This window comes from Brevibacterium sp. Lmc1 (assembly GCF_057654315.1).
Map to the genome: position 1 here is coordinate 1091513 of NZ_CM172803.1, position 114258 is coordinate 1205770.

General features: G+C 64.9%; 103 protein-coding genes, 2 tRNA genes, 1 other RNA gene and 1 riboswitch (2 of these 107 only partly in view). Of the genes, 68 read left to right on the forward strand and 38 right to left on the reverse strand.

Annotated features, from left to right (window positions below; all coding sequences use genetic code 11):
- Positions 1–70, reverse strand: partial view of a helix-turn-helix domain-containing protein gene (locus AC239G_RS04665; protein WP_487489907.1) — the 5' end (the start) only. It extends 290 nt beyond the left edge of the window; only the first 70 of its 360 coding nucleotides appear in the window; it begins with the start codon at positions 68–70; its stop codon lies off the left edge, out of view.
- Positions 71–248: 178 nt separating this feature from the next.
- Between AC239G_RS04665 and AC239G_RS04670 the strand changes: the two genes are divergently transcribed.
- The gene (locus AC239G_RS04670; RefSeq protein WP_139469356.1) at positions 249–1277 is read left to right on the forward strand and encodes an iron-siderophore ABC transporter substrate-binding protein; all 1029 of its coding nucleotides are present in this window, start codon (positions 249–251) and stop codon (positions 1275–1277) included.
- A gap of 51 nt (positions 1278–1328) precedes the next feature.
- Here AC239G_RS04670 and AC239G_RS04675 read toward each other — a convergent pair whose 3' ends face one another.
- Positions 1329–2825: a L,D-transpeptidase gene (locus AC239G_RS04675; protein ID WP_487489908.1), complete on the reverse strand. Its 1497-nt coding sequence runs from the start codon at positions 2823–2825 to the stop codon at positions 1329–1331.
- Between the two features lie 180 nt (positions 2826–3005).
- Positions 3006–3101, reverse strand: an RNA gene (gene ffs, locus AC239G_RS04680) — signal recognition particle sRNA small type.
- A 160-nt stretch (positions 3102–3261) separates the two neighbouring features.
- On the opposite strand from ffs, the gene AC239G_RS04685 reads away from it, so the two are divergent.
- Genes AC239G_RS04685 through AC239G_RS04695 form a run of 3 tightly spaced genes read left to right on the forward strand, consistent with a single transcriptional unit; the run spans position 3262 to position 6337 of the window.
- Complete coding sequence (locus AC239G_RS04685) at positions 3262–4395, forward strand: permuted SH3 domain-containing protein (protein ID WP_139469357.1); 1134 nt, start codon at positions 3262–3264, stop codon at positions 4393–4395.
- Entirely contained in the window at positions 4392–5141 is a 750-nt protein-coding gene (locus AC239G_RS04690; protein WP_487489909.1) for an ABC transporter ATP-binding protein, read from the forward strand. Before AC239G_RS04685 ends, AC239G_RS04690 begins: the two co-directional genes overlap by 4 nt.
- On the forward strand, positions 5138–6337 hold the full coding sequence (locus tag AC239G_RS04695) for an ABC transporter permease (RefSeq protein WP_139469358.1): 1200 nt from the start codon (positions 5138–5140) through the stop codon (positions 6335–6337). Before AC239G_RS04690 ends, AC239G_RS04695 begins: the two co-directional genes overlap by 4 nt.
- On the opposite strand, the gene AC239G_RS04700 is transcribed toward AC239G_RS04695, so the two are convergent.
- The gene (locus AC239G_RS04700; protein ID WP_487489910.1) at positions 6315–7811 is read right to left on the reverse strand and encodes an MFS transporter; all 1497 of its coding nucleotides are present in this window, start codon (positions 7809–7811) and stop codon (positions 6315–6317) included. The genes AC239G_RS04695 and AC239G_RS04700 overlap by 23 nt on opposite strands.
- Positions 7812–7932: 121 nt before the next feature.
- Between AC239G_RS04700 and AC239G_RS04705 the strand changes: the two genes are divergently transcribed.
- The 3 genes from AC239G_RS04705 (at position 7933) to sfnG (ending at position 10702) form a co-directional block, all read left to right on the forward strand.
- Positions 7933–8832, forward strand: coding sequence for a helix-turn-helix transcriptional regulator (locus AC239G_RS04705; protein WP_139469360.1), 900 nt, complete (start codon positions 7933–7935; stop codon positions 8830–8832).
- Between the two features lie 112 nt (positions 8833–8944).
- Positions 8945–9032: transfer RNA gene (locus tag AC239G_RS04710), tRNA-Ser, on the forward strand.
- A gap of 392 nt (positions 9033–9424) precedes the next feature.
- Positions 9425–9543: riboswitch (SAM riboswitch) on the forward strand.
- Between the two features lie 10 nt (positions 9544–9553).
- Positions 9554–10702: a dimethylsulfone monooxygenase SfnG gene (gene sfnG, locus AC239G_RS04715; protein WP_487489911.1), complete on the forward strand. Its 1149-nt coding sequence runs from the start codon at positions 9554–9556 to the stop codon at positions 10700–10702.
- A 19-nt stretch (positions 10703–10721) separates the two neighbouring features.
- Here the strand turns inward: sfnG and AC239G_RS04720 are convergent, their stop codons facing one another.
- From AC239G_RS04720 to AC239G_RS04735, 4 genes are all read right to left on the reverse strand, one after another.
- The gene (locus tag AC239G_RS04720) at positions 10722–12296 is read right to left on the reverse strand and encodes a SpoIID/LytB domain-containing protein (RefSeq protein WP_139469362.1); all 1575 of its coding nucleotides are present in this window, start codon (positions 12294–12296) and stop codon (positions 10722–10724) included.
- A 124-nt stretch (positions 12297–12420) separates the two neighbouring features.
- Positions 12421–12954: a type 1 glutamine amidotransferase domain-containing protein gene (locus AC239G_RS04725; protein WP_139469363.1), complete on the reverse strand. Its 534-nt coding sequence runs from the start codon at positions 12952–12954 to the stop codon at positions 12421–12423.
- 95 nt (positions 12955–13049) lie between these two features.
- A complete protein-coding gene (locus tag AC239G_RS04730) occupies positions 13050–14009 on the reverse strand; it encodes an NADP-dependent oxidoreductase (protein WP_487489912.1) in 960 nt (319 codons plus the stop codon).
- A gap of 255 nt (positions 14010–14264) precedes the next feature.
- The gene (locus tag AC239G_RS04735) at positions 14265–14966 is read right to left on the reverse strand and encodes a hypothetical protein (protein ID WP_181270959.1); all 702 of its coding nucleotides are present in this window, start codon (positions 14964–14966) and stop codon (positions 14265–14267) included.
- A 275-nt stretch (positions 14967–15241) separates the two neighbouring features.
- On the opposite strand from AC239G_RS04735, the gene AC239G_RS04740 reads away from it, so the two are divergent.
- The 4 genes from AC239G_RS04740 (at position 15242) to AC239G_RS04755 (ending at position 18908) form a co-directional block, all read left to right on the forward strand.
- Positions 15242–15649 carry a YciI family protein gene (locus AC239G_RS04740; protein WP_139469366.1) on the forward strand — a complete coding sequence of 136 codons (408 nt, stop codon included), beginning with the start codon at positions 15242–15244 and terminating at the stop codon, positions 15647–15649.
- A 24-nt stretch (positions 15650–15673) separates the two neighbouring features.
- Positions 15674–16873 (forward strand): RNA polymerase sigma factor, encoded by a 1200-nt coding sequence (locus AC239G_RS04745; protein WP_487489913.1) that lies wholly within the window; start codon positions 15674–15676, stop codon positions 16871–16873.
- Positions 16874–17060: 187 nt separating this feature from the next.
- Positions 17061–18131 carry an FUSC family protein gene (locus AC239G_RS04750; protein WP_487489914.1) on the forward strand — a complete coding sequence of 357 codons (1071 nt, stop codon included), beginning with the start codon at positions 17061–17063 and terminating at the stop codon, positions 18129–18131.
- Between the two features lie 111 nt (positions 18132–18242).
- Positions 18243–18908 carry a DNA alkylation repair protein gene (locus AC239G_RS04755; RefSeq protein WP_487490105.1) on the forward strand — a complete coding sequence of 222 codons (666 nt, stop codon included), beginning with the start codon at positions 18243–18245 and terminating at the stop codon, positions 18906–18908.
- Here the strand turns inward: AC239G_RS04755 and AC239G_RS04760 are convergent.
- On the reverse strand, positions 18897–19970 hold the full coding sequence (locus AC239G_RS04760) for a saccharopine dehydrogenase NADP-binding domain-containing protein (protein ID WP_446655942.1): 1074 nt from the start codon (positions 19968–19970) through the stop codon (positions 18897–18899). The two genes, AC239G_RS04755 and AC239G_RS04760, sit on opposite strands and share 12 nt — an antisense overlap.
- Positions 19971–20040: 70 nt before the next feature.
- Between AC239G_RS04760 and AC239G_RS04765 the strand changes: the two genes are divergently transcribed.
- Entirely contained in the window at positions 20041–21006 is a 966-nt protein-coding gene (locus AC239G_RS04765; RefSeq protein ID WP_487489915.1) for a GlxA family transcriptional regulator, read from the forward strand.
- A 9-nt stretch (positions 21007–21015) separates the two neighbouring features.
- Here the strand turns inward: AC239G_RS04765 and AC239G_RS04770 are convergent, their stop codons facing one another.
- The 3 genes from AC239G_RS04770 to AC239G_RS04780 form a co-directional block, all read right to left on the reverse strand.
- Positions 21016–21378, reverse strand: a complete 363-nt coding sequence (locus AC239G_RS04770) for a winged helix-turn-helix domain-containing protein (RefSeq protein WP_458311850.1) — start codon at positions 21376–21378, stop codon at positions 21016–21018.
- A gap of 13 nt (positions 21379–21391) precedes the next feature.
- Entirely contained in the window at positions 21392–21814 is a 423-nt protein-coding gene (locus AC239G_RS04775; protein ID WP_487489916.1) for a hypothetical protein, read from the reverse strand.
- Positions 21815–21962: 148 nt separating this feature from the next.
- Positions 21963–22412 carry a flavodoxin family protein gene (locus AC239G_RS04780; protein ID WP_487489917.1) on the reverse strand — a complete coding sequence of 150 codons (450 nt, stop codon included), beginning with the start codon at positions 22410–22412 and terminating at the stop codon, positions 21963–21965.
- Positions 22413–22470: 58 nt separating this feature from the next.
- On the opposite strand from AC239G_RS04780, the gene AC239G_RS04785 reads away from it, so the two are divergent.
- The 3 genes from AC239G_RS04785 to AC239G_RS04795 all read left to right on the forward strand — a co-directional run bounded on the left by AC239G_RS04785 (position 22471) and on the right by AC239G_RS04795 (position 24545).
- Entirely contained in the window at positions 22471–23382 is a 912-nt protein-coding gene (locus tag AC239G_RS04785; protein WP_487489918.1) for a Sir2 family NAD-dependent protein deacetylase, read from the forward strand.
- A gap of 67 nt (positions 23383–23449) precedes the next feature.
- Complete coding sequence (locus AC239G_RS04790) at positions 23450–24040, forward strand: TIGR03085 family metal-binding protein (protein WP_487489919.1); 591 nt, start codon at positions 23450–23452, stop codon at positions 24038–24040.
- Between the two features lie 103 nt (positions 24041–24143).
- A complete protein-coding gene (locus AC239G_RS04795; RefSeq protein ID WP_172174010.1) occupies positions 24144–24545 on the forward strand; it encodes a DUF4190 domain-containing protein in 402 nt (133 codons plus the stop codon).
- A 95-nt stretch (positions 24546–24640) separates the two neighbouring features.
- Here AC239G_RS04795 and AC239G_RS04800 read toward each other — a convergent pair whose 3' ends face one another.
- Genes AC239G_RS04800 through AC239G_RS04835 form a run of 8 tightly spaced genes read right to left on the reverse strand, consistent with a single transcriptional unit; the run spans position 24641 to position 30410 of the window.
- The gene (locus AC239G_RS04800) at positions 24641–26248 is read right to left on the reverse strand and encodes a polyamine aminopropyltransferase (protein WP_487489920.1); all 1608 of its coding nucleotides are present in this window, start codon (positions 26246–26248) and stop codon (positions 24641–24643) included.
- Complete coding sequence (locus AC239G_RS04805) at positions 26245–26673, reverse strand: DUF350 domain-containing protein (RefSeq protein WP_052240077.1); 429 nt, start codon at positions 26671–26673, stop codon at positions 26245–26247. The genes AC239G_RS04800 and AC239G_RS04805 overlap by 4 nt, the downstream gene beginning before the upstream one ends.
- A 28-nt stretch (positions 26674–26701) precedes the next feature.
- Complete coding sequence (locus AC239G_RS04810) at positions 26702–27142, reverse strand: hypothetical protein (RefSeq protein WP_218973644.1); 441 nt, start codon at positions 27140–27142, stop codon at positions 26702–26704.
- Positions 27139–27750, reverse strand: coding sequence for a DUF2617 family protein (locus AC239G_RS04815; RefSeq protein WP_139468728.1), 612 nt, complete (start codon positions 27748–27750; stop codon positions 27139–27141). The genes AC239G_RS04810 and AC239G_RS04815 overlap by 4 nt, the downstream gene beginning before the upstream one ends.
- A complete protein-coding gene (locus AC239G_RS04820; RefSeq protein WP_487489921.1) occupies positions 27750–28400 on the reverse strand; it encodes a DUF4178 domain-containing protein in 651 nt (216 codons plus the stop codon). Before AC239G_RS04820 ends, AC239G_RS04815 begins: the two co-directional genes overlap by 1 nt.
- A 24-nt stretch (positions 28401–28424) precedes the next feature.
- The gene (locus tag AC239G_RS04825) at positions 28425–29453 is read right to left on the reverse strand and encodes a GNAT family N-acetyltransferase (RefSeq protein ID WP_139468727.1); all 1029 of its coding nucleotides are present in this window, start codon (positions 29451–29453) and stop codon (positions 28425–28427) included.
- A gap of 31 nt (positions 29454–29484) precedes the next feature.
- The gene (locus AC239G_RS04830) at positions 29485–29751 is read right to left on the reverse strand and encodes a hypothetical protein (RefSeq protein WP_139468726.1); all 267 of its coding nucleotides are present in this window, start codon (positions 29749–29751) and stop codon (positions 29485–29487) included.
- A complete protein-coding gene (locus AC239G_RS04835; protein WP_180345611.1) occupies positions 29748–30410 on the reverse strand; it encodes a DUF1707 SHOCT-like domain-containing protein in 663 nt (220 codons plus the stop codon). Before AC239G_RS04835 ends, AC239G_RS04830 begins: the two co-directional genes overlap by 4 nt.
- A gap of 92 nt (positions 30411–30502) precedes the next feature.
- Between AC239G_RS04835 and AC239G_RS04840 the strand changes: the two genes are divergently transcribed.
- The 15 genes from AC239G_RS04840 to AC239G_RS04910 all read left to right on the forward strand — a co-directional run bounded on the left by AC239G_RS04840 (position 30503) and on the right by AC239G_RS04910 (position 47650).
- Positions 30503–33889: a DNA polymerase III subunit gamma and tau gene (locus AC239G_RS04840; protein ID WP_487489922.1), complete on the forward strand. Its 3387-nt coding sequence runs from the start codon at positions 30503–30505 to the stop codon at positions 33887–33889.
- Entirely contained in the window at positions 33886–34491 is a 606-nt protein-coding gene (gene recR / locus AC239G_RS04845) for a recombination mediator RecR (protein WP_025780860.1), read from the forward strand. Before AC239G_RS04840 ends, recR begins: the two co-directional genes overlap by 4 nt.
- 145 nt (positions 34492–34636) lie before the next feature.
- A complete protein-coding gene (locus AC239G_RS04850) occupies positions 34637–35266 on the forward strand; it encodes a DUF2975 domain-containing protein (protein ID WP_487489923.1) in 630 nt (209 codons plus the stop codon).
- Positions 35266–35499, forward strand: coding sequence for a helix-turn-helix domain-containing protein (locus AC239G_RS04855; RefSeq protein ID WP_139468723.1), 234 nt, complete (start codon positions 35266–35268; stop codon positions 35497–35499). The genes AC239G_RS04850 and AC239G_RS04855 overlap by 1 nt, the downstream gene beginning before the upstream one ends.
- 363 nt (positions 35500–35862) lie before the next feature.
- A complete protein-coding gene (locus tag AC239G_RS04860) occupies positions 35863–37188 on the forward strand; it encodes an aspartate kinase (protein ID WP_139468722.1) in 1326 nt (441 codons plus the stop codon).
- The gene (locus tag AC239G_RS04865) at positions 37185–38237 is read left to right on the forward strand and encodes an aspartate-semialdehyde dehydrogenase (protein ID WP_139468721.1); all 1053 of its coding nucleotides are present in this window, start codon (positions 37185–37187) and stop codon (positions 38235–38237) included. Before AC239G_RS04860 ends, AC239G_RS04865 begins: the two co-directional genes overlap by 4 nt.
- Before the next feature lie 376 nt (positions 38238–38613).
- Complete coding sequence (locus tag AC239G_RS04870) at positions 38614–39684, forward strand: metal ABC transporter solute-binding protein, Zn/Mn family (RefSeq protein WP_139468720.1); 1071 nt, start codon at positions 38614–38616, stop codon at positions 39682–39684.
- A 2-nt stretch (positions 39685–39686) separates the two neighbouring features.
- Positions 39687–40556 carry a metal ABC transporter ATP-binding protein gene (locus AC239G_RS04875; RefSeq protein WP_487489924.1) on the forward strand — a complete coding sequence of 290 codons (870 nt, stop codon included), beginning with the start codon at positions 39687–39689 and terminating at the stop codon, positions 40554–40556.
- Positions 40553–41461 carry a metal ABC transporter permease gene (locus tag AC239G_RS04880; protein WP_139468718.1) on the forward strand — a complete coding sequence of 303 codons (909 nt, stop codon included), beginning with the start codon at positions 40553–40555 and terminating at the stop codon, positions 41459–41461. Before AC239G_RS04875 ends, AC239G_RS04880 begins: the two co-directional genes overlap by 4 nt.
- A gap of 85 nt (positions 41462–41546) precedes the next feature.
- Positions 41547–42494: a metallophosphoesterase gene (locus AC239G_RS04885; protein ID WP_139468717.1), complete on the forward strand. Its 948-nt coding sequence runs from the start codon at positions 41547–41549 to the stop codon at positions 42492–42494.
- Between the two features lie 55 nt (positions 42495–42549).
- On the forward strand, positions 42550–44967 hold the full coding sequence (locus AC239G_RS04890; protein WP_139468716.1) for a transglycosylase domain-containing protein: 2418 nt from the start codon (positions 42550–42552) through the stop codon (positions 44965–44967).
- A gap of 279 nt (positions 44968–45246) precedes the next feature.
- Positions 45247–45402 (forward strand): Sp36 family protein, encoded by a 156-nt coding sequence (gene sp36 / locus AC239G_RS04895; protein ID WP_009883339.1) that lies wholly within the window; start codon positions 45247–45249, stop codon positions 45400–45402.
- A gap of 49 nt (positions 45403–45451) precedes the next feature.
- Positions 45452–45925 (forward strand): RidA family protein, encoded by a 474-nt coding sequence (locus tag AC239G_RS04900; RefSeq protein WP_139907182.1) that lies wholly within the window; start codon positions 45452–45454, stop codon positions 45923–45925.
- The gene (locus tag AC239G_RS04905; protein ID WP_181270935.1) at positions 45915–46886 is read left to right on the forward strand and encodes an NUDIX hydrolase; all 972 of its coding nucleotides are present in this window, start codon (positions 45915–45917) and stop codon (positions 46884–46886) included. Before AC239G_RS04900 ends, AC239G_RS04905 begins: the two co-directional genes overlap by 11 nt.
- Positions 46883–47650 (forward strand): MBL fold metallo-hydrolase, encoded by a 768-nt coding sequence (locus tag AC239G_RS04910; protein ID WP_139468713.1) that lies wholly within the window; start codon positions 46883–46885, stop codon positions 47648–47650. The genes AC239G_RS04905 and AC239G_RS04910 overlap by 4 nt, the downstream gene beginning before the upstream one ends.
- A gap of 317 nt (positions 47651–47967) precedes the next feature.
- Here AC239G_RS04910 and AC239G_RS04915 read toward each other — a convergent pair whose 3' ends face one another.
- Entirely contained in the window at positions 47968–48645 is a 678-nt protein-coding gene (locus AC239G_RS04915) for a Crp/Fnr family transcriptional regulator (RefSeq protein WP_101545702.1), read from the reverse strand.
- A 243-nt stretch (positions 48646–48888) separates the two neighbouring features.
- On the opposite strand from AC239G_RS04915, the gene nth reads away from it, so the two are divergent.
- Both nth and AC239G_RS04925 read left to right on the forward strand, forming a co-directional pair.
- On the forward strand, positions 48889–49665 hold the full coding sequence (gene nth / locus AC239G_RS04920) for an endonuclease III (protein ID WP_139468712.1): 777 nt from the start codon (positions 48889–48891) through the stop codon (positions 49663–49665).
- Complete coding sequence (locus AC239G_RS04925) at positions 49662–50393, forward strand: NUDIX hydrolase (RefSeq protein ID WP_259357050.1); 732 nt, start codon at positions 49662–49664, stop codon at positions 50391–50393. Before nth ends, AC239G_RS04925 begins: the two co-directional genes overlap by 4 nt.
- 28 nt (positions 50394–50421) lie before the next feature.
- Here the strand turns inward: AC239G_RS04925 and AC239G_RS04930 are convergent, their stop codons facing one another.
- Together AC239G_RS04930 and AC239G_RS04935 are read right to left on the reverse strand one after the other, a co-directional pair.
- Positions 50422–51267, reverse strand: coding sequence for an ABC transporter permease (locus tag AC239G_RS04930; RefSeq protein WP_139468710.1), 846 nt, complete (start codon positions 51265–51267; stop codon positions 50422–50424).
- A 58-nt stretch (positions 51268–51325) separates the two neighbouring features.
- Complete coding sequence (locus AC239G_RS04935; protein ID WP_482401520.1) at positions 51326–52285, reverse strand: ABC transporter ATP-binding protein; 960 nt, start codon at positions 52283–52285, stop codon at positions 51326–51328.
- A gap of 111 nt (positions 52286–52396) precedes the next feature.
- Between AC239G_RS04935 and AC239G_RS04940 the strand changes: the two genes are divergently transcribed.
- A complete protein-coding gene (locus AC239G_RS04940) occupies positions 52397–53401 on the forward strand; it encodes a TetR/AcrR family transcriptional regulator (protein ID WP_482401521.1) in 1005 nt (334 codons plus the stop codon).
- Between the two features lie 82 nt (positions 53402–53483).
- Here AC239G_RS04940 and AC239G_RS04945 read toward each other — a convergent pair whose 3' ends face one another.
- Positions 53484–53891 (reverse strand): phage holin family protein, encoded by a 408-nt coding sequence (locus tag AC239G_RS04945; protein ID WP_039211350.1) that lies wholly within the window; start codon positions 53889–53891, stop codon positions 53484–53486.
- Between the two features lie 179 nt (positions 53892–54070).
- On the reverse strand, positions 54071–56008 hold the full coding sequence (gene acs, locus AC239G_RS04950) for an acetate--CoA ligase (RefSeq protein ID WP_482401522.1): 1938 nt from the start codon (positions 56006–56008) through the stop codon (positions 54071–54073).
- Between the two features lie 337 nt (positions 56009–56345).
- On the opposite strand from acs, the gene AC239G_RS04955 reads away from it, so the two are divergent.
- From AC239G_RS04955 to AC239G_RS04995, 9 genes are all read left to right on the forward strand, one after another.
- Positions 56346–59009 (forward strand): hypothetical protein, encoded by a 2664-nt coding sequence (locus AC239G_RS04955; RefSeq protein WP_487489925.1) that lies wholly within the window; start codon positions 56346–56348, stop codon positions 59007–59009.
- A 243-nt stretch (positions 59010–59252) separates the two neighbouring features.
- Positions 59253–60260: a septum site-determining protein Ssd gene (ssd, locus tag AC239G_RS04960; RefSeq protein ID WP_181270926.1), complete on the forward strand. Its 1008-nt coding sequence runs from the start codon at positions 59253–59255 to the stop codon at positions 60258–60260.
- Positions 60257–61429 (forward strand): TadA family conjugal transfer-associated ATPase, encoded by a 1173-nt coding sequence (locus AC239G_RS04965; RefSeq protein ID WP_376906121.1) that lies wholly within the window; start codon positions 60257–60259, stop codon positions 61427–61429. Before ssd ends, AC239G_RS04965 begins: the two co-directional genes overlap by 4 nt.
- Entirely contained in the window at positions 61426–62121 is a 696-nt protein-coding gene (locus tag AC239G_RS04970) for a type II secretion system F family protein (RefSeq protein WP_487489926.1), read from the forward strand. Before AC239G_RS04965 ends, AC239G_RS04970 begins: the two co-directional genes overlap by 4 nt.
- Positions 62118–62714: a type II secretion system F family protein gene (locus tag AC239G_RS04975; RefSeq protein WP_229664004.1), complete on the forward strand. Its 597-nt coding sequence runs from the start codon at positions 62118–62120 to the stop codon at positions 62712–62714. Before AC239G_RS04970 ends, AC239G_RS04975 begins: the two co-directional genes overlap by 4 nt.
- Before the next feature lie 42 nt (positions 62715–62756).
- Positions 62757–63359 carry a GNAT family N-acetyltransferase gene (locus AC239G_RS04980; RefSeq protein ID WP_139468702.1) on the forward strand — a complete coding sequence of 201 codons (603 nt, stop codon included), beginning with the start codon at positions 62757–62759 and terminating at the stop codon, positions 63357–63359.
- Between the two features lie 187 nt (positions 63360–63546).
- The gene (locus AC239G_RS04985; RefSeq protein ID WP_139468701.1) at positions 63547–63792 is read left to right on the forward strand and encodes a DUF4244 domain-containing protein; all 246 of its coding nucleotides are present in this window, start codon (positions 63547–63549) and stop codon (positions 63790–63792) included.
- A gap of 6 nt (positions 63793–63798) precedes the next feature.
- A complete protein-coding gene (locus tag AC239G_RS04990) occupies positions 63799–64185 on the forward strand; it encodes a TadE family protein (protein ID WP_139468700.1) in 387 nt (128 codons plus the stop codon).
- A complete protein-coding gene (locus AC239G_RS04995; RefSeq protein WP_139468699.1) occupies positions 64182–64499 on the forward strand; it encodes an Rv3654c family TadE-like protein in 318 nt (105 codons plus the stop codon). Before AC239G_RS04990 ends, AC239G_RS04995 begins: the two co-directional genes overlap by 4 nt.
- Before the next feature lie 9 nt (positions 64500–64508).
- Here AC239G_RS04995 and AC239G_RS05000 read toward each other — a convergent pair whose 3' ends face one another.
- Positions 64509–66785, reverse strand: a complete 2277-nt coding sequence (locus AC239G_RS05000; protein ID WP_434594208.1) for a DEAD/DEAH box helicase — start codon at positions 66783–66785, stop codon at positions 64509–64511.
- 34 nt (positions 66786–66819) lie between these two features.
- Between AC239G_RS05000 and AC239G_RS05005 the strand changes: the two genes are divergently transcribed.
- Together AC239G_RS05005 and topA are read left to right on the forward strand one after the other, a co-directional pair.
- Positions 66820–68478, forward strand: coding sequence for a DUF7059 domain-containing protein (locus AC239G_RS05005; protein ID WP_487489927.1), 1659 nt, complete (start codon positions 66820–66822; stop codon positions 68476–68478).
- 168 nt (positions 68479–68646) lie between these two features.
- Positions 68647–71469: a type I DNA topoisomerase gene (topA, locus tag AC239G_RS05010; RefSeq protein ID WP_487489928.1), complete on the forward strand. Its 2823-nt coding sequence runs from the start codon at positions 68647–68649 to the stop codon at positions 71467–71469.
- 250 nt (positions 71470–71719) lie between these two features.
- On the opposite strand, the gene AC239G_RS05015 is transcribed toward topA, so the two are convergent.
- Positions 71720–72214 (reverse strand): GNAT family N-acetyltransferase, encoded by a 495-nt coding sequence (locus tag AC239G_RS05015; protein ID WP_139468696.1) that lies wholly within the window; start codon positions 72212–72214, stop codon positions 71720–71722.
- Between the two features lie 93 nt (positions 72215–72307).
- Positions 72308–73063: a lipoate--protein ligase family protein gene (locus AC239G_RS05020; RefSeq protein WP_229664002.1), complete on the reverse strand. Its 756-nt coding sequence runs from the start codon at positions 73061–73063 to the stop codon at positions 72308–72310.
- Between the two features lie 109 nt (positions 73064–73172).
- Between AC239G_RS05020 and tmk the strand changes: the two genes are divergently transcribed.
- The gene (gene tmk / locus AC239G_RS05025; protein ID WP_487490106.1) at positions 73173–76061 is read left to right on the forward strand and encodes a dTMP kinase; all 2889 of its coding nucleotides are present in this window, start codon (positions 73173–73175) and stop codon (positions 76059–76061) included.
- Between the two features lies 1 nt (position 76062).
- Positions 76063–77220 (forward strand): DNA polymerase III subunit delta', encoded by a 1158-nt coding sequence (locus tag AC239G_RS05030; RefSeq protein WP_139907200.1) that lies wholly within the window; start codon positions 76063–76065, stop codon positions 77218–77220.
- Between the two features lie 41 nt (positions 77221–77261).
- On the opposite strand, the gene AC239G_RS05035 is transcribed toward AC239G_RS05030, so the two are convergent.
- Positions 77262–78380: a M20/M25/M40 family metallo-hydrolase gene (locus AC239G_RS05035; RefSeq protein WP_487489929.1), complete on the reverse strand. Its 1119-nt coding sequence runs from the start codon at positions 78378–78380 to the stop codon at positions 77262–77264.
- Positions 78381–78590: 210 nt separating this feature from the next.
- Between AC239G_RS05035 and AC239G_RS05040 the strand changes: the two genes are divergently transcribed.
- Positions 78591–78663 (forward strand) — tRNA-Thr (locus AC239G_RS05040).
- Positions 78664–78747: 84 nt separating this feature from the next.
- On the opposite strand, the gene AC239G_RS05045 is transcribed toward AC239G_RS05040, so the two are convergent.
- Positions 78748–79296 carry an ureidoglycolate lyase gene (locus tag AC239G_RS05045; RefSeq protein ID WP_487489930.1) on the reverse strand — a complete coding sequence of 183 codons (549 nt, stop codon included), beginning with the start codon at positions 79294–79296 and terminating at the stop codon, positions 78748–78750.
- Positions 79297–79304: 8 nt separating this feature from the next.
- Positions 79305–79985 (reverse strand): DUF2848 domain-containing protein, encoded by a 681-nt coding sequence (locus AC239G_RS05050; RefSeq protein WP_139468692.1) that lies wholly within the window; start codon positions 79983–79985, stop codon positions 79305–79307.
- Positions 79986–80123: 138 nt separating this feature from the next.
- Between AC239G_RS05050 and AC239G_RS05055 the strand changes: the two genes are divergently transcribed.
- Positions 80124–81494: an MFS transporter gene (locus AC239G_RS05055; RefSeq protein ID WP_487489931.1), complete on the forward strand. Its 1371-nt coding sequence runs from the start codon at positions 80124–80126 to the stop codon at positions 81492–81494.
- 76 nt (positions 81495–81570) lie between these two features.
- On the opposite strand, the gene AC239G_RS05060 is transcribed toward AC239G_RS05055, so the two are convergent.
- Positions 81571–82215: a GntR family transcriptional regulator gene (locus AC239G_RS05060; protein WP_172173881.1), complete on the reverse strand. Its 645-nt coding sequence runs from the start codon at positions 82213–82215 to the stop codon at positions 81571–81573.
- A 68-nt stretch (positions 82216–82283) separates the two neighbouring features.
- On the opposite strand from AC239G_RS05060, the gene AC239G_RS05065 reads away from it, so the two are divergent.
- Entirely contained in the window at positions 82284–83114 is an 831-nt protein-coding gene (locus AC239G_RS05065) for a carbon-nitrogen hydrolase family protein (RefSeq protein WP_487489932.1), read from the forward strand.
- 85 nt (positions 83115–83199) lie between these two features.
- Here AC239G_RS05065 and AC239G_RS05070 read toward each other — a convergent pair whose 3' ends face one another.
- Both AC239G_RS05070 and AC239G_RS05075 read right to left on the reverse strand, forming a co-directional pair.
- The gene (locus AC239G_RS05070) at positions 83200–85863 is read right to left on the reverse strand and encodes a LuxR family transcriptional regulator (RefSeq protein ID WP_139907205.1); all 2664 of its coding nucleotides are present in this window, start codon (positions 85861–85863) and stop codon (positions 83200–83202) included.
- Between the two features lie 405 nt (positions 85864–86268).
- A complete protein-coding gene (locus AC239G_RS05075) occupies positions 86269–86673 on the reverse strand; it encodes a hypothetical protein (RefSeq protein ID WP_139468687.1) in 405 nt (134 codons plus the stop codon).
- 252 nt (positions 86674–86925) lie between these two features.
- On the opposite strand from AC239G_RS05075, the gene AC239G_RS05080 reads away from it, so the two are divergent.
- From AC239G_RS05080 to AC239G_RS05090, 3 genes are all read left to right on the forward strand, one after another.
- Positions 86926–88134: an acetyl-CoA C-acetyltransferase gene (locus tag AC239G_RS05080; RefSeq protein WP_139907206.1), complete on the forward strand. Its 1209-nt coding sequence runs from the start codon at positions 86926–86928 to the stop codon at positions 88132–88134.
- 1 nt (position 88135) lies between these two features.
- On the forward strand, positions 88136–90313 hold the full coding sequence (locus tag AC239G_RS05085; RefSeq protein ID WP_487489933.1) for a 3-hydroxyacyl-CoA dehydrogenase NAD-binding domain-containing protein: 2178 nt from the start codon (positions 88136–88138) through the stop codon (positions 90311–90313).
- Positions 90314–90406: 93 nt separating this feature from the next.
- On the forward strand, positions 90407–91327 hold the full coding sequence (locus tag AC239G_RS05090) for an NADP-dependent oxidoreductase (RefSeq protein ID WP_487489934.1): 921 nt from the start codon (positions 90407–90409) through the stop codon (positions 91325–91327).
- A 64-nt stretch (positions 91328–91391) separates the two neighbouring features.
- Here the strand turns inward: AC239G_RS05090 and AC239G_RS05095 are convergent, their stop codons facing one another.
- Positions 91392–92018, reverse strand: a complete 627-nt coding sequence (locus tag AC239G_RS05095) for a TetR/AcrR family transcriptional regulator (protein ID WP_139468683.1) — start codon at positions 92016–92018, stop codon at positions 91392–91394.
- A 134-nt stretch (positions 92019–92152) separates the two neighbouring features.
- On the opposite strand from AC239G_RS05095, the gene AC239G_RS05100 reads away from it, so the two are divergent.
- The 4 genes from AC239G_RS05100 (at position 92153) to cls (ending at position 98661) form a co-directional block, all read left to right on the forward strand.
- Positions 92153–93766, forward strand: coding sequence for a carboxyl transferase domain-containing protein (locus AC239G_RS05100; RefSeq protein WP_139468682.1), 1614 nt, complete (start codon positions 92153–92155; stop codon positions 93764–93766).
- Positions 93767–93783: 17 nt separating this feature from the next.
- Positions 93784–95793 carry an acetyl/propionyl/methylcrotonyl-CoA carboxylase subunit alpha gene (locus AC239G_RS05105; RefSeq protein ID WP_218973643.1) on the forward strand — a complete coding sequence of 670 codons (2010 nt, stop codon included), beginning with the start codon at positions 93784–93786 and terminating at the stop codon, positions 95791–95793.
- A gap of 47 nt (positions 95794–95840) precedes the next feature.
- Positions 95841–97013, forward strand: a complete 1173-nt coding sequence (locus AC239G_RS05110) for an acyl-CoA dehydrogenase family protein (RefSeq protein WP_139468680.1) — start codon at positions 95841–95843, stop codon at positions 97011–97013.
- 175 nt (positions 97014–97188) lie between these two features.
- Positions 97189–98661 (forward strand): cardiolipin synthase, encoded by a 1473-nt coding sequence (gene cls / locus AC239G_RS05115; protein ID WP_139468679.1) that lies wholly within the window; start codon positions 97189–97191, stop codon positions 98659–98661.
- A 78-nt stretch (positions 98662–98739) separates the two neighbouring features.
- Here the strand turns inward: cls and AC239G_RS05120 are convergent, their stop codons facing one another.
- Both AC239G_RS05120 and AC239G_RS05125 read right to left on the reverse strand, forming a co-directional pair.
- Positions 98740–99669 carry a hypothetical protein gene (locus AC239G_RS05120; protein WP_482401535.1) on the reverse strand — a complete coding sequence of 310 codons (930 nt, stop codon included), beginning with the start codon at positions 99667–99669 and terminating at the stop codon, positions 98740–98742.
- Positions 99670–99975: 306 nt separating this feature from the next.
- Positions 99976–100797: an HAD-IIA family hydrolase gene (locus tag AC239G_RS05125; RefSeq protein WP_139468677.1), complete on the reverse strand. Its 822-nt coding sequence runs from the start codon at positions 100795–100797 to the stop codon at positions 99976–99978.
- Between the two features lie 181 nt (positions 100798–100978).
- Here AC239G_RS05125 and AC239G_RS05130 point away from each other — a divergent pair, with 181 nt between their 5' ends.
- On the forward strand, positions 100979–101341 hold the full coding sequence (locus AC239G_RS05130; protein ID WP_139468676.1) for an ArsR/SmtB family transcription factor: 363 nt from the start codon (positions 100979–100981) through the stop codon (positions 101339–101341).
- Positions 101342–101424: 83 nt separating this feature from the next.
- The gene (locus AC239G_RS05135) at positions 101425–101937 is read left to right on the forward strand and encodes an SRPBCC family protein (RefSeq protein ID WP_139468675.1); all 513 of its coding nucleotides are present in this window, start codon (positions 101425–101427) and stop codon (positions 101935–101937) included.
- Positions 101938–101969: 32 nt separating this feature from the next.
- Here AC239G_RS05135 and AC239G_RS05140 read toward each other — a convergent pair whose 3' ends face one another.
- Entirely contained in the window at positions 101970–102629 is a 660-nt protein-coding gene (locus AC239G_RS05140; RefSeq protein ID WP_139468674.1) for a histidine phosphatase family protein, read from the reverse strand.
- An 85-nt stretch (positions 102630–102714) separates the two neighbouring features.
- Here AC239G_RS05140 and AC239G_RS05145 point away from each other — a divergent pair, with 85 nt between their 5' ends.
- The 10 genes from AC239G_RS05145 to AC239G_RS05190 form a co-directional block, all read left to right on the forward strand.
- Entirely contained in the window at positions 102715–103245 is a 531-nt protein-coding gene (locus tag AC239G_RS05145; protein ID WP_139468673.1) for a MaoC family dehydratase, read from the forward strand.
- A gap of 8 nt (positions 103246–103253) precedes the next feature.
- Positions 103254–104057 carry an HpcH/HpaI aldolase/citrate lyase family protein gene (locus AC239G_RS05150; protein ID WP_139468672.1) on the forward strand — a complete coding sequence of 268 codons (804 nt, stop codon included), beginning with the start codon at positions 103254–103256 and terminating at the stop codon, positions 104055–104057.
- 13 nt (positions 104058–104070) lie between these two features.
- Positions 104071–104736: a peptide deformylase gene (locus tag AC239G_RS05155; RefSeq protein ID WP_139468671.1), complete on the forward strand. Its 666-nt coding sequence runs from the start codon at positions 104071–104073 to the stop codon at positions 104734–104736.
- Between the two features lie 87 nt (positions 104737–104823).
- Positions 104824–105999, forward strand: coding sequence for a hypothetical protein (locus AC239G_RS05160; protein ID WP_139468670.1), 1176 nt, complete (start codon positions 104824–104826; stop codon positions 105997–105999).
- A gap of 51 nt (positions 106000–106050) precedes the next feature.
- Complete coding sequence (gene msrA / locus AC239G_RS05165; RefSeq protein WP_139468669.1) at positions 106051–106581, forward strand: peptide-methionine (S)-S-oxide reductase MsrA; 531 nt, start codon at positions 106051–106053, stop codon at positions 106579–106581.
- Complete coding sequence (locus tag AC239G_RS05170; RefSeq protein WP_139468668.1) at positions 106581–107456, forward strand: nitroreductase family protein; 876 nt, start codon at positions 106581–106583, stop codon at positions 107454–107456. Before msrA ends, AC239G_RS05170 begins: the two co-directional genes overlap by 1 nt.
- Positions 107453–108706: an MFS transporter gene (locus AC239G_RS05175; protein ID WP_139468667.1), complete on the forward strand. Its 1254-nt coding sequence runs from the start codon at positions 107453–107455 to the stop codon at positions 108704–108706. Before AC239G_RS05170 ends, AC239G_RS05175 begins: the two co-directional genes overlap by 4 nt.
- Positions 108707–108919: 213 nt before the next feature.
- A complete protein-coding gene (locus AC239G_RS05180) occupies positions 108920–112873 on the forward strand; it encodes an efflux RND transporter permease subunit (RefSeq protein ID WP_487489935.1) in 3954 nt (1317 codons plus the stop codon).
- A 24-nt stretch (positions 112874–112897) separates the two neighbouring features.
- Entirely contained in the window at positions 112898–113659 is a 762-nt protein-coding gene (locus AC239G_RS05185) for a CPBP family intramembrane glutamic endopeptidase (RefSeq protein WP_487489936.1), read from the forward strand.
- Between the two features lie 191 nt (positions 113660–113850).
- Positions 113851–114258, forward strand: the start of a protein-coding gene (locus AC239G_RS05190) for a PhoX family protein (RefSeq protein ID WP_139468665.1). It continues 2133 nt past the right edge of the window; only the first 408 of its 2541 coding nucleotides appear in the window; its start codon is at positions 113851–113853; its stop codon lies beyond the right edge, outside the window.

The following is a 114258-nucleotide window of genomic DNA, read 5'->3' on the forward strand; positions in this document are numbered from 1 at the left end:
GGAGAGCGCGGCCGAGCGCCTCACGCCACAGCGGCGGCGGGGTCGGGCTGTGCGGGAGCATGTCGGTCATGGGGTGAGCCTACGGTCGGTAGGGCCGCCTCGGCGAGGGTTTCTGCTGTCAGCAGATGAGGATGACTTAAGTGAAGTGGCTCACAGGTGTTGCGGAAACGGCAGTAGGTTAAGTTAGGCTGGCCTACGTTAATGTCGAGGGGTCGTATCAGGCTCCGACCACTGTCGAAAGGACAGGAATGTCAGTTCCTCACAGCCGCCGGGCCGTCATCGCCGGAGCGCTCGTCGCGCTCTCGCTCACCGCCACCGCCTGCGGGCAGGGATCGCAGGCCGCGGAGGAATCCGGGTCCGCGAATTTCGAGACCGTGACGATCAAGCACGCACTCGGTGAAGCGGTCATCGAATCCGAGCCCGAACGCGTCGTCACCCTCGGCCAGGGATCGACGGAAACTGCGATCGCTTTGGGCAAGACGCCGGTCGGCATGGAGGAATATGCCTGGGGATCCGATGACACCGGCTACATGCCGTGGATCTACGAGGCCGTGAAGGACAAGGGTGAGAAGCTGCCCGAACAGTTCCAGGGGGATACGGAACTCGACGTCGAAGCCATCGCCGAACTCGAACCGGATGTCATCCTCGCCCCCTGGTCGGGAATCACGGCCGAGCAGTACAAGCAGCTCGATGCCATCGCCCCGACCGTGGCTTACCCGAAGCAGCCGTGGACGATCAAGTGGGATGAGCAGATCACCACGATCGGCAAGGCGCTCGGTCAGGAAGAGGAATCAGAAGGCCTCGTCGACGACATCAAGACGCAGCTGAAAGAGGCGAAGCGAGAGGAATACAAGGACCTCACGTTCTCCTTCATCTACAACTCGGGTCCCGGCACCCTCGGCGTCTTCTACCCCAACGAGCAGCGGGTGGCGATGGTCTCGGCGCTCGGACTGACCCCGGATCCGATCATCGACGAGCTGAAGAAGGACTACGACGAGCCGGGAACGGATTCAGCGCTCATCGGTCTGGAGAACGCGGACAAGCTCAACGATTCGGACCTCATCTTCACTTTCTACTCCGATGAGAAGAACAGGAAAGAGATCGAATCGCAGGGACTGTATGCGAATATTCCGGCGATCAAGGCCGGGGCTGTCGTGGCTCCGGATGATCAGCCCTTCGTCACCGGATCCTCGATCATCAACCCGCTCACCGTCCCCTGGACGCTCGAACGCTATGTGCCGATGATCGACAAAGCGGTGAAGAAGCTCGACAAGTAAGTCGTCGGCGAGGAGCCTGCCGCATCAGTCAGGCAAGCAAGCTGGGCGCTCTCAATCGAGGGCGCTCAGCTTCTTCCACTCATCCCAGGAGTACACCCAGTCCGAGATGTCGCTGTCATTGGTCGACAGGCTCACTTGGGAACCGGTGACCTCGACGGGATCGCCGAAGATCGCGGAGTCGTAGTACTCCTTGGCCCGTTCGGTGGTGAGATTGATGCAGCCGTGGGAGACGTTCTGCGAACCTTGGACGCCTGCCGACCACGGGGCGGCGTGGATGAATTCTCCGTTGTTGTGGATGCGCACCGCCCACTGCACATCGGTCTCGTAGTCCCATTGTTCGGAGGTCATCGTATAGTCGGCGGCCTTCGACATGACCACATGCGTGCCGTTGTAGGACGGGGACTTCGGTGCGCCGAGCGAGGCAGGGAAGTCCATGACGGTCTTGCCGTCACGAGTGACGGTCATGCGATGGGACTGCGCATCGGCCTTGACGACCTGCTTGCGTCCGATCTCGAAGTCGAGGGTGAGGTCGTTCTGACCGACGCTGTTCTCTCCCGTCGGCACATCCTTGAGCGGAACGTCGACGGAGACCTTCGAATGAGCGGGCCAGAATTCCTTCGGGCGGAAATGCAGGCGGGACTGCGGATCGTCGTAGAGCCAACCCCAGGAGCCCTCGACCTCCCGCTCCTTGCCGTCTTCATCGGTGACCTTGACCGAGAGGCGGCGTTCGACATCGTCGCGGAAGTCCTTGGACACGGTGGAACCGAAGTTGAGCATGATGGGGGCGGCGACGCCGACCGTCTGATCGTCGGCGAGCGTTGTACGTACCGACATCGGGGCGCCGTCGCTGTCACCGACGGTGATCGTTGCGTCGAGGTCGACTTCGTCTCCGCCGGCAGTGGTGGCGGTGACTTTCACGGTGTATTCGCTGTCGGCGACGAGGCCGTAGGTCGAGATCCAGGCGGCGGATTCGTCCGGGGCGGCGACCACCTCGGCGGTGTCCTTGTCGTCTGTTTCGGCGTCCTTCGAACCATCGTCGGCCGTCCCGGACTCGGTGGAGCTCGGTGTCGACGAACCGGCTTGGGCGTCGTCATCTGTCTCGAGCGCGGTGCCCGAAGCGTCGAAGAACGTGCCGGGATCGTGCCCGATCCGGGGGTGGGCCTCCTCGGTGACGGAGATGTCACTGAGGTCGGCGTTCTCGACGGAGATGCCGATCCGCTGGCCGGCCTCGAGGTCGATGTCGTCGCCGGATTCGGTCACCTCGCCGAAGTCCCCGGCGCCGGGCATCGCGGTCGCCGCATCGGCGGACTCACTCGGCTCAGCTGAGGAGGTCGCATCGCTGGGCTGCGACGTCGGCGTCGATTCGGACGCGGATTCTGCTGCCTCGGAGGTGATGGCTCCGACGCGGAACACGGGATCCGCGGCCGCCTCGGCGGTCTTGTTCGCGCCATTGCGGGTCGCGTCGGGATCGTCGCTCGACGGTGTGCACGCCGTGAGCAGGGCCAGTGCCGAAAGGGCGGCAATGGCCCCTTGGATCTTCGTGGACAACAGGGAAACCTCGTTTGAACACAGGGATGAGAACTGCGAATCATGGTAATGAAGCAAAATCACGAAAGTATTAACGCTTTCGCTTCTTCGCCCCGATTCCGGCGCTCGGAGGGCCGTGTAGGCAGACCTGACCTGGGCAGATGAGGGAGAGGGGGAGTTGTGGAATTGTGATGTTGGGGAATAGAGGACTCCCCGTGCACCCGACAGAGCTCGCTTACCCTTGCTGCCTTCCGGCCCTGGGGGAGTTCACAAGATGACGCCGCACGGGGAGCCGTGAATCAGTCTAGTCGAGAGCGGCCTCGGTGGACAAAACGAGTGGGCGGGGCCACATGATTGCGACAAGGACACTGTTATCCACTCGTGACAGAAACATCATCTGACCGGGACATTCACTGGATAGTGTGGACGCATCCTCGTTTCCCATCCCTAAGGAATCATGCACATTTTCCGCAGAGTGGTTCTGCCGCTGGCCTTCCTCCTCGTCCTCATCCTCATCGCTGTATTCCTCGGCTGGATCGCCTTCAAACCGGCTGCCGACGACGAATTCGACGATGTCGGTGCCAGTGGGGAGCCGGCGGAATCCACCATCACCGCCGAACGCGGCGACATCTCCAACACAATCGAAGTCAAGGGACGCATCAACGTCGACTCCCCGACTGCGGTCAAAGCCGACCACGACGGCGTGGTCAACCATCTCTTCGTCAAGCCCGGTGATGAGGTATTCAAAGGCGCGGAGCTGTTCCAGGTCAGAAGCGAGGGTGAGCAGGAGGCGCCCGAAGAGCCGGACGGCGGCAGCGACGATGCCGAGACAGCAGACTCGGATGGCGGGGATGAGGCATCGGGAGGTGACCCGTCGACCCCGGCCAAGCCGAAGTATCATTCGGTGATCGCTGCGGAAGACGGCACGGTGGGTGATTTCTCCGTCGAGCAGGGTGACACAGTCTCTGCCGACACCCAGGTGACCGAGCTGCTGAAGAAGACCTTCACCGCCAAGGCGCCGATCAAGGCGACCGATCTCTACCGGGTGCAGGAGCTTCCGGACACCGCGAACATCGCAATCGACGAGGGCCCGAAGCCCTTCGACTGCACGGGTCTCAGACTCGACCAGGGGCCGGGTACAGCCTCGGCATCGTCGTCGACGAGCGAGGAGGAGTCCGAGGACCCAGGGGCTGAAAGCGCAGGTGACGACGGTTCTGCCGCCGAAGGCTCGGAGGGAGGTTCCGGAGACGGTCCGCAGCTGATCTGTGCCATCCCCGACGATGTCACCGTCTACAACAGCCTCGATCTCACTATGACCATCGATGCGGGAGAGGCGAAGGACGTCATCGTCGTTCCGGTGACCGCGGTGCGCGGACTCACCGAGAAGGGATCAGTCTGGGTGACCGGAGACGGTGGTAAGTCCGAGGAGCGTGAGGTCGAGATCGGCCTCAACGACGGGTCCATGGTCGAAGTGAAGTCGGGCCTGGACGAAGGTGAGGAGATCGATGAGTTCGTTCCCGGCACCGAACCTGAAGATGAGAGTTCCGAGGGCGGCATGGATGACGAGTTCGGCGAGGGAGAGGACTGGTGAGCCGCCCGGAGCCGACGGCGGCAGAGACTCTGCTCTCGCTGCGACATGTGTCGCGTTCGGTGCCGATCGCTGACGATCAGCTGCTCACGATCCTTGCCGATATCGACCTCGAGGTGGGGGTGGGGGAGCACATCGGCATCGTCGGTCGCTCCGGCACCGGCAAATCGACGCTGCTCAACATCCTCGGACTCCTCGACGCGCCGACGACCGGGGACATGGAGTTCGCAGGTGAACCCGTGCAGAAGATCTCCCGGAACAGGGCCGCAGCGATCAGAGGACGGGACATCGGATTCGTCTTCCAGCAGTTCAACCTCCTGCCCGGACGCACCGCGGTCGAAAACGTCGAAGCCCCACTGATGTACGCCACTGGACGGAAGTTCCGCAATCGGCGGAGATCGGCCGAAGCCATGCTCGAGCGCCTCGGCCTCGGCGACCGGATCGAGGCGAAGCCGAACCGTCTCTCCGGAGGTGAGCAGCAGAGAGTCGCGATCGCACGCGCGCTGGTGCGTGAGCCGAAGCTCGTGCTCGCCGACGAGCCGACGGGCGCCCTGGACGTTGAGACGGGGCGTCAGGTCATGGAGATCCTCGACGGCATCACCAAGGACTCGGGTGCCGCGCTCATCACGATCACCCATGATCTCGGGGTGGCGAACATGGCCACTCGACAGTTCTCGCTCAGTCAGGGGTGTCTCCATCCGGTCCTCGACGGGGCCACCGCCGAGGCGCTGGCGGGTGAGAGCCGATGATCACAGGATTCGCCGCATCGATCGTCGAGGCCTGGCAGGAACTGAGGGTGCACAAGGTGCGCGTGCTGATGTCCCTGATCGGCGTGGGCGTGGCAGTGTGTGCACTGACCCTCGTCGTCGGGTTCGGGAACATGATGCAGAAGGGGCTTGCCGACTCGTACGAGCAGCAGGGTGGTCGAGCCGCGACCTACACCCTGAGCCTCAATCCGACCGAGTCCGAGATGGGCGAATCCGAGGTCGAGAAGGTCCGGTCAGCACTCGACGAGACCGCCGACCGTTTCGGAATCAGCCACATCTCCGCCTACGGTCAGGCCGAAACCACGGTGCCGGGACCGGCTGGCACCGTCAGCGCCTCGATGTACATCGTCGACCCGGATTTCGACGTCATGCGCCGACTCTCCGTCGATCACGGCAGGTGGTTCACCGCCGGTGACGCCGCGAACCTGTCGCCGGCCGTCGTCGCCGATGAGACTTTCCTCAGCGAATACGGCATCGACCCGACTTCCCTGCCGGCCACGATCGAGCTGTCCGGTTCCCCGAAGAAGACGGCCACGGTCATCGGTTCGGTGCCCTCCTCCGAATTCCAGGAGTACGGGGAGATCTACGTCCTCAACGGGCAGGAGAAGCAGTTCGCCGCAGACGCCTACGCCGTCACCGAATTCGAGATGTGGGTGCCGCCCGAGGTCGGTGAGGAGCTGAGCAAACAGGTGACGAGTGATCTCAGACGGCAGCTGCCCGGCTTCGACGTCAGTGCGGACAGAACCGATTTCGCCTCGGACATCGATGAAACACTGGGTCCGGTGAAGAACGTGCTGTTGGTCATCAGCATCCTCATTCTCTTCATGGGTATGCTCGGCCTGCTCAACATCTCTCTTGTGACGATCCAACAGCGGATCAGGGAGATCGGCATCCGCAGATCCTTCGGGGCGACGAGTCGGCGCATCTTCTTCTCCGTGATGATGGAGAGCGTCGTCGCGACGACCATCGCAGGCGCTGTCGGCGTTCTCATCGCCGTGCTCGTGCTCAAGGCGCCGCTCGTCTCTGAGTTCATGTTCGACGGTGCGAGTACTCCGCAGGTCCCGATCTCTGCCGCGATCGTGGGCATGCTCGTCTCGGTCGGAGCCGGAGCGCTGGCAGGATCGGTGCCTGCTGTCGTCGCCACTCGGGTGCGGATCATCGACGCGATCCGAGCCTGAGGAGTGCCAGAGCGCCCGTTCCGAAGGCCAGGCACAGCCCGACCTGAACGAGGCATGCCACGGCGAAGGCATTGTCATGGCCGAGGCTGAGCGTGAAGACATGGAAGAGCGCTCCGAGCAGTGCCACGCCCACGGCGATGCCCGCCTGCTGCATCGTTGCGATGAGACCGCCGCTCAGCCCGGCCACTCGGTCGGGGACCGCTCCGACCACGGTGCCGACAAGAGGACCGAACTGGAGAGCCTGAGCTGCGCCGAGGACGACTCCCGGAAGCTGGAACCACAGATTCCATTCTGTGGCTGGGGCCGTCGCCGACGCCCAAGCCACCCCGAGAAGGCTGATCGCCTGCAGGGTCGTGCCGAGGACCATCGTGCCGGGCCCGCCGAGTCGACCGACGGCACGGGGGACGAGGAGAGAGGTGATGAGGAAAGCTGCGGCGAAGAGGCCGAGCGTGAGTCCGGAGACGGCGGCGGGGTCACCATGGCCGGTCTGCGATGTGAGCGCGAAGTTGTAGAGGAACGTGCCGAAGCCGGCGAAGAACACGAAGGCCATGAGCATCCCGATCCATGCGGCAGGGATGCGAACCACCTGTGGCGGAATGAGGGGGTCACGTCCGGCCGCCTCGGCGCGGTTCTGCCAGAGTGCGAACGCGGTGAGAGCTGCAGCGCAGGCTGCCAAGAGGGTTGCGGGCAGCGGAAGCCAGCCGGTGACCGGTCCCAGCGCCAGTCCGGTGACGAGGCTCATCATGCCCACGCCGAGGAGGATTGCGCCGGGGGCGTCGAGGGGTGCCGGGTCGATGCTGCGTGATTCGGTCAGACGCAGGGAACCGAGATAGGCGGCTGCGGCAGCGATCGCGCAGCTGAGGAACGCCGCCCGCCACCCCCAGGTCTGGCCGAAGAGGGAGATGAGTCCGCCGCCGAGGACCTGACCACCGACGGTGCCGACTCCGGAGAATGCGCCGAAGAGGCTGATCGCCTTCAACCGTGCGGCCCCGGACAGCGAATGCTGGAAGCTCGCGAGGATCTGCGGCATCATCACCGCCGCTGCCGAACCCTGGGTTGCGCGAGCCACGAGCAGGAAGAGCGGATCGGGTGCCAGTCCGACGGCGATTGAGGTGATGACGAGCGCGCCAGTGCCGATCATGAACAGGCGGCGACGCCCGAAGCGGTCCCCGATGCGACCGCAGAGGATGAGGCCGGAGGCGAAGGCGGCGGAGAACAGACCGACGATGAGCGCCGAGGTCGCATCACTCGCACCGATGTCGGCCTGCACCGCGGGGATCGCGACGTTTGAGACGGAGAACATGAACGTCGCGAGGAACGCACCGAGGTGGAGCGGCCAGAGGACGGGGGCAGGATGGCCTACGGTGGGGGCGGGCTCGACGTCGGGTGCGTGACCGGGAGCAGCCTCGGCGAGGGCCGAGGTCGGAACCGCCTCGGCGGAGGTCGATGATGTCTGCGTGTGGGAATCTCTCATGGATCCAGTCTGCGATGGGCCGCGGGGGAGTGGGAGGGCGTGCTGATGGTGTTGGTCGCACCACCAGGCTGAGAGCGGTGACAGGGTGGAACGGGGTGAGCGTCGGACGGACAATGGAGGCATGGCACAAGTGAGAACCGAGGAGCTCGGACGATTCCTGCGTTCGCGACGCAACCGAGTGCGGCCCTGCGAGGTCGGTCTTGCGGCCGGCACCCGGCGGAGGGTGCCGGGACTGCGGCGCGAAGAGGTCGCTGTGCTCGCGAACATCGGCACCAGTTGGTACACCTGGCTTGAGCAGGGGCGCGAGGTCCACCCCTCGGAGTCGGTGCTCGAATCCATCGCCGAGGCGCTCCTGCTCGACCGTGAGGAGCGTGCCCATCTCTTCCTGCTGGGCGGATATCCGGATCGAGTCGCGAACCCGGGGGACTCTGCGGTGGGAGAGCAGATGCGCACCTTGCTCGACGAACTGCTGCCGCTGCCGGCGATGGTCACTGATCCGCGGTATACGATCCTCGCCTTCAACTCCGTCGAACGGTATCTCGCCTCCGACCTCGAAGCACTCGCTCCGGCCGACAGGAACTGCGCGATCCAGTCCTTCGAGAGCCCGGAATGGGCGCGGACCTTCCACTCCGACGACGGCCATCGGGCGCAGGTCGTGGCGAAGCTGCGTGCCTCGTACGCGGAGTCGATCGACGATCCCGAGTGGTCGCCGCTGCTGTCGCGGCTGCGCAGGAATCCGGAATTCTGCCGCCTGTGGGATTCGGGAACGGTCGGTCGATCTGTCGGGCGGGTCAAGACCATTGAGAACCCGTATGTGGGCACGCTCAAGCTGACGATGACGACGCTCATCGCGCAGGAGAACCAGAGGCTGACGCTCTCGGTCTATCAGCCGGTGGACACGGTGACGCGGTCCCGATTGGAGACGCTGCACGGCTGGATCAATGACGGCAGCATCGAACGCAGACGGGAGGACGGGGCGCAGCCGTCGGCAGAACGGCATCTCCGCGCCGTCGCGGACTGAACCGTGTGCCGTCGGGTGACGAGGTCGCGTGTTCACCTGCGGGAAGTGGGATGCTTCACACTCGGCCACCGCGATTTCGCATTGTCGTCATGACTCGGATAAGCTGATTCGCGGAGGATTCGCCTAGTGGCCTATGGCGCTCGCCTGGAACGCGGGTTGGGTTAACGCCCTCAGGGGTTCGAATCCCCTATCCTCCGCCACGGAAGTCCCGGTCTCGCAGTTGCTGCGGGCCGGGACTTCGTCGATTCACCGGCGGCGGACCTCCATGCCGGTCGCGGGAGGCTCGTATTCGGACATCCCACACCGATTGTGACAGTTCGCACCATTCGTGCCACCTGCTACCGGTGCTTTCGCATCCCTCGTCGGTCCTGGTCCAACGCACCGGTGCAACGAGGTGGTGTGCCGCCAAGGGTGAGGGGTGCGGAGCTGGGTGCAGCGGAGCGCAGCTGCCGGAAGGCAAATCGCATGACGGTTCGTGGCGGAATGCGTCATTGTGACGGCATGCGTCGGCCTGCGAAGTCTGCCCGCCGAGTGTGGTCTGCGTCTCAGTAGTCTGGCACGGCACACCCGCACACACGATATTGCACACCTGCACACATCACGAGCGACTGAAGGGAACTGGCCCGATGACGTCGCAGCAACCGGTCCGGCGCGGAAGATCGCGCAGCGCACGCCCCGCGGACACGGTGCTCATGCCAGTTTCGATGGGAAGGGACACACAATGACGAATCTCCACGCCAACCCGATCTATACCGGTGAACCCGAAGACCTGAAGTTCGCCTACTGGGTGCCCAACGTCTCCGGCGGCCTGGTCGTGTCGAACATCGAACAGCGCACCGACTGGGGCTACGACTACAACGTCAAGCTCGCACAGACCGCCGAGGCAGTCGGCTACGAATACGCACTCAGCCAGGTCCGCTACCTCTCCAGCTACGGCGCGGCCCAGCAGCACGAATCGACCTCCACGTCACTCGCGCTCGCCCTTGCCACTGAGAAGCTCAAGGTCATCGCCGCCATTCATCCGGGCATCTGGGAACCGGCCGTGCTCGCGAAGTTCATCCTCACCGCCGACCAGTTCACGAAGGGCCGGGCCGCCATCAACGTCGTCTCCGGCTGGTTCAAGGACGAATACACCCGCCTCGGCCTGCCGTGGCTCGAACACGGCGAACGGTACCGCCGGTCCGCCGAGTTCATGGATGTCGTCCGCAAGCTCTTCACCGAGGAGAACGTCGAGTACCGCGGCAATTTCTACACCGTCGACGACTTCACCCTCCGCCCCGGCCCCTACCCAATCGAGGGCCGCCCCCACCCGGAGATCTTCCAAGGCGGAAACTCCTCGGCCGCTCGCATCAACGGCGGCAAGCACGCCGACTGGTACTTCTCCAACGGCAAGGACTTCGACGGCTTCCGCGAACAGTACGACGACGTCACCGAGGTGGCCCGAGCGCACAATCGGAAGGTCCGTTTCGGGCTCAACGGGTTCGCCATCGTCCGCGACACCGAGGCCGAAGCCCGCGAACAGCTGCGTGAGATCATCGCCAAAGCCGATGAAAGCGCGGTCGAAGGATTCCGCAAGTCCGTCCAGCAGGCCGGAGCCTCGACTCACGATAAGAAGGGCATGTGGGCGGATTCGAGCTTCGAAGACCTCGTCCAGTACAACGACGGCTTCCGCACCCAGCTCATCGGCACTCCCGAACAGGTCGCCGACCGCATCATCGAGTACAAGAAGATCGGCGTCGACCTCATCCTCACCGGCTTCCTGCACTTCCAGGAGGAACTCGAAGCGTTCGGCAAAACCGTCATCCCGATCGTTCGCGAGAAGGAAGCCGAACTCGTCAACAGGGGACTGCTCACCCCTGCCGGAGTCTGACCCTGGAGGCGAGTTTCCCTCAGGCCACGCTGAATGACGCGGACTTGAGCTTCAGCTTGGTCCGCAGCTGATCGCCGGTGAGGCTCGCGGTCTTCCCCTTCACCGAGGTGGCTTTCACCGTCTTCACCAGACCTGAGCCGGTCTTCGCCACCGTCACAGACCGGACGTCTGCCAGCCCGAACGCCCGTGCCATGTCGGCCTGCTTGGCCGTCACCGACCACGAGGCGTTCGGGTTCTGCGCAGAGGCATACTTCGACGGAGAGTCATCGACCGAGACTAGGTACGGCACGGCCGACCCCCACACCTCGGCAGCCGAATGCGTCTTCGAGCCTGCCGACGACGAGTAGACAGCATCGATGAGCCCGCCCTTGTAGGTGATGACGCGCGCCGACTTCACCGTCGACCCGCTCGTGCTCTGTGTCGCGGCCACGGCCTTGCGCCATGGACCGGAATCGCCTGCATTCTCATGAGTCCACCCGAGGAAACGCTGCGAGGCCACCTCGTCATAGACGTTGCACCCGCAGGCAGGCTTCACCGCACCGAGATTGCGGTAGGCATAGGTGCGCGAAGCGATGGCCTGAGAGCGCAGGGCTTCGGACTGCCACGATGCCGGCATCTCGGCGATGCCCGGCAGATATTCCTTGTTGAGACCCACCACGTTGATGACGTTGAGCGAGCTCTTCAGCTGACCGATCTCGAGCCGTCCGTGCCGGTAGGTGCCGGTCGCCCCGTTCTGGGCACCGCTGACCGACACCGTCGTCGCCGACGAACTCTTCCAATATCGGGTGCCCTGCCATTCGAGGGTGAGCTTCGATCCCGAATAGCTCTTCGACCCGATGATCGCCTTGACCGAACCGGACGAGGTCCGTTCGATCGTGACCTTCGAGGCCGATTCGATGGTCTTCGACCCGACCTTGACCCGCAGACGGCCGGACCGCGGAGAGACCGTCACGGACTTCTTCCCGGTCAGCAGCTGCACCCTGAGACTGGCGTCGGCGTCCTTCGACATCGTCGTGACCTTGGCCCCGGTGTAGTAGTGCTGCAAGATCTGCGTCGACGACTTTCCGGCTGCCGCCATTCCGCGCGCTCCGTACTGGCTCATCCCGGCTCCATGGCCGAACCCCGACCCCTTGATCGTGAACGACGACGGCGCCTTCGTCAGCGTCACTTTCGCCCCGGACTTCGCCGTCCACACGATCATGCCTTTCTGGAACTTCTGCCGGGTCTCGGACCCGGACCGGTACTCGTTGCTCGTCGGATAGCCGAGCGGACCGCGTTCCCACCCGGACTTCTTCCACGCCGTGCGGATCGCACCCAGAGTCGCATGGGCACCGGTGGCCTTCGTCCAATGGATGCTGCCGTGCTTGAACGACTGATAGCAGCCCTTCTGGATCAGCGTGCACCGCTGCGGGCCGACCGCTGGGCCGAGCTTGCCGGAATTCCCGCCGAGCGATCTGTGCATCGTCCCGATCGCGCTCGAGGTCGAATAGGCGGCATGTGCCGGAGGCGGTGTGGAGCAGAGAAGGAGAAGGAACCCGATGAGCAGTGACGCGAGGGCAGGAGTCGTCGCCTTGACGAACGGGGAAGCTGGCATGAGTAGATCATAAGCGCGGCTGTCAAGACCCCGGGTGACGAACAGACGAACTCCCCGAAACGATCGTTCCGGGGAGTTCGTCGCCGAGGCGGTCCGACCTCGGCGAAAGAGGCATCGTTCCTGCTCAGCTCAGCTTGTCAGCGATCGCCTGGTTGAAGGCGTCGAGGTCGCCGGGGTTGCGGGAGGTGATGAGGTTGCCGTCGACGACCACCTCGGTGTCGGTCCAGTCGGCGCCGGCGTTGATGAGGTCTGTCTTCGTCGCGATGAAGGACGTCAGCTTCCGTCCCTTGGCCACTCCCGCCTCGGCGAGGATCCACGGGGCATGGCAGATGGCCGCGACAGGTTTGTCGGCAGCGAAGAACGCTTTGACGAGGTTGACGGCGTCTTCGTCCAGACGCAGAGCGTCGGCGTTGAGGGTGCCGCCGGGCAGGACGAGGGCGTCGAAGTCATCGACCGAGGCTTCGGCGACGGGAACGTCGACGTCGAAGGTCTCGGCGTGCTCCCAATCGCCTTCCATCGCCTGCAGTGTTCCCTCGGACGGGGAGACGATGACGGTCGTCGCCCCGGCCTCGTCGAGTGCCGCGCGGGGACTGGTGAGTTCGATCTGCTCGACGCCGCGGGTGAGGAGGAATGCGACCTTCTTATCGGTGATGGCCATGATGGTGCTCCTTTTCTCTGTGTTCTGGAAATGCTGTCTGTCGTGAAATCTGTCTGTCGTGGGAATTGAGCCGCCGCGGAACTTGGGCCGGCGCCTCAGGTCAGATGGGCTCGCTGCTGGTCGGTCAGCGGCTTCGCGGGGAAGCGCAGCAGCACCTTGCCTGCCGGGTGGGCGGTGAGCAGATGCCGGTAGGCGTCGTGGACCTCTTCGGCGTCGAAGACCCGGGCGATCGGGATGTGGATATGGCCGTAGGCGATGGCCTGGCCCAGCCAGACCATGTCATCACGGCGGGCCCTGGCTTCGCCGTCGATGCTCACCCCGTACTTCTCCGCGACCGTGGGGCCCGCACCGATCGAGACGATGCGGTCGGCTGGGATGCCGAGGTCGATCATGCCCGTGATCTCGTCCTCACCCTGCGTCGAGTACGCGGCCTGGATCCCGTCGGTGGCGAGTTCACTGACTCGGTCCCACAGGCCCTCACCATAGGTGACGGGTTCGATCCCGAGGCTTTCCAAGAGAGCATGATTGCCCTGGCTGGCGCTGCCGATGACCCTCGCCCCGAGGTTGCGGGCGAGCTGGGCGACGATGATGCCGACGCCGCCGGAGGCCCCGGAGACGAAGAGAGTGTCGCCTTCGCTGAGGCGCAGGGCGCGGATTCCGGCGACGGCGGTGCGCCCTGCGACGTAGAGACCTCCGGCGGTGTCGACGCCGAGTCCGCGCGGGATCCTGTCGAGCCTGTCGGCAGGATCGGTGATGAGAAGCTGTTCGGTCTGCGCCTGCTTCGGCAGCCCGCCGTAGACGAGGTCTCCGGGCGTGAAGTCCGTAACGCCTTCGCCGACCGAGGCGACGACGCCGGAGAAGTCCACGCCGTTGCCGGAGGCAGTTTCGACGGAACCGAAGCGACCGCCCTGGAGCATCTTCCAATCCAGGGGATTGAGCCCGGCATAGAGGACGGTGACGAGGACCTGGCCCTCGCCGACCTTGGGGACGGCCACCTCGGCGAGGTGAAGCTGATCGATGTCTCCGTTGGAGGTGTACTGGACGCGTCTGGTCATGCTCTGCTCCTCATCGGTGGGCGAATCAGTCCGACTGACGAATCGGTTGGGGGCCCGACCTGTTCCGTGGCCCACATCAGCGACAACACCACAGGAAGCCGACTTGTTCCACGACACGAATGACCGCACTCCCCGGGCCGCAGCGGGCCAGGGGAGTGCAGTTGGGGATGCGCGGAATTCGTCAGGCGAATCGCGGCTGCTCGAGGGGAGCGGATCAGGGTGGCCGCGTCGATGAGGCGACCGGGCATTGTCGGCTCAGATGTTCGGGAACTCGAGGCTGTAGCCGATGCCGGACTGCGACGCCGAGGTGATCTTCACAGTGCCGTAGTGATTCTTGCCGGCAGCGGTGACGGTGCAGTTCTGTGAGCCGCTGTGGGAGAAGATCCGCAGGTCGGAGTAGCAGTCGACGTTGTCGACCGTGGTGCCCTGCTTGGCGTAGGCGTTCTTGATGTCCGCCTCGAGAACGTCGGCGGGGATCTTGCCGTTGCCGTCGGCGTCGAGTTCGACTCCGTCTTCGCCGATCCGCGGACCCTGGTAGCCGTTGTCGGTCGTGCCGCTCGACGACGATGATCCGCTCGAGGTGGAGTCGCTCGAGGACGACGATCCGGTGGACGACGAGCCGTTCGAGGTGGAGGAGCCACTCGCCGAGGAGGCGCTGGACGAATCCGTGGATCCGCCGCTGCCGGTGGTGCCGTTGTCCGTCGTGCCGTTATCGGTCGTTCCGGTCGAACCCGAACCGGTGGAGTCCGAGGCGGAGCCCGAATCCGATGCCGGTTCTTCGGCGGTCGTCTCGGTGCTCTCGGTCTGCTGGTCCTGCTGACCGTCCTGCTCCTGGCCCTGTTCCTGGCCCTGGCTTTCTGGGCCGAAGGTGATGTTCATATCGCAGGCCGAAAGTGTCAGGGTCGCGGCGAGAGCTCCGGCAACGGTGATGGTCTTGAGAAGTGTCTGTGCCTTCATGGTCTGCTCCTGGTCTCGTGTGCAAAAAGCTGTCGGTGTTTCGTACAAGACAAGCCTCTCAGCGCGGAGCCGTGACCTGGGCCGATTCGTGTTCGGATCCGGTGACGCATGTTCCAGGACGGACACATCGGCCTATTCTGGGACTGTGTTCGATGATCGGAGCCGAAGAGATTCGAGAAAACTTCGCCGCCGATGTCGAGAACACTCGTCCGGCTGCGTCCCAGACATGTCAGCGAGCACAACCCGTGCGAGCGACACGAGACAAGGAGACCATCATGGCCAAGTACCTCATGCTCAAGCACTATCGGATGTCGGAGCAGTATATGGATTACACCCCGATGGATCAGTGGCGTCCCGACGAAGTCGACGCGCATGTGGCGTACATGAACGCCTTCGCCGACAGACTCAAGGACTCCGGTGAATTCGTCGACTCCCAGGCACTCTCGCCCGAGGGCACCTTCGTCCGATCCGGCGGACCGGGCAAGCCTCCGGTCACCGACGGTCCCTTCCCCGAGACGAAGGACCTCATCGCCGGGTGGATGGTCATCGACGTCGAGAACTACGACCGCGCTCTCGAACTCGCCGGTGAGCTGTCCGCCGCACCGGGCAAGGGCGGAGAGCCGATCAACGAATGGCTCGAACTGCGTCCCTTCCTCGACCACGCACCCAGCGTGGACGAATGATCAGGGACGCGAACGGAGTCCGCGATGATCGATCCGGATCCCCTCGCCGAGGCGGAGCTGCGTGAGCTCGTCCCCGCCGTGATCGGCATCCTCGTCAGTCGTGGAGCAGACTTCGCGACTGCCGAGGATGCCGTTCAGGACGCGCTCATCGAAGCCCTGCGATCGTGGCCGGCCGACCTGCCCCGTGACCGGCGGGGCTGGCTCGTGACGGTGGCGTGGCGGAAGTTCCTCGACATCGTGCGATCTGAGGGATCGCGGATGAAACGCGAGGAACGGGTCATGGCCGCCACGCTCGCCGAGCCCGAAACCTCGGCCGAACCCGGAACCGACGGCGTCCCGAACGTCGATGACACCCTCGACCTCTACATCCTCTGCGCCCATCCCGACCTCAGCCCCGCCTCGGCGGTGGCCCTGACCCTGCGGGCGGTCGGCGGACTGACGACGAAGCAGATCGCCGCAGCCTATATGGTGCCCGAGCCGACGATGGCCCAGCGCATCAGCCGCGCCAAATCCACGATCGCAGGCTCCCGACTCAACCGACCCGGCGACCTGTCCGCAGTGCTCACCACCCTCTACCTCGTGTTCAACGAAGGCCACTCGGGCGAGGTCGACCTCGTCGCCGAGGCGATCCGACTGACCCGCGGCCTGCGGGCGATGATCGACTCCGCCGAGGTGGACGGACTGCTCGCCCTCATGCTCCTCCACCACGCCCGCCGCGATGCCCGTTTCGGTCCCGACGGACGACTCATCGCCCTGACCGATCAGGACCGCGCCCTGTGGGATCGACGGCTCATCATCGAGGGCATCGAGATCCTGCAGGCAGCCCTTGGTCGGGATGAACTCGGCCAATATCAGGCACAGGCCGCCATCGCGGCTCTTCACGCCGACGCGCAGAACGTCGAGGACACCGACTGGGTGCAGATCGTTCAGTGGTACGACGAGCTGCTGGCCCTGCGCGATACGCCGATCGTGCGCCTCAACCGGGCCGTGGCCGTCGGGGAGGCCGACGGCCCTGCGGCCGGCCTGACCGAACTGCGGGGACTGGACGAGAGCCTGCCGCGCTACTTCGCCGTCGAAGCGCACCTGCGCGAACGGGCGGGGGAGTCACAGCGGGCCGCCGAACTCTACGCCCGGGCCGCCGAACGGGCCGGCAACCTCGCCGAACGCGATCATCTCAACCGGCAGGCGGCACGCGCACGGTCGGGGCAGGGCCACCGACCGTGACCGAGACGACGGTGATCACGGTCTCGCTCGGCCGCCTCGGCGAGCGAGGTTGATCACTCCTGTCGGCAGAAGACATTCGTCCGCACCGATGGCGGACTACGATCGAAGGGAGCACTCAGCTCACCACCCCATGTCAGCGATCCCGTCACCGGGGTCCGTTCCCGATGTCGAAAGAGGCCGAACCCGTTTGAGCCACCTGCAGGAGTTCTTCCGCATCCCACCGGGCGAACGCGACCATATTCCCGCGTTCCGCATCGCCCTGGGAGTCGCCATCCCACTCCTCGTGCTGCTCGGAATCGACCGCCTCGACCTCGCCGTCTATGCCGCCTTCGGCGCCTTCACCGGCATCTACGCACGCTTCGAATCCCCACGATCGCGGACCAGACGCCAGTCGATCGCAGCCGCCGTCCTCGTCGTCTGCGTGGGCATCGGCGCCCTGCTCAGCAGCCTCGGAGCTTCGGTCTGGGCGCTCGTCGTCATCACCTCACTCGTGTCCGGTGCGGGTGCGGCCATCGCCCTGCGCTTCCGGCTCAAACCCGGCGGGTCGATCTTCTTCATCTTCGCCACGGGAGCCGTCGGATCCATTCCGGACGGCGCATCGGTGCCGGTGGCAATGGGTGTGGCGGCCGCCTCGGCGCTGGTGTGCATCGGTCTCGGAGCGCTCGCCCACTATGCCGGCGAACGCATGCCTCCGGAGAAGGAGACCTATGTGCGGGTCGGGCTGTCGCCGGTGGGCAAAGCTGATCTGGCAGCCCACGCCGCCCGATTCACGATCGCCCCGTTCATCGCCGGAGTTCTCGGCACCCTGCTCATCGATGTGCTCCCGCTTCTGTCACACAGCTATTGGGCGATGGTCGCAGCGGTCGCACCGATCACTCCGCCCGGTCGTTCGGCCCGTCTCAAGCGCGGCGTCCACCGGGTGGTCGGAACCCTGCTGGGCGTGATCGTCACAGCGTTCCTGCTGTCGTTCCCCACCGAGGCGTGGCAGCTGGTGGTGTGGGTGATCCTGCTGCAGTTCCTCGCCGAGATCTTCGTCCTGCGCAACTACTCGGTGGCTCTGCTCTTCATCACCCCGTTGGCCCTGCTCATGACCCAGATCGGCAGCCCCCACCCGGTTCCGGAGCTGTTGGCCTCGCGTGCCATCGAAACCGTCATCGGCGCCGTCGTCGGCATGGTCGTCGTCATCGTCGGCTTCAGCAGTGCGAAGAGGACGCGCGCCGAAATCGATGCCTCACTGCATGCCGATGATGATGACTGACCTGGTCCTCGGCTGCCAGAACTTCTGCCACGCCGCCTGTGCGTCGGATATCATCGGCTCACCTCAACTCATCCGCACTGCCCTAATGCTCAACCGAACCGGGAGCACATGATGACCACCAGCACCGAGGTGCTCGCCACCCTGGCCTCGCTCGAGGACGAGAAGATCCGCGCCGTCAACGCCCGCCACGGCGACGACCACGCGGTCAACCTGACGAAGCTGCGCGCCGTGGCGAAGGACCTGAAGAAGAACGATGAACTCGCCTCCGAACTGTGGGACTCCGGTGACACTGCCGCCCGCCTCGTCGCGATCCTCATCATGCGTCCGAAGGCCTGGAGCGAAGCACAGCTCGATGAGATGCTGCGTGACTCCCGTGTCCCGAAGGTCCACGGTTGGCTGGTCAGCTATATCGTCAAGAAATCACCCCACGCCGAGGCGCTGCGCCGGTCGTGGATGGACGATCCGGATCCCGTGGTCGCCTCCGCCGGGTGGGCGCTGACGAGCGAACGGGTGAACCGGAAATCCGAAGGCCTCGACCTGACCGGTCTGCTCGATGTGATCGAGGCCGAGATGTCCGATGCCCCTGAGCGCCTGCAGTGGGCGATGAACGAGACGCTGTCCTATATCGGCATCGAGAACCCGGACCTGCGGAAACGTGCCATCGACATCGGTGAGCGCCTCGGCGTTCTCCGCGACTACCCGACTTCGCCCGGCTGCACCTCGCCCTTCGCCCCGACCTGGATCACGGAGATGGTGGCTCGGAAGTCAGCGGATTGATTCGGCAGGCACCTGCCCCGCGAGACCGGACGCCGCTGATTCTTCGTCCGGAGAGCTGATCGTCAGCCAATTCGCGCTCAGGGCGGTGAGGAAGTCGGCGGCGTCGAAGGCCCCGCCCGGCGCCAGAGCCCCTGTGCCGGTGAACCGACCGTCGATGAGGCGGATGGCGGCTTCGACCACGAGTGGGGCGGTGACCTGGTAGATGTCGCGGCCGGACGCTCGCAGTTCGCGTCGGTGACCGGCTCGGTCGAGCCGGACATCGACGGTGAAGTTCTGGGCGGAACGACCGAAGTCATCCACCGCCTGTGGGGCACCGGTCTCCGAATCGGAGATATCGGCCAGCGCGGTCTCTGAGAGGAGATTGTCGATCCGGCGGGCCCGCAGATGCCGGTTCATGGTGATCATCTCGCTGAATGGCTGCTCGCGAACAGTCTGCTCACCGATCGGTGCCGGGAAGGCCCACTGGTGGCGACTGGGCTGTGGGGAGACGGGAACGAGCATCGATTCGGACACCCTCAGCCGAGTGGCTGTGTTGCGTCGGCCTGTGATCCGAGTCCCCGGGGTCGGCCACCACCGGTCGAGGCCGATGGCGACTGTCACTGAGTCGATCTCCTCCCATTCCCTGGCAGCGGCGGTGACGAGGAGGTCCGCCAGTCCGCCGTAGAAGGACATGGCCGGCACCACTGCCGTGCTCATCGGTGTCCGATTCGATCCGAATGTCTCGAAGAGTGCCTGCACGGACCCCTGTTCGGCGGAGACATCGAGGTAGTGGGCCCCGGCGCGGGCGGCTGCTGCGGCCAATGGCTCTGCGGTGTCGAGGAATGGGCCGGCGGCGTTGATGACTGCGGCGGTTCCGGCGACTGCGGCATCGAGATCTGTTGTGACGGCGACGTCCGCGACGCGGATCTCCGTTCCCGGAAGATTCTGGGCCATGGCGGTGAGGGCGGCTTCTCTACGACCGGAGAGGATCGGTCGCAGTCCGCGCCGAAGCGCCTCGGCGACGATGAAACGACCGGTATGTCCGTAGGCTCCGTAGACGAGCACTGCTGAGTTCTTCTGCATGGTTCAAGCTCATCACCGCGCGGCTGCGGGCACCAGGAGACGATGGGACACTCTGCGTACAATTTCAGACATGCATACCGTCGGGCTGGCCCTGCACCGAGATTCCATGCTCTATGAGACTGCGATCGCCGCCGAGGTCTTCGGCACCGATCGCTCTGATTTCACGCCGCAGGGTGATTGGTACGACCTCATCGTGTGCACTCCCACCGGCGATGACGCAAACTGGCTTCCGCAGGGTCGCAGAGGCGACTTTGCCGATCTGCTCGACGTGGATTCGATCGTCGTGCCCTCGACCACCGTCCTTGACGGAGAACCGGATCCGCAGCTTCTCGAGGTGCTGCGAACCGCCGCCGCCGACGGCATCAGGATCTCCAGCCTGTGCACCGGATCCTTCGTCCTCGCTGCGGCGGGGCTGCTCGATGGGCGTCCGGCGACCACGCATTGGATGCACGCGGCCGAACTCTCCCGACTGCATCCGAGAGTCGATGTCCGCGACAATGTCCTTTACGTCGATGACGGGACGATTCTCACCTCCGCGGGAAAGACCGCCGCTCTCGACCTGTGTCTGCATCTGGTTCGCCTCGACTTCGGAGTCGCGGCAGCCAATGCGCTCGCCCGCGCGCTCGTGGTGGCCTCGCATCGACCAGGTGGTCAGAAGCAGTTCGTCATCGCCCCGGCCGATCCTGCGCTCGATGACTGTCTCGGTGCCGCACTCGATTGGGCCAAGGCGCACCTCGACGAGCCGCTCACTGTCGACGACCTTGCCAGTCGGGCCGCCGTAAGCAGCCGACAGCTCGCGCGCCGAATGCTTTCTTCGGTGGGGGTGACCCCGCTCAGATGGCTTCACAACCAGCGGATCCTCCGTGCGCAGGATCTGCTCGAGCGCACCGATGCTGCCGTCGAGATCATCGCCGCCCGCTGCGGGATGGGCAGCGCAGCCACCCTGCGACGTCACTTCCGGAACGAACTGGGCATCAGCCCCACTGCCTACCGGAATGCATTCCACAGCCCCGAGGAGAGACCGCTCGGGGCCTGAGGTGCCGGTTCAGCCTCCGGCCAGTTCCCGCAGTGCTTGGATGTGTGCCTCGAGACGTCTGCTCCCGTCTTTGCTGATCGAGACCCAGGTGCGCGGGCGTTTGCCCACGTACCCCTTCTTCACCTCGATCATTCCGGCCTTCTCGAGTGCGGTGATGTGCCGGGAGAGCACGGAATCGGAGACACCGAGGCTGTCGCGCAGCAGTTTGAACTCGGCCTTGTCCCGGTTCTTCAGGCTCGAGACGATGCCGAGCCTCGTGGGGTTGTTCAGCTCCGGTTCGAGCCGGGTCAGTGAGTCGCCGAGGTGGGGGATCGTCTCGTCTTCGGTGTGCGCGTCCTCTGGTTCGGTCGCGGAGTTCTGTTTCGCAGTCATCGTCGGTCCCTCCTCAGCGGCGCAGGGCCAACAGGGAGAAGACCGGGGCGGCGACCCACAGCACCCCTGCGGCGATGAACGGAATCGGACCGCCGGCGGCGAACGAATCGGCCATGACGCCGGCGACGAAGGCGACGATGATGACGCCCAGCCATGTCAGCAGCAGAGCCGTGGAGCGGCGGCTCCAGGACAGGGCCTTGACGAGGTAGACGACCAGTGCCGGGACGAGCCAGCTCAGTCCGGCTCCGGCGACGATGAGCTGGGTGGTGTTGTCTTCGATGATGCCGATGGCCATGAGACCGACGGAGAGTCCTGTGGAAAGGACGGAGAGCAGCGTGACCAGCGGCCACGCATCTCCACCGCGGGCCTGGGACTGGTTCGCTTCGACCTGGCTGAGAAGATCTGCCGCCTGCTGCGGGGTGGGGTTCGCGTTCATGTCGGTTCCTTTGTGTGGTGGTAGCTCTGTGGAAGTAATTCCACAGTACCAATTACTTTCCATATTGGAAAGTACTTTCACCAAAATTACTACCTGACGGCGGCCCAGCCACCTCGCGCGAGGTAGCTGGGCCGCCGTCAGGTAGCAATTAAGGGGTGGAGACTGCGACTGTGGCGGCCAGCTCCGTGGCCCGCTCCAAATGCTCCTCGGTGACTTCGCCGGTGAAGATGAGGGGGTCGAAGGCGAGCTTCCAACCTAGGCCGGTCGTGATCTGCTTCATCGCGGTCTCGGCACCGGTCGTGTCGTAGCCGCCGTGGATCCAGTAGGAGAACGGCCTGCCGGCGGTCGGCTCGCGCACCGCGTCATAGGTGGTGTCGAAGAAGTGCTTGAGGGCACCGGAGATATAGCCGAAGTTCGCGGTCGTGCCGAGCACATAGGCATCCGCGGCGAGCACATCCTCGACGCTCGCCTCCAGCGCCGGGCGGATGGTGACGTCGATGTCGCCGAGCTCGGGCATACGCAACCCGGATTCGGCCGCCTCGGCGAGCTGCGCTGTGGCGGCGGACGGGGAATGATGGACGAGCAGAACGTTGACCATGGCCCCACCCTAGCCCCGGCCGGTGCCCTCCGTCAGCTGCCATGTCTACAGTGGAGCCATGGCAGTCATCTTCGACCCCCTGCGCGGACGCGTGCGTCCGGAAGCCAGCCACCCCGATGCCGCGATCATCGACGTGCTCACGAGGACCTATTCCGGCGCGGACTGGGCGGTGCTCACCGGGGCGGGAATGAGCACGGATTCAGGCGTGCCCGACTACCGTGGACCGGATTCCCCGCCGCGGAAGCCGATGACGATCCAGACCTTCCTCTCCCACCCCGATCAGCGAGCCAGGTACTGGGCACGGTCATGGATGGGGTGGCCGCGGATGCGCGGCACTCGCCCGAACCAAGCTCACCTCGCCCTGGCCGAGCTGTCCGTGGCCGGGATCATCACCCAGAACGTCGATGGACTCCATCAGGCCGCCGCCGAGGCGGTCGCCGCCGACCGCGGGAACGACGCCGGAGCCCCGGCGCCGAGTCCCGTCATCGACCTCCACGGCAGCCTCGACCGGGTGATCTGCCTGAGCAACGGGCACCTGTTTGACCGCGACTGGGTACAGCGGAGACTGAGCGAACTCAACCCGGACTTCGCCGAGGAGGTCGGCATCGACCCCATCGACGTCGAAACCGCACCCGACGGCGACGTGGAACTCGAGGATACTGCCGGATTCGCAGTCCTCGACTGCCCCGAATGCGGTGGACTGCTCAAGCCCGATGTCGTCTATTTCGGCGATTCCGTCCCGGCCGCCAGGGTCCAGGCAGCCAATCGGATCGCCGACGAGGCTGCCGGACTCGTGGTGCTCGGGTCCTCGCTGGCAGTGCTGTCGGGATTGCGGTTCGTCCGGACCGCAGCGAAGGAAGGCAAACCCGTCGTCATCGTCACCGACGGGCCGACCCGCGGAGACGAATTCGCCGACTTCCGGTCGATCTCCCGCGTCGCCGACTTCGTCACCGCGTGGGCAAGCCGGTGAGGAGATCAGGCTGCGATTCGGCCAGGCATCCAGGGGAGTCCAAGCCGGGAATGGAAGACTGAGAGTCATGAGAGACAATCTGGCTCGCGCCGAACGACTGCGCCTTGTCGACACAGCCCGCCGTGCCGGGGACGACGCACCCACCCTGTGTGAAGGGTGGACGGTCAGGGACCTTGCCACCCACCTCGTCATCCGCGAACGTCATCCCCGCGCTGCCGCGGGCATCTTCATGCCGAAGTTCTCCGACCGCCTGCAGGCGAAGGAAGACGAGTACGCCGAGATGCCGTTCAGCCGGCTGCTCGGACTCGTCGCCGCACCGCCGAAGTGGACCCCGGGCGCCCTGCCGGGAGTGGAGACGGTGATGAACACGACCGAGTTCCTCGTCCACCACGAAGACATCCGCCGCGCCGCGATCGAATGGATTCCGCGTCGGCTGTCGAAGGCGGAGACCGCGACCGTGTGGGCACAGACGAAGGTGGCCCTCCTGCCCTACGCGGCGAAGGCGAAGGGGCCCGTGACGATCGAAGCCCCGGGCTTCGGTACCCGCACAGCAGGGAAGAAGGGCAGCAGTGAGGCCGTGACGATCACCGGGGCACCTCTCGAGCTGCTTCTCTATCTCATGGGACGGGTTGACCACGCACTCGTCGACGTGCGCTGAACTTCGGGAAAACCCTATCCAGGTCGGGGGATTGGTCCCTGTCGGCGTCCGGTGACGTCTTCCTAGGCTGGTATCAACAGCCGATACCAAGGAGACCAGCACCATGAACGCAACACCCACCCCGACTCCCGATCAGTTCGACCAGACCTCCGCGGGACAGTACCCACACCCGTCCGCCGGGCAGTACGAAGCACCGCAGAGCTACCCGACGCAGTACCGCAATGGCCAGCGCGCCGAGGAGGATCCGGGCAAGGTGCTCGGCATCGTCTCGCTCGTGGCGACCCTGTCGACCTTCCTCGGATTCAACTTCATCGGACCCGTCGTCGGCATCATCACCGGTCACATGGCGCGCAAGCGCTCACAGGAAGCAGGTTTCGGAGACAACGAGATGGGCAAATGGGGCTTCATCTTGGGCCTCGTCTTCCTCGGTCTCCTTGTCCTCGGATGGGCACTCGGAATCTCCTTCGGCATCGTCGGCGGCCTGGCCAGCCTCATGGCCGGCTGACCGCGACAAGAAGGCAACACCGACAGAGAAACCGCAGAGGGCCGACCCGTGTGGGTCGGCCCTCTGCCGATTTGAGAAGCCCGTGTCAGACGAATTCAGTATCCGACCCAGGCTCCGCGTTCCTGGTCGAGGACCCGCGGGTGCAGCAGCGTCGAGGCTTCGACCTTGCCCACAGCCGCGCGATCACGGTCCGGTGGGAACGTCGTCGAGGCGGCGAGCACCTCGGCGGTGGCGAATTTCAATCCGTCCGGAGCATCATCGGCCACGGTCACCTCGGGGCCCTCCCCGTCGAGATCGGCGAGGAAGTATCCCCAATCACCGAAGCTGGGGACATCGACGTGATAGGCAGTGGTCGACAGTCCCGCCTCGGCGACGGCCTCTCCGATGCCCCAAAAGGCCTCTGGGGCGAAATAGGGGGAGCCGGCCTGGACGACGAGGCGCGCCTTCGGGGACATCACCTGGCGGATGAGCCCGTAGAACTCGATGCTGTAGAGCTTCGACGTCGCCACATCATCGGGGTCGGGCAGATCGGCGATGACCGCGTCATAGGCCGAATGCTTCGCCTCGCGCAGCCACGTGAAGGCATCGGCGGCGATCGTTGTCACCCGCGGATCGTCGAGGGAGTCGTCGTTGAACGCGGTGAAGTGCTCCGAGGTCTTCGCCAGTTCGAGGACCGCGGGGTCGAGGTCGACGAGCGTGACGGACTCGACGTCGGGATACTTGAGGATCTCGCGTACGGCCAGGCCATCACCACCGCCGAGGACGAGGACGTTGCGGCGCGGACCGTTCAGCAGCGGATGGACGAGGCTTTCGTGATAGCGGTACTCATCGGCCGAGGCGAACTGCAGATCCCCGTTGAGGAACAGCCGGGTATCGCCGGTCCTCTTCGCCTCGGTGAGAACGATCTCCTGGTAGTCCGACCGCTGCGAATACACGATCGGATCCCGGTAGAGACGCTGCCGGGTGGTGACTTCGATGTCGTCGGTATACACCCACACCACGGTGAGACCGCCGAGGATGAGCACAAGCAGAGCTGCCAACATGAGTTGGGCGGCGCGGCTGAGTTCGGAGCGGAAGAGCCAGAGGACGATGAGGATGCCCACCAGCGCGTTCGTCATCCCCACGGCCAGCGCACCGCGCGGCAGACCGAGCAGCGGCAGCAGGAGGAACGGGAAGGCGAGCCCGCCGATGAGTCCGCCCACGTAGTCGGCGGCGAAGAGGTCGGCCACTGCGCTCGAGGCCTTCTGCGCGCGGATGCGTTGGACGAGCTCCATGAGCAGCGGGATCTCCGCGCCGATGAGCGCGCCGATGACGAACGCGAGGGCCACCATGGCCACCGTGTAGACGTCGGCGAACGCGAAGGCGAGATAGAGCAGGATGACGGAGAGCCCGCCGATGATGCCCAGGGCCGCCTCGATGAGGGCGAAGGAGACCGCGGCGAACCCGGTCAGCCGCTTGGTCGCCAGCGAGCCCACACCCATGGCGAAGACCATGACGGCCAGGACGATGGAGGCCTGGACGATGGTGTCGCCGAGCAGATAGGACCCCAAGGCCACGAGCGCGAGCTCGTAGACCATTCCGCAGCTCGCGCAGATGAACACGGCGAGCAGGACGAAGAATCGGGCCGGCCCCGGACGCATCGGGAGGGTGATCGGTCGGGCCGCCTCGGTGGTGGTGCCGGAGCCGTCGTCAGCGGTGTTCAAAGGAGGGCTGCGGCCATGATGCCCGCGATGCCCAGGTGGGCGGTGGCGTTGACCCAGACCTCGGGGTGCATCTGTGGGGAGTTGATGATGTCGCCTGTCTTGCCCGGGGTGAGCAGGCCGATGAGCACGAAACTCACTCCCATGAGGATGATGCCGAGGATGCCGAAGACGAGAGTGGACAGGATGCCCGCGGCCAGGTCATCTGAGCTGGCGCGGATGGCTGCGATGACGATGATCGCGACTCCGGCCAGGTCGGAGGCGACGAGGACCGCGGCATTGCGCGACTTCTGCTCCCACAGGATGACGTGGAGCTTGCCCGGGGTGAGCAGGTCGACGACGAAGTAGCCGATGACCATGAGGAGGAGTCCGCAGCCCGCATAGGAGAGGACGACTCCGGTCTCGTAGATGAGGTAATTCAGGAGCATGTCTGCCTTTCGCTGTGCCTGATCGTGCCTATTTTCCGGTGCCCGGTCCGCCGCCGCGGAAGCCGGAGCCGTCGCCGTAGTTCGATCCGCCGCCGGTGAAGAACGGGAGGAAGAAGAATCCGCCGCCTCCGGAGCGGGATGTATCGCAGCCGACGTAGTCATAGCTGCTGCCGTTCTTGACGTAGTCGCCCTCGCCGGGGTTCGAGACGTATTGGCCGTTGCTGAGGTCGTAGTCGCCGCAGTTCGCCGACGACCCGGACGAACCGCAGCCTCGGAACATGTTGCCGATGACGATGAGGATGACGACGAAGAAGATGATCGTTCCGCAGCCGATGCGGCGCGGCTTCCGCCCCGATCCGCCGCCGGGCCGCTGCGGTCCGCTGGGACGCTGGGGGCCGGATGGACCGGAGTTTTCGCGGTCGAAATCGAAAGAGCCTCCGCCCATCGAGACGTTCGGTCCCTGGCTCATGTCGACCTCCTCAATTCGGAGCTGCTGTGCACGATCTCTCCATGCTGCGGGTAGCAGTGCCACGACTGCCAGGCGATCCGTTCGGGTTCTGCGCAGGTCAGCGACAGTGCCGTCAGTGCGCCGGGCTGTCCGGGGAACGCGACCGAGAGGTGGTCGTCTGCGGTGAGGGCACGGTCGGCACCGGCGGCGAGCACCTCGGCGGCGGCCGTCGGGAAGTCCCCGGACACGTGGGTGCGGGTCGCGGTGAATCGGTGTTCGGTGAATCCGGCCCACCTGCCGTGGCGGATGTGTTCGCGGTCCCACCGCGGTCGTGTCTGCGACGAATCGTCCCCATCCTCGCCGAGGCAGGCGAAGGTCTCGATGAACACATCGGTGGGCCCGGTGCTCAGGATCGCCTGGTGGGAGGAGCCGATGACGGTCAGTGTCAGGGTGAGGTGCGGTGCTTCCTCGGCGGGGGTGGACTCTGTGTCAGTGGGTGCGGCTGCTGTGGGCACATCGATGCGGTGGGCAGCCAACGGGGCGATCCGGTCGTGGTCGAGGCTCAGCCGCAGCGCCTCGGCACTGGTGTCGGTGAAGGGGACGTCGAGTGGGCGGGGGAGGGTGAGCATCAGCTGCCGGAGTAGATGGTGAAGGAACCGGTCGGGATGGTCTCTCCCGTGCTCACTTCCCAACGTCCGTGGTCGAAGCGTTCGAAGGCGAGCAGGCGGCCGTCGCCGGATTCGTAGTCGACATAGTCGACCCCGCCCTTCTCATTCAGTCCCGTCGTGCCTTCGGACCGGTAGGAGGCGGTGCCGTGCTCGACGAGGTCGTAGTCGGTGCCGTCGATGGTGATGGTCCGGGCCTTCGGTTCGATGTCGAGGTCGGGGCGGTCGCGCCAGCGGGCGACCTGCACGTCGGGGTCGCGTTCGACGCTCAGCCACATGCGGGTCGCCGAGGCGTCAGCCTGGAAGAAGTGCTCGGCCCAGTCGTAGCCGCCCTCGGAGATGCGCAGGGTGCCGCGGACGAAGAACTTCTCGTTGCCGAATTCGAGGAGGTCCCCGGCCTTGATGGTCTCGGGGTCACCGCCGGTGTTCTGGTCGGCGGCGAAGGGATCGCGCGGGGTGGTCGGCTGCTGTGTCTGCTCCTGCTTGCGGGCTTTGTGCGCGCGGGAGCGGATGACGAGCACGGTCACGAGGACGACGATGATGAAGACGAGGACGGCGATGAGGAGTTCTGTGGGCACGGCGGTCTGCTTCGATTCGATGGCCGGACGGGTCACCGCCCACTCTAGTCGACCGGAATGTCACGCGCGGCTGTGATCGGACTTCTTCTCCAGAGCGGTCATCGTGTCGGCGATGAAGAACCCGAGGTCGCGGTTGAGTGCGAGCATCGGTTCGTTGTCCGTCGCCGTGTACGTCTGCACCCATTTCGCCGAGGCGGTCGCCGCGACCGCGGGCAGCTGACGCAGGTTCGCGACCTTGAGGGCCCGACCGATCCCGCGGCCTCGATAGGCTCGGTCGACGAGCGTGTCCTCCTGGATGACGATCTGCGGATCATGGGACGAGACCATGATCTCCGTGTAGCCGACGGCGAGTTCGCCCACGTGCGCCATCGAGCTGACCAAGGTCCAGCCCTGCTCTTCCATCCGCTCCTCATGGCTGCGGATCGCCGCAGTGCTGGCATGGGTGGCGGAGCGGGTGAGCTTGCCGACGGGCACGTCCTCATCCATCTGCACACGCAGTTGGGTCCAGGATTCCAACACCTCCTCGGGGCAGGCTCCGATCCATGAGGTGACCGAGAAGTCCGGGTCCTCCCTGATCACCGGCACAACCGTCGACGCCCCCGAATCCTTGTACCGATTCGCATCGGCGTCCAGGTAGGCGGGCAGGTCGAGCAGCAGCCGGTGCTCTTCGTTGCCGATGCTCATCCCGTGCGCCTGCGCGAAGGCGACCCCGGCCGGGCAGTAGGTTTCGGTCTGCACGATCTCCGAGGAATCGTCACCATCATCGAGGAACTGTGCGGCCGCCTCGGCGAGGGCAGTGCCGAAACCCTGCCGACGGTGAGCCGAGAGGACACCGAGTTCGATATCGGTCGGAGTTTCGGGGGAGAGACTGATCTCGACGCCGCCGATGATCTCCTCGCCGAGGCAGCCTGCCAGGGCGATGTCCTGTCCTCCCGGGCGCGGGTGGGCGAATTGGGTCAGCGTCGTCTCGGCGCTGCGCCACCAGGCGGCGGTGCGGCCCTCGGTGTAAGCGGTGCGCATGACGTCGTTCCACGTCAGCAGCGCAGATTCATCGTCGGCGGCGATGCGCGTGATCTGAATCTCAGACATAGTGAAAGTCGATCACGGCAGGTGCCGGTTTTCAAGGACGCCGCGGTTCGGGGTCCTCGGGACGGTCAGGGTCGTCGGTGCTGTTCGTCCCCTCGGGGTCGAACTGGTCCGCAGCGGATCCGCGGTCGGGCGGGTCGGTGGGGGCCGCCTCGGCGTGGGGATCGTGTTTGGGCAGGCGGGAGCCGATATGAGAACCGGGAGTGTTCATCACCCGGTACACGAGGAAGGCGCCGATGCTGAAGACGACGATGATGCACAGGGTGAGGAAGATGACCGCGCCGAGTCCGGGCTGCATCATTTCGCCATGCGCCGACGGTCGAAGTAGTTCGCGAAGCGGGCTTTGAACGAGCCCATACCGATCGATCCGCCCACGCGCACGAGGGGTCGGCGGCCGGTCGGAACGGCGTCGACCACGGATTTCACGCTGCCCCAGGTCTTCGAGAGCTGGTCGACGTTGACGGCCCAGTCGGCGGGGACGACGACGGTGACGGCGCCCATTCCAGCGACGATCTCGACCTCGATGACTTCGAGATCCGTCTCGACCTCGAGGAAGTTCAGTTCGATGTTCGACATCGAGGGTTCGCAGCGGATATACGGCGGGACCGCCCACCTGGCACGGCGGACCTCGGACTCCCAACCGGCCTTGATGACGAGCGGATCGAAGCGGTCATGCCCCGTGATCGCCATCGCGCGGCCAGGGGCAGGGGCGATCGCCGAGGCGGGGCGGAAGCGATCGGAGGGAAGCTCGGTGGTGAGGTCGGCGAGCACCGCGTCGAGGTCGATGGGGAACTTCGCGGATTGGACCTTCTCCATCCGTTCGTCGAGCTCGTCGACCGTGATCCGACCGTCTCCGGCGGCTTCGCGCAGGATCTCGATCGCCTCGTCGCGTTCCTTGTGGCCGATGCGGAAGGTCTTTGCGGGGTCGTTCTCGTCGGGGGAGGGGGTGGCTGAGCTCATGATCTCTATCGTGCCTGATCGGGAAGTCGGCGACAACGGCGGGGAGTCCGGGGCCGTGTCTCGTGTCAGCCGTTGGCATTAGGCTAGGGGACGTGTCCACCGCACTGTACAGAAGATACCGCCCAGAGACCTTCGATGAGGTCATCGGTCAAGAGCATGTGACCGATCCGCTGAAGGCCGCCATCGAACGCGGCCGCATCAACCATGCCTATCTGTTCTCCGGCCCGCGCGGGTGCGGCAAGACCACTTCGGCGCGGATCCTGGCCCGGTGCCTCAACTGCGAGCAGGGGCCGACCCCGGTGCCGTGCGGGGAATGCCCGAGCTGTCGGGATCTGGCCAACGGCGGACCCGGTTCGCTCGATGTCGTCGAGATCGACGCGGCCAGCCACAACGGCGTCGATGATGCCCGTGACCTGCGTGAACGTGCCGTCTATGCGCCTGCGCGCGATCGATACAAGGTGTTCATCCTCGACGAGGCGCACATGGTCACCTCGCAGGGATTCAACGCTCTGCTCAAGATCGTCGAAGAGCCGCCTCCGCACATCAAGTTCATCTTCGCCACGACCGAACCCGAGAAGGTCATCGGCACGATCCGGTCGCGGACCCACCACTATCCGTTCCGACTGGTGCCGCCGGAGGCCCTGGGCAACTACCTCGAGGAGCTGTGCGCTCGCGAGGGTGTGCAGGTGGCCAAGGGCGTGCTGCCGCTGGTCGTCCGGGCCGGCGGGGGATCGGTGCGTGACACGCTGTCGGTCCTCGACCAGCTCATCGCCGGGGCCGGGCCCGATGGGGTCGACTACGGTCGAGCCGTCGCGCTGCTCGGATACACTCCTGATTCGCTGTTGTCCGACATCGTCGATGCGTTCTCCGCCGGCGACGGTGCCGGGGTGTACCGCGCGGTGGAGCGGGTCATCGAATCCGGTCAGGATCCGAGGCGCTTCGTCGAAGATCTGCTCGAGCGCTTCCGGGATCTCATCGTCATCAACGCCGCCCCCGAGGCGGCCCATGCCTTCCTGCCCGAAGTGCCGCCGGACCGCCTGGAGAGGCTGACCCTGCAGTCCAATGGTTTCGGACAAGGTGAACTCTCCCGCGCCGCAGACCTGCTCAACGTGGGACTGACGGAGATGTCGGGTGCCACCTCGCCGAGGCTGCAGCTCGAACTCATCTGTGCCCGCATTCTGCTGCCCGGTTCCGGCCGCAGCCGGGATGCTGTGCTCAGTCGTATGGAGCGGATGGAACGTCGCATCGGCATGTCGGCCACCGGTGTGGCAGCGAACGTGCCGCCGCCGCAGGCAGTCCCGGATCAGGGTGCGGCGCAAGCCCCTGTGCAGGGGCAGGCACCTGCTGTCGATCAGGGACAGTCGGGCGGTCGACCGCCGGCAGGTGATGCGTCGCCTGGTGCGCCGGGCCGCGGGGCCGGAGCACCGGATGCGGATGCGACTGCCGGTCAGCCTCAGAGCGCAGCTCACGACGACTTCGACGACATCGCGGCCATGGCCGCGGCCGCCGAGTCGATGCTCAACGAACCGGTAGCGCAGCCAGCGCAGCAGCGTGAGCAGGGGCAGCAGCGTCAATCTGATCGGCAGGGGGCGCAAGGGCAGGCCGAGCAACTAGAACAGTCGGATCAGCAGGCTCAGTCGTCTCAGCACGATGGCCAGACCGAGCCGGAGCAGGCATCGCCGTCCGGACCTCAATCTCAGAGCGCGCACGCGGGTCCGCAGCAGCAGTCTGCTGAGAACCCTCGGAACGCAGAAAGGGGCCGGCCAGCGTGGGAACAGCAGCCGTCTCCCGATTCGTCGCCCGAGCCTGCGGTCGAAGCGTCGGGCGCGCCGCAGAATGAGTCGCAATCTGTGCAGGATAACCAGCAGAGACAGGACTCTGCCGGTGCCTCCGCACACAGCTCTGCACCGGACTCCGCGCCGGCGAACCAGCCTCAGCGCCAGTCGGCTCCTGCGCCTGCGGCACCAGCCGGACCTGCCGATGGCTCACAACAGTCCGAGCAGGCAGCGGCACCGGAAGCGACCTCGGTGGCGGGATCCGGCGACATCGGCGGTGAGATCGAAGCGATCCGCCGCGCATGGCCGAGCATCCTCGCCTCGGTGGAGAAGCGCAGCCGACTGACACGCGCCATCATCGCGGCCAATGCGATCCCGCAGTCGTTCTCCGACGGGGTCGTCTACCTCGGCTTCAACAACGCCGGATCCGTGCAGGGATTCCAGCAGCGCGACCATGCGGCCAAACTCGCGGCGGCGATCAACGACGTTCTCGGCATCCAGGCTCGTATCGACGTCGGTGATGTCGGTCGGATCGGCGGAGGAACTGCCGGCGGAGGCAGCCAGGGCAAAGGATCCTCGGCTCCGCCCATGAATGACTCCGGCGGCAATCACGGACCGGCGCCGAGCCAGCGACGCCCGAGTCCGCAGGAAGTCGCCGCAGTCGTCGGTACTCGTGAAGTCGACAAACCACAGGTTGACCACGAGAAGTTCTGGGAACCCAGCGGCCCGACGCAGGGGCCCTGGTCCTCCGACGACGAGGAGGGGGAACAGCCGGGCCCTCCGACTGAACCCACACCTCAGGACAACCCCGGTGAACCGGCCGAAACTACCGAAGAGGGATCGGCCGATTCTGAGCCGGAATCCTCGGTCGCTCAGGTTCCCGCTGCGGACTCGGTCGACTCTGAAGGATCAGACTGGACTGCTCCTGAGCCGAGAGATCCTGACCACGATTCTTCCGAACCAGCGGTCCCGGATGTTGTTGTGCCCGACCTGTCCGACGACGACTTCTTCGGTGCGCCGACAGACACCGGAACCGAGTCGACCGACTCCGGTAACGCACCGACCGACGACTTCGGACGGTCTGACCACTCGCGCGAGCAGGAACCAGCTCCAGCAAGGTCGTCCGGCTTCGCCGACGATTCGCCGATGGAATATGTCGAACCGCGGTGGGAGGAACCGAATTGGAACGACGGTCCCTCCCCGATCGACCCCTCACCGGTCGATGCGGCATCGACAGGCACAGCCTCGAACGACGTCGACGAGACGAGCGCCGGCAGCGGAGCTGTCGACGTCGGCGCCGTCGTCGTTCCGCCGCCCGACGACGATCTCGACTATCCCGATCTCGGCGACACCACGAGCGACTTCGGAGGAGGTGCCTTCGACCAGTCGGCACCTGCCGTGCAGTCGCCGCCACCGACCCATGGGGGAGAGGCGAAACCGTTCAAATCGCGCTTCGCCGCACTTGCCGAAAAGCACGGTGCCACCACCACTCAGCCTGCCGGACCCGGCTACGGATCTGCTCCGCAGGCCAGCCCGGCAGGCGGGACAGCGCCGGGATCGAACCCCTACCCGCAAGGGTCGGGATCGGACGAGGACGAGTATGATCCGGAAACGGACCTCGACGTCTCCGAAGCGCCGCAGATGGGCGTCGATGTGATCGCACGGGTCCTCGGCGGCGAAATCATTGACGAAAGAGAAGTATGAGCGCTGTATACGAAGGTGCCCTTCAGGACTTGGTCGAAGAGTTCGGCAAGCTTCCGGGCATCGGGCCGAAATCGGCCCAGCGTCTGGCGTTCCACATCCTGCAGACGGACTCGCAGGACGTCAATGCGCTGGCCCAGGCGCTCACCGACGTGAAGAAGCGAGTGCGGTTCTGCGAGATCTGCGGAAACGTCTCCGAGGAGGCCGAATGCACGGTCTGCCAGGACCCGCGCCGCGATCGGTCGATGATCTGTGTGGTCGAAGAGCCCAAGGACGTCGTCGCAATCGAACGGACCCGAGAATACCGGGGCCTCTACCACGTCCTCGGCGGAGCCATCGACCCGATGGCCGGGGTCGGGCCCGACAACCTGCGGATCAAAGAGCTCATGACGCGTCTGCAGGACGGTGAGGTCAAGGAGACCGTCATCGCCACCGACCCGAACCTCGAAGGCGAAGCCACCGCCACCTACCTCGTCCGCCTGCTCGGATCACTCGGCGTGACCGTCACCCGCCTGGCCTCGGGGCTGCCCGTCGGCGGCGACCTCGAATACGCCGACGAAGTCACCCTCGGTCGGGCATTCTCCGGTCGTCGCGAAATCGACTGACCGCCTCGGTTTCGCCCTCTTGACACCATATCGATAATCGTGAAGCATATTGTTTATCGATATATCGAAGAACGATAAGTCATCGGATGCGGCGAAGGTCGGCGAAAAGCTCGTCTGCTGCTCGCTGGGACGGGAAGGCGTTGTCATGTCACCGACAGAGGAACAGAGGCCGGACGGCGAACCTCAGAAGCGCAAGGCGTTCGGAACAGGTTACGAACTATGGATCGGTTTGGCGGTCGGCTTCTACGTCATCTATGCCGTCACTGATCTCGTCACGCGAATGATCCGCTCCGAAGTGGCGGTGACGGTGGACTTCTCCGACGGCTCCGCCTCCTCGCTCGATGCCGGGAACGGAGCGGTATCCCTGTCCGGACTCACCGAGATCGTCGTTCCGACGGCCGACGTCTCGGCCGGGGCGGTCGTGCTGGTGACCATTGCCGAAGTCGCTCTTATCCTCACCGTGTTGGCGGCCGCGATCTCCCTGGTGCCTGTCATCCGTGACATCGCGGCGGGAACACCCTTCACGCCCCGGGCATCCCGCGCCTTTGCGGCGTTCGAGTGGATCGTGGCGATCGGGTGGATTCTCCACTTCATCACCAAGGTTCCCGGCGGCAACTGGATCTCCGCCGATATCGGCATCGCTGATGAAGTGGAGCCGGGAATCACCGTCGTCCACGCATTCTTCGTTCTCGGGGCCGTCGGCGGCGCCGAACTGCTGCGGAGGTGCTTCAGATCAGGGCGCGAAGCTCAAGAAGAGCTCGAAGGGCTCGTGTGATGGTCGAGGAATTCGGCTCTTCCCGAGTCATCTGCCACCTCGACAGTCTGCTGACCCGGCGAGACATGAGCCTGACCGAACTGTCCAAGCGCGTTGGGGTCTCGCTCGCAAACCTCTCCGTGCTCAAGAACAACAGAGCGAAGGCCGTGCGCTACTCCACTCTCATTGCTCTGTGCGAGGTCCTCGACTGTCAGCCCGGTGACCTCTTCACCGTGGAGCGACGGTCGGACTGACCGTCAAGAGCAGCGCCCGTCGGCACGAAGCCGGCGGGCCGCCTCGGCGAGTGAATCCGGCGTTCCGCGATGCCTCGTTTATAACGATCTCTGAGCAGGGGCTGAACGCCCGGTGACCAACCGCCGCCTCGCCTATGTGCACAGTCAACGCTCGGGTCTGCAGGGGCGGACGTTCGGCCCGGTCAGGCAGTGTCTGAATGACGGGCGAAGGTGAAGCGGAATGACGCACCTCATACAATGGTTCAGGTGCCGGGAGCCCGACACGGCTGAAATCCTGATCGATGCAGCACGAGACCTCCATGTTTGGAACCATGGAATCGATCGCCTGGCACGGAACTTATCAGCGATAAGGAAGATACTGCAGTGAGCATAGTCGTCCAGAAGTTCGGTGGGTCCTCGGTAGCCGATGCGGAATCGGTCAAGCGAGTGGCCAAACGAATTGTCGAGTACCGTCAAGCCGGTCACGAAGTAGTTGTCGTGGTGTCGGCCATGGGTGACAGTACCGATGATCTCATCGACTTGGCCCAACAGGTTTCCCCCATGCCCCCCGCCCGCGAACTCGATATGCTGCTGACCGCCGGTGAGCGCATCTCGATGGCGGTGCTGGCCATGGCGATCGCCAACCTCGGCTTCGAAGCCCAGTCCTTCACCGGCTCCCAGGCCGGAGTCATCACCGATGAGCAGTTCGGCAAGGCCCGAATCATCGACGTCACTCCCGGCCGCATCCGGTCCTCCCTCGACGAGGGATACGTTGCCATCGTCGCAGGATTCCAGGGCGTCAGCCAGACTGCGAAGAACATCACCACACTCGGCCGCGGCGGCTCCGACACCACCGCTGTGGCACTGGCCGCGTCGCTCGACGCCGATGTGTGTGAGATCTACACCGACGTCGACGGCGTCTTCACCGCGGATCCGCGGATCGTGCCCACGGCGCGCAAGATCGATGAGATCGGCTACGAAGAGATGATGGAGATGGCCGCCTCGGGCGCCAAGGTCCTCATGCTCCGCTGCGTCGAATACGCCCGCCGTTACAACGTGCCGGTGCACGTGCGGTCCTCATTCTCTCGCAACCAAGGAACCTGGGTGACCGATTCACCCATCCCCGAAGCCTTCCGCCAGGGCCGGGGATCATCGACCCCGGCAGCGGAACCAGAAACGGAGTCCACCATGGAACAGGCAATCATCTCCGGCGTCGCCCACGACCGCTCGGAAGCCAAGGTCACGATCGTCGGTGTTCCCGATGTCCCCGGCAAGGCCGCTGAGATCTTCAAGACTCTGGCCAAGCAGGAAGCCAACATCGACATGATCGTCCAGAACATCTCCACCCGCGAGCCGGGGAAGACGGACATCTCATTCACCCTGCCCATGGACGACGGAGCCAAGGCGCTCGAGGCCCTCGACGGTGTGAAGGCAGAGATCGGCTTCGACCAGGTCCGCTACGACGACCAGATCGGCAAGCTCTCCGTCGTCGGCGCCGGAATGCGCTCCCACCCGGGCGTGACCGCGACCCTGTTCGAAGCGCTCAGCGAAGCCCAGGTCAATATCGACATGATCTCCACCTCGGAGATCCGCATCAGCGTCGTCACCCGAGCAGACCTGCTCGACGACGCGGTCCGTGCCGCTCATGCCGCCTACGGACTCGACAGTGAAGACAACGAAGCAGTGGTGTACGGAGGTACCGGACGATGAGCGTCAATATCGGAGTAGTCGGTGCGACCGGCCAGGTCGGCGGAGTCATGCTCGACCTGCTGGCCGACGATCCCGGGTTCGAGATCGGGTCCCTGAGGCTCTTCGCCTCGGCCCGTTCGGCCGGGAAGACGATCGACTTCAAGGGCCAGCCGATCACCGTCGAAGACGCCGCCGAGGCGGATCCGAGCGGACTCGATATCGCCCTGTTCTCCGCCGGTGGGGCGACGTCGAAGGCACAGGCCGAGCGTTTCGCCGCGGCCGGTGCCATCGTCGTCGACAACTCCTCGGCGTGGCGTTCGGACCCGGAGGTTCCGCTCGTCGTCAGCGAGGTCAACCCCAATGCCCTTGATGAGCCGCCCAAGGGCATCATCGCGAACCCGAACTGCACGACCATGGCCGCCATGCCCGTGCTCAAGGCCCTCCATGACAAGGCCGGACTGAGCCGTCTCATCGTGGCTACCTACCAGGCAGTGTCCGGTTCGGGTCTGTCCGGGGTCGAGGAGCTCGCCGGTCAGCTCGAAGCCGGTCTGCCCGATGCCCGCAAGCTCACCACCGACGGAAACGCGGTGAGCCTGCCGGAGCCTGACAACTACGTCGAACCGATTGCGTTCAACGTCCTGCCGATGGCCGGATCGGTCGTCGACGACGGGCAGAACGAAACCGATGAAGAGAAGAAGCTGCGCAACGAGAGCCGGAAGATCCTCGGACTGCCCGACCTGCTGGTCGCCGGCACCTGCGTGCGCGTGCCAGTCTTCACCGGACACAGCCTGAGCATCCACGCCGAATTCGACTCCGACATCAGCCCCGAGCAGGCCACCGAGATCCTGTCGCAGGCACCCGGAGTCTCCCTCGACGAGGTCCCGACCCCGCTCAAGGCCGCAGGTCGGAACGACAGCTACGTCGGCCGCATCCGCGCCGACCAGTCGGCACCAGCAGGCAAGGGACTCGTCCTCTTCGTCTCCAACGACAACCTGCGCAAGGGCGCGGCACTGAACACCGTGCAGATCGCCGCTCTGCTGGCCAAGAAGCTCGAGGCGAAGGCCGCCTGAGCCGGCAAGGCAACGACAGTCAGGTGATGAACCGCCCGGAAGCACACGCTTTCGGGCGGTTCGTTGTTTCCCACAGTCGCACTCGACTGCCCGTCAGCGGCAGTCTCGTTCAAGGCCACGCTCGTTTATCCAGAGTTCCCGCACGCCGGTCGAACTTGTTCAAGCGCAACCGCAGATTGCACGCGGGACACGGAGCGAAAAGTGCGCTCCGCCTTGAACGAGCGGACCTCGGGTGACGGTATGGGTGCCAAGTGTCGAAAGCGGCCAGAACATATAAAAGCGTTGCTATATATAAATATTTATATTAGTGGCGGGCCTCTGATCTGAGTATCGTCGACGATGTTGCTTCATCCTCGATGCCTTAGAAAGGCTCCTCATGACCTCCTCGCGCATTCTTCTCACTTCCGCTGCCATCGCCTCCTCGGCGACGCTGGTCCTCAGCGGCTGCGGGGGACAGGCCTCCGAAGCCAACGCCGGGGCACTGCGCGTGGTGACCTCGACCAACGTCTACGCCGACATCGTCTCCCAAGTCGCCGGCGATTTCGCCGAGGTGAGCCCGATCATCGATGATCCGAACCAGGATCCTCACTCCTACGAGGCGACCACGCAGGATCGACTCAAACTGTCGAAGGCCGACCTCGTGGTACAGAACGGCGGCGGCTACGACGCATTCATGACCGGAATGCTCAATGCCTCCGGTACCGACGTCGACATCATCGATACCGTTTCGATCTCGGGCCTGCCCGGCTCGGAAGGTCTCGGCAACGAGCCCCACGACCATGAACACGGTGAGGGCCATGACGACGAGGAAGCCCACGGCGGCGGGCACGCTCACGAGGGTGAGGAGGCACATGACCATGAACATGCCGAAGAGGGCCACGATGATGCGGGCCACGAAGGCCACGATCACGGATCATTCAACGAACACCTGTGGTACTCGGTCCCGACGATGACGAAGCTCGTCGACGAGGCGGCGACCCACCTCGGCGAGGCCCTGCCGGAACATCAGGGCGAGTTCGAGGAGAACGCGAAGGAGTACAAGGCGCAGCTGACCGCCCTGCAGGACGATATCGATGCGGTGAAGAAGGAACACGGCGGCGAGAAGGTCGCTGCGACCGAACCGATTCCGCTGTGGCTGTTCGACGATATGGGGCTCGAGAACGTCACCTCGATGGAGTTCCTCGCCGCCGTCGAAGAGGGCAACGATGTGCCGCCGCTGGTGCTCAAGGCCGCGGAGAAGCAGATCTCCGATGGAGATGCCGTGCTGCTTGGATACAATACTCAAGCGGCAGGTCCGCAGGCAGAGGCCTTGAAGTCCACCGCTGAGGACTCCGACGTCCCGGTCGTCGACCTCGCCGAGACCATGCCTTCGGGAACGCACTACGCCGACTGGATGGGTGGCTACATCACCGAAATCTCAACCGCACTCGAAGGGCACAAGCACTGAACATGGCCAAGGAATCCGACGCTTCCGCACCGGCAACGCGACGGGAGCCGGTGATTCGACTGCGCGATGCCGAACTGCGGTTCGGCCCGCGTGTGCTCTGGCACGATCTCGACCTCGACGTCGCGCCCGGGGAGTTCCTCGCCGTGCTCGGCCCCAACGGCACCGGCAAGACCTCCCTGCTCAAGGTGCTGCTGGGACAGAATGCGCTGTCGGCCGGCACCGCTGAGGTCGGCGGTCGGGAAGTGCACAAGGGCAATCCCGCCATCGGCTACATTCCGCAGCAGCGCGGAATCGATCCGCACACTCCGATGCGCGGCCGCGATCTGGTGCGCATGGGCATCGACGGTCACCGGTGGGGGATGAGCCTGCTGTCCCGGGGACGAAAGAAGAAGGTCGAAGACCTCTTGGCCTCCGTCGGCGCCACCGACTATGCCGATGCCCCCGCCGGCACGGTCTCCGGCGGTGAGCTGCAGCGACTGCGCGTGGCACAGTCCCTGGCCAACGATCCCACGGTGCTGCTCTGCGACGAACCGCTGCTGTCCCTCGACCTGCACCACCAGCAGGTGGTGGCCGCGCTGCTGCACGAACAGCGGGTCAAACGCGATGCCGCCGTCGTCTTCGTCACCCACGAGATCAACCCGATCCTGCCGTATGTCGACCGGGTGCTCTATATCGTCGGCGGGCATTTCCTCATCGGCACCCCCGCCGAGGTGATGACCACCGAATCGCTGTCCCGCCTCTACGGTGCTCCGGTCGAAGTGGTCCGCGTCGGCGGCCGCCTCGTCGTCGTCGGCGGTGAAGAGGAATGCGTCGACCACCACAACCTGCCCGATGACTCCTTCGACCTCGACGGGACGGTGGTGAACCGATGAGCATTCCTGAGATCTTTGCCAACCTCTTCACCTTCGAGGATTACGGCGAGCTCGTGGCGCTGCTGGCCAATTCTCTCATCGCCGCGGCGCTGCTCGGCGTTGTCGGTGGCCTCATCAGCGTCTTCGTCATGGCTCGGGACATCCCCTTCGCCGTCCACGGGGTCTCCGAACTCTCCTTCGCCGGTGCTGCCTTCGCCCTGCTCGTCGGCTTCGACGTCGTGACCGGTTCGATCGTCGGGTCCGTCGTCGCGGCTCTCATCATCGGCATCGGCGGGGCCAAGGATTCGGAGAAGAACGCGATCATCGGCGTCCTCATGCCCTTCGGGCTGGGGCTGGCGATCCTCTTCCTCGCCCTCTACGACGGGCGAGCGGCGAGCAAGTTCGGGCTGCTCACCGGCCAGATCGTCGCGATCACACCCGGCCAGATCCTCACCCTCATCATCTGTGCGCTGGCCGTACTCGTGGTGTTGGCGATCGTCTGGCGTCCGCTCATGTTCTCCAGCCTCGACCCCGAGGTGGCACGGGCCAAAGGTGTGCCGGTCAGTGTGCTCACCATCGTCTTCATGCTCACCCTCGGACTCGCGGTGGCGCTGAGCGTGCAGGTCGTCGGTGTCCTCCTCGTCCTCGCTCTCCTCATCACCCCGGCCGCCGCAGCAACCCAGCTCTCGGCCTCGCCGGTGTGGGTTCCGGTGCTCAGCGTGATCTTCGCCGTGACCGCCTCGGTCGGTGGCATCCTCATTGCGCTCGGTTCACCGGTGGTCCCGATCAGCCCGTTCGTCACGACGATCTCGTTCCTCATCTACGTCGTCTGCCGTCTCGTCGGCGGTCGCCGGATGGAATCCCTGCACCGCCGCCGCGCCCACCGCGCCGCAAGAGAACACAACACCCCCATCCCCACCCCCTAGTTGCTACCTGACGGCGGCCCAGCAACCTCGCGCGAGGTTGCTGGGCCGCCGTCAGGTAGTTCTGGGAGCGGATAGAGTTGGGGGAATGAAGAAGCGCGCTCTCCTCGCCGGTGCTCTTGCCGCCCCCACGGCCGCCGGAATCTGGGGTGCGGTCATCGAACCGCACCTCTTCGCCATCCGCCACCACACCCTGCCGATCCTGCCTGCCGGAGCCGAATCCATCCGGATCCTCCACGTCGCCGACCTGCACCTGGCGCCCTGGCAGAAGCACCGTGCCTCCTGGGTCAAAGCGCTCACCCGGCTCGAACCGGACGTCGTCGTCAACACCGGTGACAACCTCTCGGCCGATATCGTGCCCGACGTCCTCGACGTCTTCTCCGGTCTGCTCGACACACCCGGAGTCTTCGTCCTGGGGTCAAATGACTTCTTCTCGCCGCAGGCGAAGAATCCCGCGAAGTATCTGCGATCGCCGTCCCAGGTCAAACACCGAGTGAACCCCGATCTCGACGTTGGGGCCCTCGTCCGCGGATTCGAAGAACCGACATCCCCGTCGGACTCGTCGGCCGGTAGTCAGGGATGGCATTTCCTCGACAACACCGAGGCGACCCTGACGATCAAGGGCACCCGGATCCACTTCACCGGGCTCGGCGACGCCCATATCGACCGCGACCGGATCCGTTGGAGTGGGGGAGCACCCGGCAAGGGCGTGCTTGAGCATCCGCGGTTCGATTCCAAGGCCGGGCTCAAGGTGGGCGTGACACACGCCCCGTATTCGCGGACCTTGGAGGCGTTCGCCTCGGCGGGGGCGGACCTCATCATGGCCGGACACACTCACGGGGGACAGATCCGCGTGCCCTTCTGGGGTGCGCCGGTGACGAACTGCGACCTCGATCGGACACGCGCACGCGGAGTCTTTCCGTACCGGAAGAGCCTCGTCGCCATCTCCGCCGGTCTCGGATTCTCACCGTACTCACCAGTGCGTTTCGCCTGCCGACCTGAAGTCAGCGTCTTGGAACTCGTCGCAATGGCCTAACCTGTTCAGCGGTTTCTGAAGATTTGCACAAGGCAAATTCGTTAAACTGGCTACCATGGTGTCTCCTGAGTCAAACGCCCCACCCACAAAAATGGGCGCGTTCATGCAGTTCGTGGCCGTCAGCGCAGTGGCGGGAATCGTCGCTGCCGGTCTGGCCATTCCCGGAGTCGGTGTCGCAACAGCCAGTGCGAACAGCGCTGTCGAGATCTTCGATTCACTCCCCGCGACCTTGGAGATCAAGGACCTCGGTGAGAAGTCGACGATGCTTGCCTCCGACGGGTCCGAGCTTGCGGAGTTCTACTGGCAGAACCGCCAGGAGGTCCCGCTGGATAAGATCTCGAAGGATATGCAGAATGCGACGATCGCCGTCGAGGACTACCGGTACTTCGAACACGGCGGCGTCGACATCGAGGGCATTGCTCGTGCAGCGGTGCACAATATGGTGTCCTCGACGACTCAGGGCGGATCGACGCTGACCCAGCAGTACGTGAAGAACGTGCTGGCAGAGAACGCGCATGCCGAGGAAGACTCCGAAGGTGTGGCTGCGGCGAAGGAGTCCGAAGGCACCGCCGGCTATGCGCGTAAGCTGCGCGAAGCCAAACTCGCTGTCGCGGTTGAGAAGAAGTACGACAAGAAGGAAATCCTCAACCGCTACATGAACATCAACAACTATTCGGGTTCCCCGAACGTCTACGGTGTCGAAGCCGCCGCCTACCGGTACTGGGGCATCCACGCGAAGGATCTCAACATCCAGCAGTCGGCGATGCTCGCCGGAATCGTGCAGAACCCCTCGGCGTTCAACCCGCAGCGGTTCCCCGACCAGGTGCTCAAGCGTCGCAACACCGTGCTCGGGCAGATGCTCAAGTACGACCACATCACGCAGAAGGAATACGACAAGGCGGTCAAGACCGACCTCGACCTCGACCTGCATGAGACACCGAACGGCTGTTCGGCAGCCAAGAGCAAGGCAGAATTCTTCTGCAACTATGTTCAGAACGTCATTATGAATGATGACACCTTCGGCGACACGGCTGACGAACGCCTGGCCTTCCTCCAACGTGGCGGTCTGAAGATCAAGACGAGCCTCAATCCCGATATCCAGAAGATCGCGGACAAGGAGATCAAGAAGCGCGTCCCCGTCGGCGACCCCTCCGGCGCCGGTCACGCCCTGGTGACGATCGAACCTGGAACCGGTGAAGTCATCGCCATGGCCGAGAACCGCGAATACACCGCGGGAGAGGTCAAGAAGAAGGACAAGAACAAGAAGACCTCGATCAACTACACCGTCGACAAGAAGCACAACGGAGGCGGCGGCTTCCAGGTCGGTTCGACGTGGAAGCCTTTCGTCCTGACGGCATGGCTGAAGGAAGGAAAGAGCCTCAACACCACCGTCAATGCGACGAAGCGCAATTTCCCGGCCAGCTCCTGGAAGTACGAGGGCTGTCCGAATATGGGCGGAGACTGGGACCCGAACAACGCCGGCGACGGTGAAGGCAAGGGTTCGATGACCGCGCTGGAGGCCACGAAGAAGTCCGTCAACACGGGCTATGCGGCGATGGGCAACCAACTGAACATGTGTGACGTCATGGACACCGCTATGGACCTCGGCATCCGCTATGGCAGCGGAGAGGCGCTCGACTTCAAGGACAAGTCCGGCTTCATCCAAGCCCTGTCACCGTCGTCGATTCTCGGTACGACGGAGACCACGCCGATCGCCATGGCCGCGGCGTTCGCCACCTTCGCGAACGAAGGCGAATTCTGTGGGCCGAAGCCGATCATTGAGATCAAGGACCGCAAAGGCGAGAAGCTCGACCTGCCTGGCGAAGGCTGCAAGCGAGTGCTCGACAAGGAAGTGGCCAAGGGCGTCGCCTACGCGCTGACTCAGACGTTCAACGGCGGTACGACGAGCTCGCTGAAGATCGGAGTTCCGGCAGGCGCTAAGACCGGTACGACGAACTTCGAGGTCGGTCACACCTGGCTGCTCGGGTTCACCAAGACGCTGTCGACTGCGGTCTGGACCGGTGATCCGGGGGGCACTCGGGACTGGCGCACCAACGGCGCCGGCGCCGTCAGAGGCCACATCTACGGTGCGACCATCTCCGGTAAGACCTGGCAGGCATACATGAGCCAGGCGGTGAAGGAGACCAAGGGCAATACCGGGTTCCCGAAGCCCAGCAGCAAGTACTTCTCCGGCGGCGGCTCCGGCGGTGGTGGCGGTTCGTCCAGCGGCGGCCGCGGTGGAGGCGGCGGCGGCACCGGCGGCGGTGGCGGTGGCGGTGGCGGAAGCCACGGCAACGGCGGTGGCGGCACCGGTGGCGGCGGCAACGGCGGCGGTGGAGGCGGCAACTCCGGAAACAACGGAGGCGGCGGCGGAAACGGCGGCGGAAACGGCGGCGGCAACAACGGCGGCAGTGACGGCGGCAGTGACGGCGGTGACGGCGGCGGCGAGGCTCCCGGCCTCGGCGGCAACTGAGCCGATGAGATGCCGGTCGTGACCGGCCGATAGAACCCGGCGGAGAACGTCCCGGTGAAGGCGGGGAGGACCAGGGCCTCCCCGCCTTCGCTGTCTGACTTTCACGGGTGTCGCCGCAGCGAAACAGCTGTGACCGCCGCCCACGGAACACGGGTGCCCAGCGTGCCCAGTCTGGGCTAGTGTGGGGAACGGACCTGCGTCGTCGACCGCACCAGGAAAGCCTGGTCATACCGGATCACTCGGACCGCCTCGGCGCCGCACCAACAACTGAGGAGAACCATGACCAAGTGGGAATACGTCACCGTGCCGCTCATCGTCCACGCGACCAAGCAGATCCTCGACCAGTGGGGCGAGGACGGATACGAACTCGTGCAGGTCGTCCCGGGTCCCGACAACAACGGACTCGTGGCTTACCTCAAACGCCCCAAAGAATGAGCTGAACCGGCCGGACCGTTGACACCCCACCCTCACCGAAAGAAGAACAATGTCGAAGACCCTTGAGCGCATGAACGAACTCGGCCTCGAACTGCCCGAGATCGCCACACCAGCCGGCGCCTACGTCCCCGCCCTGCGCACCGGGAACTACGTCTATACCTCGGGCCAGCTGCCCGTCGTCGACGGCAAACTGCCTGCGACCGGTCACCTCGGCACGGATGTCGACCTCGACACCGGCTACCAACTTGCACGCACCGCCGGGCTCAACGCTCTGGCCGCCATCGCCGGAGTCATCGGCGATCTCGACAAGATCGTGCGCGTCGTCAAGGTCACCGGCTTCGTCAACTCCGCCGACGACTTCACCCAGCAGCCAGCCGTCATCAACGGCGTGTCCGAGCTCTATGGCGAGATCTTCGGAGACCGTGGGCAGCACGCCCGCAGCGCGGTCGGCGTGAACACTCTGCCTCTGGGCACCCCCGTCGAGGTCGAAGTCATCGTCGAGGTCTCAGGCGATGCCGCTTAGCGGACGCACTCTTCCCGTCTCGTCGGAGCTGCGGTGGCTGCTTGACCACTGGCAGTCCGACGGACGGTGGCCCGTCCCGGAGGCCCCGCGCCCCACCTCGGCGATCGTGCTGATCCGGGATTCCGCGGACGGGCTGGAACTCTTCATCACCCGGCAACTCGACGCCCGCGGCGTCGAAGACCGCAACCGGTGGGCATTTCCCACCAGCAGCCTGCGCCCGGGTGATGTGCGGAAGCTGCCTCTGGCCGGATGGAATTCGGCCCGGTGCGCCCGTGCGCTGAGCATCGAAAACAAATCCCGCGCCCTCCACCACTTCTCCGCGGCCGCCCGCATCACCTTCGCTGCCACCGGAATCCTACTCGCCGAGGATGTCGACCGGGAGATCGTGGCCACACCGCAGACGGACTGGAACACCACCCGATCGAGGCTGTTCTCGAACGAAGTGTCCTGGTCACAGGTCTTACGCGACCGAGACCTGCGGTTGCGTCCCGATCTGTGCAAACCGTGGCTGCGTTGGATCAACACCCCCACCCAGCTGCACCGGTTCGACACCACCTACTTCATCGCCACCGTGCCCTTCGGCCAGGACGTCGACTTCCTGTCACCGAACGAGACCTCTGCCGGATGGAAACGCCCCGACCAGATCATCGCCGAGGTGGGAGGAGACCCCGACCGCATCGGCGCGGCCGCCCGCATCATCGTCGAAAGCCTCGCCGAGGTCCCGACCGTGGGCGCGGCCATGGCGCAGATCCGCAACCTCCACCCGCTGCGTCCGGAGATCGTCGATGACGACGGCGACTGGAAGGTCGTCATCCACACGGGCAAGGACCCCCACAGCAAGGGAAGCCTGCGCGACCGGGCCGTGGCCGTCGGCGAGACCGACACCGACCAGAACCCCGGCTTCCTGACATTCAGCGGTGACGATGACGAAACGACAGACGAGGAGAACGACGACTCATGAGAATCCGTGCGAACAACCCCGGCCCGATGACCCTGACCGGTACGAACACCTACGTGCTCACCAGCCAGGATGACACGTCCGCAGTTGTCATCGATCCCGGACCGGAGATGGCCGATCATCGTGAAGCCTTCCTCGCGGAAGTGGCCGACCGTGACCTGGCGGCGGTCGTTCTCACCCACCAGCACGCCGACCATTCTGAGATGCTCGGAAGCATCGACCAGTGGGCCCCCGACGTGCCCGTCTATGCCGTGCTCGAGCGTTTCGCTCGGCACACGAACCCGGTCAGCGACGGCGACGAGATCGCCTTCGGTGACACTCCGGCCGACGTTCTGCGCGTCGTCGCCACCCCCGGACACACGAGCGACAGCATCAGCCTCATCCACTCCGGAGCCCTCTACAGCGGCGATACGATCCTGGGGGAGGGGACGACGATCGTCACCCACCCGGAAGGCTCCCTGGGCGACTATCTGAACTCCCTCGACCGATTGAAGGAGCTGCTCGACGACGGGGAGTTCGCCATCATCGAGCCGGCCCACGGTGAGCGCATCGACGCCCCCGCCGAGGTGATCGACTACTACCGTTCCCACCGACTCGAACGCATCGAGCAGGTCAAAGCGGCATTGGAGCAGGGGGCGAAGACGGCCTCAGAGGTATGCGACATCGTCTACCACGACGTCGACTCCAGCGTACGGTCGGCGGCCGAGCAGATCGTCAAGGCTCAGCTGGCCTACCTCGACGCCCTGCCCGCCGCCGACGACGCCTGAGTCCTGCTGCTGACGCCGGAGCCGCCGACGACGCCTGAGTCCTGCCGCGGCGCCTGGTGCGCAACATCTTCGGTCCAGCTGGATGACACACCACTCACGACTCGGGTTCTGATCCAGTCATCGAGTTTGAACTCGATGACTGGATCAGAACGCGATCACGAAACTTCCCACACCTCACGCGACAGCCCCTGAGACGGCGAGCGCCGGCCACGACGCACACCTGTCCCGACCAGAACGAACGCCCCAGCCGAATCGGCTGGGGCGTCCATTTGTCGCGGCGTCCACGCGGCCACAGCGGCCGGAGGTCGCTGGGAGGATCAGCGGGCGCGGTTGCGCATGCGGTCCATGTCGAGGATGACGACGGAGCGGGCCTCGAGACGGATGAAGCCGCGGGCGGCGAAGTCGGCCAGTGCCTTGTTCACGGTCTCACGCGAGGCACCGACGAGCTGAGCCAGCTCTTCCTGAGTGAGGTCGTGAGCGACGAGCACACCGTCGGGAGCCGGCTTCGAGAAGCGAGCTGCGAGATCGAGCAGAGCCTTGGCGACACGGCCGGGCACATCGGAGAAGACAAGGTCGCCGACGGTCTCATTTGTGCGACGCAGACGCTGGGCGAGGGCCTTGAGCAGGTTCATCGCGGCCTGCGGACGCTCGTTGAGCCAAGTGGTGAGGTCTTCGTGCTTGAGGCTGAGCAGCTCCGACTGGGAGACGGCAGTGACAGAGGTCGAACGCGGGCCCGGATCGAAGAGGCTGAGCTCACCGATGATCTCGCCGGGGCCGACCACGGACAGCAGGTTCTCACGGCCGTCGGAGGACTCACGGCCGATCTTGAGCTTGCCCGAGGAGACGATGTAGAGCTCGTCACCGGCATCGCCCTCATGGAAGAGCACGGTTCCCCGACGGAGACTCCGCGGGTTCATGAACTTCATCAATGCACTGGTGGCTTCATCGTCCAGACCTGCGAAGAGCGTCGCGCCCCGCACCACTTCAATATCCACTGGTTCCTCCTTGTCGTGATAATCACACACAAATCTACCTGGTCATCTGCATCGATACCAGCAAAGACGCGGGAGTGTGGCCCATCAGTATGAAAACCTCTCCCGCACCGCCCAACACGACTCCCGTCCACACCATTCCCGCAGCCGGCCAGAACAAGGTGCGCAGATCCGGGCGCGAACATGATTCACGGGTGTGACCGGCATGACTGCGGAATGACAGGGCACGGATTAGGATGGTGAGTCGTGTTGACTGTGGCAGAGAAGAGCGCGCGGAAGTTCGCGAAGGAGACCCCGCTGGGCCGGACTCGCCGGGCGCGGAAGATCCATCGCATCCTCGCCGAGGTGTATCCGAACGCGAAGTGCGAGCTCGACTTCGAGACTCCGTTCCAGCTGCTCATCGCCACCGTCCTCTCCGCCCAGACCACCGATATCCGCGTCAACTCGGTCACCCCGAGCCTCTTCGCCGCCTTCCCCGACGCCCACGCCCTGGCCGTGGCCAATCTCATCGAGGTCGAGGAGCACATCCGCTCCACTGGGTTCTACCGGGCCAAGGCCCGCAACATCGTCAAGCTCGCGAACGAACTCGTCGATGAATACGACGGCGTGGTGCCGAACAAGCTGGACAAGCTCGTCAAGCTCGCCGGAGTCGGACGAAAGACCGCGAACGTCGTCCTCGGAAACGCTTTCGACACCCCTGGGCTGACCGTCGATACACATATGGGCCGGCTGGCCCGCCGCTTCGGTTGGACCGAGGAGACCGATCCGGTCAAGGCCGAGCACGAGATCGCGGCCCTGTTCCCGAAGAAGGACCTCACCATGCTTTCGCATCGGGTGATCTTCCACGGCCGCCGCATCTGCCATTCCCGCAAGCCCGCCTGTGGAGCCTGCCCCCTGACGGCGCTGTGCCCATCGTTCGGGATCGGGGAACTCGACCCGGACAAGGCACGTGCCATGCTTCGGTTCGAAATGGCGCCTTTGGCCACTCCCGCCGAGGAGGCTGTCCCCGAGGAGGGACGATGAGCGCCCGAATCCCCGACCTTCCACCCGAATCGGCGACGATCGCCGATGGGGCCTTGCGCGGGCAGCTCGAAGATCTCGCCGCCTCGCACGGGTCCCCGCTGTGGCTGCGCCGACAGAAGGACGCCGCAGAGCAGTCCGCCCGTGACGCCGCCGTTCTCATGCTCTTCGGGCGCGGGGGAGAGCCTCGCACCGAGGCAGGAGGAGCAGAAGCATCGCGCCTGGCCGAACTCGGCGTCGCCGATGTCGACATCGTTCTTCTCCAGCGTGCCGCGACCCTGCGCCATCATCCCGGGCAGGTCGCCTTCCCCGGAGGCGGTCGTGATCCCGAAGACGATTCCATGGCGGCCGCCGCGCTGCGTGAAGCGGAGGAAGAAGCCGGAATCTCCCCGGACACCGTCGAAGTTCTCGGAGAGATGGACCCGCTCTATATCCCCGTCTCGAAGTTCGAGGTCACTCCGGTTATCGGCTATTGGCGTCAGCCGGGCCAAGTCCAGGTGATGGATCAGCGGGAGTCCTACTCCGTCTATCGGGTGGCCATCGCCGACCTCGTCGCCCCCGCCAACCGCGGAACCTTCGCCCGTCCCGATCTGAAGATCTCGACCCCGGCCTTCGACGTCGGAGTCCTCAAGGTATGGGGCTTCACTGCCGGCATCCTCGACTTCGCCCTCGACCATCTCGGCTGGGCCGGTGAATGGGACAAGAAGGTTCCCATCGCCATCGACTTCTGAATTCGGCCACTGCGGTTTCCGGTGACGGTCAGCGCTGCCCGGCCTTCGCTCTGAACAGCACCGCGGCCCACACCGCCGCCACAGCGAGGATGAGCAGACACCAGCCGACAGCGAGATAGCCGGAAGCGCCCATCTCGGTGCCGATGAGCAGTGCGCGCAGAGCGTCGATGATCGGGGTGATCGGCTGATTGTCGGCGAACACCTCCAGCCACTTCGGCATGGTCTCGACCGGCACGAACGCGCTGGAGACGTACGGGAGGAAGAGCAGGATGAAACCGTATCCATTGGCGGATTCGGGAGACTTCGCGGCGAGGCCGATAGCGGCGAAGAGATACGTGATCGCCAGAATGTAGAGGGCGACGAGTCCGACGGTCGCCAGCCATTCGGCCACTCCGGCGGAGGGGCGGAATCCGATGGCGACGGCGACGAGGAGGACGATGGAAGTGGCGAACAGATTCCTTGCGAGGCTCGCCGCCACGTGCCCGGTGATGACGGCAGACGCTCGCACCGGCATCGTCCGCAGTCGGTCGACGAACCCGGAGGTCATGTCCGAAGCCACCGACAGCGAGGTCGAGGCGGCACCGAATCCGGCGCAGGTGAGGATGATTCCGGGGACGACGTAGTCGACGTAGCCGCCGTCGGGATCGAGAGCGCCGCCGAAGACGAAGGTGAACATGAGCATGAGCATCACTGGCAGAGCGACGGCCATGAGCAGCGATTCGACGTCGCGAACAGCGTGACGCAGGCTCCTGCCGATGAAGGCGGCCTCGGTTGAGAACCCGCGAGGGCGTGTACGGGAGACCCCTCGGGGGAGGGGAGAGGCGGTGGTCGCTGCTGTCGTCGGGGTATCGGTGATCGGGTGACTGTGTGACATTGGTCTGTCCTCTCTGGGCGGTGTGGAGATCGGAGACGTGGGATCGGATATCGAGCGCTCAGTGAGGTGAGCCGGCCGAGGTGAAATCGAGGAAGACGTCGTCGAGGCTGGGACTGTGCAGGGAAACCGAGGCCCGAGGCGATCGGGAAGTCCACGGCTCGAGAGCCGCGGCGAGGCCGGCGACAGTGCCGTCGGTCGCGATCTCATCCAGTTGAGTTCCGTCTGTTCCGCGGATCGACACGGTGTCCTCGCCGATGCGTGCCTTGAGTTCTGCCGGTGTGCCCAGACCCGCCATTCGGCCGCTGTCGAGCAGGCCGATCCGGTCGGCCAGTGCATCGGCCTCGTCGAGGTACTGGGTGGTGAGGAACACCGTCGCGCCGCCTCGGGAGAGCTCGCTGACTTCGGTCCACAGCTGCTGCCGGGAGCGGGTGTCCAGCCCGGTGGTGGGTTCGTCGAGAATGAGCACCTCGACAGGGACGACGAGGCTGAGAGCCAGGTCGAGGCGGCGACGCATACCGCCGGAGAGTGCGGCGACCCGGGTGGACATGAAGGCTGTGAGGCTGAGCTTCTCGGCAAGGTCGCGGCTTCGCGCTTTCGCGGCACTCCGACTCAGCCCGGAGAGTCGACCGAGGAGGACGAGGTTCTCTTCGGTCGAGAGATGGGCATCGACGGCAGCTGACTGGCCGGTGACGGCGAATCGCCGCTTCGCCTCGGCGGGTGACTCGCGCACATCGACGTCCATGACTCGAACTGATCCGGCATCAGGGCGGACGAGCGTGGTGAGGATATTGATGCATGTGGTCTTCCCTGCGCCGTTGGAGCCGAGAAGTGCGAAGACCTCGCCTCTGTGCACGTGGAAGTCGAGTCCGTCGAGGACGGTCTTCGTTCCGAAGCGCTTGCCCACCTGTGTGAAGGAGATAGCGGGAGAACGGACGTCACCCGTGTCGATGTGCCCTGTCGGTTTCGGTGACGGTGCCGTTGAGTCCTGTGCGGTGCTGGTTGAACTTTCCGTGGTCATGATGGGAGTCCTCTCACGAGTCGTGGTTCCCGGAGCAAGTGTCTGTATATGACAGAAACTGTATATGACACTAACACGCAATATATGCCATACACAATATAGACTGACGGCATGAGCACGGATGATCTGATCGAGCAGCTTCCCAGTGGAATCGCACTGGCCTGGGGTGTCGCGGCGACTCCCCAGCGGGGGCCGAAGAGGGAGATGAGCGTCGAGAAGATCGTCGACGCTGCGATTGAGATCGCCGACAGCGACGGCATCCAGGCGGTGTCGATGGCGGCGGTCGCGAAACGACTCGGGTACACGCCGATGTCGCTCTACCGCTATGTCAGCTCGAAGGACGATCTGCTGCTGCTCATGCAGGAGGAGGCGACCGGCCTGCCGCCGGAGCCAGGCGAGGAGGATCTCGGCTGGCGGGCACGACTCGGTGAACTCTATGAGGCGCAGTCACAGATCTATTCGCGTCAGTCCTGGCTGCTGTCGATGCCGATCACCGGCAGCCCGATCACACCGAACAGTTCGGCCTGGCTGGAAGCCGATCTCGAGGCGCTCCGCGATACCGGTCTGACCGAAGAGGAGGGGATCGCTGTCTCACTTCTCGTCACCGGTGCGGCTCGTTGGAAAGGGCTGATTGCGGCAGGCTACGAGGAGCAGAGCAGAGCGACCGGTTTGGACGCCGCCGAGGTGGCGGCGCGGGAGCAGCGTCTCTTCGACGCCGTCATCACCGAGGATGGATATCCCTTCCTCAGGAAGGCGATCGATGCGGGGGTCTTCGCCTCGGAATTCGATCCCTTCGACTTCGGGCTCGAACGAGGTTTGGACGGGGTGGAGGCCTTCATCGAGGCGATCGTGAACGCGCGGGCAGGTGCCGTGTCCGACGTGGCGAACGACGGCTCGAGCGCAGCGACCTCAGTCGCCGCGCCCGATGATGCGACGGAGGCAGCGGCTGCAGGGCATGCCGCGATCGCCGATGATGACCCTGCGGTAGCGGCCGATAAGAAGCTGCGAGAGGCGCAGAAAGCGGTCCGGCAGGCGCAGAAGGTGCTGGCCGAGGCACGGAAACGGGAACGTCAGGTTCTGCGGGAAGCCAAGGAGCGAGTCGCGAAGCGACGCTGAGCGTGAATGCGAGAAGCGGCGCCGGACGAAATGTCCGGCGCCGCTTCTCGCATCTGCCGCGGTTCTCAGATTGGGAGAGGTGTCAGTACCTGGGTCCCGAGGGATTCTTCACTGCGCGCTTGACAGAGGCCACCAGCGACTTGGCCGAACCGATCGCGGTGCCGGGAACCGGGTTGCCCTTCTTGAACAGCGGGAGGGCCACAAGGACGAGGATGATCGCAATGACGGCGAGGATGCCGAAGACGATGAGGAAGCTGCCCCACCATGGCCAGCCCAGACCCTCATGGAATGCTGCCGCACCGGCGAAGATCACCATGAACGAGGACAGGAAGAGCAGGAAGAGAGCGACGATGGCCAGTCCGGCCCCGATGCCCAGGTTCTTCGCACCGGCAGTGGCCTCGGCCTTGGCGAGGGCAATCTCTTCTTCGGCGATCGCTTTGGAATCGTCGCTGATGCCTTTGATCAGTTCGCTGATGGACCGTTCGGCCATGAGAGCTCCTAAATCGAGAACGAGGACAATCTAACTTAAGAGTAGTCTGAACGGGCTCTGCGGCCAAAGGCGAATCGGCGGGGAATCGGGAAAACCCGTCGGATCCGGACGACCGCCGTTATGCGGCAGGGTCGTCTGTCACCGACGGGTCATCCGATTTCGGCCTCAGAGCGAGGGGCTCAGGCTCCTGTGACGGACTTTTCGATCTGATCCATCACCGAGGCATCGGCGAGGGTCGACGTGTTGCCGACCTCGCGGTTCTCGGCAACGTCCTTGAGCAGGCGACGCATGATCTTGCCCGAGCGGGTCTTGGGCAGGTCCGTGACGATGTGCACCTTCTTCGGCTTCGCGATGGGGCCGATGTCCTTGCCCACATGCTGACGCAGCTCCTCAGAGGTCTCGGGGGAGTCCTCGACGCCGTTGGAGACGATGACGAACGCGACGACGGCCTGACCGGACGTGTCGTCGGCGGCGCCGACCACAGCCGCCTCGGCGACCTTGGGATGCGCGACGAGCGAGGACTCGATCTCCGCGGTGGACAGGCGGTGACCGGACACATTCATCACGTCGTCGACACGCCCGAGGAACCAGATGTCCCCGTCCTCATCACGGCGGGCGCCGTCGCCGGCGAAGTACGTGTCTTCGAACCGCGACCAGTAGGTCTCCTTGAAGCGCTCCGGGTCTTTCCAGATTCCGCGCAGCATCGACGGCCATGGGCGGCGGATGACGAGCAGTCCGCCTTCGGGGCCGGCCGGGTTCTCACCCGAATCATCGACGACATCGACGGAGATGCCGGGAATCGGACGCTGTGAGGAGCCGGGCTTGGTTGAGAGCACGCCGGGCAGAGGCGCGATCATGTGGGCCCCGGTCTCGGTCTGCCACCATGTGTCCACGATCGGGCAGCGCTCACTGCCGATGACGCGGTGGTACCAGCGCCAGGCCTCGGGGTTGATCGGTTCGCCGACGCTGCCGAGCAGGCGCAGACTGGATAGATCGTACTTCGCGGGGATCTCCTCGCCCCACTTCATGCAGGTGCGGATCGCCGTCGGTGCGGCGTAGAGGATCGTGGCTCTGTACTTCTCGATGATCTCCCACCAACGACCCTGATGCGGGGTGTCCGGAGTGCCTTCGTAGATGATCTGAGTGGTGCCGGCGGCCAGTGGGCCGTAGGTGACATAGGAGTGACCGGTGATCCAGCCGACGTCGGCGGTGCACCAGAAGACATCGGATTCGGGCTTGATGTCGAAGACGGCCTTCATCGAGTAGAGCACCTGAGTGAGGTAGCCGCCGGTGGTGTGGAGGATGCCCTTGGGCTTTCCTGTCGTACCGGAGGTGTAGAGGATGAACAGCGGGTGCTCCGAGTCGAAGAATTCGCACTCGTGTGTGTCGCCGGCCTGGCCGACGGAGTCCTCCCACCACTGGTCACGGCCTTCGACCCAGTCGACGTCCTGACCGGTGCGCTTGACGACGAGGACGTGCTCGACGGGAGTGTCGCCCTGGGCGATCGCTTCGTCGACGGCCGGCTTGAGACTCGTGGGTTTGGCGCGCCGGTAGCTGCCGTCGGCGGTGATGACGACGCGGGCCTCGGCGTCGATGATGCGCGAGTGCAGAGCATCGGCGGAGAATCCGCCGAAGACGACGGAATGCGCCGCACCGAGGCGGGCACAGGCGAGCATCGAGATCACCGCTTCGGGGATCATCGGCAGATAGATGGCCACCCGGTCGCCGGTCTTCACGCCGAGGTCGATCAGCGTGTTCGCCGCCTTCGACACCTCGGCCAGGAGCTCGGCATAGGTGAAGGTGCGGGAGTCGCCCGATTCGCCTTCGAAGTTGATGGCCACGCGGTCGCCGTTGCCTGCGAGGACGTGACGGTCGAGGCAGTTATAAGCGACGTTGAGCTTTCCGCCGACGAACCATTTCGCGAACGGCGGGTTCGTCCAGTCGAGGACCTCGCCGAAGTCTTCGTGCCAATCGACGAGCTCACGGGACTGTTCGGCCCAGAAACCCAGGTAGTCCGCCTCGGCGCGTTCGTATTCATCGGCCTTGACGTTGGCTGCGGCCGCGAACTGCTCAGGTGGGGCAAACGTCTCGGTCTGCTCGGCAGCGGTTTCGGTCATGCTTTCCCTCCGACTTCCTTGGTGGATCGAAAATTCTAGTTGCACTGTATACCTGCGGTCGGGGGCTGGGGAGAGCAGTTTCACTCGATGAACGGGGAAATCGGGGGTAGCCACCGTGCTTTTATCGTGGTATGGCTCACATGATTTCGACGGCTACGCGGCGACGGAAGGGCCGCCTCGGCGGGGGACTGAGGAGTCTTCGACGTGCCTGAGAATGCGCATATGAGTGCACAGGTGGCCTGTGTTCTGCAAGGATGGGGTCAGAGTCTGTCGGGATCCGTCCCGCGCGGACACGGAAACACTGTTAGCTTTTCCCCGAGATCGACTGGAGTCAGCGATGAGTTCGCCGCAGCATCCAACCGGGTCCGGGCCACAGCCGTGGCAGGATCAGCCCCCGCAGTACCCGGGCCAGAACGCGCAGCAGCCTGGTGGTCAGCCGCCGGCCTACGGTTCGGGGCCAGGGCAGTTCGGTTCTGCTCCCGGGCCGGGCTATGGTTCCGCACCGGGACCCTACGGTTCGGCACCGGGACAGCCCGCCGCACAAGGACCCTATGGTTCGGCTCCGGCTCAGTACGGTTCGGGACCTGGCCCGTACGGTTCTGCTCCCGGTCAGTACGGATCGGCGCCGGGACCCTATGGTTCGGCTCCGGGACAGGGCCAGTTCGGTCAGGCGCCTGCGCCGAAGCAGAAGACCGGCCCGGGAATCCTCGGCCCGCTGACTCTGCGCGATCTCTTCCTCCTGTTCGCCGGACTGCTCGCCTTCATCGCATTGTTCGTGCCGTACCGGGGTTACGATTACGGCCTCGGCAGTGAGACGACCACTCTGTGGCACTGGAATGTCGCCGATATGGGCGCGCTCGTATTCGGAGTGCTCACAATTCTGCTCATCGTGGCGGCCGTGCTCGTCAACAAGCTCGGCAACAGCCGACTGCGAGTCGGATCGCTCAGCCTCGACCAGTTCATCTCCGTGCTCTCGGCGATCGCCTTCACCTATGTGTTCGTCGATCTGCTCACTTCGGCGGTCTACTGGCATGTGGGTTCGTACCTGACGTTCTTCGCCGGCCTCATCGCGTTCTTCGCCGGAGTATTCACGATGCTGCCGTTCTTCGCCAAGGAATTCGCCGGCCGCGAGGACATCGAAACCCATCCGAAGGCTCGCCCTGTCACCAAGCACACCCAGCATCCGGCACCAGTGGCCAATGTGCCCGGTGCTGCCGGCCCGGGCACCGGTGCACCCGGATTCGCGCCTTACGGAGCGGCTCCGGCCGGTGTGGGACAGGCGGCGCCCGGTCAGCCGGATCAGTTCGGTCAGCCGAGCGGCCCGGGACAGTCCGCCCAGCCGACTCAGTTCGGTGCGCCCGGACAGCAGGACCAGTTCGGCGGACCAGGACAGTCGGGTCAGCCTGCACAGCAGGGGCAGCAGGACCAGTTCGGTCAATCAGGACAGTTCGGCGGTCCGGAACAGCAGAACCAGTTCGCCGCTCCGGAACAGCGGGTCCAGCCTTCCGACCAGCAGAACCAGCCCAGCCCCTACGCTCCGCCGCAGGAGCAGGACTCCGAGCGTTCGGCTAGCTCCTTCGCCGCACCCGCCGCTTCCGGCACCTCGGGCGCGGGCGCTGCGCCCGAATCCGCGGACGTGGCATCCGACCAGGCCTCGGACGACGGACCGGTGCACAGCACCGGTGACGGACAGACCTACCTGGGTCGTCACGATTCGGACGCCCCACAGCATTCGCAGAGCGAACCGACTCAGGCATTCGGTGTCGGAGCCGGACAGCCGCAGACCGATGCGACCGGAGACCAGACCGCCGCTGCGGGAAGCCGGGCCGTTGAGTCGGGCAGCCAGCCTGCAGCGTCTGACGCCCAGTCCAGGCAGTCCGATGACATGTCACACTCGGGCGCCGCGGCCGCTGCCGCAGGCGCCGGAGTGATCGGTGCCGGTGCTGCCGGCGTCGCTGCTGCGCATTCGGATTCCGAACGTCGCCGTGGCCGCCACGCCGCTCCCGAAACGGAGTCCGACGCGGAATCGACCCTCGGTGCGGATTCGACGTCCGGTGCGGAACCGACCGACACCGGGTCGGCTGCTCGGAAGGATGAAGCGAACGACGACACGTCCGCGGACCGGTCCACGGCCGCCTCGGCGACGTCAGACGAGACCCCCACGGTGGTGTCACCGTCCGAGAGCAGCGACCTGGTCTCCAAGGTCAACGCCAAATCGTCCGACACGAACGCCGCCGAAGGTGCGAACGTCGCCGGCGCGAATTCGGCTGCGCAGTCCTCGACCGATGCCGGTCAGGCCTCGACAGGAAATGCATCGGAAGATGCGGCCTCGGCAGATGCGGCGTCGAACGATTCGCCATCGGATTCCCCGGCATCGACCGACGGGACCACGGCGCAGGACCCGGACGACGACACCAACATCCGCTCCACCGATGCCACCGTCGTCAGCACCCCGGCCGACGACAAGGTCGTGTCAGATGATGAACCCACCTCAGTTGGCAAGACGGGCGCGGACGACGAACAGGCGACCGCTGTGATGGAGCCGGCAGTCAACTCGGAGCGGACCACCGCTCCCGAAAGCGAAGAGCCGACTCAGTACGTTCCCGTGGCCGACTACGCCAACCGGCCGGAGACCGACGGGGGCGCGGAGAGGTCGAACGACGAGACCATGGCACAGACGGCCGTCGACAACCAGCCAGTGCCCGCCGATGCGGGGCAGAACCGGTCCGGTGATGCGCCGAACGACGGACGGAACGCCGATCAGGACAATGGTCAGGCCGAGAACCAGGACGGTGGACGCCCCATCATCCAGGCCTTCTGGTTCGCCGTTCCCGAACCGCGCGAAGCCGTGGACGAGACCACCGGAATGCCGGTGTTCACGATCTATCCCGGCGACTGGTACCTCAGCCTCGAAGACAACGGATCCTGGTTCAAGGTCCGCGACTCCGACGGCAGCACCACTGGCATCCTGCGCAATATCGAAGGAATCCAGCGCGGCTGAGTCGACTGGAATCCACTCATGCGTCAACGCTGTGGACAGACCTCGGTCGAATCGGTGCCCACCGGCACCGCATGATGTGACCGGCCGGTCGGCCCACCGCGGCTGACGTGGACGGAGGCCGCCGACTGCCGCTGGGGGCGCCTCCTGTGACTCAACCTCACAGGAGGCGTCCCTTCGTCGTTCCATCCACAGGGCGCCGCTCCGGCCTGGCCGGTGACAGCCGGGCGGATCCAGGCTCGGTGCATGCAGGTAGCCCTCATCACCGACCTCGGTGCGATCACCGAAGAATGCGCACGAGTGGCCGAAAGCATCGGCATCTCGCTGACCGTCCTGCCTCCCGACTCCGGAGGCTGGCAGTCCGCGTCGCTCATCCTCCTCGGAGAAGACGTCCGCGAAGCCCCCGCCACCGACCGGGCAGACACGATCCTCGTCGTCCTCGACGATGACGAACCCTCCTCGACCTGGGCGAGGGCCGCGCACCTCGGCGTCGACCAGCTCGCCGTGCTGCCTGCTGCTGCGGAATGGCTGAGCGGGCGGATGATCGCCGCTGTCGAACCGCCGACGGCACCCGGGACCACGGTCGGCGTCGTCGCCGGATGCGGTGGAGCCGGAGCCTCCGTGCTCGCCTGCGCACTCGCCCGGCGGGCCGGAGCCGATCACAGCACCGTTCTCGTCGACGCCGACCCGCTCGGCGGGGGACTCGACCTCGTCCTCGGTGCCGAACAGGCGCCCGGTCCCCGGTGGACCGACCTCAGTGCCTCCCGCGGACAGCTGCGCCCCTCCACCCTGGCCGAAGCGCTGCCCCGCCACGACGGGCTCGCCCTTCTGTCCTGGGGGCGAGACGACACCGTCGACCTCGACCCGGACGTCTTCGACGACTTCCTCGCCGCGGCCGGCCAGGCCTTCGACCTCGTCATCGTCGATCTGCCCCGCCACGCCCCACCCCAGTGGACCCGGCGCTGCCATCATGTCCTCCTCGTCTCCCCGGCCCGGGTCAGATCCGCCGTCGCCTCCTCCCAAGTGGCCAAGCGGCTCTCCCAAGCCCACCCGGATGTGCGCCTCGTCGTCCGTGAAACCGGGGCCGGCGGGCTCGACGCCGACCTCCTCGCCGATTCCATCGGGCTGAGCCTGGCTGGAAGCATCCGCGACGATCGGGGCCTGTCAGCCGCCGTCGACCGCGGCGAGGGAATCCCAGGTGGGGCGCACCTCGGCCGCCTCGTCGACCGATTGCTGGGGGAGTGGGTGGAATGAGCGAATGGCTCGACGCCTCGCTCGTCGCCGATGTCCGCAAAACGCTGCTCGACAATCCGGGGCCGGTGACCACGGCTGCCGTCGCCGAGGCGGTCCAGCGCACCGGACGCGTGCTAGGTTCCTCCGCCCTGCTCGAGCTCGTCACCCGGCTGTCCGCGCAGCTGTCCGGGGCCGGACCCCTGCAGTCCGTGCTCGAGGTGCCCGGCACCACGGACGTGTTCGTCAACGGGCCGCGGGAGGTCTTCGCCGACACAGGTGACGGTCCCCAGCTGCTCGACCTGACGCTGGGATCCGAAGAGGACGTGCGGTCCTTGGCGGTGCGTTTGGCCGCCCTCGGCGGGCGCCGCCTCGACGATTCTTCCCCCTATGTCGACGTTCGTCTGCCCGACGGGGTGCGGATGAACGCGATCGTCCCACCGATCTCCGGGGAGACGACGACGATCAGCTTCCGCGTACCCAAACGGGCCGGATTCCCCTATTCCCAGCTCTGCGCCGAAGGGTTCCTCCCCGCTGAGATCAGCCCCCTCGTCGCCGAGGCGGTCACCTCGCGGGCGAACATCCTCGTCTCCGGCGGAACGGGCACGGGAAAGACCGTCCTCCTCGGCGCTCTGCTGTCGCTGGTCGAACCGATCCAACGCATCGTCATCGTCGAGGACTCCCGCGAGCTCATCGTCACCCACCCGCACACCGTGCAGCTCGCTGCGCGTCAGGCCAACGTCGAAGGCGGCGGCGAAGTGACCCTGACCGACCTCGTGCGCAATGCCCTGCGGATGCGGCCCGATCGCCTCGTCGTCGGGGAATGCCGCGGTGCCGAGGTCCGGGACATGCTCACGGCCCTCAATACCGGGCACGAGGGTGGGTGTGCGACGATCCACGCGAACACCGCCGAGGCCGTGCCCAGCCGGGTGGCCGCGCTCGGTGCGCTGGCGCAGATGAGTCCGGACGCCGTGTATTCGCAGTTCTCCACCGCCATCGACCTCGTCATCCATCTGCGTCGCACGGGTTCCGAGCGGGGAGTCACGGAATTGGCGATCCCGACGAGGACTGGATCCGAGGGAGTGGTGATGGAACCGGTGTGGGGTCGCCCCTCGCCGTCGACGGCCGGCACTGTCAATCGGCGTGCCCTGGCCCGGTTCGAAGCCGTGCTCGAACAGAAGTCCGCGCAATGATCGTCGTCACCGCCGTCCTCATCGCGGCCGGGATCATCCTCGCCGCGCCTCCGGACCCGGGCTCCAGGCTGCGCGAGCTCTTGCCCCGTGGGGAGGGCGGAGAATCGGTGCGGAAAGGGGTGCGTGCCTTCTTTCGCCCAGGCGGTCACACCGCCGACGATCAGGCCGAGCGTCTGTGGGCGATCGCCGCCGTGGAGAACTGCGCCCACCTGCTCAAGGTGGGGATGACCCCACAGGCGGTGATGAGCACACTGAGCCGCCGCAACGACGTCCTGACCCCGATCTCACGAGCCATCTCCCTGGGCGAGGAACCCGGACGCGCCATCGCCACCCGCAGCTCCGGACTGTCGGAGACCGCCGCTCACGTGCTGTCGGGAATGGCCGCCGTGTGGACGGTGTCCGAACGCTCCGGAGCACCGGCAGCGGAGATGATCCTCCGGTATGCGGCAGCGCAGAGGGACGCCCTCGATGCCGAACGCGAACGCCGCATCGCGATGGCCGGACCGAGGTCGACGGTGCGGGTGCTCAGCTGGCTGCCGCTCATCGGTGTCGGTCTGGGCCTGCTCATCGGCGTCCGCCCTCTGGAACTCATCACCGGACTGCCGGGACAGCTGAGCATCGGTGCCGGTCTCCTCCTGTACGGGGCCGGCCGGTGGTGGATGCGGACGATGATGCTCAGAGCACAGAGATGACCATGCTGATTGTGCTCATCGGTGTCTGCGTCGGACTCGGCGTGCTCCTGTGGTCCGGACCGACCCGCGGGAGACTGCAGAGCCTCCTCGGCGAGGGCCGATCCGTTCCCACCGACACCGAGGCGGCTGCCGGGGAGGCGGGAACGCCGGAGTCGGGGACGGCAGGAGCAGTGGCCGATGATCAGCTGGCGTTCGACCTCGACCTTGTGGCGATCTGCCTGACCTCCGGTCTGCCGATTCCCGTGGCGCTGACCCTGACCGCCGAGGCGACCGACGACCGGTCGGGTCTGCAGAGGATCGCCCGTGCAATGACGATCGGAGGGCGCAGGCTCGCCGACGATGATCGCCTGCTGCCGGTGCTCGAGGTCTTCGAGTTCTCCGAACACACCGGCGTCGGCCCGGCACCTCTCATCGAGTCAGTGGCCGAGGAGCTGCGGGCTTCGTCCCGTCGGCGTCGGCAGGAGGCGGCCGCCTCTTTGGGTGTGCAGCTGGTGCTGCCTTTGGGCGTGTGCATTCTGCCGGCGTTCCTGCTGCTGTCTGTCGTTCCGGTCGTCATCTCACTGCTGACCGACCTCACGACCGTGTTCTTCTGAAGTGGTGACCGGGTTTTCAGACTCGACCGATAGGCTCGGGACATGGCACCGGTCACACCTTTCAATCAGCTGTCCAATGTCGAACAAGCCGAGGACTACGCCGAGAATCTCTTCGTCGGTCGATCCGTGCGCCTGCGGCCGCTGAGGGAGGATGATCTGCCGTACCTCGAACAGTGGTGGTTCGATCCCTCGATCGTCGTCCTGCAGAATCACACGGTTCTGCCGCGGCCCGAAGGGGGTGTGTCCGAGCAGTTCTCGCAGTGGAGTGCGAACATCTCGAGCGAGGCAGTCGGCTTCAGCATCGAGCTGACCGAAACCGAGGAGTTCGTCGGCCATGTCACCCTCTACGGACGCAATCCCATCAACCAGTCCGCCACTCTGGCGATCGTCCTCGGCCCTGAATTCCACGGTCGCGGATACGGCTCGGATGCCGTGCGACTGGCCGTGAAATACGGGTTCCTCCAATTGGGACTCAATCGCATCGAGCTGCAGACCTGGGCGTTCAACACCCGTGGAATCGCCTCCTATACGAAAGCCGGATTCGTCGAAGAAGGCCGTCGACGCGAAGCCGTGTTCTTCAACGGCCGGCGCCACGACGAAGTCATCATGGCCATCCTCAGAGACGACTGGGCCGGCAACAGCTGATGCTCGGGCTGCGCTGACTCGCACGCCGTTTCCTGTGGACGGCGCCTCCACTCACACACGGTGAGCTTGTGGATGCAGAACACGTTTCCACAGGTGCGAATCCGGCCCTGGACACGGCAGCATGCCGACTCCCAGGCTGAAGGTCCGCTCGCAGAGTGCGAACGGGGTTTCAGCCAAGGAGGAGAGCATGGCCACCACATCACCGTCCCCGCAGATCGAGGACCCGCCGACCGGGCACGTGGAACCGGTCGAGGACCACAGCGAGATCGAACAGTTCTGGGAACCCGACGCCGGAGCGACCACAGCCGAATATGCGATCACCACTCTGGCCGCGTGCGGATTCGCAGCACTTCTCGTCGTGGTCCTCAAATCCGAACCGATCAAGGAACTCATCACGGGGGTCATCTCCTCGGCGCTCGGTCTGGGAAGCTGAACCGTCATGGCACGCGGACGCTCCCGTCAGCGGCAGCGAGGATGGGATCGCGATGCGGGAACGGCGACGGCGGAATTCGCCGTCGTCATGCCGGCTGTCGTTCTTCTCATCGTGCTGCTCGCGGGAGCCGCCGCTGTCGGGTTCTCCCAGCTGCGAGCCTTCGACGCGGCACGGTCCGCGGCCCGTGAGATCGCCCGCGGCGAACCACAGGCCGCCGTCGTGTCCGAAGCGAAGAAGCACGCCGGTGACTCATCCTCGGTCCGTGTCCGAGCCGACGGCGGATACTCGGTCGTCACGGTCACGATCGAGCTGCCGGCCGCGATCTTCTTCCTCGACACCGTCGACGCGGATGCCACCGCACGGTTCGAAGGGGACAGAGGAGGACCGTCATGACGAACATCGTCGTGGGTCTCTGCTCGATCGTGCTCGTCCTCGTCACCGCCATCGGCAGCCTCGGCCAGGCGTTCGTCGCCCACAGTCGGGCACAGAGTGCCGCGGATCTGGCGGCGCTCGCCGCCGCGGACGCCGTGCGCGGACTGGCCACCGGGGAACCGTGTGAGACGGCGAAGGAGGTCGCGATTCGCAACGGCGGACACCTCAAGGACTGCCGTGCCTCATTGAGTGAGCAATCCGCCTATGTCGTCATCGAAGTCGACATCCCGGGACCTCTGCCGAAGGTCAGAGAGGAGGCCGTCGCCGGGAAATGAGGGGGATCGCTACCTGAGCACGGTGCGCAGCAGCCTCAGCGCAGCGTCCTTCTCCAACGGTTCGTTGCCGTTGCCGCACTTCGGCGACTGCACACACGACGGGCAGCCGTCGATGCACTCACATGCGGCGATGGCATCCCTTGTCGCACCCAACCATTCTTCGATGACCTCGCTGCCGCGTTCGGCGAAACCGGCACCACCGGCCAGACCGTCATAGACGAACACTGTCGCCAGTCCGGTGTCGGCATGCAGAGCCGTCGACACTCCGCCGATATCCCACCGGTCGCAGCCGGCGAAGAGCGGCAGCAGACCGATCGAAGCATGCTCGGCGGCATGGACGGCTCCGGGCAGGTCTCCGGAGACGACTTCGGCCTCGTCGAGGACGCTCTGCGGAATCGTCCACCACACGGCCTTCGTCCGCAGCGTGCGCTCCGGCAGGTCGAGCTCGTGTTCGGCGATGATCGCTCCACCTCGCTTGGCCCGCATCCGGTAGGCGACGACCTGATCCTTGACGTCGACGGTGCCGCTGCACACTGCCACCCCGGAGGGCAGAACCCGCTGCGCATCGGTGTCGACGATCGAGATCTCCGTCTGCGAGCGCGGCTGAGTCGTGTAGTCGACCTCGGCACGTTCGACGGCGACGATCCGGTCCTCGAGGTCGAGATCGAGGACGGTGAAGTCGATGCCCTGATGCGTGTACACCGCGCCCGGATGGGCTCCCGTATGTGCACCCGATTCGTCGACCGTGCCCAGCAGAGTGCCGGTGCTCGCTTCGACCAGGCTGAATTGTCCGCCGCCGGAACCGCGGATATCGGACAGGTCGGTCGCCGGTTGGTCTTTTGCCCAGAACCATCCGGTCGGCCGTGCTCGCAGCATCTTCCGCTCCACGAGATCGTCGATGACCTCGGACGAATCGTCCGGGAAGTGCACGAGATCGGCCGCCTTCAGAGGCACCTCGGCGGCGGCCGCACACAGGTGACCGGAAAGCACGTGCGGATTGCCCGGATGGATGACGCCGGCGTCGACGGGGGAGTCGAAGATGACTTCGGGGTGGTGGACGACGAAGGTATCGAGCGGATCATCGCGGGCGATGAACACAGCCATCCACCGTTGCCCGGCTCGGCCCGCGCGTCCCGCCTGCTGCCATAGGGACGCCAAGGTCCCCGGCCAGCCGGAGATGATGACCAGGTCGAGTCCGGAGATGTCGATGCCCAGCTCCAGAGCATTCGTCGACGCCACGGCCAGCAGCTGACCCGAACGCAGAGCCGTCTCGAGCATCCTGCGCTCTTCGGCCAGATACCCGCCCCGGTATGCCGCGACCTTGCCGGTCAGGGTCTCGTCCACCTCACCCACCTGGTCACGGACCGTCTGCGCCAGGGCTTCGGTGCCTCGGCGGGAGGCGATGAACGTGATCGATCGATATCCGGCGCACATGGAATCGGTGATGACATCGGCGGCCTCGACGAGGCCGCTGCGCCGGTCCCCGCCCGGTGACACAGGAGGCTCCCACAGTGCGAAGCTGCCTGCTGCCCGGGGTGAAGAATCCTCGGTCACCGCGTTTGCGGGCCGCCCGGTCAGCTTCGCAAAGGCTGCGTCCGGGTCCGCCATCGTCGCCGAGGCTCCGATGACGACCGGGGCAGCCCCGTAGTGGGCGGCGATGCGCAGCAGGCGGCGGAGGATGAGTGCGACGTGGGACCCGAACACTCCACGGTAGCGGTGGGCTTCATCGATGACGATGAAGCGCAGGTTTTTGAACATCCGGGCGAAGCGTTCGTGCTGGGGCAGAATGCTGCGGTGGAGCATGTCCGGGTTGGTGAAGATGATGTTCGCATGCCGTCTCGCCCAGTCCTTCGAGACCTGTGAGGTGTCCCCGTCGTAGCTGGCGGGACGCATGCCCTGGATGACGAATCGTTCGAGTTTGGCCAACTGATCGGCGGCCAGAGCCTTTGTCGGAGCGATGTAGATCGCCGAGGCGGTGCGCAGCTTCCCGCGAGTCGATTGGATCGCTTCGAGCACCGGCAGCCAGAATCCCAACGACTTGCCCGACGCGGTGGGGGTGGCGATGACGACGTCGGAACCGTCCCTGGCCGTCTGCGCCGCCTCGAGCTGGTGCTGCCACAGAGCGTCGACGCCGATGGAATGACATGCGTGCTTGAGTTCCTCGTCGATCCAGTCCGGCCACTCGGCATCCCGTTCGAAACGCTGCGGGATATCGCGGACATGGACGATCCGCTCATCCCGGGCACCGAAACCGGTGACGATGTCGAGAAGAGCAGAGGAGGCCATGAGTCAATTATGGCGCAGTCGCTAGGATTCTTCTGTGACTGATCTGCCGTTGGCCCACCTGGGCGAGACCCTCTACCGTTCCGGATACACCGAACCACAGCTGCGCCAGTTCTGGGGTGGTCCGACCTCGGAGGCGCTGCTGCGCAACAACGCCGCACCCGCCATCCACCACTGCGCCCGGACGCTGGCGGACCAGTCGTCGACGGCCGCCGACCGTGCCATGGCCAGCGCGGCGCTGCTCTTCCACTTCCACCGCACAGTCCCGGTCGCCCAGGTCCGCGCCCTGCTGGGGGAGTCCTTCGACACCGCCGCCGAGGCGGGGCTGATCACCGTGGACGACGATGAGGTGACCGCCCCCTTCGCCCTGACCCCCTATGAACTTCCCGTGGGTGTTCCCCGCGGCTTCCGTCCCGGGGACGAGAACCTCTACCTCGTGGCCGACCACGGCACCCTGACCACACCGGATGTCCTCGACGGCGAGTTCGTACTCGGACTCGGCGGAGCCGGCCGGACACTGGTGTCGATCACCCCGCGCGACCACGTCGGGGTGGCCGCCGACATCGGCACCGGCTGCGGAATCCAAGCTCTGCTGCTGACCCGCCACAGCGACCGAGTCATCGCCACCGACATCTCCCACCGGGCCCTGCGTCTGGCCGAACTCTCGGCCGGACTCAACGGTGTGACGACGATCGAATTCCGGCACGGCTCGCTTCTCGAACCATTGCAGGAACCCGTGGATCTGCTCGTGTCGAATCCGCCGTTCGTGATCACCCCGCGCAGCACGGACACCACCTTCGAATACCGGGACGGCGGAATGACTGGGGACCGACTCGTTCGGGAGCTCTTCACCCGGATCCCTGAGAACCTCGCCCCGGGCGGACGCAGCGTCTGCCTCGGAAACTGGGAAGCCGCCTCGGGGAAGGACGAAGGACCGGAGTCCTGGGTCAGCGATGACGACACGTCAGTGTTCGTCATCGAACGCGAAGCCCTGGACCCCATCGCCTACGCCGAGACCTGGATCCGCGACAGCGGGATCCCTCGCGCCAGCACCGCCTGGAACGACGCAGTCGCCGCATGGCTCGACGACTTCGCCACCAGAGCTGTGGACGAAGTCGTCTTCGGGTACGTGCTGATCGCGAAGTCCGATAACGATGTGCCAACGATTGGTACCGAAGATCCCGCGATCGGCGACGTCACCTCGGACGTCGACCGCGGAACGTCGGGGACGGCCGAGGGAGTGTTCAAGACCCGGGTCAGAGTCACCTCGGCGCCGGCGAACAATCCGCACGGACTCGCAGAGTTCCTCACCACGATCATCGCGATCCGGTCGTGGCTGGCAGCGGCCGGACCGGAGGAGATCGCCGCGACTGCTTTCACACGCTCTCCGGACCTCGTCGAACATCGCCATTTCCTTCCCGGAGCGCCGGAACCCAACTCGATCACCTTGGAACAGGGGATCGGCTTCGGGCAGGTCTTCGACCTCGACACGGCACTGGCCGGATTCGTGTCCGTCGCGGATGGGACGCTGACCCTGCGACAGACGGCCGGGGCCTTGGCCCAGCTTCTCGAGGTCGATCCCACGGCTCTGGAAGATCAGCTCGTGGCGCAGGTCAGAGCCCTGTGCGCGGCGGGTGCACTGCTGCCCGACGGCGGTTCGATCGGGACCTCGACGACTGGGACGTCGGCGGAATAGGGATAGGATCGGAAACCGTTGACCCCGTGTCCGAGCCGAGATCGGACGAGGTCCGGGCAGCATCCGGGCCGCAAGTGCCGATGAGGAACGTGTCCGTTCAACAGTGTTACATTGGGCCGGATCGTCCGTTGCAGCGGGCAGCTGATGCCGTGAGAGGAATGTGAAAGCGTGACCACAACCGAGAAGAAGCCCCGTCGCCTCGTCATCGTCGAGTCTCCGACGAAGGCGCGAACGATTGTGGGATACCTCGGCGACGGTTATGACGTCGAGGCCTCCGTCGGTCATATCCGCGACCTGCCCACCCCTTCGGAGCTGCCCGCCGATATGAAGAAGGGGCCGTACGGAAAGTTCGCTGTCGACGTCGACAACAACTTCGATCCCTATTACCGGATCGATCCGGGCAAGAAGAAGAAGGTCACCGAACTCAAGCGTCTGCTCAAAAACGCCGACGAACTCTATCTGGCAACGGATGAGGACCGCGAGGGAGAGGCCATCGCCTGGCATCTGCTCGAAGTCCTCAAACCGAAGATTCCGGTCAAACGCATGGTCTTCCACGAGATCACGCCTGAGGCGATCGAACGGGCCCTGGAGAACACCCGCGAAATCGACACCTCGCTCGTCGACGCGCAGGAGACCCGCCGCATCCTCGACCGTCTCTACGGCTACGAGGTCTCACCCGTGCTGTGGCGCAAGATCCGTGCCGGGCTCTCGGCCGGACGTGTGCAGTCCGTGGCCACCCGCCTCGTCGTCGAACGCGAACGCGAACGCATGGCCTTCGTGCCCGCTGACTACTGGGACCTCGATATCGATCTCGGTCTGCCGGACGGGACGAACCCGTTCGCTGCGAATCTCACCACACTCGACGGATCGCGGGTGGCCAGCGGCCGTGACTTCAACGACAAGGGCGAGCTGAAGAACACCTCGGCGACGATCGTCGACCAGGCGGGAGCGGAGTCGTTGGCCACGGAGCTGAACGGCAGCGCCAAGGATGCGCTGACGGTGACCGCGGTGGAGTCGAAGCCGTACTCCCGGCGCCCGGCCGCACCCTTCACGACCTCGACCCTGCAGCAGGAAGCCGGACGCAAACTGCGCATGAGCGCTCGTCAGGCCATGCGCACCGCTCAGTCGCTGTACGAGCACGGCTACATCACCTATATGCGTACCGACTCCTCGGCGCTGTCGGGTCAGGCCATCGCTGCCGCCCGCAAGCAGGTGACCGAACTCTACGGTCCCGAATTCGTTCCGCAGTCGCCGCGCCAGTACGCGAGCAAGCAGAAATCGGCGCAGGAGGCCCACGAGGCGATCCGTCCCGCCGGTGACTCCTTCCGCACCCCGGCACAGGTGTCCAAGCAGCTCAACGGCGACGAGTTCCGTCTCTACGACCTCATCTGGAAGCGCACCGTCGCCAGCCAGATGGCCGACGCGAAGGGCAAGACCGCGACGATCAAGGTCAGCGCTGCTCTCGCCGACGGCCACGAAGCCGGTTTCAGCGCCAGCGGCACCGTCATCACCTTCCGCGGGTTCCTTGCCGCCTATGAAGAGGGCCAGGACGCGTCCCGCTACGACACGAAGTCCGGAGAATCGCGGCTGCCGCAGGTCGAAGAGGGCCAATCGCTGTCGGTCGTCAAGGCCGAAGCCGACGGCCACACCACCGCTCCGCCGCCGCGCTTCACCGAAGCCAGTCTGGTCAAGCAGCTCGAAGAGCTCGGCATCGGCCGACCCTCGACCTATGCTGCGACGATCTCCGTCATCCAGGACCGCGGCTATGTGACGACTCGCGGCAACGCATTGGTACCCAGCTGGTTGGCGTTCTCTGTCGTCCGCCTGCTCGAAGAGCACTTCACCGGTCTGGTCGACTACGCGTTCACCGCTGATCTCGAATCCGAACTCGACCGGATCGCGATGGGCGAGGAGGATCGCAACGACTGGTTGGCCGGATTCTACTTCGGTGACAAGACCCAGGACCGTGAAGGACTCAAAGCCATCGTCGACGACCTCGGCGATATCGATGCCCGCGAGGTCAACACCGTCGCCATCAGCGAGGGCGTGAACCTGCGCGTGGGCCGCTACGGTCCCTACCTCGAGGTGGCTTCGGAGAAAGACGGAGAGGACCCGAAGCGGGTCTCCGTCCCCGACGATCTGGCACCCGATGAGCTGACAGCGGCGAAAGCAGCCGAACTCATCGAATCCCAAGGCGACGGCGACCGCGAGCTCGGTGTCGATCCGGAGACCGGACACACCATCGTGGCGAAGAACGGTCGTTTCGGACCCTATGTCTCCGAGGTGCTGCCCGAACCCGAGGAGAAGCCGAAGCGGGGCGCGAAGAAGCCGAAGCCGCGCACAGGTTCCCTGTTCAAGTCGATGGATCTGAACTCGATCGACCTCGAGACCGCGCTCAAGCTGCTCAGCCTGCCGCGCGTGGTCGGTCAGGACGAAGAGGGCACGGACATCACCGCGCAGAACGGCCGCTACGGACCGTACCTGAAGAAGGGAACCGACTCCCGCTCCCTGACCGATGAGGAGCAGATCTTCAACATCACCCTCGAAGAGGCGCTGAAGATCTACTCAGAGCCGAAGCAGCGCGGCGGTCGTCGGGCCGCGGCACCGCTGAAGGAACTCGGCGAGGACCCGGAGACGAAGAAGCCCGTTGTCGTCAAGGACGGTCGCTTCGGACCGTATGTCACCGATGGTGAGACGAATGCGACCCTGCGCAAGGACGACTCCGTCGAAGCCGTGACGCTCGAACGCGCCGCGACTCTGCTCGCCGAGAAGCGCGCGAAGGGACCGGCGAAGAAGAAGGCTCCGGCGAAGAAGGCCCCCGCCAAGAAGACGACTGCGAAGAAGACGACGGCAGCCAAGACGACAGCCGCGAAGAAGACCACTGCGTCGAAGTCCACCGCCGCGAAGAAGACGACGGCTTCCACGAAGTCCACTGCGGCGAGAACTACGGCTGCGAAGAAGACGAGCACGGCCAAGCCGAAGACTCCCTGAGTCGACGTCCGCCGAGCCCGCGGCGTTCACCTGTCACTGCTTTCGCCACCTGCCTGATGGTCCGGCCGGTGGCGAAAGTCGTTTCTTCTCCTGTGGCCTGTGACACCCCGTGGCCTGTGATTGTTGGGTCGATCCACGGTGATCTCGACGTCGGAAACACCGTGGATCGACCCAACAATCGCCGTTTGCCGGCGCCGGCCACGTACTCCAGTGCTTCTGGGACGTGGACAGCAGTGCCTCAGGGACGAGGTCAGTCGCGCGACGAATCTGCGAAGTCCGTGAGCGCCTGGCCGTCGAGTCGGTAGGTCTCCCACTCGTCCTGCGGCTTCGCACCCAGCGATTCGTAGAACCCGATGGACGGGGTGTTCCATTTGAGCACGCACCATTCGAGCCGCGTCAGTCCGCGCTCCTGGCAGATCTGCGCCAGCCGGCCGAGCAGCGCCTTTCCGGCTCCCGAGCCGCGATGTTCGGGCAAGACGAAGAGGTCTTCGAGCCAGATGCCGTTCCTGCCCGTCCAGGTCGAGAACGAATGGAACCAGATCGCGATGCCGATGACCTCGCCGCCCGACTCGGCCACGAGACCGAACGTGTTCGCATGACCACCGTCGGGGAACATCACTGCCGCGAAATCCGCCTCGGTGGCCTCGACCGCATCCGGTTCCTTCTCGTAGACGGCCAGCGCGCGGACGAGCCGCAGGATCTCGGGCAGATCAGAGCGTTCTGCTTCACGAATGGTGACGGTCATGGTGTGTGCTCCCAAAGTCGTTCGGTCAAAGGAATTCAGTCTCCGCGGTTCGCGCGCTGTCCCGGCCTGTGCCGACCACAGCTTTCGCCGACCTCACAGCCGGTGCTTGTCCGCGTGGGCGGCTACTTCGGCCAGCTCCTCGGCGGTGGGGGACAGGGGCGAATCCGGATTCGCGTCGGCATAGTAGGCGGCGAACGCCTCGGCGACGGAATCGATCGTCACCTCCGGATGGACCTCGCTGATCGATCCGCCCGTGGACGGATCCCAGTCGATTCCGAGGGCGGCTTCGACATCGGTGAGTACCGCGCGGATCGGATCCGGGTCCTCGACGACGACGGACGACGAGAACAGCCAGGCACCGGAGACCACGCGCTGGGCGGTGCCGATCGCCTTGATCCGCCCGGCCACGTTGACGCTGTGTTCACCGGGACAGTATTCGCCGGGAATCTCGCCGAGGCGGGCATCGATGCCCAGCCCGCGCAGCACCTCGACATAGTCCTGGCCGAAACCGGTGAACCGTGCGTTGGTGTTCGTGATGAATGAATCACTCGGTTCGATGTGATCGATGACCAGCGAACCCGGATGGTATGCGGCCGCGCGCCCGCCGAGGCTGCGCAGGGCAGGCGTGAAACCGTGATCCCGGGCCGCTTCGATGGCGGCGGCGAAGCCGGGCAGGAAACGGTCCCTGGCACCGAACGCCAAGGTCGGGGCCGGTCGGTACATCCGCAGAGTCGCTCCGCGGCGTCCGGCCTTGACCGAATCGAGGAGGACGCGGGCGAATGCGAGTTCCTCCACGGGGCCCATGCCTTCCGCCGCCACCGTGGTCATCGCCAGTGAGTCTGTGTGCACGAGTTCAAGGGTAGAGGATCGGCAGGCCCCGGTCGGGTTCGGGTTGTCGCAGATCGCACTCGTTTCCAAGAGATATGTCAGTTCGGCCAGATAGTGTAGGGCTGTGAGCATGTTGACGACTACAGGACACCGACTGCCCGGAGCCCCCGGCCGCCTGGTCACCGAGACCGCCGCCTGGGGTGCCCTGATCGTTCTTGTCGCGATCAGCTACGTCGTGGCAGGAACCAGCGGACTCGTCGCGACGGTGGGCGGACGCGCCTACACCGCCATGGGAGAGTCTCTCAGCGCCGGAGGATTCGACAATCAGATGGGCAGTCTGTCGCTGCTCATCGTCTTCGCCCTCTCCTGCGCAGGTCTCTTCATCCCGGCCAAGGTCTTCGCCTCCCGACCGCCGGCGGTGCGCAAGACAGCTCTGAGTATCTCAGCGATCGTCGAAGCCGCACTTCTCGTCGTCCTCAGCCTGGCTCCCAGCGCGTGGTTGACCTGGGTCGCGGCCCTGTTCCTCGGCGCCGTGGTGGGTCTGCTCATGAGCATCAACCCCTTCAGGCACGAGAAGCCGTGGCGCCGTGTCGGCATTCCCGCGGCCGTCCTCGTCTTCGTCTCCTGCGCCTTCCAGATCCTCGGCGGCTCTGCAGCGGGAACTCAAGCGCTCGGCTGGGTGTCCCTGCTGGTGGGCATCGGCATGGCCGCCGGTTCCGTCATCATTTTCCTCACCCCCGAACGTGCCCTGCACGCAGAGTCTGCGACGACCGGGCAGTTCCCCGAACTCAAGGCCCGGGTCGCCCGCCCCGCCGAGGCGATCGCGAATCCGTGGGTGTGCATCGGCCTCTTCGCCGTCCTCGGCGCGACCTTCATGCTTGCCCAGCCGACGGCGATCGGCCACGGCTATGGTCAGGCCGGTTTCGCGCTCATCATCGCCTGCTGCCTCGTCGGGTGGGCCGTCGGATTCGAGATGGGGCCGACCTTCGCCCCCGGAATGTCCCGTCCGCGTGTGTCCACTTTCGCTCTGCTCGTCTCCGGTGTGCTGCTGCTCGCCACCGGCGCCATCAACGAACTCTCCGGCAAGGTCGTGCTCTCGGCCGCGATCGCGTTCCTCGTCGGCATCGGCGTGCGCGCTCAGCCCTATGACTTCTCCCGCCGCTACGGTGCCGTCGCGGGCGCCGGTCTGGCCTTGGTGATCAACGCCCTCGATCTCGGCGGCACGGTCGAAGTCGGTTCAAGTCCTGACTGGATCCTGGCTCCCAGCGACGTCGCGTTCCTCATCTTCGGCATCGCCGCCCTGGTCGCCGGAGTCATCGGACTCTTCACCTTCGACCCGCACAGACTGCAGGGGCTGTCCGTCGACATCGTCCACGGATTCCGCCCGCCCAGCCAGCCGGAGACTGCGGCCGGCGGACTCGGGAACTCGGCCGAACGCCTCGGCGCCGGATTCTTCATCGCCATCGAAGGCGGGGATGGTTCCGGCAAGACCACACAGATCAAACGCATCTCCGCGGCTCTGGCCGATGACGGCTATCACGTGGAGGCCACTCGCGAACCCGGCGGCACCGAACTGGGCACGAAGATCCGTTCTGTTCTCTTCGACTCCGACCCGCCGAGCTCGCGCACCGAAGCCCTGCTCTTCGCCGCTGACCGTGCCCACCATGTGGCCTCCCTGGTCGACCCCAGCCTCGACGCCGGAAACATCGTCATCACCGACCGGTACATCGATTCGACGATCGCCTACCAGGCAGCCGGTCGCAGCTTCGACGAGAAGACGATCCTCGCGCTGAGTCGGTGGGCCACCCAGGGGCTCGTACCGAACCTGACGATCGTCCTCGACATCGAACCCGAGGTCGCGGCCGAGCGGATGGGCAAGCGCGGCGACAGCAACTACCTCGACGACGAGAACCAGCAGTTCCACCAGCGCGTGCGCCAGACCTACCTGTCCCGCGCACACAAGGAACTCGACCGGTATGTCGTCCTCGACGCCTCGGTCGACGCCGATGAACTCACCGAGCAGATCCTCGCGGCCATCCGCGCTCGGCTTCCGCAGACCCTGGTCAAGCGCGACACCGGCACCGAGGCGCCCCCCGCCTCAACATCGAATGCTGAGCCCGACAGCGGCCCGGAACGCAGCTCCGTGCCGATCGCTGCCGTGGCCGCCGGAACCGTGCCTGACGACGACAAAGACGAAACATCCTCTCCCGACTCCTCCGCAGAAGTGGACGGTGCACCTGAGACTGCAGACGACTCTGTCGACAGCCGGGATACGGCAGATGGCTCCGCCGAGGATGACACCGATGCGAACGACACCGACGAACGCGATACGCGCGGCGAAGACGAGATGCACGAACGTGGACCGCGTTTCGTCCCCGCCTCCGGCGATCGCTTCGTTCCCTCTGCGGTCACCGACGCCGAGGCCGAGATCTCGGGTGCTGTTCCCACCAAACGCGTCGACCTCGGAGCGGATCTGCGAGAGGATCCGACCGCCTCGGCGAGTGAGGAACCATCCGGTGCTTCCAGTGCTCCGGGGGTCGCCGGTGAGGCCGCGGACCGGGACTCGGAGAACGACGAGGAGGAGCTCCCGTCGTTCCTCGAGCAGAAGGGTGCGCGCCGATCCGACGAGGATGATGCCACCACGGTGCTGCCGACCCATGGAACCAACTCCGACGCGATCATCGATGACAGCGACGATGCCGATGGTGTGCCGACGGACCGAATCGCCACGGATGAAGACGCGGAAACCCGCATCGTCAACCGTGTCGATCCCGAAGACGCCGAAACCCGCGTGGTTCACCGGGCCGATTCGAGTGCCGAGGCAGGTGCGGGTGGCGCAGACGAGGACTCGGCCGATGCCGGGGATGCGGAGACCACAGTGCTGCCGGTCCGCAGTGCCCGGGAGATGAGTCGTGAACGGCTGCAGGCGCAAGCCGAGATCGAACGGCAGGCTCGGGAACGTCTGCGCAGGCAGCGTGAACGCAGCAACCGCCGCTTCACCAACCCGGAGGATTCCTGAAGTGAGCGTCTTCGACGAACTCGTCGGCCAGGATGACGTCATCACCCAGCTCGGCTATGCCCTGGACAACCCGGCGGCGATGACCCATGCCTGGCTGTTCACCGGTCCTCCCGGCTCAGGGCGATCCAATGCGGCTCGGGCCTTCGCCGCGGCCCTGATCTCCGGTGGCACCGAATCGAACGACGTGACCGCCAGGGTGCTGTCGGGACATCACGAGTCGCTGACGATCATGTCGACGCAGAAGTCGGTCATCTCGATCGAAGAGGTCCGCGAACTCGTATCCAAGGCTCAGTCGTCGCCGGTGAACTCGAAATGGCGTGTCGTCATCATCGAAGATGCCGATCGGATGATGGAGCGGACGGCGAACGTGCTGCTCAAAGCCATCGAAGAACCTCCTCCGGGAACTGTGTGGCTGCTGTGTGCACCGAGCCCGATCGATGTGCTGACCACCATCCGATCGCGGTGTCGCCCGGTACGCCTGCGTATTCCTTCTCGGGAGGCCGTGGCACAGCTGCTGATGCAGCGTGACAGTGTCTCGGAGGATCGTGCCCATTGGGCTGCGGCCGTGGCTCAGAACCACATCGGGCGCGCGAAATACCTGGCGCTCAACGAGTCGGCCGACGCCGAACGCAAACAGATCCTCGCCATCCCCGGCAAGCTCACCTCGGTGGGGGCGACGATACGTTTGGCCGGTCGCATCGTCGACGCAGCGGCAGAGACCGCGAAGTCACGAGTCGAAGAGCGCAATGCCGCCGAGCGGACTCAGCTTCTGACCACATTGGGGGTCGAAGGGGAGAAGACGATTCCGCCCTCGGCCAGAGCGCAGATCAGAAAGCTCGAGGAAGAGCAGAAGCGCCGTTCGGTGCGGGCCCGCAACGATGAGCTCGACCGGATCTTCCTCGAGCTCATGAGCCTCTACCGTGACATCCTCATGTACCAGCTGGGGATCCGAGACGGGTGGATCAACGCCGGCGAAGTCGATCTCATCGCCGAACAGGCGAACCGGGACGGCCCCGACACCACTTTGCTGCGCATCGATGCGATCACCGAGGCCCGGCAGCGCCTGCAGACGAACATGTCGCCCGTGCTCATCGTCGAAGCAGCCTTCGTGCTGCTGTCGAACCCCTGGCTGCAAGAGGACCGCACGGGCGCACTCTGATCGCCGACGGTTGGGCGCGCCGGGGGAATGGCCGAAGACGCTCAGCCGTCGCCGAGGAGTTCTGCTACGAGTGCTGCGGTGAGTTCGATGCGGCGGGGAATCCAGATCTGCAGAGCGTGTTCGGTCCGGGCGTGGGAACCTCCGCCGACGGTGCCGAGGCCGTCGAGGGTCGGCGTCCCGACTCCGGCGGTGAAGTTGCCGTCCGACCCGCCGCCGACTGCGACTGACCGCAGCGGGGGATGCCCGAGTCGTCCTGCCAGTCGTTGGGCACGGGCATACAGGCCCATCGCCATGTCCTCTTCGAGCGGGGCGCGGTTGATTCCGCCTTTGAGTTCGATCTTCGCACCGGCCACGCTGGGCGTCAGGGCGCGCAGAGCCTCATCGATGCGCACCTGTTCATCCGCCGAGGCTGCCCTGGAGTCGATGCCGACGACGGCTTTGGCCGGTACGGTGTTCGTGGTCGATCCGCTGGTCATCACGGTCGGGACTACAGAGGTCCCGACAGAGGGTTTGTGCAGTGCAGCGATCTCGATGACCTGGTTGGCCACTTCGATGGTGGCGTTGATGCCCTTCTCCGGTTCTACTCCGGCATGCGATGCCAGACCGGTGACTTCGAGCTGGTAGATCGCCACGCCTTTGCGAGCGATCTTGACGGCACCGTCGGCGGCACCGCTTTCGAACACGAGGGCGGCCTTCGCTCCGCGCGCTTCGTCTTCGATGATCTGCCGGGAGCCAGGGGAACCGAGTTCTTCGTCGGCAGTGATGAGGAGGCTGACGCCATCGAGATGGCCGAGTTCGGCGCGGACCTTCGCCAACGCGTAGATGGCGATGAGCAGTCCGCCCTTCATGTCATCGGCGCCGGGTCCGCGAACAACTCCGTCCTTGACCGAATACGGAAAATCAGCGAGCGTTCCCGTCGGCCAGACGGTGTCGTGGTGGCCGATGAGCACGACTTTGCGCGGTCCGGTGCCGAAGCGCCACAGCACATGCGGGTGGCCGTCGGTCTCGACGATCTGAGGTGCGGCACCGAGCATTCCGGTGCCGATTCGCGAGACGAGCCGTGCACTGCGGGCCAGGGAAGAGAGGTCGTTGGAGAACGACTCGCATTCGATGAGCGCCTGGAAATCACTCATGAAATCGTCGGAGTCGAACTCTGCCATGGATGTCTCACCTTCTCGCTTGTCAGCCAACTGTTCTTTCAAGGTTAACTGGTGCCCGGTCGCGGCCCGGCGGCACCCGCTCAGGGGCGGGCCAGGTGGTCGATTGTCGCCGTCCGTCGAGGGGGTGACGAAGCTCTCTGCCGGAACCGCCCTGGAGGGTGATCGTCGTTTTGACCGCTGGCAGAGAAGTTGGCTAAAGTTGGTTCGGTTGCCGCCTTAGCTCAGTCGGCAGAGCGATTCACTCGTAATGAATAGGTCGCGGGTTCGATTCCCGCAGGCGGCTCGGCAACAGCCCCTCCCACCAGGACAGACTCTGGTGCGGGAGGGGCTTTCTCGTGGCCGAAGTGCCTGTCAGGCGCGGACCCTCTCAGCCGGGAGGCGGAGCGAAGAAGGTCTCACTTGCTTGGCAACCCGTCTGCAGGCTGCGGCTGAGATCGTCGGTGGTGCTCACTCGGCTGACCATCAGACACAGCGCTTCGCCATCGACGGACGTCGTCGTGTGAAAGCTGCCTGGAGACATGACGATTCCCTGCCCCGGGCGGACAAGAAACCGATTGACCGTTCCGTCGTCGACATCGTCTCGGAACAAGTGCTGGACGATCGTACCGGTGATCGGAATGAGCGCCTGCTCCGTGAGCAGATGCGCTTCGAAATCCTCCGGTGGCTCTGCGCGGTCGTAAGATACCCACAGCAGATCGGTCGTTCCGTCGGCGCCTGGTTCAAAAAGGGAAGCACGGAAGAACGAGGTCGCTGCTGACAGGAATGCTGACGAACCGGGCACCTGCTGGGCGTGGAAATCCATCACCCTGCCGAACGGCGCGAAGGCTTCCGGCGTCAGCTCGAGCATTCCGTCCCCCGCGAGGTCGGAGTTCTCGCGCCGACCCAAGGTCACGTGAGAGCGGGAAGGAGACTTCACGGTTCACTTCACCCGACCGGCTCAGGCATCTTTTCCACGGTGTAGGACATTTCGATGCTGTCCTCGGTGCGCGGGTCGAACAGGCGCACTCGCCAGAGTGAGGCGAACTGGTCAACACCTTCAGCCATGGGGATGGTGCCAGAGATGAGGACGGTGCCCGGCTGCGCGACCTCCTTGGCCTTGAGTTCGTCAAGCCAATAGCTCGGAGGCAGCAGATCGGCAAAGCTTCCATCCTGAAGCTGTGATTCGACGCCACCCGCATCAGTGACGAAGGACTCGATGCGGATCTCGTCGATGTGATCGGCAATTTCCTCATAGACCCATGCACGCTTGGCCAGAATGTTCGGTGCAGCATTCTTGCTCCATGCCACTCCATACACTTCGAGGTCGCGATCGGTCTGATCGCTGGCTGCGGTGATGAGTACGCCGCGGTCCGATACGACCAGCGCCCATTCCGCCTCTCCAGAAGATTTTCCGTGCTGGACCGTCACGGTCTCAGCCTGCTGAGCAAGGTAAGGAGACACGGGGTATAGGGCGGGCACCTGGCTGGGGCCAGGTACTCCGAGAGCGGCCAACTCGTCAATGTGATGCTGAACCGCTTCTTGGTTTCGACCGGCATAGCCCGCGTTGAGAAGCCTGTCGACGTGTACGTCAACGGTGGTCTTGTCCGGGAGTTCGAAGGTAAGCATCGTGTGTTCTTCCTTGTCGTCGATGAGGTTTCACGTGATGTTGTCTCATTGTATACAGCCTGTATACTGTTAGCGCAATCACAGTTCTTGCCGCAGAGTCGCAGGCGAGCATTGTCCAGACAGATGAAAAGGATTGCTATGCAGAGTGCATCAACAACCCGTCCGCCGGTGGCGCGGAAGGATCTCATCAAGGCATTCGCCGCCAGCCTGAGCGGCACCACGCTCGAGTGGTACGACTTCGCCATCTATTCGGCAGCGGCGGCCATCGTCTTCCCCGTGCTCTTCTTCCCTTCGGGCGACCCGATGGTCGGCGTGCTGTTGGCCTTCTCGACCTATGCAGTCGGCTACGTCTCTCGGCCGTTGGGCGGAATCGTCTTCGGCCGCCTCGGCGACAAAGTCGGTCGAAAGAAAGTCCTGGTCTGGACTCTTGTGCTCATCGGAGTCTCGACATGTCTCATCGGCATCCTTCCGACCTACCAGAGCATCTCCCTGTGGGCTCCGCTCTTACTGGTGCTCCTGCGTTTCGCTCAGGGCATCGGTGTCGGCGGTGAATGGGGCGGCGCTGTCCTCCTGTCTAGCGAATACGGAGATCCGCGCTATCGCGGCTTCTGGTCGTCAGCTGCTCAGATCGGACCTCCGGCCGGCAACCTCATGGCCAATGGTGCCTTTGCGGGTCTGACTCTCGCCCTCAGCGAAGAGCAGTTCTTCGCTTGGGGCTGGCGTGTGGCGTTCCTCGTGTCGGCGGTGCTCGTGCTCTTCGGTCTGTGGATCCGTCTCAAGCTCGAAGACACCCCGGTATTCAAGGCAGTCGAACAGTCGGGTGAGCGTCCCGAGAAGCCGATCACAGAACTTCTGCAGACCGAGTCGCGCCCGCTGTTCTCGGCGATCCTCGCCCGCATCGGGCCCGATGTCACCTACGCACTCTTCACAGTCTTCACCCTCGCCTACGGCACGATTGTGCTCGACCTCGACCGGACCACGGTGTTGGGCGCGGTCATGCTCGGCTCAGCTTTCCAGGTCATCTGCATCCCGCTGGCCGGCTACCTCTCAGACATCATCAACCGGCGTCTTGTCTATGGTGTCGCTGCGGTGGGCGCAGTGGCGTGGACCTTCGTTTTCTTCACCAAGCTCGAAGCAGGAGACGCCACCTGGATGTACGTCGGCATCCCCGTCGGACTGTTCTTCCACTCGCTCATGTACGGGCCGCAGGCGGCGTTCGTCGTCGAGCAGTTCACACCTCGACTGAGGTACACAGGTTCGTCACTGGCATACACCATCGCCGGTGTGCTCGGCGGGGCGATCGCTCCGATGATGTTCACGCTGCTGCTCGACAACACCGGAACCTGGGTCTGGGTGGCCGTGTATTTGGCCGGAGCCGTGACTCTCACGCTGATCGGTCTGATCATGGGACGCAACAACAACGTGCAGGAGGACGTCGACCATCTTGAGAAGCTCGCCGCTGCGCAGCGTTCGACTGAAGTCATCGATGAGGCGGCGCCGAGTCATTGAGTTCGGTCAGTCATGTGCTCCGACTGCGACTAACAGTCGGGGCACATGACTGGCCTTCTCGCGGCGAATGTGGCACTCAGCGGGACAGCAGCAGATTCTGCGTCTGAGTGATGTGCTCGCAGATAGCGTTGGTAGTCGCCTCGGCATCACCGGAGCGCAGCGACTCAAGGATCTGGGAATGTTCTTCGAGCACCTGTGCCGGACGGTCGGCGCTCGTCCAGGTTGCAGAGATGCCGAAGCGGACGTGTTTGACTCGCAATCGGGTGTAGATGTCGCTGAGCACCCTATTGCCTGCGGCATCGACCATTGCGGCATGGAAACGCTGGTCGAGACTGATGAAATCCGGAATCGTGTCGTCGGCGACCGGCAGCTCCACCTGCTGCTGGTAGAGGTCATCCATGGCTGCGATCGGCGCTTCTCCGGATGCCAAGATCTGCCGAGCGGTCTCGAGCTCGATCATCTGCCGGACCTCCATCGTCTCGCGGATCTCTCGATCGTCACTGGGCCGTATGTATGCCCCACGGTGCGGAATGAGGTCAACGAGGCCGTCAGAGGCGAGCATGATAAGCGCTTCACGAATTGGGGTGCGGGACAGGCCGAACCTCTTGACCAGATCCCCTTCGGTCAGGAAGGTGCCTTGTATAGCCGGGTCCGTCAGTACGAGGTCGCGCAGGCGCTCATAGGCAGTCCGGCGTGCAGCGGGACCTGACGATGTTTGCATACAACCCACCTTAGTCGTTTGCCGGATAACCAGCATCGGCCACGACAAGAGAAAAAGAGGAGAGATACATGAAGATCGCAATGGTGCAGATGAACTCGACTGGGGACCAGCAGGAGAATCTCGACCGAGTCGCCGAGCACACTGCCTCGGCAGTTCGGAAGGGAGCTCGCCTCGTCGTCTTCCCTGAAGCTGCCCAGATCGCTTTCGGGAACGACCTGGCGCGTGCGACCGCTGAGGATGACGGTCAGTGGTCTGAGTCGATTGCGCAGATTGCTGCAGAGAACAACACTATAATTGCTGTCGGTGCCTTCCGCGCGGGTGAAAATGGGACGGTGGTCAACACTCTCATCGTGCGCGGAGTCGACGAAGGCCGCGAGATCAGTGTCGACTACGACAAGATCCATCTCTACGATGCATTCGGACATCGCGAATCGGACACAGTGACTGCAGGGGAGTCGGTGCGCACTTTCCGCCTGGCCGGACTCACTTTCGGCCTGGCCATCTGCTATGACGTACGTTTCCCGGCACTGTTCACAGCTCAAGCTCGAGCAGGCGCAGATGCGATCATCGTCGCGACCTCATGGGGCGCGGGCCCTGGAAAAGCCGAGCAGTGGAAGCTGTTGGGTCCAGCCCGCGCCCTGGATTCGACCGCTTACGTGCTCGCCTGCGACCAAGCCGACCCTGCGGTCACAGGAATTCCGGTGAAGGACGGCAGTCCGACGGGGATCGGACACTCCTATGTGGCGTCACCGAACGGCACGCTGATCGCCGAGGCAGGGCGAGGTGAGGAGATCATCTTCGCTGACATCGACCACAGTCGAGTGGCGGAAATCCGTGGGACCCTGCCTGTCCTTCAGAACTCGCGTCTTGAAGGTGCCCTTTTCGTCGAGGGCGTCTGAACCGACTCGCCTCGGCCAGCAGGCGAAGAGACGGATGACTTCGGCCGCCGGTCGATGAATGGACAAGCAAGGCGGCCGGTGCTGCTCACTCGTCCTCGGAGCGGGCCTTGTTCTCCTGGTCCAGAGCCCGCATCAGCTCGAACCGGGACTTCACCCCGACTTTGCGGTAGATATTCGTCAGTCTCAGCTCCACCGTCCGCACCGAGACGAAGAGCTCATGGGCGATGACATGGTTCTTGTAGCCCTGAGTGAGCAGTTCGACGACCGGAAGTTCTTTGTCGTTGAGGGAATCCGTGATCGACCCGGACGACTCGGCGTGCGTTTCTCCCACGACTCGAGCGTCTCCGAAACCGATGTCGGCGAGGACGGACCGACCGATCGCCTTCATCTCTTCGCTGTCAGCGTCATAGCCGAGTTCCTTGAGCTTATGGGCATAGGCCAAGAACGTCCGGCCGCGCACATATTCGAGTTCCGGACTCGTCCACGAATCGAGGAGGCGGGAGAACTCCCTCCAAGCCTCATCGCCAGACATCAGCAGCGCTCTGCTGCGCGCGGCCGCCGCTGCCGTCCAGGTCATCGGAACATCCCGCTGTGCCTGTTCGAGCTCGGCGAGGATCCGCTTGGCTTTGGAGATATCGCCGACATAGACGAGGGACTCGATGAAGTCGTCGAGATAGCGCAGAAGGTGAGGGCTGGGCAGTCGCGTCGACAGACGGTGGCAACGCGCGAAATGCCTGTTCGCGGAGGCGAAATCGCCCTCCTGCATCGCTGTTCGTGCTTCGATCGCCGCGAGCCTGCATCTCAGCAGCCAACTCGACCCCTGCGCCGTAAGTCGGCGGGCGTCGTGCACTGCGTTGCGGGCGAGATCCGAATGGCCGTCGAGGACCGCCATCATCGCGGTTCGAATGTGATCGTTGACGGACACACTCTCGTGATGGTCATTGCCGGCGGTGAGCAGTTCGTCCAATTCGCGAACGCGATGGTAGTTTCCGGCACGGCACTCGTTGTCGAACGCCACGACCCTGGACAACCTCGCCCACAGGGGTGTGAGATGAGATGACTGGTCGAAGAAGTTGCTCAACGCTGCACGAGCCTCGTCGAACCGGTCTGCCAAGGACAGAATCTGGGCGATGACGATCCATGAGAATTCGATGGCGAAGGTCCGGCGAATACGGTAGCCGATGACAACGAGTTCCTCGGTGGAGGGAAGGCATCGTCCATTGAGGGCTGCGTCGAAGAGATCGACGACTGATTCGACGACCTGAGCCACCTCTGCATCTGGGCCGAGTAGAGTTGATATCCGTTCAGCTGCTGCTCGTGCATTCTCTGCATCCCATTGCTGGAGATAACAGAATGCCGTACTGGCCAACAGGGAGGCACAGGCTTGCGGTGATTTCTCCGCATTGCTGTCGACGACTCTCATCACATGCTGATCGTTGATCACGCTCAATTCGGCATAGTCGATGAGGATTCGCAGCCTCAGCACCGAGGGACTGACCTCATCGGTACCTTTCCGCCCCTGCAGAAACCGCAGATATCTGCGCGCAAGGGTGTACTGGCACTGTGCCATGAGTTCTGCGGTCAGCTCCTCGACCGCCGACTCAGGCGCAGGGCCGTCAGAGAGGAGAAGAGCTCGTTCTGCCAATTCCAGTCCGTGAAGTATCCGACCGCCTCGGACACATTCGGTTGCACACATCAACAGGCCGACGACTCTTTCGGCATCGATGGCAGCGAAACTGGTGTGCCACATGTGCAGCACAGCCTCATCGTCCGCGAGCTCATCGGCGATCGCCGCATGATGACGGTGACGTTCGGTGTCGGTCATCGAATAGTAGACAACCGATCGGATGCGTGGATCGCAGACCTCGACGCCGTTCCGCATCTGTCGGACCAATCCCTGTGCGACGAGGTCCTCGATGCTTCCCTCACCGACCTGCGCGACCTGCTCGGCGATGTGGGTGGGAATGTACGCACCGCATGAGATGACTCTGAGCGCATCCAGCATCTGTATGGAGCAGTTCTCGAACGAGCGCCCCGCTGTCTCCTGAAGCTCGGGACCGGGCCTGAGGGGAAGCGAGAGAGCTTCGTTCTCGTAGAGCGCTCCAGGGCGAATCGCCGAGAGGAGCGATTCGAATGACCCGGGATTGCCTGCACTGCACCTGGCGACGATTTCGAGCACGCTCTTCCACGCCAGAGGCGACGTCGAGGACAATCCCAACTCGATGAGCGATTCGACCTTGAGCGGGCTCAGGACGACCCGTGGAAAGCTGCTCAGGGGTCCGGATCTGTCGATCGACCGGACCGAGAGGATCGCGCGCAGATTTTTGACGCTGCGACGTCGCAGCAGATAGCCGATCACCTCGAGACTGGCTGGATCCATCAGATCGGCATCATCGACGATGACCGCGAAAGCGTTGAAAGCTCTCTGCCGCAGTGAAGCGTCGAGGTTCTCTGCGACGGCAAAGGTCGATCGTTCATCGGTGGACGACGTGATCAGCGACCGCAGGCTCGTCCCGACGGCATCGTCGACAGCCGCGAGGAACGCAGAAAGTCCGGAGAGTCGCCACTTCCTTTCGACCGGGTTGGCACGCACGATGCTCACCGAAAGGGTGGTTGAATCGGCCACAGAAGTGAGGAGAGTGGTACGCCCCGAACCGGCAGGGCCGGTGACGACGACCGTGTCGGACCCGGCTCCTCTGGTTACGCTCAGCAGTTCGCTGAGCTCGTTTTCGCGTAGGTTCTGGATCATCGAAGGTGCTCGCTTCTCGGTATCGCCTGCTCCACAGACCGCGGTGCGAAACGAGGAACGCACCAGGCTCAGAAGAAGCCTGTGAAAGGTGGGGAGCGGGAAACCCTGGCGCAATGGGTGGGTCGCGCATCTGAGGGAGTGGTCTGCGGATAGGGGATCAACGTGTTCCCGGGGTGGAAACTGCAGATGATGCTACCGAACATCAGGCGATTTCCGCGGAGAAAATGTTTCAGTCATTGAATAGTTTCGCGAAACTATGGAATTTGCGGGATCTGAGCCACGGAAGACATCGGGCCCGTCTCGACATGATCTGCCATGTCGAGACGGGCCCGAGAATTGCGAAGGGGCATCCCCGCCGCCGGAAAGAGAATCGGCACGAGGTCCGAGCGCAGTGTGACTCAGCCGTCAGCGCTTCTTCACCGGTTTGAACGACGTCGAGCACTTCCACGTCGTCTTGCCCTTCTTTGCCGTCACGGTCACCTTGACAGCCTTACCTGGGGTAGCGCCGGAGATGTAGTACTTCAGAGAGGCCTTGCCCTTCTTTGACGCAGTGGCCTTCTTCTTCGTCTTCGTCGTCTTGTAGTGGGCAAGGGTCTCGACCTTGGCCTTCGAGCCGACCTTCGAGACATTGACCCAGGTGTTCGAGTACTGGCGGGGCTTCGAATTCGACATCTTCACTGCGCATTTCTTCGTCGCAGCTTCGGCGGGTGCCGCGTCGACGGCGATGGGGCCGGCGAGCAGGCCGACAGCAAGGGTCAGTGCCATGAGCTTCGAGCCCGTCTTCGTGCGGGCAAGGGTGGTCAAGGACATGATTCTCCAATGGGTTCCGAGTTGATGCGTCGACTTATCATAATCACGTCTGTCGTCGAAAGGAAACGCGGAATATTCGACAACTGAAGAAGTTGCGGAAGTGCGAGTGTGCAACCGAATTCACTCTGCTTGCGCCGGCGCTCGTGCGTGTGTTGCCCGTCACTCGAAACTGGGACACAATAGGGGTGCGAATATTACTGAACGATCGATCAGATCTTATGGTCGGTCTTCCATCCAGACTGTGAGGAACACATGAGCGAAGCGTTCATCTATGACGCAGTGCGCACCCCACGCGGCAAGAACCGCGGCGGAGCGCTGCACAGCGTCAAACCCATCGATCTCGTGACCGGACTCATCGACGCCATTCGCGAGCGCAACCCCGATCTCGACGACAAAGCCATCGACGACATCGTCCTCGGCGTTGTGTCCCCGGTCGGCGAGCAGGGGTCGGATATCGCCCGCGTCGCCGCCATCGTTGCTGGCCTCGACGAGTCCGTCGCCGGCGTTCAGGTCAACCGCTTCTGCGCCTCCGGGCTCGAAGCCGTCAACATCGCCGCCCAGAAGGTCGGCTCCGGCTTCGAGAACCTCGTCCTCGCCGGAGGCGTAGAATCGATGTCCCGTGTGCCGCTGGGATCCGACGGCGGAGCCTGGGCACAGGATCCGACGACGAACTATGACACGTACTTCGTGCCGCAGGGCATCGGTGCCGACCTCATCGCCACCACAGAGGGCTTCAGCCGGGCAGACGTGGATGCCTTCGCCGCCGAATCGCAGAAGCGTGCCGCTGCTGCCTGGGAGAACAACCTCTTCGAAACCTCGATCATCCCGGTCAAAGACATCAACGGCATCACCGTGCTCGACCGCGATGAGCACATGCGTCCCGGCTCGACCGTCGAATCGCTGTCGCAGCTGCCACCGGCATTCTCCAAGCTCGCCGCACAGACCGGATTCGACGAGGTGGCTCTGCAGAAGTACCACTGGATCGAAGCCATCGACCACGTCCACACCGCCGCGAACTCCTCGGGAATCGTCGACGGCGCCTCGTTGGTCATCCTCGGCGACGAGGAAGTCGGCCAGAAGATGGGGATGAAACCCCGTGCCCGCATCGTCTCCACCGCGGTCACCGGCTCGGAACCCACGATTATGCTCACCGGTCCGACTCCGGCGACGAAGAAGGCCCTCGACAAAGCCGGCATGACCGTCGATGACATCGATCTGTTCGAACTCAACGAGGCATTCGCCGCCGTCGTGCTCAAGTGGATGAAGGATCTCAACATCCCCCACGAGAAGGTCAACGTCAACGGCGGAGCCATCGCCATGGGCCACCCGCTGGGAGCCACCGGCGCCATGATTCTGGGCACTGTCCTCGACGAACTCGAGCGCCGCGACCTCAAGCGTGGACTCGTCACCCTGTGCATCGGCGCAGGCATGGGCATCGCGACGATCATCGAAAGGGTCTGACATGACGAACACTCAAACCACAGCTGCCGACTACCAGCGCAACACCGATGCCGAAGGCATCGTCACCGTCGTCATCGACGAACCCGGTGCCAAGGTCAACACCATGAACGACTACTTCGCAGCTGCCCTGGAGGCGACCGTGGAGTGGCTCGAAGCCAATGTCGATGACATCACCGGCGTCGTGCTGACCTCTCCGAAGAAGACCTTCTTCGCCGGCGGAAACCTCAACAAGCTGCGTGCGGCCGATCCGGCCAATGCCGAAGAGGAGTTCGCGACCGTCGAACACCTCAAGAAGGTGCTGCGTCGCCTCGAGACCTTCGGCAAGCCGGTCGTCGCCGCCCTCGGCGGTGCGGCACTGGGCGGCGGACTCGAACTCGCCCTGGCTGCTCACCACCGGATCGCCGCCGATGACAACCCGAGCGCCCGCTTCGGCTTCCCCGAGGTCTCACTCGGCCTGCTGCCCGGCGGTGGCGGAGTCGCCCGGTCGGTGCGCATGCTCGGCATCCAGACCGCACTGCAGAAGGCCATCCTGCCGTCGACGAAGTTCAAGGCCGCCGACGCCCAGGCGCTCGGCCTCATCGACGAACTCGCCCCCGCGGCCGAACTCGAATCCAAGGCCAAGGCCTGGATCAAGGCCAACCCCGAGGCTGTGCAGCCGTGGGACGTCAAGGGCTTCAAGATCCCCGGCGGCTCCCCGTCCTCACCGAAGATCGGCGCGATGCTTCCGGCGCTGCCGTCCTTGCTGCGCAAACAGGGCAAGGGTGCGCCGATGCCGGCTCCGCGAGCTGTGGTCGCCGCTGCGGTCGAAGGCGCACTGGTCGACATCGACACCGCGCTGACGGTCGAGTCCCGCTACTTCGTCAACGTCACCCATACTCCGGTGGCGAAGAACATGATCAAGGCGTTCTTCTTCGACCTCGGCCACATCAACTCCGGCGGCTCGCGCCCTGACGGTGTCACACCTCGTCAGGTGAAGAAGCTCGGCGTGATCGGTGCCGGAATGATGGGGGCGGCGATCGCCTACAGCGCAGCGAAGTCCGGTATCGAGGTCGTCCTCAAGGACGTCGAGCTCGCCAATGCGGAGAAGGGCAAGGCTTACGCCGCCAAGCGTGAGGAATCGGCCTTGGCCAAGGGCAAGACCACCGAGGCGAAGTCGCAAGCTGTCCTCGACCGGATCACCCCTAGTGCCTCGGCCGAGGATTTCGCCGGTGTCGACTTCGTCATCGAGGCGGTCTTCGAGTCCGTCGATCTCAAGCAGAAGGTGTTCCAGGAGATCCAGGACATCGTCGAGCCTGATGCGGTCCTCGGTTCGAACACCTCGACCCTGCCGATCACCGACCTGGCCAAGGGCGTCACCCGGGACAAGGACTTCATCGGTGTCCACTTCTTCTCGCCGGCCGACAAGATGCCGCTGGTCGAGATCATCTGCGGTGAGCACACCTCCGACGAGGTCCTCGCCCGCACCTTCGACCTCGTGCAGCAGATCCGGAAGACTCCGATCGTCGTCAACGACTCGCGCGGATTCTTCACCTCCCGCGTCATCGGCACCTTCATCGCCGAGGCGGTCGCCGCCGTCGGCGAAGGCGTGGAGCCGGCCAGCGTGGAACAGGCGGCACTGCAGGCCGGGTACCCCACCGGTGCCCTGCAGCTGCTCGACGAACTGACGCTGACCCTGTCGCAGAAGATCAACAAGGAGACCCGCGACGCGGTCGAGGCCGCTGGCGGCACCTGGATAGCCCACCCCTCCGAAGCCGTCTTCGACTGGATGGTCGAGCAGGGACGGACCGGACGCAAGGACGGCGCCGGCTTCTACGACTACGACGAGAACGGCAAACGCACCACGCTGTGGCAGGGTGTACGCGAGAAGTACGAATCGGGATCGAATGATCAGCCCTTCGCCGATCTGCAGGAGCGGATGCTCTTCGCCGAGGCGATCGAGACGATCAAATGCCTCGACGAGGGGGTGCTCACCTCGGTGCCGGACGCGAACATCGGTTCGATCTTCGGCATCGGATTCCCCGCGTGGACCGGCGGCGTGCTCCAGTACGTCAACCAGTACGAAGGCGGTCTGGCCGGCTTCATCGACCGGGCGAATGATCTGGCTGCGAAGTACGGCGAGCATTTCACACCGCCGGCCTCGCTGGTCGAACGCGCGAAGACCGGGGAAACCTACGAGTAAGAGGAGACCCCTGGAATAGCCTGATGGCCTTCCGGTGTTGTCCAGTCACACTGAGACTTCAGTGTCACTGACATCTACCGGAAGGCCATTGCCATGCGCGCCGCCGTCTATGACGCCTACACCGAGAACTTCGACGACATCACCGTCCGCGAGCTGCCCGACCCGAAGCTGCCGCCCGCCTCGGTGCTCATCGAAGTCAAGGCTGCCGGAGTCAACCCGGTCGACTGGAAGCTCGTCGGCGGGCACCTCGACCCGGTCATGCCCACGCAGTTCCCCGTCATCCCGGGCTGGGACGTCGCCGGTGTCGTCGTCGGACGCGGCTTCGACACCCCGGAATTCTCCATCGGCGATGAAGTCGTCGCCTATGCACGCAAGGACGTGCTCGGCGGCGGGACCTTCGCCGAGAAGGTCGCCGTCCCCGTGCGTGCGGTCGCCCCGAAGCCGAAGAGTCTGAGCTGGGAACAGGCAGGCGGACTGCCGTTGGCCGGCGGCACCGCTCTGCGGACCCTCGAGTCCCTCGGCGACCTGGAGGGCAAGACCGTGCTCATTCACGGAGCCTCCGGGGGAGTGGGCGGCTTCGCCGTGCAGATCGCCCGGGCCGCCGGAGCACGCGTCATCGGCACCGCGTCCGAAGCCAATCATGAATACCTGCGCGGACTCGGCGCCGAGCCCGTGACCTACGGCGACGGCCTGGTCGAGCGCGTTCTCGAGGCTGCCGGCGGCGAGGTCGACGGGGTCGCGGACTTCGTCGGGGGAGTCCTCGACGACACCCTGGCCGTGCTCGCCGAGGGCGGAGCGCACGCCTCGGTGGCCGATCCCAGCGTCGCAGAGCACGGCGGACGCTACATCTGGGTGCGTCCCGACGGCTCCGAGACTGCTCGCCTCGGTCTCCTCGTCGACGAAGGAAAACTCACCGTCGACATCGCCGGCACCTACGGCCTCGACGATGTTCCCCGGGCCTTCAAGGACAGCGCCACCGGTCACGTCCGCGGCAAGCTCGTCATCGTGCCCTGAATATCGGCTATACCGTCCTCGGTGATCGAAAAATCGCCGAGGCGGGACTCGGCTGATCCGGTGATCAGCTGAGTCCCAGCGCCGCGGCCGCTGCGGCGCGCAATTCGACCCCGACCACCTCGGCGCTGGAGCGACGAGCCTGGTGCGGGGTCGAATTCATCATCCCGAACGCCGCATGCACACGCACAGTGGCCGACTCCAGCGTCCACACCGGGTGGGCGGCCTCGACGACCTCCGCCCACCGACTGACATAGGCGCGCTGGAGACGGCGCACGGTCCGTCGCGATTCGTCCGGCAGCGCCTCGAGGTCACGGTCCTGGATGCGGATGAGCTCGGGCTCGCTCATGGCGAAGTCGACGTGGAAGTCGATGAGACGTCGCAGGGTCCGGACCGCCTCGGTGGGGGAGATCCCCGACGCGGTGTCCCATGCCGCGGAGACGATCTCCTCGCCTCCGGACTGGAGATACGCAGAGATGCCGACGAGGAGCTCCTCGAGCACGGCCTCCTTCGACGAGAAATGCCGGTAGACCGCCGGTGCCGAGATCCCCGCACCTTTGCCCAGGTCGTCGAGGCGCACCCCATGGAAGCCGTGCCGGGCATAGAGCGTCTTCGCGACCTCGAGCAGCTGCTCGCGCCTGGCTGCCTTCGCCGCTGCCCGTGCCGTCGGCTTGGCCTCGTCCGAGATCGACATCCGGCCTCCTTCCCTGAGCCTGATGACAACCGCCTGGGACGACGTCGGTGCGGTCTGGCTCGTGCGTTGTCAGTTCTGCCTGTGAGCAGTATCATAGCAGTCAGTTAAGAATCATTAACTGAAATGAGGATGGAATGAGAGCAGTGGGAACTGCGGTCAGTCCGGCGACGGGGCAGGTCAACTCCGAGGCCCATGCCGAACTCATCGTTGAACTCCGGGAGCGCATTGCGGCCACAGCCCGCGGCGGTTCCGAGAAGTCCAGACAGCGCCATATCGATCGCGGAAAGCTGCTGCCGCGTGAGCGCGTCGAGCATCTCCTCGACCCCGGCACGCCCTTCCTCGAACTCTCTCCGCTGGCCGCCAACGGCATGTATGACGACGCCAGCCCGGGCGCCGGAATCATCACCGGAATCGGGCGGGTCGCCGGCCGCGAATGCGTGATCGTGGCCAATGACGCCACCGTCAAGGGCGGAACCTACTACCCGGTGACCGTGAAGAAGCACCTCCGGGCTCAGGAAGTCGCCAAAGAGAACAGCCTTCCGTGCATCTACCTCGTCGACTCCGGTGGCGCGAACCTGCCGAATCAGGACGACGTCTTCCCCGACCGAGAGCACTTCGGTCGCATCTTCTTCAACCAGGCCACCCTCTCAGCTGCCGGAATCCCGCAGCTGGCCGCCGTCATGGGCTCCTGCACCGCCGGTGGCGCCTACGTCCCCGCGATGGCCGACGAATCGATCATCGTCTCCGAGCAGGGCACGATCTTCCTCGGAGGCCCACCGCTGGTCAAGGCCGCCACCGGTGAGGAAGTCACCGCCGAGGAGCTCGGCGGGGGAGCGCTGCACTCCCGGGTCTCCGGCGTCACCGACCACCTCGCGGCCAATGACCCCCATGCACTGGAGATCATGCGCGACATCGTCTCGACTCTCGGGCCGAAGAGCACTCCGAACTGGGACGTCATCGAATCCCGCATGCCGGCACACTCGCCGGAGGAGCTGACCTCGGTGGTGCCGGTGGACTCGCGAACACCGTATGACGTCCGCGAGGTCATCGCCCGCCTCGTAGACGGATCCGAGTTCCACGAGTTCAAAGCCGAATACGGCACGAGCCTCGTCACCGGATTCGCTCACCTCGACGGACACCCCGTCGGCATCGTCGCCAACAACGGAATCCTCTTCGGCGAATCCGCGCAGAAGGGCGCCCACTTCATCGAGCTCTGCGACCAGCGCAGCGTGCCCTTGGTGTTCCTGCAGAACATCTCCGGATTCATGGTCGGCCGCGACTACGAAGCCGGCGGCATCGCCAAACACGGTGCGAAGATGGTCAACGCCGTCGCCACCGCCCGCGTCCCGAAGTTCACCGTCGTCATCGGCGGCTCCTTCGGCGCCGGCAACTACTCGATGTGCGGCCGCGCGTACTCCCCGCGTTTCCTGTGGATGTGGCCCAATGCCCGCATCTCCGTGATGGGCGGCGAACAGGCCGCCAGCGTGCTCTCGACCGTCAGGCGCGACCAGCTCGAGGCCCGCGGCGAGGAGTGGAGCGCCGAGGCCGAAGACACGTTCAAACAGCCCATCCGCGACCAGTACGAAGCCCAGGGAAACCCGTACTACTCGACGGCTCGCCTGTGGGATGACGGAATCATCGAACCCGGTGACACCCGCCAGGTACTGGCACTGGCCCTCGAACTCGCCCGCTTCGGACCGATGGAACGCCCGCTGAATGCCAGCGGCTACGGCGTCTTCAGAATGTGAGCCCCACCATGACGAAAATGTTCACAACAGTCCTCATCGCCAACCGCGGCGAGATCGCCCTGCGCGTCATCCGCACCTGCCGCCGACTCGGCATCCGCACCGTCGCCGTCTACTCCGACGCCGACGCCCGTGCGGCCCACGTCAAGGCCGCCGACACCGCGGTCCACCTGGGGCCGGCCGCCGCCTCCGAGTCCTATCTGCGCATCGACAAGGTCATCGCCGCAGCACAGGCCACGGGAGCCGAAGCCATCCACCCCGGCTACGGATTCCTGTCGGAGAACGCCGAATTCTCCGCTGCCTGCGCCGACGCCGGAATCGTCTTCCTCGGCCCCGGAGCCGACGCGATCCGGACGATGGGCGACAAGATCACCGCGAAGCAGGCTGTCTCCTCCCGCGGGGTGCCGCTCGTGCCCGGCACGAAGGACGCCGCGATGAGCGACGAGGCCCTCATTGCGGCTTCGACGGACGTCGGCTTCCCCGTGCTCATCAAGCCCTCCGCCGGCGGCGGCGGCAAAGGAATGCACGCGGTGTTCGAAGCCGACAAACTCGCCGAGGCGCTGCGGACCGCCCGCCGCGAAGCCGCGAGCTCCTTCGGCGACGACACGCTGTTCCTCGAACGCCTCGTCGCCACCCCGCGCCATATCGAAGTCCAGATCATGGCCGACGCGCACGGCAACGTCATCCACCTCGGCGAACGCGAATGCTCCCTGCAGCGCCGTCACCAGAAGGTCATCGAGGAAGCACCCTCTGCGCTGCTGGACGAAGAGACCCGCGCCCGAATCGGCCAGGCCGCCTGCGAGACCGCGAAGTCCGTCGGCTATGTCGGAGCCGGCACTGTCGAGTTCATCGTCGGGGCCGACCGTCCCGATGAGTTCTTCTTCATGGAGATGAACACCCGACTGCAGGTCGAACACCCCGTCACCGAGGAGGTCACCGGAGTGGACCTCGTCGAACTCCAACTGCGCGTCGGCGCGGGCGAAGAGCTGCCGCTGACGCAGGATGACATCACACTGACCGGGCATTCGATCGAAGCGAGAATCTACGCCGAGGATCCCTCGCGCGGATTCCTGCCCACCGGTGGGCGTGCCCTCGACGTCGTCTTCCCAACCGGTGAGGGCATCCGCGTCGATGCCGGCCTCGACGCTGGCCAGACCATCGCCTCTGACTACGACCCGATGATCGCGAAACTCATCGTCCGTGCCGACGATCGGGCAGCGGCGCTCAAGCGGCTCGATGCCGCGCTCGCCGCCTCGGCGGTGCCGGGAATCGTGACGAACATCGACTTCCTGCGCACCCTTCTCGCGCTGCCCGAGGTGATCTCCGGGGACCTCGACACCTCACTCATCGACAACCTCGGCGAGGATCAGCTGGCGCACAGCGCCGGTGAGACCCACGCGCAGCTGGCGGCCGCCGCTGTCACGGTCACCGGGGGAGCGGCAGGCACGACCCTGACCGGACCGGTCACGGACGCCGAACTGACCGCGAATCGGTCGGCCGCCTCGGCGTGGGCAGGACCGAGCGCCTGGCGCACCTCACGTCCGGACTTCCATCCCACGGTCACCCTGGCCACGGGCGGAGAGACGGTCGACGTCGAGACTCGAGCGGGAGCCGTCGAGGTCGATGCCGACGGACTGTGGCATGTCACCCTCGACGGGATTCAGCACACGGCGCGGATCTTCTCCGATGCCCGTGACCGCAGCATCTGGGTGAGCACCGACACCGGAATCCACGTCTTCGTCCGGCCGCAGGCCGACACCTCGCTGACCCCTGGACTCGAAGGCGCCGAGGTGCTCGCACCGATGCCCGGCTCCGTCGTCGATATCAAGGTCGAGACCGGGGATGCAGTCGAACAGGGAGCACCGATCGTCGTCGTCGAGGCGATGAAGATGGAGCACGTGCTCACCGCACCCGCAGCCGGAATCGTCACCGTCACCGCTGTCGAAGGTGCCCAAGTCGCTCTCGACGAAGTGCTCGCCACAGTCGTCGACGAAGCCGCCGCCGAGGCCGTCGCAGACGCCACCGAATAATCATCAGCCACTCACACCACAACCACGCCACAAGCGGGGAGGAAACTATGGAAACCTTTGTTCCGGGAATGCTGCCCGAAGAATACGAAGACCTGCGTCAAGGTGTCGCGAAATTCGCCGACGAAGAGGTCGCACCCGTCTCAGCCGAACTCGACGCCAAGCACGAGTTCCCCTACGACCTCGTTGCGAAGATGGGCGAGATGGGGCTCTTCGGTCTGCCTTTCGACGAAGAGTACGGCGGAATGGGCGGCGACTACTTCGCTCTGTGCCTGGCCATCGAAGAACTCGGCCGGGTCAACCAGTCCCTGGCCATCACGCTCGAGGCCGGGGTCTCGCTCGGGGCGATGCCGATCTACCGCTTCGGCACCGAAGAGCAGAAGAAGGAATGGCTGCCGAAGCTCACCGACGCCTCGGGCCTGGCCGCCTTCGGCCTGACCGAACCCGAGGCCGGATCCGATGCCGGCGGCACCCGGACCAAGGCCACTCTGGAGGGCGGGACCTGGACGATCAACGGCAGCAAGTGCTTCATCACGAACTCCGGCACCGACATCACCCGCCTGGTCACCGCCACCGCCGTGACCGGAACCCGAACGTCGAAGTCGGGCCGCGAAGTGCCTGAGATCTCGACGATCATGATCCCGACCGGCACCCCCGGCTTCACCGCCGAACCGGCCTATGACAAGGTCGGCTGGAACTCCTCGGACACGCACCCGCTCACCTTCGACAATGTGCAGGTGCCCGAAGAGAACCTGCTCGGCGAACGCGGACGCGGCTACGCGAACTTCCTGCGCATCCTCGACGAGGGCCGCATCGCCGTGGGCGCCCTGTCCGTCGGCGCCGCCCAGGGCTGCGTCGACGAATCAGTGAAGTACGCGAAGGAACGCCAGGCCTTCGGCAAGCCGATCGCCGACTTCCAGGGCATCTCCTTCAAGATCGCCCGCATGGAAGCACGCGTCGTCGCAGCCCGGTCGGCGTACTACCTCGCGGCTTCGCGGATGCTCGCCGGACTCCCGTTCAAGAAGGAAGCGGCTATTGCGAAGATGATCGCCGGCGAAGCAGCCATGGACAATGCGCGCGACGCCACCCAGATCCACGGCGGCTACGGCTTCATGAACGAATACCTCGTGGCTCGCCACTACCGCGACTCGAAGATCCTCGAAGTCGGCGAAGGCACCACCGAGGTCCAGCTCATGCTCATCGCCCGCGAACTCGGACTCTGAGCTCCCGCTCCTGATCTGAGAGCAGGTGCCGACCTTCCGTCGGCCACCCATGCCAAATCGCCCGCCGAGGCGGCGCCGCACATCCGTACGGACGTGCAGGTCCGCCTCGGCGGGCGATATTCTTATCCGATAACACCGTGAGGTGAGACGGCGACCGAAAGGGAAGTGGGAGCACATGGATCTCAGCATGGTGGCATCGGTGGCGACGACGACGTGGATCGTCATCGAATACATCGTGAAGATCATCGCGGTCGGTGTGGTGCCGGAGAACCGTCGCCCGTCATCGTCATCGGCATGGCTGCTGCTCATCCTGTTCGTGCCGATCGTCGGAATTCCCGCATTCCTGCTGCTCGGCAGCCCTTATATCAACCAGCGCCGGGCGCGGATCCAGGCCGAAGCGAACGAACTCATGCACGAAGGCGCCGACGACCTGCCCGATGTGCCGCCGTCTCTGGTCGCCGAGCCCGAATTCGTCTCCGTCGCCCAGCTGGGGCGGGCACTGACCGCGCTGCCGATGGTCACCGGCGACAGCCATGGGGTGATCTCCGATTACGCAGCGTCGATCGCGCGGATGGCCGAACTCGTCGACGAAGCACACGAATACGTCCACGTCGAGATCTACATTATGGCGTGGGATTCGACGACCGACGTCTTCTTCCAGGCGCTCGAGCGAGCATCTGCGCGCGGGGTCGAAGTCCGTGTCCTCTTCGACCACATCGGATCCCGGAAGTATCCGGGATTCCACCGGCTCGGCAAACGACTGAACGCGGCCGGCATCGAATGGCACCTGATGCTGCCGTTCATTCCATGGCGAGGCAAGGCTCGGCGCATCGACCTGCGCAACCACCGCAAGCTGCTCGTCATCGACGGCAAGCGGGCGATGATGGGTTCGCAGAACATGATCGATTCGAGCTACCTCAACAGGAAGAACTCACAGATCGGCCGGAACTGGCACGACATCATGGTCGAGCTTTCCGGGCCCATCGTCGCCGGAATCGAGGCGGTGTTCTCCACCGACTGGTATTCCGAATCGGGACAGGCTCTGGGCATCCGCCCGTACGAGCGCGACGGCAACGAGCCCGAAGTCGGCGGGGCGACGAGCGCGATGCAGCTGGTTCCTTCGGGGCCCGGGTTCACGACCGCTCCGAACCTCAAGGTCTTCACCTCGATGATGTACCTGGCGCAGAAGCGTCTGGCCATCGTCAGCCCCTACTTCGTGCCCGACGAATCGCTGCTGGCCGCCGTGGAGACCGCGGCCAGGCGTGGGGTCGACGTCGAACTCTACGTCAGCGAGCAGGCGGACCAGTACATGGTCGACCGGGCACAGTCGTCCTACTACCGGTCGCTGCTCGAAGCTGGGGTGCGGATCTTCCTGTACCCGAAACCCGCCGTGCTGCACACGAAGTGCTTCATCGTCGACGACCTCTATGCTGTGATGGGCTCATCCAACATGGACATGCGCTCGTTCGGCCTCAACTACGAGATCAGCCTGCTGACCACCGGCGGCGACCTGGTCGACGACATCATCGATGTCGTCGCCGACTACCAGGGCGTCAGCGACGAACTCACCCTGGAGGAATGGGAGAAGCGGCCATGGCTCCGCCGCTATATGGAGTCCGTCATGCGCCTGACGTCTTCGCTGCAGTAGGCGGGCTGAGGCACGGCTGCTTCGCCGAGAAACGGGCTGAGTGTCGAGAAACGCACGTGCGCGCCCGTGTCTCGACACTCAGCCCGTTTTTCGCTGATCAGTCGTCTCGATGGCCCGCTTGATCGCAGCGAAGATGCGAGGTCTGAAGAGGTCGCCGAAGCTCAGGTTGAAGACCTTGAAGCCGGCGTTGAGAAGGTCCATATTGCGCTGATGACTCAATTTGGCCGCCTCATCAGGGCCGTGAGGGTTGAGATAGAACTTGCCGAGACCGTGGACTTCCACTGCGACAGCAGCGGACTTGTGCCGAAAGTCATTGCGTCCGATGAACTTGCCCGACTCTGTGAACGTGTCGACCTGCGGGACCATTCCGGTTACTCCGAAGCGATGGAACTTCACTGCGCAGACCGCCTCGGCTGGAGATTCATATTCGGCGTTCGAGAGATCAACGGCCAAGAGGGCTCTTCGGCGTCCGCGTTGCCCTTTCGCCAACAGATCGGTGATGTCTGCCCGGTCCACCTCTCCCGAACGGAGTGCTTGAGAGATGAGCGGTACAGAAACTTCGAGCGAACGGTCAAGAGCAACGTCAGCCAGAGTCCTGGGCAGAGTGGTGACCGGATAGGCGAACTCGGATGAGACCTGTTCCGGTGGAAGTCTGCGCGAGTAGATGAACACGCCGTCGTAGTTGCGGGTAGGGGAGTTCCTGGAGATCTCGACTTTCGACGATTCGAGCACAGCGGGGTCAAGACAGTGGATGAGCGCGGCCGAAACATGAGAGAACACATCTCCCGGCAGAAGCTCACCGAGGCGGCATGCGATCTGGACCCGCAGCTCCTCGGCTTCGTCCCGCAGATCTCCGAAGGTTTTTGGAAACGAAGTGTCGTGATCCGTGGAAAGACCGCGGATGGGTCCGTGATGGCTATCATCACACGACTTGCGGATCACGTAGTGACCCTTCCTGACTAGGCGCAGGCAGCATCGTTTGGCTTCGGCCAACTGTCTGCGGGACATGCCGAGTCCACGGAGCTGTTGCGCTGTCAGCACTTGGAACATCTATCAAGGATGATCTTAAAATATGCCAAATGCAAGCAAATACTATTAAACGTGGTTTATTTGTGTGGTCAGATGGTGCAGCTTCGGCGACGGCGAAGGGATTGATGCAGCACGGGCCTGTGCTGGGTTGCAAGGTCGCCGGCTCCATCGAAAAACGGGCTGAGTGTCGAAACACGGGTGCGCACACCCGTGTTTCGACACTCAGCCCGTTTCTCGGCGGCCCGGGGTGCATGCTCCCTGTCTCTCGGCGAAGGAGTGCGTGCCTCAGGCAGAGCCTGTGGGGTCGGGGCCGAGGTCGCCGCGGCTCTCCAGCGGCACGTCCAGCAGATTGTGGACGCCGTCGACGATCTCGTTGGGTCGGAACGGAAAGCGGCGGACATCCTCGGCGGTGGAGATTCCCGACAGCACGAGGACCGTGTGCATGCCCGCTTCCATGCCCGCGATGATGTCGGTGTCCATGCGGTCGCCGATCATTGCGGTGCTCATCGAATGGGCGCCGATCCTATTCAGGGCCGAGCGGAACATCATCGGGTTGGGCTTGCCCACGACGTAGGGTTCGCGGTTCGTCGCCTTCGTGATGAGGGCGGCGATGGCGCCGGTGGCTGGCAGGACGCCCTCGGGGGAGGGACCGGTGGCGTCGGGGTTCGTGACGATGAAGCGGGAGCCGGCGTCGATGAGGCGGATCGCCTTCGTGATCGCCTCGAACGAATATGAATGGGTCTCGCCGACGACGACGAAGTCCGGGTCGTGCTCGGTCATGACGAACCCGGCCTCGTGGATCGCCGTGGTCAGCCCCGCCTCGCCGACGACATAGGCCGTGCCGTGCTCGACCTGATTGGACAGGAAATCCGCGGTGGCCATCGCCGAGGTCCAGATGTTCGACTCGGGGACGTCGAGCCCGTTCGAGCGCAGCCGGGCGGAGAGATCGCGAGCGGTGTAGATGGAGTTGTTCGTCAGCACCAGGTAGGGGATATCGGCCTGACGCCACTGGGCGAGCAGCTCTGCGGCTCCCGGCAGAGGATTGTTCTCCTTGACCAGGACACCGTCCATATCGGTCAGCCAGCAGTCGATCGAATCGCGATCCATGTCTCTCCTCGAGCTCGGGGTGGGCCGAAGCGGCTGCTTCCAGCCTAGTCGGGTTGGGCGCAAGTGTGCTGAGAAGTCCGATCCGGGGTGCCGTACCCCCTTTGCGGATCGTCCCCGAGCCCCCTTGACGGAGCGGTCGAAGAGTGTATTGTAGAAATCACTTAATTAAGGGGATGCTTAAATGAGTATGGATCACGTCTTCGCGGCGCTTGCCGATCCGACGCGTCGGGCGATCATCGATCGTCTGCGCGGGGGAGACAAGACCGCCGGTGAGCTCGCGGAACCGCTGCCGATCAGTCGTTCCGCGGTCTCCCAACACCTCAAGGTGCTCGAGACGGCGGGGCTGATCACCCGATCGAAAGCCGCGCAGCAGCGCATCGTCGCACTCAACGCCGATGCCCTCACCGAGGCGGTCGGCTGGCTGCAGGCGGCCCACGACGAATGGCAGCAGCGCTTCGACAGCCTCGACCGCATCCTCGCCGAGGAGGTGCCCACCGATACATCGACGACCGACCCGTCGACCACAGATCGAACTGCGGACTGACTATCGACATCAACGACGTGCCGAATGACGCAGACATCACGTATGACGCAGACATCATGCACGACTCAAGGAGGAGAACAGCGATGAACGCCGAGAACACGGCCAACACAGACACCACAGCCAACACAGTGACCGATCCGAACAGCGCACAGGCGGTTGAACCCGGATTCACCATCGTCCGCGAATTCGCCGCCCCGCGCGCCCGCGTCTGGGAAGCATGGACGAACCCGGACGTCATGGCGCGCTGGTTCCACCCCGAAACGCTGGTCACTCCACGCGAATCCGTATCCGTCGACCTGCGGGTCGGCGGCGAATACACCTATACGATGCGCATACCCGATACGGGGCAGGAGTTCCCGACCGCCGGGAAGTACCTTCACATCGACGAGCCCGTCCGCCTCGACTTCACTTGGGGAAGTCCCGGCGAGGTCGACGATGCCCCGCGCGTCAGCGTCGCACTTGAGGAGATCGGCGCCGACCGCACTCGCATGACGTTCACGCTGACCGGCCTGCCCAATGACTCGGGTGAAGACGCCAGTGCCTACGACGGATGGTCATCGGCCTTCAACGAACTCGGTACAGAGCTCGGGTCCTGACCGGTGCCGACTGATCACGGCGGTGGACCGCCTCAGGCATCGCCGAGGTGGTCCACCGCAGCGAGCGACCGCAGGGTCCGATTGCCGAATCGATCGTCCTCGGTCAGTTCGGTGATGCACCCGGAATGCGCGGCGAACGTCGCCCGCCCCATCGCCTCGAGAGGCAGTTCGAGCCACCGACCGATGACGAACGTGTGGGCGAAGCCGTGGGTGACGACCACCTGGTGCGAGGCTCGCTGCGTGAGGATCTCGCCGACCGCGGCGTAGATCCGAGCACCGGCCTCGCGTCGCGTCTCCGCGCCGTCGATGCCTTCGGCATGATCGAGGCGCATCGTGTGGTCGAAGGCGTCGTCGGGCACGGGTGGGAAGATGAAGCGCGCGTCCAGCCAGGACTGCTCCCGTCCCTCCGCGACTCCGTACGACTTCTCGCGCAGACCCGGGTGGTCGATTGCGCGCGTGCCGAGTCGATCGGCGATCACTTCGGCGGTCCTGCGCGTCCGTTTGAGATCAGAGGTGAATACCGGCGCGGAGGCGGCCGTCGGGATCCGCGACCGCAGTTCGGCGGCGATGCGATCGGCTTGGAGTTCGCCGCGGACGGTGAGCTCGGAATCGTGCCACCCGCCGACCCGGGCCTCGAGATGGTGTCGGGCCTCCGGGTGGGTGACGACGAAGAGGGATCGTGTGATGGTCATGGTGTGCTCGATCCTACCGACCCCCGGGTCGCAGTGGTCCGGTGAATGGCGATAAACTCAAATCACGACGAGTGAGGAGCGTTACATGAGTGACAAGGTCATTGCACAACGAGGTCTGTGGCTGGACGAGATGGAAGTCGGCGCCACCTATAAGCACGCACCGGGCCGCACAGTCACCGAAGCGGACAACACCCTGTTCACGGCCGTGACGATGAATACCCAGGCCCTGCACCTCGACGCGGCATGGTCGGCTACCGAACCCTTCGGCGAGCGCCTCGTCAACTCGATGTTCACCCTGGCCACCCTCATCGGTCTGTCCGTGTCCCAGCTGACGCAGGGAACGACAGTCGGAAACCTCGGCTTCTCCGAGGTCAGCTTCCCGGCACCGATGTTCCACGGCGACACTCTCTACGCAGAGACGACGATCCTCGACAAACGCGATTCGAAGTCCCGTCCGGGCCAGGGCATCGTCACCTTCGAACACCGCGGCTACAACCAGGACGGCAAACTCGTCGCGAAGGCCGTGCGCCAGGCGATGATGTTCGACTCCAGCCACGAGTCCACGGCGGCGAAGTCCGCCGCCGACACCGCCGATCAGTCCGACACCGGAAAGTGAGCCCCCATATGTCCCTCGAGTTCAAACCCGCCTGGCTCTTCGTCCCCGGCGATCGTCCCGATCGGTACACGAAAGCAGCCGAACGCTCGGATATCGTCATCCTCGACCTCGAAGACGCCGTCAACGAGGCCGACAAAGCTGCCGCACGGGAGTCCATCGTCGACTTCCCGCTCGACCCGACCCGCACGGTCGTGCGGGTGAACTCCCACGATTCGGGCCACCTCGGCGAAGATCTGAAGATGCTCGCGCGCACCGAGTACACGGCCGTGATGCTGCCGAAGGCGGAGCTTGCATCTGATGTGTCGATCCTGTCCGGGTTCCAGGTCATCGCGCTCATCGAAACCGCGCTCGGAGCCGTCAACGTCGCCGAGATCGCCGCTGCGCCGAATGTCTATGCGCTGATGTGGGGTTCGGAGGATCTCATCGCCGACCTCGGCGGAGGCTCCTCCCGCAGGGCCGATGGCGGCTACCGGGAGGTGGCCAAGCATGTGCGCAGTCAGACCCTCCTCGCCGCTCGGGCCCATCGCAAGTTCGCGCTCGACTCGATCTGGGCGGACATCCCGAACCTCGAAGGACTGGCAGCCGAGGCCGAAGACGCCGTACAGTCGGGGTTCTCCGGCAAGGTCTCCATCCACCCCAACCACGTGCCCGTCGTCCGCGACGCCTTCCGCCCCAGCGACGAACAGCTGACCTGGGCGCGGTCCGTGCTCGACCTGGCGAAGACGGAGAAGGGCGCATTCTCCTTCGAGGGCAAGATGATCGACGCCCCGCTGCTCAAGCACGCCGAACTCATCGTCGCCCGCGCGAACTGAGGGACACCACCTCGTGAACGTCTCCGATGCGCTCATCGCCGACCAGATCCGTGCCGTCCTCACCGCCGCAGAGACGGGGGACGGGACCGCGCCCATCGTCGAGGCAGGGAACCCGGTCCTCCGGTCCCAGACCCGCCCTTTCGACGGGCAGGTCGACGACGCCGAGCTCGAGCAGCTCGCCGAGGTGATGCGAGCGACCATGCTCGCCGCCCCGGGAGTCGGCCTTGCCGCCCCGCAGGTGGGCATCGGCCTGTCGATGTTCGTCGCCGAAGATCCTGGTGCCCGTGATCCCGAGGTCGCGAAGGTCCGGCAACGGGAGCCGATGCCGCTGAGGGTGGTCCTCAACGCGGGCTGCGAACGCGCCGGAGGTGAGGACGTCGCCTTCTATGAAGGATGTCTGTCGATCCCCGGCTACCAAGCCGTCGTGGCCCGCCCCCGCAACATCGCATTGACGGGCATCGACCTGCAGGGCGACCCCATCGCCGAGGAGGTCTCCGGCTGGTCGGCGCGCATCGTCGCCCACGAGACCGACCACCTATCCGGGATCCTCTTCCTCGACAAAGCCGAGATGCGATCCCTGGCGACGAACGAATCCGTGGCGAAGTTCTGGCACCAGCCCTCGACACAGAAGGCCGCCGCAGAACTCGGCTTCTCCTTGCCTTCGGGCATGGTGATGTGAACCTCCGCCGCGGTCGCCGGTCCGGATACCGCCGAGACTGTTGACCGCTCTCATCTGCGTCACAGGCGGGCATGTTTCGATAAGGACATGCGACTTCCCGACATCCCCCTTCGTCATCACCGAACCGTCCGTACCGCTGCCGCACTCGGCACCGGCGCCCTCGCGCTGGTGCGACGCCGCGACGTCTCCGCCGAACGCCAGACCGGCCTGAGAGCGGGAACCGCCCTGGCCAATGCGGGCCTGACCTGGCTCACCGGGTCCCGGGCCTTCCTCGGCAAGGTGGGCGGATCGAGCGGCATCGACGAATTCCTCGGAGCCTTCTCCACCAGAGGGAGCGGTCCCGTCCGATATGCTTCCTCTCCTGCGCACATCTCTGACGTCGGAGTACTCGACGGCGATGCCGCCGCGGATACTTGGTGGGACGAACAGGCGAGCGTGACTTCCCCGGCGTTCCTCAATGCGGTCACCGCGGCAGCAGCGGGAGCGGCCTCATGGGCGCTCTGGCCGCTGACGGAGCGGCTGGCGGAGGCTATCGATGCGAAACTGCCGACGGGCGTCGGCCGAGGTCTCAATGCCGTCGTCAACGGCGGGCTCGTCGCGGTGACAGCGGTCCTCATCGACAAGGTCGAGAAATGGACCGACGACGTCGAGGACTTCGACTACGCGCCGGTCGAGATCGAACTGCCCACCCGCATCCGGGAGTCGGTGAACCTCCTGTTGTCACAGCCGCATCCCGTCGCACAAGCCACCGCCGAGGCAGTGTCCGAGCAGCTCGACACCGCGCGCTTCTTCGTCTGGGTCACCTACCCGAGAGCTGAGTATCCGGGAAACGAGCCGATCATTCTGGACCCCGACCGGCTGGCCGAGATCATCAGGAACGAAGACATCGAGAGCATCCACGTCTACCCCGCAGCATCATCCCCGCGGGTGGTCCCGGCAACGCAGACATACCCGGTCGTTGGGATCAGGCACAGCGCGGACCAAGATGGGGGAGAGACGGCTGAGAGGGAACTGAGTCTGAGCATCGTCAACGGCTATCTCGACGCCATCTCGTTCAGCTCGCCTGGTTCAGATTTCAGGGTCTCCGAGGATCTTCCCGAGGACTCTGTGCCGGGAACGCTGCATCCCGAGGGCCTCGAACAGGAGTCAGACTATGCGGGCTACTCGAGCAGTTTCGAGATCCTCGACGAGGACGAACATATGACCGTGCTGGCGACGTGGCCTGCCCCCGATCAGCTGACCTTCCGCGCCGATGGCAGCTGATCGTACCGCTGGGGCCGGGAATAACCTGCTCGCGTCATCGTTATACGTTGTATGAGCGATCTTCGTACCCTCACCCTCGGCGCCGGCTGCTTCTGGTGCCTCGACGCCGTCTACCAGCGGACCACCGGCGTGAGAGAAGTGATCTCCGGCTACACCGGCGGACACACCGACAACCCCGGATACCGTGAGGTCTGCTCCGGGATGACCGGCCATGCCGAAGCCCTGCAGGTGACCTTCGACGCCGACATCGTTCCCGAAGACGTCATCCTCGGCCTGTTCTTCACCGGCCACGACCCCACGAGCCTGAACCGCCAGGGCTACGACGTCGGCACCCAGTACCGGTCGGCCATGTTCTATCGCGACGAGACCGAGAAGCAGCACTTCGCCGAGGCCATCGAATCCGCGCAGAACCTGTTCGACGATCCGATCGTCACCACCCTCGAACCTCTCGGTACCTTCTATCCCGCCGAGGCGGTCCACCAGGACTTCTACACCGCGAACCCGGACAACGGCTACTGCCGTGTCATCATCGACCCGAAACTGCACAAGGCCCGCACCGCCTTCGCCGAATGGGTGAGCTGATGGGCAGTCACAAAAAGGACAGATGCAAGAAGTCCAAACACAAGGACCGCAAACGGTCCAAGGACTCGGGCAAGGCCTGCGATGTGACGAAAGACCGCGTCCGTGCCCACTTCCTCGACGGCAACACCGGACCATGGGCGAAGAGCCTGGCCGCGCAGGAAGCCCAGAACATCCAGGGCGCACAGTTCGATGTGTCCCCGCGGGACGGGGCTCACCCCACCGAGGCGGCCGCCGTCTCGGCGAGTGACCGCACCTCAGCCGTGACTCCCACTCGCCGCGGTCCCGACTACTCAGCGCCGTCGTCGATCGACATCGTCGCCGATCCCGTCCTCCACGCCCTGAGCACCCGACGGTCGATCTCAAAGGTCGACCCGGTGACCCCGAACGACTCCGACCTGCTTGAGATCATCCGATCGATCTCCTCGGTCGCCGACCACAAGTCACTGCGCCCCTGGCGCTTCCTCATCATCCGCGGAGACGACCGGCACCGCCTCGGCGACGCCCTCGACGAAGCCGCCGGCGTCGTCCGCAAACCCGGCGAGACCAATACGAAGCCGCTGCGGGCCGAACTTCTGCTCGCCCTCGTCTCCTCACCGGTCGAACATGACAAGGTTCCCGAATGGGAGCAGCACGCGACCGCCGCTGGTGCCGGCCACCTGCTCGAACTCGCCCTGTGGCAAGCCGGCTGGGGAGTCATGTGGCGCTCGGGAACCCTGACGAACACCGAACCGGTCCGCCGCCTCCACCGCCTGAACGATCATGAACTGCTCATGGGCTGGTTCTACATCGGAGCCGTCCCCGAACGCTACCGACAGCGCCTGACCACGAGCACTCGCCCCCTGCCGAAGCCCGAACAGTTCCTCGATACCCTGTGAGCACTCCCGGCACCGACACTCCGGAAACGCGCCGCCTGCCCAAGGAGATCTATGTCCTCGTGGCAGCGGCCTTCATCGTTGCCCTGGGCTACGGAATCATCGCACCCGTCCTGCCGCAGTTCGCGGCGAGCTTCGACTTCGGGGTCACCGCCGCAACCATCGTCGTCTCCTCGTTCGCATTCTTCCGGTTCGTGTTCTCACCCTCATCCGGGCGCCTCGTCGATGCCTTCGGCGAACGCCGCATCTACATCACCGGTCTCCTCATCGTCGCAGCCTCCACCGCGGCCGTCGCCTTCGCTCAGAACTACTGGCAGCTGCTGATCTTCCGCGGACTCGGCGGCATCGGCTCGACGATGTTCAGCGTCTCCGCGATGGCGCTCATCGTCCGCCTCGCCCCGATCGACGCCCGCGCGAAGGCATCGTCGACGTATGCGACCGCATTCCTCGTCGGCAATATCGCCGGACCCGTCCTCGGCGGTGCCATGGCCGGATGGGGGATGCGCATTCCGTTCATCATCTATGCCGTCGGTCTGCTCATCGCCGCCATCGTCGTCCGCGTCTTCCTCGCCTCCACCGCATCCTTCGGCTCCTCGACGAAATCCGGGCGTGCCCGGCTGGAAGCGGAGAAGGACAAGCAGCAGCAGGAAGTCATGTCCTTCCGGGAAGCCTGGAAGGATTCGGCCTACCGGTCGGCGCTCATCTCCGCCTTTGTCCAAGGCTGGTCGGCGATGGGCATCCGCGTGGCCATCTACCCGCTCTTCGCCATCCAGGCCCTTAAGGCCGATACCGCAGTGGCCGGACTGGCGCTGACCATGTTCGCCATCGGCAATGCCTCGGCCGTGACGGTGGTCGGACGCTTTGCCGACACCGTCGGGCGCAAACCCTTCATCCAATGGGGCCTGTTCGTCCTCGGCGTGACCACCGCGGCGCTGGCCTTCATCGATTCGATCTGGCTGTTCTTCGTCTTCTCCATCATCGCCGGGATCGGCTCCGGCCTGGCCAACCCCGCTCAGCAGGCCACCGTCGCCGACGTCATCGGCCGCGACCGCAAGGGCGGCCGAGTGCTCGCCCGCTACCAGATGGCCCTCGACGGCGGAGCCATCCTCGGCCCGATCATCGCCGGAGCCGTCGTCGATCACTTCGACTACTCGTGGGCGTTCCTGCTCACCGGTGTCCTCGGCATCGTCGCCGCGGGCCTGTGGTTCTTCGGCCGTGAGACCCGTCCCCGCCGACCGGCCGGCGTTCAATAGCCTGCCGACAGCTCGGCGCACCGGCAACAGCTCGGTGCACGGACCGAGCTGTTGCCGGTTCACCGAGCTGTCGCACGAAACGCGACGCGTCGGGATTCTGATTCCGAAAAGTCAGGTTTTCCTCATGTGCGGTTCAGGGGACACTCACTAGGATGGTTGGTTGAGTCGGCGTTCTGCGTCGTCGCCCTGTCTACGACAAAGAAAGTCCCCCTCGTGAGTTTCCTGACCCGGCTGAGTCTGAAGAACCGGGCGCTCATCGCGCTCATCTCCGTCGTCGCCATCATCTTCGGCGTCATCGGTGCCGGTGCTCTCAAGCAAGAGCTCTTCCCGTCCCTCGACAACCCACAGGCCACGGTCACCGCCTCCTATGAGGGAGCCACCCCCGAGGCCGTCGAATCCGAAGTCACCGACCCACTCGAAGGGGCGCTGACCGCACTGCCCGAGGTCGAGGACATGACCTCGACCTCCTCGGCGGGCAGTTCGCAGATCACCGTGAGCACGAAGTACGGCGACGACTCCGATGACGTCGTCCGTGCCCTGCAGCGCGCTGTCTCCCAGGTGCAGCCGACCCTGCCCGACGGGGTCGAACCGAACGTCATGATGATGGGCACCGATGATATTCCGGTGCTCGCCCTGTCCGTGACCTCGGATGCCGATGAAGACCAGCTGGCGGCGAATCTCGAGGACATCGTCGAACCGGAGCTGAAGAAGGTCGACGGCGTCTCCCAGGTCCAGATCGCCGGAGCGAAGACCAAACAGGTCGAGATCAGCATCCGCCGCGACGACCTCGAGGACGAAGGAGCCAACCTCGACGAGGTGGCCGGAATCCTCCAGTCCAACGGTGTGCCCACCTCGGCCGGTGAGCTCAAGGGCGACGACGGCGCGGCCCCGGTCGAGGTCGGCACCCGCATCCGCTCGATCGATGCGATCAAAGACCTCGTCATCTCCGGCAAGGACGGGCCGATCCAGATCTCCGACGTCGCCGACGTCAAACTCGTCGACGAGCCGATCGAGTCGATCTCGCGCACCAACGGCGAACCCTCGCTGTCCGTGTCGGTGATGAAGGAATCCGACGCGAACACCGTCGACGTCTCTCACGCGGTGGCCGACAAGCTGCCCGAACTCGAGAAGATGATGGGTGACAACACGGAGTTCGTCTCCGCGTTCGACCAGGCCCCGTTCATCGAACAGTCCATCCACGACCTGCTCAACGAGGGTGGGCTGGGCCTGATCTTCGCGGTCCTCGTCATCCTCGTCTTCCTGCTCTCGGTGCGGGCGACGATCATCACCGCCATCTCCATCCCGCTCTCCCTCCTCATCGCCATGATCGGGCTGTGGATGGGCGGGGAGACCCTCAACATGCTCACCCTCGGTGCGCTGACGATCTCCGTCGGCCGCGTCGTCGACGACTCCATCGTCGTCATCGAGGCGATCCGCAGACGCCACGCCTCCGGCGGCGACAAGTTCTCGAACATCCTCGCCGCCGTCTCCGAAGTGGCCGGTGCCATCACCGCATCGACGCTGACCACGGTGGCCGTGTTCCTGCCGCTGGCATTCGTGACCGGGCAGACCGGAGAGATGTTCCGGCCCTTCGCCCTGACCGCGACCATCGCCCTGCTCTCGTCCCTGTTCGTGGCACTGACGATCGTGCCCGTCCTCGCGTACTGGTTCCTGCGTCAGCGTGAAGCGAAGGTCAAGCTCACCCGTGCGGAGAAGGCGGAGATCCGTCGCAGCCGCAAGTCGATGCTGTCGCAGTGGCGGGCAGAGAAGAAGGAAGCGAAGAAGGCCGACAGGAAGCGCGACCTCGTCGCCGCCGGTGCCGAAGCCGAGGACACCGGTCCTCGAGACAGTGTTGAATCGTTCCCGCGCGCTGATGCCTCCGCACAGGCCGGTGCCACGACTCGAACCGATGCGACCGGAGTGGCAGCGGGCGGACCGCGCTACGGCGAATCCGAAGACGGAACGGAAGCGGTCGACGAGCTCGCCGGAATGCATTCGCCGGTGACGCGACTGCAGAAGACCTATATGCCGGCCATCGGGTTCTCGACGAAGCACCCGATCATCATGATCCTCATCGCCGTGCTCGTGCTCGCAGGCACCGGAGCGATGATCCCACAGCTGAAGACAGAGCTCTTCGGCGACACCGGGCAGGACTCACTGCAGATCTCGCAGACCTTCGACCCGGGCACCGACCTCGATGAGGCCTCGGAACAGGCGAAGAAGGTCGAGGACATCCTCGCCGACGAATCCGATGTCGACAACTACCAGTTGTCGCTCGGCGGCACGTCGTTCGGCTTCACCGACGATTCGTCGCTGACGGGCACCTATATCGTCAACACAAAGTCCGGAGTCTCGGCGCAGTCGATCTCCGCAGATCTGCAGAAGCAGTTCGACGGCCTCAAGGGCGCCGGCGACGTCGAGGTGGCAAGCCAGAGCTCGACCCCGGGTGCGCAGACCATCGACGTCACACTCACGGCCACCGATCCCGAAGAACTCGAGGACGCGACGAACAAGGTCAGCGACAAGCTCGAGGGCGTATCGTCGGCGCAGTCGGTGACGAGCGATACCGCCGCGGTCCAGCCCGTGATCGAAGTCAAGGTCGATCATGAGAAGGCCGCAGAGGAGAACCTCACCGAGGCGGCCATCGGCCAGTATGTGCAGCGTGCCATGCATGGCCAGCAGATCGGTGAGGTCGTCATCGACGATGTCTCCCATTCGGTGCTGCTCTTCGATCGCAATGCCGACACCGTGGAGAAGCTGCGCGAACTCAAGATCCCGGGCAAGCCGGAAGAGACGGCTCCCGCCGGAGGAGCCGGCGCAGGTGCGGCAGGCGGCGCCGGTGGTGCGGCCGGAGGTGCCGGTGGCTCAGGTGACGCCGGCGCGGCCGGTGGTGCCGGAGGAGCTGGCGGTGGTGCCGGAGGTTCGGGTGACGCTGGTGGTGCCGGAGGCGCTGGCGGTGCCGGCGGCGCAGGCGGTGCTGGTGGTGCGGCCGGTGGTGCCGGTGCGACAGGCGGCGATCCGAATGCTGGTGCTCCCGTGACCTCGGAGCCGCGCTTCATCGAACTCGATGAGGTCGCCGACGTCAAGGAGGTCAAGACCGCACCGACGATCCGCCACACGGATTCGCAGCGTTCGACCACCGTGTCCGTGACTCCGGAAGGCGATGACCTCGGAGCCGTGTCGACCGAGGTCCAGTCCGCCCTCGACGAGGTGGACCTGCCCGATACGGTGTCCGTCGACACCGGCGGTGCCACCCAGGAGCAGAACGAAGCGTTCTCGCAGTTGGGGCTGGCGATGCTCGCGGCGATCCTCATCGTGTTCGTCATCATGGTCGCCACGTTCAAGTCGCTGCTGCAGCCGCTGATCCTGCTGGTCTCGATCCCGTTCGCGGCCACCGGTTCGGTTGCGCTCTCGCTCATCACCGACACTCCGCTGGGGCTGACGTCGATGATCGGTCTGCTCATGCTCATCGGCATCGTGGTGACGAATGCGATCGTGCTCATCGACCTCATCAATCACTTCCGAGTGCGCGGGGTCGATCTGCGTACGGCCATCGTCCACGGTGCCCGGCTGCGTTACCGTCCGATCCTCATGACCGCGGCCGCCACGATCTTCGCTCTGCTGCCGATGGCCCTCGGGCTCACCGGCGGGGGAGTGTTCATCTCGAAGCCGCTGGCGATCGTCGTCATCGGCGGCCTGGTCAGCTCGACGCTGCTCACGCTCATCCTCGTGCCCGTGCTCTACCTGCTGCTCGAAGGAGTCAAGGAACGCCGGGCTGAGAAGAAGTACGTGAAGAACATGGCTCGCGGTGAGGTCCTCGACGCCGCCGAGGCACGGGCACATGAGAGGGAGACCGCCGCTGTGACAGCCGGTGCCGGGGCCGCTGCCGTCAGTTCCGACGACACTCGGGCACGGGCAGAAGGGGAGGCCCCCACTGAGGCGACCGCACCGACCGCGGACTCGACGTCCGCGGATTCGGGCAGGGCCGTCTCGGCGTCGGATGGATCGACGGACGCCGACCGCCTCGGTGACCGCCGCGACGACGAACCGACCGGCAGCGACGGACGCGACGACGACGGGATCCGGGGCGATGGGCCGGGAACGGACTTCACCCTGCGCAGCCAGCAGCCGCGTCGTGATGACGGGGACGGCGAACCCAAACACTGACCCGTCCCGGCTAGAGTTGAGTCCATGACGACCGAGCTCGAACCACAGGAGAGAAAGCGCCTGTGGTTCGAGCTCGGTCTCATTGCGGCCCTGTCCCTGGGCCAGGCATCCGTCTATGCGATCGTCCGTCTGGCAGACATCGCCACGCGCGGACCGATCAGCGACGCCCAGGCCAAGCTCAACACCTCGATCTCGCCCCGGCCGGCCTTCGATCTGATCTACCAGCTTCTCGACATCGGCTTCACCCTCGTGCCCGTCGCCCTCGCGATCTACCTGCTCAGTCGAGACCGACCGGCCCTGCCGCTGCCGATCAGGCTCGGAGTCGACGGGCACCGACTGCGCGACCTGGGCCACGGTGTACTCATCTTCCTCGTGATCGGCATCGGCACCCTCGGGGTGTACGCGGGCGGCAGGGCACTGGGGATCACTGCCGAGATCCAGCCGTCCAACCTCGGCGATCATTGGTGGACGATTCCCGTGCTGATGCTCTCGGCCGCGAAGAACGGAATCCTCGAAGAGGTGCTCATCTTCGGCTTCGGGGCGCTGCGACTGCGGCAGCTGGGCTTCGGGCCCTGGCCGATCATCATCTCCCTGGCGATGTTCCGCGCCAGCTACCACCTCTACCAGGGCATCGGCCCGTTCATCGGCAACGTCGTCATGGGCATCATCTTCGGCTGGTACTTCCTGCGCAAGGGCAGACTCATGCCGTTGGTGTGGGCGCATGTCATCATCGACGCCGTCGGATTCCTCGCCCCGGGAGTGCTCGCCCTCGTCGACTTCGGCTGAGTGCTGCAGGCGAGGTCGGGACAGGCGAACGGGACACTCATTCCTCCCTCCGGGTTCACCTCTGATTCACCGACGGGTAGTTCCAGGGCCGCTTGCCGGTGACAGTCTCGATCGGGTGAGTCCTTCCGGTTCCGCCCTCTGTACCGGGTGGGCCCCGGACTGGGAAGATACCCGATACAAGGAGAGAATCGATGCGAACCTTTCTGCCGATGGCCGACCATGTGCGTGGCAAGCGCAGCCCCGTCACGTGCGCACTGAAGTGCGACAACGCCTGCCTCAAGGCCACCTGCAACACATCGGCAAATGGGTATTTCCGCGATATCGTCAATGCGAAGCTCAGCCGTCGCGCGGTTCTCGGTGCCTCGGCTGCAGGTGCCTTGGCCATCGCAGTGACCACCGCACCGAGTCCGACCGCACGCTCTGCCGCCGCAGCCACCGCAGGCAGTCTGGCCTTCACCGCCATCGACCCGGTCCAGCATGAGGTCGACGAATTCGTCGTCCCCGAAGGCTACTCCTGGCATCCGATCGTCCGCTGGGGAGACCCCCTGTTCCCCGACTCCCCGAAATTCGACCCGGAGAATCAGAGCCCAGAGGCGCAG

What these genes read in the sequence shown, in the direction of transcription:
- AC239G_RS04670 (WP_139469356.1), top strand. Translation starts at nt 249, where the DNA reads ATGTCAGTTCCTCACAGCCGCCGGGCCGTCATCGCCGGAGCGCTCGTC.
- AC239G_RS04685 (WP_139469357.1), top strand. Translation starts at nt 3,262, where the DNA reads ATGCACATTTTCCGCAGAGTGGTTCTGCCGCTGGCCTTCCTCCTCGTC.
- AC239G_RS04695 (WP_139469358.1), top strand. Translation starts at nt 5,138, where the DNA reads ATGATCACAGGATTCGCCGCATCGATCGTCGAGGCCTGGCAGGAACTG.
- AC239G_RS04700 (WP_487489910.1), bottom strand. Translation starts at nt 7,811, where the DNA reads ATGAGAGATTCCCACACGCAGACATCATCGACCTCCGCCGAGGCGGTT.
- AC239G_RS04705 (WP_139469360.1), top strand. Translation starts at nt 7,933, where the DNA reads ATGGCACAAGTGAGAACCGAGGAGCTCGGACGATTCCTGCGTTCGCGA.
- sfnG (WP_487489911.1), top strand. Translation starts at nt 9,554, where the DNA reads ATGACGAATCTCCACGCCAACCCGATCTATACCGGTGAACCCGAAGAC.
- AC239G_RS04720 (WP_139469362.1), bottom strand. Translation starts at nt 12,296, where the DNA reads ATGCCAGCTTCCCCGTTCGTCAAGGCGACGACTCCTGCCCTCGCGTCA.
- AC239G_RS04725 (WP_139469363.1), bottom strand. Translation starts at nt 12,954, where the DNA reads ATGGCCATCACCGATAAGAAGGTCGCATTCCTCCTCACCCGCGGCGTC.
- AC239G_RS04730 (WP_487489912.1), bottom strand. Translation starts at nt 14,009, where the DNA reads ATGACCAGACGCGTCCAGTACACCTCCAACGGAGACATCGATCAGCTT.
- AC239G_RS04735 (WP_181270959.1), bottom strand. Translation starts at nt 14,966, where the DNA reads ATGAAGGCACAGACACTTCTCAAGACCATCACCGTTGCCGGAGCTCTC.
- AC239G_RS04740 (WP_139469366.1), top strand. Translation starts at nt 15,242, where the DNA reads ATGGCCAAGTACCTCATGCTCAAGCACTATCGGATGTCGGAGCAGTAT.
- AC239G_RS04745 (WP_487489913.1), top strand. Translation starts at nt 15,674, where the DNA reads ATGATCGATCCGGATCCCCTCGCCGAGGCGGAGCTGCGTGAGCTCGTC.
- AC239G_RS04755 (WP_487490105.1), top strand. Translation starts at nt 18,243, where the DNA reads ATGACCACCAGCACCGAGGTGCTCGCCACCCTGGCCTCGCTCGAGGAC.
- AC239G_RS04760 (WP_446655942.1), bottom strand. Translation starts at nt 19,970, where the DNA reads ATGCAGAAGAACTCAGCAGTGCTCGTCTACGGAGCCTACGGACATACC.
- AC239G_RS04765 (WP_487489915.1), top strand. Translation starts at nt 20,041, where the DNA reads ATGCATACCGTCGGGCTGGCCCTGCACCGAGATTCCATGCTCTATGAG.
- AC239G_RS04770 (WP_458311850.1), bottom strand. Translation starts at nt 21,378, where the DNA reads ATGACTGCGAAACAGAACTCCGCGACCGAACCAGAGGACGCGCACACC.
- AC239G_RS04775 (WP_487489916.1), bottom strand. Translation starts at nt 21,814, where the DNA reads ATGAACGCGAACCCCACCCCGCAGCAGGCGGCAGATCTTCTCAGCCAG.
- AC239G_RS04780 (WP_487489917.1), bottom strand. Translation starts at nt 22,412, where the DNA reads ATGGTCAACGTTCTGCTCGTCCATCATTCCCCGTCCGCCGCCACAGCG.
- AC239G_RS04785 (WP_487489918.1), top strand. Translation starts at nt 22,471, where the DNA reads ATGGCAGTCATCTTCGACCCCCTGCGCGGACGCGTGCGTCCGGAAGCC.
- AC239G_RS04790 (WP_487489919.1), top strand. Translation starts at nt 23,450, where the DNA reads ATGAGAGACAATCTGGCTCGCGCCGAACGACTGCGCCTTGTCGACACA.
- AC239G_RS04795 (WP_172174010.1), top strand. Translation starts at nt 24,144, where the DNA reads ATGAACGCAACACCCACCCCGACTCCCGATCAGTTCGACCAGACCTCC.
- AC239G_RS04805 (WP_052240077.1), bottom strand. Translation starts at nt 26,673, where the DNA reads ATGCTCCTGAATTACCTCATCTACGAGACCGGAGTCGTCCTCTCCTAT.
- AC239G_RS04810 (WP_218973644.1), bottom strand. Translation starts at nt 27,142, where the DNA reads ATGAGCCAGGGACCGAACGTCTCGATGGGCGGAGGCTCTTTCGATTTC.
- AC239G_RS04815 (WP_139468728.1), bottom strand. Translation starts at nt 27,750, where the DNA reads ATGCTCACCCTCCCCCGCCCACTCGACGTCCCCTTCACCGACACCAGT.
- AC239G_RS04825 (WP_139468727.1), bottom strand. Translation starts at nt 29,453, where the DNA reads ATGTCTGAGATTCAGATCACGCGCATCGCCGCCGACGATGAATCTGCG.
- AC239G_RS04830 (WP_139468726.1), bottom strand. Translation starts at nt 29,751, where the DNA reads ATGATGCAGCCCGGACTCGGCGCGGTCATCTTCCTCACCCTGTGCATC.
- AC239G_RS04835 (WP_180345611.1), bottom strand. Translation starts at nt 30,410, where the DNA reads ATGAGCTCAGCCACCCCCTCCCCCGACGAGAACGACCCCGCAAAGACC.
- recR (WP_025780860.1), top strand. Translation starts at nt 33,886, where the DNA reads ATGAGCGCTGTATACGAAGGTGCCCTTCAGGACTTGGTCGAAGAGTTC.
- AC239G_RS04850 (WP_487489923.1), top strand. Translation starts at nt 34,637, where the DNA reads ATGTCACCGACAGAGGAACAGAGGCCGGACGGCGAACCTCAGAAGCGC.
- AC239G_RS04855 (WP_139468723.1), top strand. Translation starts at nt 35,266, where the DNA reads ATGGTCGAGGAATTCGGCTCTTCCCGAGTCATCTGCCACCTCGACAGT.
- AC239G_RS04865 (WP_139468721.1), top strand. Translation starts at nt 37,185, where the DNA reads ATGAGCGTCAATATCGGAGTAGTCGGTGCGACCGGCCAGGTCGGCGGA.
- AC239G_RS04870 (WP_139468720.1), top strand. Translation starts at nt 38,614, where the DNA reads ATGACCTCCTCGCGCATTCTTCTCACTTCCGCTGCCATCGCCTCCTCG.
- AC239G_RS04875 (WP_487489924.1), top strand. Translation starts at nt 39,687, where the DNA reads ATGGCCAAGGAATCCGACGCTTCCGCACCGGCAACGCGACGGGAGCCG.
- AC239G_RS04880 (WP_139468718.1), top strand. Translation starts at nt 40,553, where the DNA reads ATGAGCATTCCTGAGATCTTTGCCAACCTCTTCACCTTCGAGGATTAC.
- AC239G_RS04885 (WP_139468717.1), top strand. Translation starts at nt 41,547, where the DNA reads ATGAAGAAGCGCGCTCTCCTCGCCGGTGCTCTTGCCGCCCCCACGGCC.
- AC239G_RS04890 (WP_139468716.1), top strand. Translation starts at nt 42,550, where the DNA reads ATGGTGTCTCCTGAGTCAAACGCCCCACCCACAAAAATGGGCGCGTTC.
- sp36 (WP_009883339.1), top strand. Translation starts at nt 45,247, where the DNA reads ATGACCAAGTGGGAATACGTCACCGTGCCGCTCATCGTCCACGCGACC.
- AC239G_RS04900 (WP_139907182.1), top strand. Translation starts at nt 45,452, where the DNA reads ATGTCGAAGACCCTTGAGCGCATGAACGAACTCGGCCTCGAACTGCCC.
- AC239G_RS04905 (WP_181270935.1), top strand. Translation starts at nt 45,915, where the DNA reads ATGCCGCTTAGCGGACGCACTCTTCCCGTCTCGTCGGAGCTGCGGTGG.
- AC239G_RS04910 (WP_139468713.1), top strand. Translation starts at nt 46,883, where the DNA reads ATGAGAATCCGTGCGAACAACCCCGGCCCGATGACCCTGACCGGTACG.
- AC239G_RS04925 (WP_259357050.1), top strand. Translation starts at nt 49,662, where the DNA reads ATGAGCGCCCGAATCCCCGACCTTCCACCCGAATCGGCGACGATCGCC.
- AC239G_RS04930 (WP_139468710.1), bottom strand. Translation starts at nt 51,267, where the DNA reads ATGTCACACAGTCACCCGATCACCGATACCCCGACGACAGCAGCGACC.
- AC239G_RS04935 (WP_482401520.1), bottom strand. Translation starts at nt 52,285, where the DNA reads ATGACCACGGAAAGTTCAACCAGCACCGCACAGGACTCAACGGCACCG.
- AC239G_RS04940 (WP_482401521.1), top strand. Translation starts at nt 52,397, where the DNA reads ATGAGCACGGATGATCTGATCGAGCAGCTTCCCAGTGGAATCGCACTG.
- AC239G_RS04945 (WP_039211350.1), bottom strand. Translation starts at nt 53,891, where the DNA reads ATGGCCGAACGGTCCATCAGCGAACTGATCAAAGGCATCAGCGACGAT.
- acs (WP_482401522.1), bottom strand. Translation starts at nt 56,008, where the DNA reads ATGACCGAAACCGCTGCCGAGCAGACCGAGACGTTTGCCCCACCTGAG.
- AC239G_RS04955 (WP_487489925.1), top strand. Translation starts at nt 56,346, where the DNA reads ATGAGTTCGCCGCAGCATCCAACCGGGTCCGGGCCACAGCCGTGGCAG.
- ssd (WP_181270926.1), top strand. Translation starts at nt 59,253, where the DNA reads ATGCAGGTAGCCCTCATCACCGACCTCGGTGCGATCACCGAAGAATGC.
- AC239G_RS04965 (WP_376906121.1), top strand. Translation starts at nt 60,257, where the DNA reads ATGAGCGAATGGCTCGACGCCTCGCTCGTCGCCGATGTCCGCAAAACG.
- AC239G_RS04970 (WP_487489926.1), top strand. Translation starts at nt 61,426, where the DNA reads ATGATCGTCGTCACCGCCGTCCTCATCGCGGCCGGGATCATCCTCGCC.
- AC239G_RS04975 (WP_229664004.1), top strand. Translation starts at nt 62,118, where the DNA reads ATGACCATGCTGATTGTGCTCATCGGTGTCTGCGTCGGACTCGGCGTG.
- AC239G_RS04980 (WP_139468702.1), top strand. Translation starts at nt 62,757, where the DNA reads ATGGCACCGGTCACACCTTTCAATCAGCTGTCCAATGTCGAACAAGCC.
- AC239G_RS04985 (WP_139468701.1), top strand. Translation starts at nt 63,547, where the DNA reads ATGGCCACCACATCACCGTCCCCGCAGATCGAGGACCCGCCGACCGGG.
- AC239G_RS04990 (WP_139468700.1), top strand. Translation starts at nt 63,799, where the DNA reads ATGGCACGCGGACGCTCCCGTCAGCGGCAGCGAGGATGGGATCGCGAT.
- AC239G_RS04995 (WP_139468699.1), top strand. Translation starts at nt 64,182, where the DNA reads ATGACGAACATCGTCGTGGGTCTCTGCTCGATCGTGCTCGTCCTCGTC.
- AC239G_RS05000 (WP_434594208.1), bottom strand. Translation starts at nt 66,785, where the DNA reads ATGGCCTCCTCTGCTCTTCTCGACATCGTCACCGGTTTCGGTGCCCGG.
- AC239G_RS05015 (WP_139468696.1), bottom strand. Translation starts at nt 72,214, where the DNA reads ATGACCGTCACCATTCGTGAAGCAGAACGCTCTGATCTGCCCGAGATC.
- tmk (WP_487490106.1), top strand. Translation starts at nt 73,173, where the DNA reads ATGTTGACGACTACAGGACACCGACTGCCCGGAGCCCCCGGCCGCCTG.
- AC239G_RS05035 (WP_487489929.1), bottom strand. Translation starts at nt 78,380, where the DNA reads ATGGCAGAGTTCGACTCCGACGATTTCATGAGTGATTTCCAGGCGCTC.
- AC239G_RS05050 (WP_139468692.1), bottom strand. Translation starts at nt 79,985, where the DNA reads ATGCTTACCTTCGAACTCCCGGACAAGACCACCGTTGACGTACACGTC.
- AC239G_RS05055 (WP_487489931.1), top strand. Translation starts at nt 80,124, where the DNA reads ATGCAGAGTGCATCAACAACCCGTCCGCCGGTGGCGCGGAAGGATCTC.
- AC239G_RS05060 (WP_172173881.1), bottom strand. Translation starts at nt 82,215, where the DNA reads ATGCAAACATCGTCAGGTCCCGCTGCACGCCGGACTGCCTATGAGCGC.
- AC239G_RS05065 (WP_487489932.1), top strand. Translation starts at nt 82,284, where the DNA reads ATGAAGATCGCAATGGTGCAGATGAACTCGACTGGGGACCAGCAGGAG.
- AC239G_RS05070 (WP_139907205.1), bottom strand. Translation starts at nt 85,863, where the DNA reads ATGATCCAGAACCTACGCGAAAACGAGCTCAGCGAACTGCTGAGCGTA.
- AC239G_RS05075 (WP_139468687.1), bottom strand. Translation starts at nt 86,673, where the DNA reads ATGTCCTTGACCACCCTTGCCCGCACGAAGACGGGCTCGAAGCTCATG.
- AC239G_RS05080 (WP_139907206.1), top strand. Translation starts at nt 86,926, where the DNA reads ATGAGCGAAGCGTTCATCTATGACGCAGTGCGCACCCCACGCGGCAAG.
- AC239G_RS05085 (WP_487489933.1), top strand. Translation starts at nt 88,136, where the DNA reads ATGACGAACACTCAAACCACAGCTGCCGACTACCAGCGCAACACCGAT.
- AC239G_RS05090 (WP_487489934.1), top strand. Translation starts at nt 90,407, where the DNA reads ATGCGCGCCGCCGTCTATGACGCCTACACCGAGAACTTCGACGACATC.
- AC239G_RS05095 (WP_139468683.1), bottom strand. Translation starts at nt 92,018, where the DNA reads ATGTCGATCTCGGACGAGGCCAAGCCGACGGCACGGGCAGCGGCGAAG.
- AC239G_RS05100 (WP_139468682.1), top strand. Translation starts at nt 92,153, where the DNA reads ATGAGAGCAGTGGGAACTGCGGTCAGTCCGGCGACGGGGCAGGTCAAC.
- AC239G_RS05105 (WP_218973643.1), top strand. Translation starts at nt 93,784, where the DNA reads ATGTTCACAACAGTCCTCATCGCCAACCGCGGCGAGATCGCCCTGCGC.
- AC239G_RS05110 (WP_139468680.1), top strand. Translation starts at nt 95,841, where the DNA reads ATGGAAACCTTTGTTCCGGGAATGCTGCCCGAAGAATACGAAGACCTG.
- cls (WP_139468679.1), top strand. Translation starts at nt 97,189, where the DNA reads ATGGATCTCAGCATGGTGGCATCGGTGGCGACGACGACGTGGATCGTC.
- AC239G_RS05120 (WP_482401535.1), bottom strand. Translation starts at nt 99,669, where the DNA reads ATGTCCCGCAGACAGTTGGCCGAAGCCAAACGATGCTGCCTGCGCCTA.
- AC239G_RS05125 (WP_139468677.1), bottom strand. Translation starts at nt 100,797, where the DNA reads ATGGATCGCGATTCGATCGACTGCTGGCTGACCGATATGGACGGTGTC.
- AC239G_RS05130 (WP_139468676.1), top strand. Translation starts at nt 100,979, where the DNA reads ATGAGTATGGATCACGTCTTCGCGGCGCTTGCCGATCCGACGCGTCGG.
- AC239G_RS05135 (WP_139468675.1), top strand. Translation starts at nt 101,425, where the DNA reads ATGAACGCCGAGAACACGGCCAACACAGACACCACAGCCAACACAGTG.
- AC239G_RS05140 (WP_139468674.1), bottom strand. Translation starts at nt 102,629, where the DNA reads ATGACCATCACACGATCCCTCTTCGTCGTCACCCACCCGGAGGCCCGA.
- AC239G_RS05145 (WP_139468673.1), top strand. Translation starts at nt 102,715, where the DNA reads ATGAGTGACAAGGTCATTGCACAACGAGGTCTGTGGCTGGACGAGATG.
- AC239G_RS05150 (WP_139468672.1), top strand. Translation starts at nt 103,254, where the DNA reads ATGTCCCTCGAGTTCAAACCCGCCTGGCTCTTCGTCCCCGGCGATCGT.
- AC239G_RS05160 (WP_139468670.1), top strand. Translation starts at nt 104,824, where the DNA reads ATGCGACTTCCCGACATCCCCCTTCGTCATCACCGAACCGTCCGTACC.
- msrA (WP_139468669.1), top strand. Translation starts at nt 106,051, where the DNA reads ATGAGCGATCTTCGTACCCTCACCCTCGGCGCCGGCTGCTTCTGGTGC.
- AC239G_RS05170 (WP_139468668.1), top strand. Translation starts at nt 106,581, where the DNA reads ATGGGCAGTCACAAAAAGGACAGATGCAAGAAGTCCAAACACAAGGAC.
- AC239G_RS05185 (WP_487489936.1), top strand. Translation starts at nt 112,898, where the DNA reads ATGACGACCGAGCTCGAACCACAGGAGAGAAAGCGCCTGTGGTTCGAG.